Below are 115,343 nucleotides of genomic sequence, written 5' to 3'. Positions count from 1 at the left end.
TGATCGCGGTGCTGTTGGCGATCCCGGTGGCTTACACCATGTCGCGCCTGACCTCGCCGTTCGTGCGGCGGATTTTCCTTGCGGCGGTGTTGCTGCCGCTGCTGGTCAACCTGCTGCTGCAAAGCTACGGCTGGCTGGTGATTCTCGGTCCGGCCGGGATGCTCAATCAGGCGCTGCTGGGCCTGGGCCTGATCAAGCGCCCGATCATGCTGCTGTACAACCAGAACGGCGTGTTGATGGGCCTGGTGCAAACCGCGTTCCCTTTGGCCGTGTTGCCGATTGCCAGCGCCATGCGCGGCGTCGCGCGGACTTATGAAGAAGCCGCCGCGACCCTCGGTGCCAGTCGCTTCAAGGTGTTTCGCCAAGTGGTGTTGCCGATGAGTTTGCCGGGGATCATCACCGGCGCGACGTTGGTGTTCGCCTACAACGCCAGCAGCTTCGTGGTGCCGTTGCTGCTCGGCGGTCGCCGGGTGCCGATGTTGGCGGTGATGGTGCATGACCAGATCGCCCCGCTGATGAACTGGCCCGCTGCGTCCGCTGCCGGTGTGGTGTTGATCGTCACGACGCTGGCAATCATGACCTTGTCCGAATACATCACGGGCCGTCGTCGGCGCATGCTGGAGGCTTCGCAATGAGTACGTTGACCAAGAAACGTTATGGCCTGTTGCCGGGCGAAACCGGCAAGTTCGCCGGCATCCTGTCCGGTTTCATCCTGCTGCTGGCGGTGTTGCCGATCCTGACCATGATCGTGATGTCGTTCAGCGGCGCGTCGAACCTCGACTTCCCGCCCAGCAGCTACAGCCTGCAATGGTATCGCGCGGCCTGGCACACCTTTGTGTCGCCGGACGCCAGCGATGTGCTGAGCCTCGGCAAAGCCATGACCACCAGCCTGATGGTCGCGTGCCTGACCATGGTCTTCGCCACGATCATCGCGGTGCCGGCGGCTTATGCCCTGACCCGTTGCGAATTCCGTGGCAAAGCCGTGGCCCTGCAACTGATGTCGCTGCCGCTGGTGTTCCCGATGGTGGTGTTGGGCCTCGCGCTGCTGCTGGTGTTCGACAGCCTGCCGTTCCAGATAACCACCTCGCGGCTGGTGATTGCCCACGTGATCCTGGCGTTGCCTTTCGTGGTGAAAAACTGCACGGCGGCGATGCTTTCCATCGGCAGCGAAGTCGAAGAGGCCGCGCAAATGCTCGGCGCCTCACCGACCCGGGCGATTGTCGATGTGGTGGTGCCGCTGATGAAATCGGGGATTCTGGCGGGGATGCTGCTGGCGTTCATCGTCTCGTTCAACGAATTCACCGTGACCTATTTCCTCTACACCATCGACGTCATGACCGTGCCGATCTGGATGTACAGCCGCACCGTGTCTTCGCTGGACCCTACCGTTTTCTCGTTTGCCGTGCTGATCGTGCTGATCGACTTCGTCCTGATCTGGGCGTTGGAGAAGCTGGTTGGTGAAGGTGGCGTTTCGTTCTGATTTCTTGAGGTGATTTATGTCTGGTCTGATTCTGGAAAACGTCGAGAAACATTACGGCTCGGCCTGCGCGGTAAAGGATGTAAACCTGCATTTGCCCGAGGGCAAACTGGTGTGTTTCCTCGGCCCGTCGGGTTGCGGCAAAACCACCTTGCTGCGGATGATCGCCGGGCTCGAAACCTTGTCCGGCGGCGAGATTCGCCTGGACGGCGAGGACATCGGCCACACCCCGGCGCACTTGCGTAACTTCGGCATGGTGTTCCAGTCCCTGGCGCTGTTTCCGCACATGACGGTGGGCGAGAACATCGCTTATCCGCTGAAACTGCGCGGCGTGGGCAAGGCTGATCAGCAGGCGCGGGTGGTGGAGTTGCTGGAACTGATTCAGCTGAAGGAAATGATTGATCGCCCGGTGGCGAAACTCTCCGGTGGCCAACGTCAGCGCGTGGCGATTGCCCGGGCGATTGCCTCGCGGCCGAAAATCCTGCTGCTCGATGAACCGCTGTCGGCGCTGGACGCCAAGTTGCGTGAATCGATGCAGGTGGAAATCCGTCAACTGCAACAACGCCTGAACATCACCACCATCATGGTGACCCACGATCAGCGCGAAGCGATGACCATGGCTGATATCGTTGTGGTATTGGGTGAGCACAAGGTGCAGCAAGTGGGCACGCCGATTGAAATCTATCGGCACCCGGCGAATGAGTTTGTCGCGGACTTTATCGGTTCCGGCAACATCTTCCCGGCCACGGCGCTGGGCAATGGCAAGGTTGGATTGCCGGGTGGCGATGCCTTGGAAGTGCCGATCTGCAGCAGCATTGTGGTGGGGGAGAAGATCAAGATGCTGATTCGCCCGGAAGACCTGCAACTGTCGCAGCCACAAGCCACGGCGGGGAATCGGTTGTTGGGCAAGGTGACGTTTGTGCGGGACATCGGCGCGACGATCGAGACGACGGTGGAGTGTTCCGGGGTGTCGTTTACCGCGTTGAGCACGCCGTGTCAGGGGGTTGGGTTGAGTATTGGGAATCCGGTTTCGGTGACATTGCCGGCGGAGGCTTGCCGCGTACTCAGCGTCTGATATCGGGTTTCTGCCTTTCGATCCACCTCTCACCCCAACCCTCTCCCCAGAGGGGCGAGGGGGCTGACCGAGTTGTTCTTGGAGCTACATCGACCTGAAAAGTCGAGTCGAACTCAGGTCTTGAAAAGCATGAAGATCTGCTCCCTTTCCCCCTCTCCCCTCTGGGGAGAGGGCTGGGGTGAGGGGTGGCTCTTGATACCAACCCAAAACTCAAACCGACAACCGCAACCGCGCCAAATCCCTCAACGGCGGCGCCCCGAACAACCGGCTGTACTCCCGGCTGAACTGCGACGGACTTTCATACCCCACCCGATACCCCGCCGCCGACGCTTCCAGCCCTTCGGCAAGCATCAAGCGCCGGGCTTCCTGCAAGCGCAACTGCTTCTGATACTGCAACGGACTCATCGCCGTCATCGCTTTGAACCGGTGATGCAACGTCGACACACTCAGGTTCACTTCCTTCGCCAGATCATCGATGCGCAGCGGCTGTTCATAGTGGCCGTTAAGCCATTTGATCGCCTGGCTGATGCGATGGCTCTGGCTGTTGGCGATGGCGATTTCATACAGGCGATGCCCCTGCTGGCTGCGCAACAGGCGATACAGAATCTCCCGGCGAATCAATGGCGCGAGCATGGCGATATCTTTCGGGGTGTCGAGCAAACGGGCCAGGCGCAGCACAGCGTCGAGCATCGCAGCGTCCAGTCGTTCAACGTACAAGCCGCGCCCGGTGGGGCGGGTGGGCACGCCCATGGGCCCGGCGTCGGCGATCAGCGCGGTGATTTCCGCCGGGTCGATGTCCAGGCGTATGGAGAGAATTGGCTCTTCGGAGGTGATGGTGACCACGCGGCCGCTCACCGGCATCGACACCGAAACCACCAGGTAATTGAGTGGGTCGTACGTGAAGACCTCATCGACCAGCCGAACTTCCTTGCGCCCCTGGGCCATGATGCACAGCGCCGGTTGCGCCAGCCCCGGTGAAAACTGATGGGTCTGGCTGTAGCGACCCATGAACAGCGAACCGACGGCAGTCGCATAATTGCCATCCTCCGTCGTATTGCGGCGGATGATCGCGGCCAGTTCCTCGCGCTGTTTCTCCATGTCGGCGTCCAGCGGGGCTTCAAAGTGATCGAACGACGACATGCGGGGCTCCTCGGTGAGGCGTTGTGGATGGGCAGAGCTTAAGTTTGTGCAATCGACAGCGGTAGACACATCCTGCCTGATGCTTGCCTGATTCTGCATGGAGTTGTTTCGCGGCGTTGCTAGAGCAGTGTCGCCGGGCTGAAACTTGCTTGAAATCGCTGTGTCATCGACGAGACATGTCTGGGGCGCCGTTTCAGACCCATTCACGCATCCTCGCAGGATTGTGCAACAAGCTGGCAGGAATCGACTAACGGCCACCCTGCCGCGCCGCCTAATCTTGGATCCTGTCGCAGCCCGTCCCTGGCTGCCTCGCAACTCCTTGGGAGGGTTGAACATGTCTACGCAGATTCCCGTCAGCCATATGGCCTTCGTTCGTGCCCGCGCCGGGCGTTCGGCGGAACTCGGTGCACGCCTGAGCGCGTTGATCGAGCCATCACGCTCAGCCAGCGGTTGCCTGAGCTTTGCCCTGCAACACTCACAATGTGATCCCGACCTTTGGCTGGTGTCTGGCTTCTGGACCCACCAACAGGCCATGACCGCGTACTTCAGCACCCCCGCCATGCAAGTGTTCGCCGACCTGGTGCAGGACCTGGTGGTCAACAGCCTGGATTTCCATACCTTCAAGGACGTCTCGGCTGCCCAGGCTTTGGGTCAGACCAAAGCACAGGTGCACAAATTGGTCGGTTGAGGGTTTAATGGCGGCAATCTCAACTTAGCCAGGATGCGCGACATGGCACGCAAAGCCTTTGAAACATTCGAAGCCGTATCAGCCGTAGTACCCCGCGAAGGCGGTTATTACGCTGCGATCGCCGTCAAAGCCATCGGTGGCAGCGGTGCTCCGCGTTTTCACAAACTGCTCGAAGAACAAACCTTCACGACTGCTCGCGATGCCGATGAAGCAGCGGCGCTGGAGTTGACCAAGCTCAAAGGCGTCAGCGAAGACAGCGATTTGATCTGGTAGTTATTTCTTCGCCCCCGGGCGGTACATCTTGAACAATGCCTCTGGTCCCAGCTGAAAGTAATCCGCCGGCCCGCCGCCGCGCAGAATCGGTTCTGCCGCGGCGGTGTCGTACACCCCGTCCTTCAACAGCCACTTGGCGATATGCACGGCGACCACTTCGCCGAGAATCAGCCAGCTCGGCACCACATTCCCGTCCGCGCGCTGCAACTGAATGATCTGCGTGACCTTGCATTCGAAGGACACCGGGCTTTCGGCGACCCGTGGCACCTGAATGATTGTCGAGGCTGCGGGAGTCAGTCCGGCCAGCTCGAATTCGTTGGTGTCAGGCGGGACCATGGCGCAGCTCTGGTTCATCTGCTCGGCCAGTGCTCGGGTCGCGAGGTTCCAGGCGAATTCGCCGGTCTGTTCGATGTTGTTCAGGCTGTCTTTGCGCCCAACACTGGAGAACCCGATGATCGGCGGAATGTAGTTGAAAGCGTTGAAGAAGCTGTAGGGCGCCAGGTTCAGGTGACCGTTAGCGTCTTGCGAAGAAATCCAGCCGATGGGACGCGGGCCGACGATGGCGTTGAACGGGTCATGGGGCAGGCCGTGGCCGTTGGCGGGTTCGTAGTAGTGGATGTCGTCGGGCATGCTGGGGGTTCCTGGGGCGGTGTTCGGGATGCGGCCATAGTGCAAGGGCACGCCGCGAATTTCCAGTCAGACACAAAACCCTGTGGGAGCGGGCTTGCTCGCGAAGAGGCCGTATCAGTCAGCATTGATGTTGCCTGACACACCGAATTCGCGAGCAAGCCCGCTCCCACAGGTTCTGCGGTGGTTTTGGCATTTTGGTTACCCCATAAATGACTAAGCCCGGCCGAAGCCGGGCTGTTCAATCCCTCCAGGTGTTAACCGATGGCACCCGCCGTGCCGGTTTTATCAAAGCCGTCAGAGGCGATCGCACCTGCCGTGCCGGTGTGATCAAAACCATCCGAGGCGACAGCGGTCGAGTGGGTTTGCTCGATGGCAGCCGTAGCGCCAGAGATAAAGTCTGCGGTACCGGTTTTGTCGGAACCATCGGCAGCGTAGGTGTTGGCCGCCAGTACGGTCAGGGCCAGGGCGAGGAACAGTTTGGTTTTCATGATCATGACTCCATATTCGATAAAGTTGATTTGAGACTGCAAATTAAGGCTAAAAAGCATCGATTAATTAGATGTTAAGGCCGCCAAATGTTTGCGCTTTCAGGGCTTGAGCGGGCGTATCGCAATGAATCGATCAGACAGGGGCAGGATGCGTTTGGAGCATTAACCGGTGATTAATCCCGGGTAACAGTTTTTTCATGTCCCTGGGCCGTGTTGGTTTTGGGGGCTGCAATGGATATACGTGGGGCTGGGGAGGATGGATGCACAGGGTGGTGAAAGATTTTGCTGGAGGGGATTTAGCGGGGCTTGGCTTGAGACCGAGATGCCGTCATCGCGGGCCAGCCTTGCTCCTACAGGTCTTGTGTCGTTCGCAGGATCTACGAACGACTCATATCTGTAGGAGCAAGGCTTGCCCGCGACGAGGCCGGTACAAACACTACAAATGTTGCGGTCAGTCCGTCTCGATCCGCGAATGCTTGCGGGTGTCTTTCATGGTCACGTACACCAGCAGCGACACGGCGATGCACGCGGTGACATACCAGTAGTAACCGGTTTCCATGCCAATGCTCTTGAACCACAGCGCGATGTATTCCGCGGTACCGCCGAAGATCGACACGGTCAGCGCATACGGCAAGCCAACGCCCAGGGCACGGATCTCGGTCGGGAACAGTTCGGCTTTGACCACCGCGTTGATCGAGGTGTAGCCGCTGACGATGATCAGCGCCGCCATGATCAGGAAGAACGCGCCCCACCATGTCTGGATGGTGTGCAGGGTGGTCAGGATCGGTACGGTAAACAGCGTACCCAGCACGCCGAAGGCGATCAGGATCGGCCGGCGACCGACCTTATCCGACAAGCCGCCGATGATCGGTTGCAGGCACATGAACAGGAACAGCGTAGCCGCCGAAATGCTGGTGGAGTCGGTGATGCTCATGCCGACGGTGTTCACCAGGTATTTCTGCATGTAGGTGGTGTAGGTGTAGAACGCCAGGGTGCCGCCCATCGTCAGGCCGACCACGGTCATCAGCTCTTTCGGGTGGCGCATCAGCGTGCGCATGGCGCTTTCTTTTTTCTCTTTCTTGACCTTATTGAACGACTCGGTCTCTTCCATGCCACGACGCAGGTAGAGCGCGACGACCGCACACAACGCGCCGATGGCGAACGGGATGCGCCAGCCCCAGGCGTACAGCTGTTCGGTGGTCAGCACCTGTTGCAGCACGATCAGCACCGCTAACGCGATGAGCTGGCCGGAGATCAGCGTGACGTACTGGAAGCTGGAGTAGAAGCCGCGACGTTCCTTGGTCGCCATCTCGCTGAGGTAGGTCGCCGAGGTGCCGTATTCGCCACCGACCGACAGGCCCTGCAGCAAGCGCGCGAACACCAACAGGATCGGCGCGCCGATGCCGATGGTTTCATAGTTGGGGCTCAGGGCGATCAGCAGCGAGCCGAAGCACATCAGGTACACCGAGGCCATCAATGCGCGTTTACGACCGGCGCGGTCGGCGTAGAGGCCCATCAACCAGCCACCGATCGGACGCATCAGGAAGCCCACGGCGAAGATCGCCGCTGTATTCATAAGCTGTGCGGTAGAAGAGCCGGCGGGGAAGAAGGACTTGGCGAAGTACAGGGAGAACGCGGCGTAGACGTACCAGTCGTACCACTCAACCATGTTGCCGACCGAGCCGCTGAAGATCGATTTGATCCGGCTGGCGGTGGTTCTTTCTTTGGCAGGCGCGACGGCCGACCCGAGGGGCAGGGCGTTGGAGTTATCCATTGAAGGATCCTTCGTTTAATTGTTTTTGTGGAGCGCGTGTAAACGCAGCCTGCAAGGGCTATAGCAGGAGGTGTGCCAAAGAGCGGAGGGCCGGATTAGAGGGGGTGTCTGTAAAGTGTTGAGCGGAATTTTGCCGACAGGGCTGAAGGAGTGAGCGGATTTCCGCTCATTGTGGTGTGATTCGGCGATGTGTATTTCAACTTGGGAACCACCCCTCACCCCAACCCTCTCCCCAAAGGGGCGAGGGGGCTGACCGAGTTGTTCTTAGCGCTACATCGACCTGAAATATCGAGCCGAACTCAGGCCTTGAAAACAGTGAAGATCTGCTCCCTTTCCCCTCTCCCCAAAGGGGCGATGGGGCTGACCGAGTTGTACTTAGCGCTACATCGACCTGAAATATCGAGCCGAACTCAGGCCTTGAAAACAGCGAAGATCTGCTCCCTTTCCCCTCTCCCCTTTGGGGAGAGGGCTGGGGTGAGGGGCTGGATTCCAGCAACACCGCAGATCCACGGGGAAAACTCACTCCCCCAAAAACATCTCCCGGGTCAGCCCATGCCGCTGCAGCTTTTCATTGAACGTGCGCCTCGGCAGTTGCAGCTCCTCAAGCACCGCTTTCACATCGCCCTTGTGCCGCGTCAACGCCGCGCGCAAGCAATGGGCTTCGAAGGCTTCCTGTTGCGCCGCCAGTGACTGCCCCGGGTCGATCCCCATTGGTTCCGGCTCACCGAGCCCCAACACCTGGCGCTCGGCCACGTTGGCCAGTTCCCGCACATTGCCTGGCCAGTCGTGGCTTAGAAGATGGCTCAGTTGCGGGCCGCTCAATGGAGGGAAGGTTCGGCCCAGGCGTTCGGCGGCGTTCTGCGCGAAGGTTTCAAACAACAACGGAATATCTTCACGGCGTTCGCGCAACGGTGGCAGGCGCAACTCGGCGACGTTCAAACGATACGCCAAATCCTCGCGAAAGCGCCCGGCCCGGGCTTCGTCCAGCAGGTCGGGTTTGGTCGCGGCGATGATCCGCAAGTCCACGCGAATGCTCTGGTTCGAGCCCAGCCGCTCCAGCTTCTGCTCTTGCAACACCCGCAACAACTTCACCTGCTGCGCCAGCGGCATGCTTTCGATTTCATCCAGAAACAAGGTGCCGCCATCCGCGTATTCGAGCTTACCGATGCGCTTGCCCGAAGCGCCGGTAAACGCGCCGCTCTCATGCCCGAACAACTCGGCCTCGAACAACTGCTCGGGAATCGCCGCGCAGTTCAGCGCCACGAACGGCTTGTCCGCACGCGGGCCGAAGTCATGCAGGCAACGGGCGACCAATTCCTTGCCGCTGCCGGTTTCGCCACGGATCAGCACGTTGACTGGCAACGTCGCCAAATCCAGCACTTGCCGCCGCAACGTCTGCAAGCCACGGGACACGCCGAGCAGAGTGGCGTCAAGTTTGGCGCGGTTATCGGCCTGGAGGTGCAGCGCACGGTTTTCCAGGACCAACCGGCGTTTTTCCAGGGCCCGGCGCAGGCTGCCGAGCAGGGTTTCCGGGCTGAAGGGTTTTTCCAGGAAGTCGTAGGCGCCATCGCGCATGGCTTCGACCGCCATCGGCACATCGCCGTGGCCCGTGAGCAAAATCACCGGCAAGTCGGCATCCCGGCGCTGCACTTCGGCCAACAGCTCCAGGCCGGTCATGCCGGGCATGCGCACGTCGCTGAGGATCACTCCGGGGAAATGCGCCGGCAACTGCGCCAGGCATTCATCGGCGCGGCTGAACAACTGCACTTCGAAACCCGACAGGCTCAGCCATTGTTCGACGGCGCTGCGAATGCTGCTTTCGTCGTCGACCACCATCACCGAATTCAGCATGAGACGGGCACCTCCAGGTCGATCGGCAGCGTCATGGTGAACACAGCACCGTTGTCGTGGTTATCCGCCGACAAGCGTCCGCCGGATTCGTGCACGATGGCAAACGATACCGCCAGCCCCAGACCGAGGCCATCCCCCACCGGTTTGGTGGTAAAGAACGGATCGAACACGTTCGGCAGGTGTTCTTCGGCAATTCCGCCGCCATTGTCGGAAACGCTCAGGCGCCACAGTTGCTCATCGGCTTCGAGGCGGATTTCCACGCGTTTGCAGGGTTTGTCGTGCACGGCGTCGAGGGCGTTGCGCAGCAGGTTGATCAGCACCTGTTCCAGGCGAATCGCATCGCCACGCACCCAGGCCGGGCGCGTCAGGTGCAGCACGGTGCTGACGTTTTCGTCGCGCAGCCGTGCGTCTAGCAGTTGCAAGGATTGATCGACCACTGCCGCCAGATCCAGGCGTTCGCGCAAGCCGCTGGGGCTTTTGCGGGCGAAGGTTTTCAGGTGACCGGTCAGCGCCGCCATGCGCGTCAGCATGTCGTCCACCGGTTTCAGCGCCTTGTAGGCGTCATCGACGCGGCCGTGATCGAGCAGCAGCCTCAGCGTTGCAAGCTGCATGCGTTGCGCGGTCAGCGGTTGATTGATTTCATGGGCCAGCGCCGCCGACATCTGCCCCAGCGCCGCGAGTTTGGCCGATTGCACCAAGCCATCCTGGGCGGTGCGCAGGTCGCGGGTGCGTTCTTCCACCAGTTGTTCCAGCTCTTCACGGCTGCGCTGGCGCATTTTCGCCAGGCGCCAGCGCTGGTTGAGGAACAGCAGCAAAAACACCAGCGCCAACCACGACCCGGCGGCTGCGAGGCCAGCATTGCGACTGTCTTCGAACGCGACTTGCGGGCGGCGCAACAGGTGCAAGGTCCAGCCTTCGGCGGGCAGCGGCAGGGATTCCCACAGGTAATCCGCCGTGCCGTCGGGGCCATCGACCCGGGCCAGATCGCTGTTGTCATCGAAGCGCCGCACCGATTGGTACTTCAGCGGCGTCAGCGGTTGTTTGTCGTATTGGCGGGTGGCCTTGAGCTCGGCGTGATCGCTGTCGCTCAACGGTTGCAACTGCCGATAGCGCCAGCCCGGTTGGTTGGCGATAAAGATAATCCCGCGAGCATCGCTGACCAGCAGGGTGTCGGAGCCCTGGCGCCATTCCCGCTCAAGCTCAGGGAATTCGAGTTTCACCACCATGGCGCCGAGGAACTCGCCGTTGTCGCGGGTCACCGCACTGGAGAGGAAATAACCGGGAATCCCACTGGTCACGCCGACCGCATAAAAACGCCCGGTGCCTTGGGTACGGGTCTGGCTGAAGTAAGGGCGGAAGCCGTAATTGTGGCCGACGTAACTGCTGGGCAAACGCCAGTTGCTGGCGGCCACGGCGAAGCCGGTGTGGTCGAGCAGTTCCAGGGTCGAGGACTGCGCGGCGCCGTTGATCTTTTCCAGTTTGCGGTTCAGCAGGTCCTGCTGTTCAGGGCTCACCGCGCCATCGAGGGCCGAGCGCAATTCCGGGTCCAGCGCCAGCACGGCGGGCAGGGCGCGGTAGCGGTCGATCAAGGTGTGCAGGGAATTGGCGTACAGCGCCAGTTGCTGGTTGGCGCGGGCGGCGTCGTCTTCCAACGCCTGGCGTTCGGCGTGGCGCATGGCCAGACCTGCCGCCAGAACCGCGCCGGCAACGATCAGCAGGGTGTAAAGCGTCAGGCGCAGGGTTCGGGATGTCGCAGGCATGGCGTCGTATACAGTCAGCAGTACGGGCGCGCACGATAGCATGCAGACTTGACGCCGTTCACCGGCAGGTGTTTTGGACGGCAGTCATCTTCGCGAAGTCTTTCTGGCGCCGGCCATTCTTTGCTTCAGCGAAAACTGATTATCCGTGCTGCCGGCCACCTTATAGTCAGTCATGACCCCTTGCAGGTGACGGATGCTATGAAGCGTTTCTGTGGTTGCCTGTTGCAATCCTGCCCGAGTAATCGGCGCGCGCGCGCCATTGGGGCCGGGATCCAGGTGGACAACGTTGCTGCCCAGTGCGTCGAAAGCGGCTTCCATCCAGGCGCTGCGTTGCAAGGTAGCGCTTTCCCACTCAGCGAACATGCTTTCGATTTTTGCGATCTTGACCGGGTCGAGCCGGTTCTTGATGTCTTCGGCCTCTACCGCCCGTTGAAACACATTGAGGGCGCCGGGGAGAATCGATATCCACGCGCCCAGCGCCCGACCGACGGCGAAATCCGGATTGAGGATTGAGTCCAGCGCCGGATGAATCAACTCATCCTTGATGCTGTTCCAGATGGGCTGTATTTCGTTGGCGGCATCGGGGATGCCCAACGCGCTATCGATCGCGGCCACAGACATCGTCGAGGTTTGTGGAATGAGCGGGCCCACCCGCCCCATGTTTCCAGCAAGGTTTGCTGCGCGACCGCCCAGACGTTGAGTCTTGTCTGCCAGTGCGCCGCCCAGTTCCGTCAGCGAGTCTGTCATTGAACCGGCAATGTCCCCACCAAGATTGCCGCCGGTTGCCGCTTCGATGTATGGCAATCGTGATGTGCCGCCGACGCTGGTCGCGTGAGGGACGTCCGCAATGAGTTGGCCGACTTGTCCACCGCCGATGTTGCCAACTTCATAGCCGAGGATTCCGAAGGTCGCCGCGCTCGCAAAATTCATCATCAGGTTGCGCTTGATGTTCTTCTGCCGGACGACGCCATGGAGCTGTTGGCGTGTGGTCTCGGTAAAGCCACCGAGCATGGAAATGAACCCCGCGTAGAGGGTAATCACACTTTCCGCTTTGGCTCCGCCTTCAGGGTCGACATAGCGCAACGGATTATTTCCCACGAACCCATACAGGTTCAGCCCATCCACATCCCCACCCGGATCGGAGCTCACCCAGCGCTGCAACCACGGCGCGTAATACCGCGCGCCGTAGTAATACAACCCGCTGACGTCCATTTCCTTGCCCGAATAGCGAATCGTCTTGTAGTCGACCTCCACCGCCGAACGCGCCGCCCACCACGCGGTGCCGCCGAAGGGGTAGTAGATTTCCTGGCTGATCAGCGCGCCATTGCGGTCCAGTTCCAGCGTGCTGGATCCCAGGTGGTCGTCGAGGCTGTAGCGCAATTGATTCTGCTCGATGGCCGCCGGTTTTCCCTTGACCCAGTGCAGGCAACGGACATTGCCCAGGGTGATGACGTGCAGTTCTTCGGCGTCGTCCAGCGTGCGAATTTCCAACCCAGGCAAGTAGCGCACCTGGCGCACGTGGCTCACCGCTTGGGCCTGGGTCACCAGTCGCTTGCTGATGCGCTGGCCCTGGCTGTAGACGTAGGTTTCCTCATCGTTCTGGCCGCCGCTGCGTTCCACCAGCCGCGCGACGGCCAATTGATCGCGGCTGTTCCAGGTCAGCGGCTGGCCGTTTTGCAGTAACCGCAAGTTGCCGTGGGCGTCGAAGTGGTCATCGAATACCGGTGCTGGATCGCCCTCGGCCCAGCGCACGCCACGGTTGCTGTCGGGGGCGATGCGCAGAGTTTGCGTGTGATTGTTGCCCGCGCGTACATGGCGCAGGGTCGTCAGGTTGCCGCCGGCGTCGTATTCATAGCGCCGGGCATAGTTGTAGAGGTTGCCGGTGTCGATGGGTGTGACCGGTGTCGGCAGACCGGGGCGCAGATTCGGCGTTTCGGTTTCAAAACCGGTGGCGCTGATCAATTGGTACAGGGAGTCGTAACTGAACGCGCGATGGCCGTCAACGCGCTGGTTGGCGAAGAACACCGGGGTAAAGGCCAGATCATCGATGGCCAGCACATTACCGACCCGGTCGTAGCGGTAGCTGCGGTTTTGCACGGCCGGTTGGTCGGGCAAGCGCGCTTGCTGTCGGCTGAGCCAACCATTGGCCGGGTTATAGTCCCACGTGCTGACCACGCCATTACCGGTGTGCTGTTCGATCAACTGGCCGGCGGCGTTGTAGTGGGCGTCGCTGAGGATGGCTTGAACCGCGCCGGCCGGGTCAAGGCGCAGGTGCACTTGCTTGAGTTGCCCGGCGATGTCGTAGCCAAACAACTGCTGATGATCCTGCGCGTCGGTTTGCTCTAGCACGACGCCCAGCGCGCTGAAGGTGCGGCGGCTGCGATAAGACGGCCCGCCGGCGAAGGCTCGGTGGTCAATCAACGCCTGACCGGCCAGGCTGTAGCTGTCGACGCTCAGGCTGCCCGACGGATCGATTTGTGCTATCAGTTGCCCGCGCAGGTTGTGCCCGGCATCCGCCGTGACGTCGGCATAGGTGAAGCGCTCGACATTCGGCTGCGCATTTTCCTGGAGAGCGATCACCCGCAGTTGATGGTCGTAGGTGGTTTGCCACTGATTGCCCCGTGCGTCCCAGCGTTGCCGCACTTCACCGGCCACGCCCGGCAGGCTCAGGCGCCAGCCGGCATCGACGCTGTCGACATGGATGGCTTCGCCGGACAGCCGATAGATTGTGCAAAGGTTGGGTTTCGATGCGCTCTCGAAAAGCCGTGGGTCCCATTGTTCGACGAGTCGGCCCACGGTGTCGTGGTGCTGGCGAGTGATGAGTGCTTGCGCCGCCGCACCGGCCACGCTGCGCAGGTAGGCCACTTGGCGAACGGGCAGACCGCGGCTGTCATTCGCCGCCAGCGACGGGGTGCGCCAATGCACGGAGGCCGTCATGGTTCCAGCGCCTGTGATTCATCGGCAGGCGCGGTGTCGTTGAAATCGTGACTGGCGCGATACCAGGGATGCAGGGTTTCAAAAGACTCATAACCTTTGGCGCTGATCACTTTGATCGGGCGCCCCAGCGGGTCGTAGAACTGTTGGTCGTGATAACCGAACAACCGAAACGACTGATCGCGGATGTAGCCATGGGTGTTGCAGAAATACGGGCGGAATACCCGCGTTACCGCGCCCTTGTTGTTGTATTCCACGCGCTCGCTGATCCGCCAGCGCGGGTCGGCCTGTTGCTCCAGCGGTTGGCCGTCTACCAGTTCCAGTTCGAGATTTTCATCGACGCTGTAGGCGATCCCCGGCTCGACCTTTTGCTGGGTTTGCAACGCCCGACCGAAGCCATCCACGCAGGCCTTGGTGATCTGGATCTGTTGCAACGGATCATCGTGATAGCGATCGGCGGTGAGCACCACGCTGTGTACCGGTTCACGCGGTGTGGCACGGATCATGTCCTTCAGCGCCTGTTGCGCCGAGGTCCGGGACTTGAGCCGGGTCAGGCGCACCCGGGCGTTGGCGCGAATATGCAGGCTGGGCAACACGTAGCCTTCGGCGATCCAGCCTGCCAGCCAGTCCGGTGTCTGCCTCGCCGATTCGTCGAGCTGGCCCATCCAGCTGAACAGGTCCTTGCGTAATACGCTGGCCGCTTTTTGCAGCGCGGCCGGAGGGTTGTCGATGGCCGGGGCTGGCAGCGGCGACTCGGGGCGAACGTATTCGCTCAAAGGCCTGAAGCCGACGGGTTCACCGTTTTCAGTGCCGTAGAAACTGATGGCCAGCGGCTGTCCCGACGGTTCGTAAAGTGCTTCCTGAACGTTGTCGTTGGCATCGATGATGCGCAGCGGTTGCAACGCGTGGTAGTCATATTCGACGCGGGTGGTGCAGCCGTCCGGTAGCTCGATCCGCACGATTGCCAGGCGATAGGGGTCGTAATCAGCCTGGGTAAGCCCATGGCTTTGGGTTTCCTTGTATCGGCGGACTGTATAGAAGTCAGACAGCTCGGCGTATTCGGCAAATGTATAGAGGGCGGACCAGAGGTTTTTCTTCTGGTCTTCTTCTGCGTCGGGTTCAAGAAACAGCGGCATGGGGGCAAAACCGATCTGTTCCAGTTCTGCCCGGATGTCGAACGGCGGCGGTAGCGTGTTGTAAGCGTTGAGTGCCGTTTCATCCAGTTGCGCGAGCTCCAGGGGCGCAACCAGCGCTTCGAACTCTGCGCTGCCGTCCGGGAGCAACGTGCTGCGATCAGCGGTTTTGAGGTAGCGCTGCACCGATTGCTGGGTCAGCTCCCGTCCGTTGTTCCAGACCGCGCTGTTGTGATGCTCGAGCATCCGCTCATAGCTGATGGCGTCGGGGTTGAGCCCTGACGGCAACGAACCCTTGGGCAACTTCAAAGCGTTGCTGCGCTGGCGATACGGCAACCCCAATCGCCAACCTTGTGGATCGGTCAGGTGAATGAATTCGGCCCGGGTTTCGTTCAGGTAATACGCCTGTTGCGCCGGATCATGGGCGTCGCGCCACCAGCCTTGCTCGTCCGGATCCTCGAACGGTGGTGCGTCGAGTATGGTTTTGCGTCGGGCGTAGTGCACGGTAAGGGAGTGCGTCGGCTGGCCAAAGGCATCCAGGCTCAGGGTGATGTCGTGGCGGCACAGTGGGTCATCGATGAAACGTTCGTACTGGTAGCTGATGGTTTCCAGCAGCGCAGGCAACAGGGTCGCGTGGGGCGGGAGCGTATCGAAGCCCCGCAGTTCACGGACTTTATAGCGCTGCTCTTGCACCTGATACGGCAGGTCGTCGTTCAGCCCATAGGTTTCGGTGCGCAACACAGTGCCGGCAAGGGCCCGGGCGATTTCACGGGCGGTGGGCTCATCCGGGGTGACGGGTTCATCGAAGCCATCGCTGGCGTGGTAGCGACAGAACAGCGTATCGCCCAGCGGCCGGGCCTCGGGATCACGCTCGAAATAACCCTCGCGCGGCATGTTCACCAACCGTCCGGTATGAAACCAGGTGCACACCCGCGCCGGCGCGGTAAAACCGCTGTCGCCGTCGTCCCCGCTGGCCTCGCTGTCGGTCTGGCACAGGAGACCGAAGCCGCGAAACTCACGTTCGAAACCGTCGTAGTAACCGTGGTGGTAGGTGAGGGTTTGGGTGAGGGTGTTGCCGGTGATTTCGTCTTTTTGCGTCTGTTGACTGACGGCTTGAACCGGGAACGGCAGATACGACACCGGGGACACGTTGCGCTGGAGCAACTGAGCCTTTTCATCCAGCCACGCTTGCGCCGAACTGCGATACGTCACCTGCGTGAAGCAGCCCATGTTGTTGTTGCTTGAGTTCAACAGGTAAGGCCTGGCCTGCACAAAGTCATAGCGCCAGTGCCGCGGCTTGATGTGCGGCACCGTCAGGATCAGGCTGGCGCAGCCCAGGCCTTGCAGGTCGGCGAGGGTGACCTGGCACAGGTTGTCGTAACGCACCCCTTCGGGCCAGGACACCTTCAGCGGGGTTTGTTCCAGACCATTGCCACCCCGGTTGTAGTAGATATCGAAACCGTCGCTGTTGAGGTAAATCAGCGCCGGCGCCCCGGAGGCGTCGAGGTCGGCAATCCGCACCCGGGCGGCGTCGAACCCGGCGTACGCGAAGGGCAGGGCGCTCATCACAAACCCCCGGCCAAATCGTCCGTGACCGAGGTTCGGCCAGCATTTGATTTCATTGTGGCGAATGCGGCACAAGTCGTTCATGTCGCTGCCGAGCATATTGCCGAGAAACACCAGTTCACCGGGCGAGTCGCTGGACAGCGGCAAGCGGTCATCCTCGGCGTCGTGGGGTACGTCCTGGCCCTTGGCAAAACCGTTCTTGCGACGGTTGGCGTACAGGCGCACGCTCCGGGGGCCGATCAGCGCCAGGGAACTGAGGCCATCGCCGGACAAGTCGCCCATTTGCGCCAACGTATGGAAAAACTCCACCGGGAACGCATCGAACGGAATAAACCCGGACCAACTGCGATCCGGGTTGAGCGTGTGAAAACCGCTCGCACCCGGTTGGGCGATGATCCAGTCCAGGCGCCCGTCACCGGTCAGATCGGTCAGGGTCTGATGCACCGGTTTGTTGCGATCGGCGCGCGGTAGTGTGCTGAGTAGCATCCATGGGCCATACGCGACGCCATCGCCACCGGGCTCGGCGCGCAACGGTTCGCGGTAGTACCAGGCCTGGTCGTAGCGGCACAGAAACCCCGGCAAGCCCTCGCCAAACAGATCGACGCACTGGTAGCGCTGCTCGCCCTCAAGGCCGGGCATGTTGTCGAATGCAAAGAATGCCGTCGGTTGGGTATTGAGTTCGAACGCCGAGTAATCGAACTCCAGAGGTGGCCGGTTTTCCACCGCGCCACTGGCGTCATAGGCCTGATAGTGCGCGGCCACCAATTGGCTGTAGCCCAGCGAAGTGGGGCGGTATTCCAGCAACAGGCGTTGGACCAGCGCCGGCGTTGGCCCCAGCTCCGAAGGGAAGTGATGGAACATCAATACCTGGTGACACAGGCGCCGGGTGCCCACTTCGAAGCCGTCACCGTACGTGTGAAACGGATCGCTGCGGATCAGCCACTCACCCGGTGCATCAAACGGTGGTTTCTGTTCTCGATCCAGAGAGCGTTCGCCGTAGTCGAACAGCAGATGAAAGTGCCACGCCGCTGATGCTGGTGCATCCCAGCCATACAAATGACTGTTGGCCTCGACGTTGCCATAGAGCACGCGATGCAGGTAGCGCTGGGCCCGATAGTCGTGGGGCTGGTCGGGGGCTTGAGTGGTGTCCTCGGCCTTGTACTCGTAACCGATGTGCTCGCCACGGGCGTTCAGGCTTTCCTGCAACAGCCAGGAGGCCACGCGCTGTGGAGCTTGCGGGTCTGTGATACGCGCGGTATTGGCTTTGCCGAACAGGTGCAGGCTGCCGTCGATACCGTGCACCAGCCAGAAACCTTCAGGGTTGACGCCGGAACGCCAGAACTCGATCAGCTCGAAGCGGGTTTCGACGCGGGGGAAATAACGCACCACGCTGTGTGGGCCAATCATCACACCACGGTATTGGGTTTCGATCCGGGACTTGATCTCCCCTTGAGCATCCCGTTCAGGGCGCCACTGCTGGCCGTCGTGGCCGATCATCACATCGTCGTCGAGGTAGCGCGGCACACCCTTGTTGGTCTGACGGGAAATGGCGCTGCTGTTCACGCCCCAGCCGATGCCAAAGGGACCGTTGCCGGTCTGGCTGTCGTAGCTCAAGGTCAGGCCTGGGTCGAAACCGCGTCCGGGGGACAATGGCAGCGGCAAGGCAAACGAGGCACTGCCGGTAAAGCCGACCGAACCACTTTTACCCACCATGGCAATCGAGGCGGTGCGGGAAATGGAGGGCGTGGTGATGCTTAGCGACGCTGGGTCTTCCATTTTATTGATCCGGCAAAGGAGTTCGCGGTGGATCAACGCTATCAAGACGAAGCGGCTTCGTAACCTGTCAGATCTGACAGGTGGGGGCGGGATTGCTAGAACGAATGGGTTGCATGGCGTGCTTGTTTATAACAATCAACACCAATCCCCTGTGGGAGCGGGCTTGCTCGTGAAGGCGGTGGGTCAGTCAGCATGGATGTTGAATGTAATGACCCCTTCGCGAGCAAGCCCGCTCCCACAAGGGGGTTGTGGTGTTGCAGCAATCGGCAAAAAAAAGGCCGGATCATCTGGGGAGATGACCCGGCCGTCTGTGGCGGGAGGAGCGCTTACTGCACTTCTACCGCCAGGCTTTCACTGATCTTTTTCTGCCAGATGGCAGGACCGGTGATGTGTACCGACTCGCCCTTGCTATCGACCGCAACAGTCACGGGCATGTCTTTGACGTCGAACTCGTAGATGGCTTCCATCCCCAGTTCGGCGAAGGCCACGACGCGGGATTTCTTGATGGCTTGTGCCACCAGGTAAGCCGCGCCGCCGACTGCCATCAGATAAACGGCTTTGTGGTCCTTGATCGCTTCGATGGCGGTCGGACCGCGCTCGGATTTGCCGATCATGCCCAGCAGGCCGGTTTGCTCGAGGATCTGCCGGGTGAACTTGTCCATCCGCGTCGCGGTGGTCGGACCGGCAGGCCCCACCACTTCTTCGCGCACCGGATCAACCGGGCCGACGTAATAGATGAAGCGACCTTTCAGGTCCACCGGCAGGGTTTCACCCTTGTTCAGCATCTCGACCATGCGCTTGTGCGCGGCGTCGCGACCGGTGAGCATCTTGCCGTTGAGCAACACGGTTTCGCCCGGTTTCCAGCTCTGCACATCTTCCGGGGTCAGGGTGTCGAGGTTGACGCGACGGGCCGACGGGCCGGCTTCCCAGACGATTTCCGGGTAGGCGTCCAGCGGTGGTGCTTCCAGCGAGGCCGGGCCGGAACCGTCGAGCACGAAGTGTGCGTGACGGGTGGCGGCGCAGTTCGGGATCATGCACACCGGCAGCGAAGCGGCGTGGGTCGGGTAATCCATGATCTTCACGTCGAGCACGGTGGTCAGGCCACCCAGGCCCTGGGCGCCGATGCCCAGTTGGTTGACCTTCTCGAACAGCTCCAGGCGCATCTCTTCGATACGGTTGGACGGGCCGCGCTTTTTCAGCTCATGGATGTCGATGGATTCCATCAACACTTCCTTGGCCATCACCGCGGCTTTCTCGGCGGTACCGCCGATGCCGATGCCGAGCATGCCCGGTGGGCACCAGCCGGCGCCCATGGTCGGAACGGTCTTCAGCACCCAGTCGACGATCGAGTCGGACGGGTTGAGCATGGCCATTTTCGACTTGTTCTCGGAACCGCCACCCTTGGCCGCCACGTCCACTTCTACGGTGTTACCCGGAACGATGGAATAGTGGATCACGGCCGGGGTGTTGTCCTTGGTGTTTTTACGAGCGCCCGCCGGGTCGGCGAGGATCGAGGCACGCAGGACGTTTTCCGGCAGGTTGTACGCCTGGCGCACGCCCTGGTTGATCATGTCGTCCAGGCTCATGGTGGCGCCATCCCAACGCACGTCCATGCCCACGCGGACAAACACGGTGACGATGCCGGTGTCCTGGCAGATCGGACGGTGGCCGGTGGCGCACATGCGCGAGTTGATCAGGATTTGCGCCATCGAGTCACGGGCCGCTGGCGATTCTTCGCGCAGGTAGGCTTCGTGCATCGCCTGGATGAAGTCAACGGGGTGGTAATAAGAAATGAACTGCAGGGCGTCGGCAACGCTCTGAATCAGGTCGTCTTGCTTGATCACGGTCATGAGTCGCGCTCCTCTAAAAGACGGGAACATTCGATAACGGGAGCTACAAGTTTCAAGCTTCATGCAACAAGCCAGAGCAGTCTGCGCACCGCTTTAAACTTGTCGCTTGCAGCTTATCGCTTGAAGCTGGCCCAAAGGGCTCGCACGCCGGGGCTGCTGGCGCGACGCTAAAAAGGCGCGGCAGTATAACGCGCCTCGGTGGCGGGTACACGCGCCGACAGTCAATCGTTGGTCGTATAGGGTGGGCGTTGACGGGATCGGGTTGCCATATTTGGGATCCACCCCTCACCCCAACCCTCTCCCCAGAGGGGAGAGGGGGAAAGGGGGCCGATCTTCATGCTGTTCAAACCTGAGTTCGACTGGATTTTTCAGGTCGATGTAGCTGTAAGAACAACTCGGTCAGTCCCTCATCCCAAAGCGGGAGTGTGCAAGGGCGCTGATGTTCATGCTGTTCAAACCTGAGTTCGACTGGATTTTTCAGGTCGATGTAGCTCTAAGAACAACTCGATCAGTCCCCTCGCCCCTTTGGGGAGAGGGTTAGGGAGAGGGGTCGATCTCATGCTGCGAATACCTGCCCAGACATACAGAGGGCCATGCTTTTGACGCCAGTTTTCCGATCCCAAAATTGAATGGTCATTTATCGGTCGCGCCACTAAAGTGGCAATCGGCCTGTAGAGTAGGACACTCTTTCAGCCTCTTTTCCTTCGGTGAGTCATCGATTGACCCATAACGCCATCCAGCGCCTGTTGCTCAAACGTTTTGCCCTCGCGGCCGGCACCTATGCCCTGGCATTGCTGCTGCTGTGGCTGGCGTTTTTCACCGGTCACTACGATGAGTCCCTGGCCGGCGTCGCCATCGGCAGTGCGTTGGTGGTCATCAGTCAGGCAGCGCTGTTCGCGGTGTTCTACAGCGGCTGCAACCTGCGTTTTACCGATCCCAGCCTGACCGAAGTCCAGGTATTGCTGGGCCTGGGCTGGCAAACCTGGCTGATCTTTCACTTGGACGAGGCCCGTGGCGCGTTCCTGGTCTTCTATATCCTGATTCTGCTGTTCGGCCTGTTCCACTTGTCACGGCGTGCCTTTGTGCGCTGCGCGGTGCTGGTGTTCTTCAGTTTCAGCGCGATCACGCTGTGGGAGGGCTACCACTTCCAGTTGCACGACCCGGCCCTGGCGCTGTTGCAGGTGTGCGTGCTGTTTATCGTGCTGGTGTGGCTGGTGCTCTACGCCCGTTACGTCCAGGCCTCGCGCCAGCTCATGCGCCAGCGGCGCTTCGCCTTGCAGGCGCACCAAGACACTCTGCGCGGGATGATGCGCCAGCTCGAAGATCTGGTCGCCACCGACGAACTCACCGGGCTGTTCAACCGCCGCCATTTCCTGCGCCTGGCCTCCCGAGAACTCAACGCCATGGAACCCGGCGTGGTGCACGGTCTGGCGTTGATCGACCTTGATCACTTCAAACGCATCAACGATGTGCACGGCCACGCCGCTGGCGATCAGGTGCTGCAAGCCTTCGCCGGGGTGGCCACCGCGTGCCTGCGCAACGGCGATGTGCTGGCCCGTTACGGCGGGGAAGAATTCGTGGTGTTGCTGCCGGATTGCGACGCCGAACGCCTGACCTCGTGTTGCGAGCGACTGCGCATTGCCTTTACCGATGTCGAATTGTTCGGCCTGAGCGTGAGCAACCTCAGCCTGTCCGCCGGCATGACGCTCCTGGAACTGGGCGATGACCTCGACGACGCCCTGCAACGGGCCGATCAGGCGCTGTACCGCGCCAAGCGTGACGGCCGCAATCGTTGCGCGGCGGCCTGGGAGAACGTCGATGCCTGAGCTGCGAGTCGGCGAACGCCAGTGGTCGGTGGCAGCGGGCAGCAACCTGCTCGATGCCTTGAATCAGAACGGTGTGTCGGTGCCTTACAGCTGCCGCGCCGGCAGTTGCCATGCGTGCCTCGTTCAATGCGTGCAAGGCTTGCCCAGCGACAGCCGCCCCGATGCCCTGAGTGCCGACCAGCGTCAGCAAGGTTGGCGCCTGGCCTGTCAGTGCTCGGTGGTCGAAGACTTGCAGGTGCACACCTTCGACCCGCAACGGGACGGGCGCCCGGCCGAGGTCGCCGCCGTCGACTGGCTCAGCGCCAATGTGCTGCGCTTGCGCCTGATCACCCAACGTCCGCTGCGCTACGGCGCCGGCCAGCACTTGGTGCTATGGGCCGGCCATGTGGCGCGCCCGTATTCGTTGGCCAGCCTGCCGGACGAAGACCGCTTCCTGGAATTTCACCTCGATTGTCGCCAGCCCGGCGAATTCAGCGACGCGGCGCGCCAGTTGCAGATCGGTGACACGCTCCGTCTCGGCGAACTGCGCGGCGGCGCGCTGCATTACGACCCGGACTGGCACGGCCGACCGCTGTGGCTGATGGCGGCCGGCACCGGTTTGGGGCCGTTGTTCGGCGTATTGCGCGAAGCGTTGCGTCAGGATCACCAGGGCACCATCCGCGTCATTCACCTGGCCCATGACGCCGATGAGCATTACCTGGCCAAACCCCTGCAAGCCATGGCACTTGGTCGTGACAACCTGAGCGTTGAACTCTGGACCCCGGCCGAGTTGCCCCAGGCGTTGGCGCAACTGCGGCTTGTTTCGCGGCAAACCCTGGCCTTACTCTGCGGTGCTCCCGACAGTGTCGACGCCTTTGCCCGGCGCCTGTACCTGACGGGACTGCCGCGCAATCAACTGCTGGCCGACGTGTTCCTGCCCCGTGGTTGAGCGCTGATCGTTTAACCACGCGAGATTGCCCATGACCGATGCCATCCAACTTGAACGCGAGCGCGGTCTGCTGACAGTGCGCTTCAATCGCCCGGACAAGAAAAACGCCCTGACCCGCGCGATGTGCAGCCGCTTGGCCGAAGCGCTGAAGCAGGCCGACAGCGACCCGCAAATCAACGCCGTGCTGATCACCGGCAGCAGCGAATGCTTCACCGCCGGCAACGACATCGCCGACTTCCTCCAGCAACCGCCGAGCAGCCTCGACAGCCCGGTGTTTCATTTCATGCTCAACCTGCTCGACTGCCGCAAACCGGTGATCGCCGCCGTGGCTGGCGCAGCAGTGGGGATTGGCACCACGTTGTTGCTGCATTGCGATCTGGTCTACGTCAGTCGCGATGCGCGATTGCGCATGCCGTTCGTCAACCTCGGGTTGTGCCCGGAGTTTGGTTCCAGCCTGATCCTGCCGCGCTTGCTTGGGCAGGCCAAAGCCGCCGAGTTGTTGTTGCTCGGCGAAGGTTTCACCGGTGAGCAAGCCGCCGCGTGGGGCATTGCCACCGAAGCGTTGGGCAGTGGCGAAGCGGCATTGGCCAAGGCGCGGGAAATGGCGTTGAAGTTTGAATCGCTGCCGCCGGAAGCAGTGCGCATCAGTAAACAGTTGATGAAAGCGCCGGATCGGGAATTGATCCGCCGGGTGATCGAAGAGGAGGGCGCGTTGTTCATCCAGCGCCTGCGCTCGCCGGAAGCGATGGCGGCGTTGTCGGGGTTTATCAATCGGCATTGAGTCTTGCGGTGAGTGGGCGGGCCTCTTCGCGGGCAAGCCTCGCTCCTACATTTGGAATGCGTTCCCCCTGTAGGAGCGAGGCTTGCCCGCGAAGGCGTCCGCCCAGACAACACAAATCCTGGACCAAAAACCAAAAAGCCCCGCCATTCACATGGCGGGGCTTTTGGTTTTCAGCAACCGGTCACTCAGACCTGCGGATCGCCAACGTGCAGGATTTTCATCCCGTTGGTGCCGCCGATGGTGTGGTAGCTGTCGCCTTTGGTCAGGATGACCCAATCGCCTTGCTCGACCACGCCGCGTTTGACCAGCTCGTCGATCGCCTTCTGGCTGACTTCGTTCGGCGCCAGGGAGGCCGGGTCGAACGGCACGGTGTAGACGCCACGGAACATGGCCGCGCGGGCCTGGGTTTCGCGGTGCGGGGAGAACGCGTAGATCGGCACCGAGGAACGGATGCGCGACATGATCAGCGGCGTGTAGCCACTTTCGGTCAGGGCGATGATCGCCTTCACGCCCGGGAAGTGGTTGGCGGTGTACATGGCCGCCAGGGCGATGGACTGGTCGCAGCTTTCGAAGACCTTGCCGATGCGGTGGCTGGAGGTCTTGCTGGTCGGGTGCTTTTCGGCGCCGACGCAGATGCGCGCCATCGCTTGCACGGCTTCCAGCGGGTACAGACCGGCAGCGCTTTCGGCCGAGAGCATCACGGCGTCGGTGTAGTCGAGCACGGCGTTGGCCACGTCGGACACTTCGGCGCGGGTCGGCATCGGGTTCTGGATCATCGACTCCATCATCTGGGTCGCGACGATCACTGCCTTGTTGTGGCGGCGTGCGTGCAGAATGATTTTCTTCTGGATGCCCACCAGCTCGGCGTCGCCGATTTCCACGCCCAGGTCACCACGGGCAACCATCACTGCGTCGGACGCCTTGATCAGCGCATCGAGGGTTTCGTCGTCGGCCACGGCTTCGGCGCGTTCGATCTTCGCCACCAGCCAGGCAGTACCGCCGGCCTCGTCGCGCAGTTGACGGGCGTATTCCATGTCGGCGGCGTCACGCGGGAAGGACACGGCGAGGTAGTCGACTTCCATTTCGGCGGCGAGCTTGATGTCGGCCTTGTCTTTTTCAGTCAGGGCTGGCGCGGTCAGGCCACCGCCGCGACGGTTGATGCCTTTGTGGTCCGACAGCGGACCGCCGATCAGCACGGTGCAATTCAGTTCGGTGGCGGTGGCGGTATCGACGCGCATCACCACGCGGCCGTCGTCGAGCAGCAGCTCGTCGCCCACACCGCAGTCCTTGACCAGGTCCGGGTAGTCGATGCCGACCACTTGCTGGTTGCCTTCGGTCAGCGGATGGCTGGTGGAGAAGGTGAATTGATCACCGATCTTCAGCTCGATCTTCTTGCCGGCGAATTTGGCGATACGGATTTTCGGGCCTTGCAGGTCACCCAGCAGGGCGACGAAGCGCCCGTGCTTGGCGGCGAGGTCACGCACCAGCTTCGCGCGAGCCTTGTGCTCGTCGGGGGTGCCGTGGGAGAAGTTCAGGCGGGCGACGTCCAGGCCAGCCAGAATCAGCTGTTCGAGAACTTCCGGCGAGTTACTGGCCGGGCCAAGGGTAGCGACGATTTTGGTGCGACGGACGGACATGCATAGACTCCTGAGTTCAAGCGCTGAGTGAGGCTACTATGCTCTTTGCCTGTAGTCATTGTTCGTATGCACTACTTATTCGTTTCTTTCTTTAAACGAACATTCCTGAAGATTTCCGCCAACGGGTCGATACAGTGCTCAAGACAGGAGAACCCCCATGCGATTCGTGCCCATTGCCGCCCTTGCCCTCAGTGTCCTCAGTGTCACGGGCTGCACCCGTTGGTCGATGAACCATCATTTGAATAACGCCTACAGCGCCTACGATCGGGGCAATTGCGAGCAGGTGATGCTCGAATTGTCCAAGGTTGACCGCGCCAGCCGCGCCCGGCCGTATGTTCGACCGGAAGTGTCGATGATGCGCGGCCAGTGCCTTGAGCGGCAGAAGCTGTTTGTCGATGCGGCCCAGACGTACCAGTACATCATCGCCTCGTACCCGCAAAGCGAATACGCCTACCGAGCCCGCGCGCGTCTGGAAACCCTGGAGTCACTGGGCCACTATCCGACCCGCAGCGCGGCGGCGGTGGTACGGCCGACCCGTTTCTGATGATAGATCTCATACAAAGGCTGGCTGGTTGTATAGGTTCAGCTATAGTCGAATAAATCGGCTTCAGCGCCTTGCCGCTGAGCCGACGCAACACCTGCGACTGGCAGCGGCAAAAGTGGCGGCGGTGGGTAGGACTGTCACACCGGAAGCGGGGAGAGCGTGCCCATCCTGCGTATAAACAGCAGAAGGCCCGTTCCGAAGCATTAGTGCGGCTCTGCTTAAGAGCCTTGCGTAGCGAATTCAGCATGTTTACCGACCGCCGGATCGAGCGGCATCAACTGCCGTATTTTCTGAAAGTGTTCAACAGCGTTACCGACAAGCCCATCGGCTTTCTGGGCAATGTCTCCGAAGACGGGCTGATGCTGATCAGCCAGTTGCCGATGATGATTGGCGCTGACTTCGACCTGCGTCTGAAAATCCCCGCCAGCGACGGTTGTACGCAGGTCATCGATTTGCGTGCGAGTTGTTTGTGGTGCCATGAAGACGCCACGCCCCACCACTATGACGCCGGGTTCAGCCTGCAACGGGCACCGCCGGAATATGGGCAACTGGTGAGTGCGTTGCGCCAGTACTTCAGTTTCCAGCCGTTGCCTGCTTCGGCCTGAACAGCGAAAGATCGCAGCCTGCGGCAGCTCCTACAGAATCGGCGTTTCCCCGCGATAGTGAGGTGAACGCGGTCTATGTAGGAGTGGCCGAAGGCTGCGATCTTTTGATCTTGCTTTAAGTCGGGCTCACCGCCGGTTCACTCTCCAGCGTCTTTTCCACCAGCATCAATCCCATCTCACTCAACTGATAAATCGCCATCGCCAGGTGCCGTGGCTTGTCGTCCAGGCTTTCGGCCAGGTCGAGCAGCAGGATATTGACCGAGGAAAAGGTTTCGAACGCCTGGATGTTGATGGCGTGGGTTTTGGCTTCAGGGGCGACGGTAAACATTTTCATGGCTCGATCCTTGGCCGTTGGCGCGTGCAGGTGGTGGGCATCGGGTTTGAGGTAGTAATCGAGAGCGCGGTCGGCGGCCTCGCGGAGTTTCTTGGCATCGAGGGTGGCCGAAAACGAGTCCGTTTTCGGCGGATTGGGTGTTGCTTTGAACATATTCGTGACCTTTGAGTGAGGCTGCCACCGACTCGCGACTAAACGAAGGGGTGGCGGCTGTACACAGGTTAGTCGACCGGGAAGGACCACGAAAACCGGCGCGCCCGAGGGCGCCCTGTGCACAGCCACCATAACGTTCAGGAAGGGGGATAGGGAACATCCCGACCGTCTGGCCTGCTTTGCACATTCGTGGAACCTCCCGGGCGACTAAACCCGGCCGCTGCCAATCAGCGACGCGAATCAAATTACGGGGCAGGCCAAATGTGCACAAGCCGGCGGATTCTGGCGGACTTGTAGGCAATGGCGCAAGGCTTCGTAGGCCTCAAAAAACGTGGGAAAAGTCCGTAGGGCCGTTCGTCTGAACTGTCAGATATTACAGGTAGACGCGGCTTCTGAGATAAATCAAAAAGGAAGGACCTTTCACTCCATCCTTTTGAGGAGCCCTCCATGTCGGACGACGATAGCGAAACAACGGTCTCCACTGCCCTGCCGCCATTGAGGAGTCGCGGTCCAGCCAACCTTTCCATTGTCGGTGGGTTATTCGAAGTGTATTTCCAGATTCCTTGGGATGGGCAACATCAGGTATGGCTGGATTTCTATGTCAATAACGCCCGTGTCGACGGTTTTGCCGGCGAGTGGTTCTATGGCAGGACCGAGCATTGGCGGGCGCTTGGATCCAGCCAGCCGGGGAGTGCGCGGATCTGGGCGCGGTGGCGCTCAGGTAATGAATATTCGCCTCCCATCGAAATTTATATTTGGATAAGCAACCGTCCGGTCATCGTAAGTCCGGCGAGCAACGCCGTGGTCACCGATCGCCGCCCGAGGATTTCTGGAACCGGCGGTGGCAATTGTTCCCTCAGAGTTGTACAGACAAATACAGGGGTGCCCCTGAGCGATGTGTTTACAGCGACCAATAATAACTGGGCAGTGACGCTGAACCGGGATTTGCCTTACGGCGATTATTCGATCGCTATTGAGCAGAGCCAGGCAGGATATGCCACCCGTTACAGTGAAAATCGCCCTTTCAGGGTCGTGGGTGCCACTATTTCGTCGCCTGCGCAAAACGCTATCGTCGCCCTCCCTGAAATACTCTTCAAGGGCGAAGGCCTTCCAGGATCGACCATCACAGTCGTCAAGCAAGCCAACCATTACGACGTTGTCAGCCAATCGGTGACGGTCGGTACAAACCAAACTTGGCAAGCCGCTCCCAAACCTGGCCTGACGCTGCCCAGCGGTCCCTTGACCGTTGAAGCGCAGTACGTGATGGCGGGCATTTCCAATGGTTACTCCCCCCCTGTCACCATCAGCGTCCTCGGCATCCCCACCATCACGACCCCTGGCGGTATCGTCGACACAACTTTCAGCGTTGCAGGCAACAACGGCTTCCAGGGCGCCGTGGTCCAGATCTTCATTGACCTGAGCGACACCCTGGTCGGGGAAACGGGGGTGTTCTCCGCGCCAGGCTGGGGCCGCTCCGTCATCCTCCAGCCGGGGCCGGTGAGGCTGGTGGCGCGGCAAAGCACGCAAGGTGTTTTTTCGTTGCGCAGTGCCCCGGTCACCTTCAAGGTTCGCCCACCCCAACTGACCTCGGTCACGGTCACGCCGCTGGCCAATGCCAGCCTGCGATTTTCAGGCACGGGCTACGCAGGTGCGACCGTCGACGTGGTAAAGGTCAGCGGGCCGGGTTCGCAGACGGTGCCGTCGGTCGGGGTCAGCGATGCTGGCATCTGGCAAGTGGATTCCGTCAATTGGCCGCTGGGCCAATACAGTTTCAAGGCCACGCAAAAAGTGTCCGATAACAGCGGTGGCTGGATTGTTTCCACGGAATACACCTTCAGTTACACCGTGGTATTGCCGAGGCCCACGGTCAGTTATACCGGCGGCTACACACCGGTGTTCTCCGGAACGGGTTACAACGGTGCCACGGTAGTGCTGTTGAATCCGGGGGGCAGCAGCAGCGGTGTGCCGAATGCTCTGGTGAGCGGCGGGCGCTGGTCCAGTACGGCGTCTGAAGTGTGGGGGCCGACCTTGAAGCGCAAGCTTCACCTGCGCCAAGAGCTGGGCGGGCAAGTTTCAGAGGGTTGGGTGGAGATTGAGGTGACCATCGCGCCGCTGGCGCCGGTCATCGACGATATCACCGTGATCGAGGACGGCCAGCACTCACCCATCTTCAAGGGCACCTGCTGGGACGACGCCCAGGTCAAGCTGCGCTTCAGTGATAATGCGCAAGAGCATCAGGCGACCGTCACCGGCACCCAATGGACCTTCAAGCGCAGCACGCCCTTCGCCCCCGATGTCTATCACGAGGTGACCGCCACCCAGCGCGCAGCCGGGCAGGATTCGCCCGCGGCCGCCCTACGTTTCTCGCTTGAGCGGTTTATACCCCAACCGGTGTTTACTGCGCCGGTCGAGGGCTCGGAAGTCGGGCGCAACCCGCTCGTCACGGGCAGCGGCGGGATCGCCGGCGGGAAAATCGAACTACACGATGCACAATTCACCGGGTTGGTGGGCGAGAGCGACAGCCTGATCGCGGATGGCAACTGGGAGGTGCAACTCAATAACCTGGCGTTTCGCGACTACACCTTGACGGCGGTGCAACTCATGGGCGGGCGCACGTCCGAGTTCAGCGCCGAGCATTCATTCAGGGTGGTGGTGCTGCCGCCCGAGATCGAGGTTCCCGCCCCGGACGGCACACTGCCGCGCATCGCCAGGATTTCGGGCAAGGGCCTGCCAGGCGCCAGGGTCGATGTGTGGTTACAAGGCGTTGCCGACCCGATCCTCACGGGAATCAGTGTCGATACCAATGGCCTCTGGCAAAGCGCGGCGATCACGCTGGACATCGGCCGGCACAGCCTGCGGGCGCGACAGACCTTTGACGGCCGGCCGTCGAAAGACAGTCCCGTACAGGCCTTTCGCGTGGTGCCGGTGGCGCCGATCATCGAAACCCCGGTCGACGCCGCAGCAGTCGGGCGCGGGGTCGTGGTGTCGGGCTTCGGCCACCCGGGCGATACGGTGGCGGTGGCCCTGAGTACGGCACCGCAAACGGTGCTGGGGCGTGCACCGGTGCTCGCTGATCGCACCTGGTCGATGGCGGTCGAACTGGTGGTCGCCGCGGGTGACCACGACTTGATTGCCATTGCGTCGAGCGGCGAATTTCAGTCCGGTTCGTCATTGCCACGCAAGGTGCGAGTGGGGCCGTACCTGCCCAGTATTGATGTGCCGGCGCCGAGCCGATGGGTCACCGACCCTGTGGCATTCGCCGGCAAGGGCCAGCCAGGCGTCGGCGAGCTGGTGAGCTGGTTCAACCCGGAGCGGGTGGTGGCGCGGGACATTGCGGTGACCGCCAGTGGCTGGCAAAGCGACGCGACGATACGGCTGCCGCAGGGTGGCTATTGGGTGCGGTTCAGGCAGGTTATCGGCAGTGGTGGCAGCGCCATTCATTCCGACTGGGCCGACAGCCGCCGTTTCGAGGTGGTGCCTTCCCCGCCGGGACTTCCCGCTACTAAGGCCCGTGCCGACGAAAGGTAGCGTCTACTGTCAGTTCTGACAGTAGACGCCAGCCACGCCGCGACGCCAAATATCCCTGACAAGCCTTTCAGTCCAACCTCTTTGCAGGTTGTTTGACGCCTACCGCTATCTGTACCAGGAGTTTGAGCATGGTCACCTCTGCGAGTCGTCCGGCGCTGCAATTGTTCGAGCAGGCCTTCAACCAGCCATCGCAACGGGAGGGTTACGCCGGCCTGGCGACCTACCTGAGTGAGGGCGGGTCGATTTTTCCGCTAGTGGAGCAGGGAGTTCGCGGGTTGATGCAAACCTATGAACTGACCGAGGACGATGCCAAAGCCTTCCTGGAGCAGGCCAATGCGCTGGCGATCTACGTGCGCCGGCAGTTTATCGAACACACCTTGTTCAGCGACCCGGCCACGGCGCCGGGGCCGCAAAGCGGGTTGTTGTCGATGCTGGAAGGGCCGAGTTTTCAGCGCCTGTTCAACGTTGATTTCGATGCATTGAGCCCGCCGGACGCACTGGAATCCTGCTACTCACCGGTGGCGTACCTGATCGATTTGCTGGTGTGGATCAGAGACAGGATCGAGCCGCAAGGCACGGCATCCAAGCTGACGCTGGACAGTCGACGGGCTGACCTCAAAGCCTTGTCCATCGATTTCAATGCGGTGCACCAAGCGATGTCGGCCGTGGACATTATTGTCCCGGTGCTGGAAACCTTTATCACCAGTCACGGCGCGGGAACACCTTCGGTGGAAGAAGCCCTGCTGACGGCTCGCTATCCCAGCGGGCTGCCGTACTTCCAGCATTGGGCCAGCCTGGACTATGTGGCGCGGCACAACGGCATGACGGTCGGTGACATCGCGAACCGGGTGGACCTGGAGTTTCCGTATTTCCTGCGCCCTGACGTGCTGGACGCCGATGCGCCACGGGCCCGGTTGCTGGCATCGCGGCTGGGGCCTCAGCAGCGCTTGATACTGACCGAAGCAGCGGCTACCGAAGCGCTTGCGTTTTATCAGAATCATTTCGGCATTCTCGATACCACAGGAACCGACGGGTACAGGGACGTGCCGGTCTTCTGCGAGCGCACCAAACTCGATTCCCAACAACTCGAAGCACTGCTGTCGATACGCGGTTTCGCCCCGGTGCGCTCGGTCAATGGACCTCCCCTCAGCGGGGCGCCAAACATCCAGGCGGGCTCGGTCTACATCAATGCCGCCGCCAGTGCCGCCACGCTGGTGGATATCGAGTTTGCGGCAACGGTGCATCGTCTGAAAAATGCCCCGATCGGCCCGATCGATCGCATGCACCGCAAGCTGCGTCTTGACCAATGGCTGGGGCTGCCCCCCGAGCAGACCGATGCGCTGCTCGCGGCAGCGATCAAGGCCGAGCTGCCGGCCAATACGACGTACGCGATGACCGACGGCGGGGTGCAGGCCCTCGGCCTGTTTCAAACCTTGCGCGAGCGTTACGGCTGCACCGCCGAGGAGTTTGCCGCGTTTATCCATGAAGTGTCGTTCTACGGGCGCGGCGACAACCCCTCGCTGTTTGATCGGGTGTTCAATGCACAAGGTGATTATCGGGAGCCGCTGGTGCTGGATAACGGTCTGTTCGACATCCTGCCCGTGGCGGGCACGTCGGAGCTGACGGTCAATCGACTGTGCGGTGGCCTGGGCATCGATCTGCTGACCTATAGCTTCGTGGCGCAAGCGGTGTCCATGGCCTCCAGCCCCGCCGCCGGAAAACTGGCGCGCTCTGTGTCCATCGTCTCGGGTTTCTATCGCCTGGTGCGGCTGTCCCGGCTGTTGGGCATCACCCCGATCGAAGGAGTGATGTTGTTGACCGTGCTGGGCGGCGAGAGCTGGGTCAAAGCGTTGGCCGGTGTGCCGAAAATCCAGGCGCACACGGCGACCAATGCCAATGTGCTGGTGGTCATCGAGGGCCTGCACACCTGCGTGAGTTGGTGCCGCGAACATGACATCGAGGTGCGCTGGCTGGTGCAGCAAGTCATTGAGCCGGCCGCGTCGCAGAAAGAAACCGCCGCTGATTTGAAATTGTTCGAGCAGGTTCGCAATCTGCTGTCCGGCGCAATGTTTACCAGCGCCGAGTTGCTGATGGCGGGTGTCCCCGCGCTGCCTGCGGGGGCTGACTGGCTGGATCTGCTGAGCGCTCTGGTCGACGCCGAGGGGGTGGTGATTATCGAACCGACGCGGGAGGCCGATTACTCGAACCGGGCCCGTGAAATATTGCTTCTGGCGGTCAGGGATGGCTTGGGCGAACGCTACGAAACCGAGCGCGACGCGATCGTCGAAATCATGCTCGGCGTCTTGTTGCGGTCGAAGGCCGCGCAACTGTCGGTGGTCAAGGAGTGCCTGGCGGTGCACACCGGCCTGGCCTCGGAACAGGTGATCCCGGTGTTGACGTGGGCCGGCGGTCAGGTGGACAGATTTCTGCGGCAAGTGTTGGCACGGCCGCAGCTTGAGATCGCCAAGGGCCGTAGCGGGCGCATCTACGAAGGTGATGCGTTTCTGTTGCAGTTGGCGCAAGTGCGCCGGCGTAGTGAAATCGTCTTGAAGTTGCAGTTGAGCGTCGAGGTGCTGCAGGACTACCTCGACTACGGCAATCGCGAGTGGATAACCCAGCCGGAGCCGCTGGCGGTGTCCCTCAATACCTTCTACTACCTGGCCACCCTGGCCCACGCCTTCACCTTGAGTGAGCGGCCCCAGGCCCAGTTGCTGGACTACCTGCGCGAAGCGGCGCGACTGCCCAAGGACATCGTGCCCGGAGCCCCTCCGAAGCTGTCAGCGCATGCCTGGGCGTTGGCTACACAGGCCGCCGCCGCCAGGCTGGCGGTGTTTTTCGGCTGGAGCGTTCAGGACGTGCTGGAGTGTGTCCAGTCGATCAGCCAGCCCTTGATCAGAACCCTGCAACAGCTCGATCTTCTGGTACGCATCCGCACCCTGTCGGCGCGCTGCAGCATGGATGCGCGCACGCTGCTGTTGATCGGCCGGCTCCCCCCCAGCGCCAGCACGCCGGCAGAAAAAGCGGCTTATCAGGTGGCCGCCGAGAAGGCCTTGTTGAGCCTGTCCGAAACCTCGGGGCCGGTGCTGGCCCCGGCCGGCGACGAACCTGGTCAGACCGTCAAAATCACCTGTGAGTTGCTCGGCAACAACTCGGTGATTGCCGGCAAGGCGGGGGAAAAAGCCACCTACAGGGTCACGGTCAACAACCTGCAGAACACACCGATGAGCGGGGTCTTCGTGCACTGGCAAACCACCCTGGGCACGATCGAGGAGAAGGCCACGTCCACCTCCGGAGTGGTGGATGTGGACTTTATTCCCGGGCGGATTCAGGGCGAAGAGACGCCGCTGTTCTGGCTGGATATGGGGGAAAAACTGCCCGCGCCTGCGGTGAGTGTTCTCGCCGACAGCCGCTCCTTTGAGTTCCCGCCCAACCTCAGTTCCGAGGTGCCAGCGTATGACGTTCCGGCCGGTTTTGAGGTCGAGCTGTATGCGGTGATGGAGGACAACTATTTCAATCGGGGTATCAACGCTACGGTGAATTGGAACTACCGGGTCGCTGACAGTAGCAGCGGTGAGGCGGTGATCCGTGCCGGCAGCCTCACCAATCAAGAGGGGCTGGCCCGCGCCTTTGTGTCCAGCCGCACCGGCGGGTCCTTCAGATTCATGGTGCGCAGCAGCAGCAGTGACACGAGTCTGGAGTTCGATCGCATCACGTTCTTGCCCGGTACCCCAGCCGCCTGACCCGCAACGCGACGGCGGTGGCTCGCCGCGCCGTCGAACGCTATCGACTCATGTCTTGAGGACAGCATCATGGACCGCATCAACATCGCCGGCTTGCTCGAACAGCGTCGCTCAGCCCTGGTTGACTATTGCATCGGCCAGGTCAAGAAGGCAGCAGCACCCAACGACACCTATAAATTCGTCAGGACCCCGGCGGATCTGTTCGAACTGCTGCGGCTCGACCCACTGGACAGCTACGCGGTACAGAGCTCCTGGGCTGCCGAGGCGATCAGTTGCGCCCAGCAATACATTCACGCGGTGTACCGCAAGCTGGAACCGGGTTACAGCGGCGTCGAGTTCGACAAGGACGAGCTGAACCTGTGGCAGCTCTACAGCAACTACCCGGACTGGGCTGCGTTGCAGATGATCGCCGCCTACCCGGAAAACTACATCAACCCGTTCGTGCGCCAGCGCAAGACCAGCCTGTTCAAGGCCCTGGAAAACAACCTGAACCAGTCGCGCCTGACCACTGACTCGGTGCAACTGGCCCTGCAGGATTACCTGCAAACGTTCGAGCAGATCTGCAACCTCGACGTGATCAGTGGCTATATCGATGGTGCGTCCGCCACCAGCGCGGACTATTACTTTATCGGTCGGCAACGGGTGCAGCCTTTCCAGTATTTCTGGCGCAAGGCCGATATCGTCCTTCAATCAGCCTCGACCTCCGTCAACCCGGCCGCCTGGAGCGAATGGCAGCCGGTGGAGATTCCCACTACCGAAAACGTATTGGACATGCGACCGGTGTACTGGAGCGGACGGCTGTGCGTGGTCTGGGCCGACTGGCAGGAGAAACGCGGAACCAAGGGGCAGCCCGATTACGCGCCGCACCGGCTGGATATCAATGTCGCCTTCATGACCCAGAACGGTCAGTGGTCGGGACCGTTGTCCTTGCACAGCAGCGGAGGTGACGACGCCATGCCCGGCGCGGCGCGGCTGATCGCCACCGTGGTGGTCGATGAGGTGCACCCCAAGGGCAAGTTGTGTGTGCTGTGTCTGCGGCCAGACAACACCGAAAAGAACGTATACGCCGCCAGGGACATACTGTTTCGCCCGATCGACAACGATGACGCGCTCATGGACATGCTGGCCCAGTACCGGTTTGTCGACCGCGACACGGTGCAGCATTCGATCCTGTCACTAAGCCGGCCGACGATCACTGAGACCATCGACCCTCCCGGCAGATTGACCCCGTTCTACGCATTGCATGCGGTGGTGTTGCGCAGCAGGAAAACCACCGGCACCGGGGAAGAGGACGTGCTGCTGGTGTGCGGTGAGTGTGCGGAAAATCAGACCGGCCAGGATTCAAGCAAGACATTCGAGTTGAAACTGGTGAGTCCCGCCGGCGGTGATCCTGCCCCTTTCACCGGATCATTCCCTGAGAGGGGTGGATGGCGCACACCCTGGATGGCGGTGCGGCGGGACAGTTTTGCCTCGACGGTGACCTTTGAGTTCGGCGGCCTCAACGCAGTCGATGGCCTGGGGCGCAAAAAGTACGCACTGAACTTTAGTCAGACCCGGGGCTTTGTCACGCCAACGCTGAACCGCAGCGACCCTTCTGGCGCGCAATTCCTGGACTTCAATCAATTGGCCCCGTGGCTCAAGTATGTCCGCCTTAACTCACTGCACGGCCCCGAACTGGTGCAGGCCTCTGCCATTTCGGTCGATGCCGTGCTGGACTGGTCGATGCAGCACCGGACCGAGCCACCGCCCACCAGTGGGACGATCAGCGAACCCAATGGGGCGTTTGACGGCGCCAACGGCTTGTTCTTCTGGGAGCTGCATTGCCATTTGCCGTTGTTGGTGACGGCGCGCCTGCGGGCTGAAGACCGCTACACCGAGGCGCAAGACTGGTTGCATTACCTGTTTGATCCACAGGCCCCGGCCGTTGCGACGCCTGCGCCGGCAAAACCGCGTTACTGGCGCTGCCGACCGCTGGCCAATCCCGACGCGGCCAACCCCGGATTCGAAGCCGACGCGCCAACCGACCCGGACGCCATTGGTTATTCAAACCCCCGGCATTTCCAGATTCTGGCGTTCACTGAATACGTGAAAAACCTGATGGCCTGGGGCGATTGGTATTACCGCCAGCTCAGCCGCGACAGTCTGGTGGCGGCCAAGCTGTGTTACGTCCAGGCGGAATTTCTGATGGGCAATCCGCCCACGGCGCGCACGGTCAACCGCTGGACACCGGCGACGGTGGGCGCGTTGTTGAACAGCGCCACCACGCGGCCGGCGCTGGAGGCCTTCGAGCGCTCGCTTGTCCTTGAGGTCGGCGATCTGGCCGCCAGGGCCAAGGCCGCACCGTTGCTCGGCCGGTTGGCCTCCGAGCCGTTCAAGCTGCCGATCAACGAGCAGTTGCAGGACCTGTTCCAGCAGCCCGTCCAGCGCCTGCATAACCTGCGCAATAACCTGACGCTGGATGGCCAGCCGTTACAAGTGCCCTTGTTCAGCCCGCCCACCGACCCCAATCAATTGCTGCGCGACCTGGCGGCCGGGGGGGGCGGTGCGCCGCGACCCATGGGTGGGCGCCTGGTGGTGGTTGCGTTTCGCTGGCGGGTCATGTTCGAGGCGGCGTTGCGGGCCGTGCAAGCCCTTCAAGACTATGGCAACCAGTTGCTCCGTCTGCTTGAACAGCGCGACCGCGCCGAGATGGAGCAACTGCAGCAGGGCCAGTTGGTGGAGTTGGGGACTTACGCGCAAACCGTTCAGGAACACAACATTGCGCAATTGCAGGCCAGTGTCAGCGCACTGCAACAGAGCCGAACGATGGCCCAGCAGCGAGCGGATGCTTACAACCGGCGCTATGAACAGAACATCACCGATGTCGAATACAGCGTCATGAACGCGCTGCATCAAGCCAAGGGCCTGACTTTTGCCACCAAGGCCATCAAGTTCGCCGGTGCATCGGCGGCCGTTGCTCCGAATATTTTTGGCGTGGCCAGTGGTGGGTTTCGCCTGGAGAAACTTCCCGACGCCGTGGTCCATGGCCTGGAAATGGCCGCGACGCTGCTGGAACTGGACGCCGGAAAAAGCGCCACCACTGAAACCTACCGGCGGCGTCGCGGCGAATGGCAAATGCAGCGCGATCAAGCACTCGTGGAAGTGAGTGCAATTACCGAGCAGATCAACGCGCAAACCCATGCCGTTGCGTCCGCCAAGGCCAGCCAGGATCACACCCTGCGTGCCAACAGCCACGCGCTGACGCTGTATAACTTTCTGCAAAAACGCGCCACCAATGCCGAGTTGTTCGGCTGGCTGGTGGGGCAATTCAAGGCGCTGCACTATCAGGCCTACGATGCCGTGGTCAGTTTGTGCATCAATGCCCAGGCCTCGATGAGTGCAGAGACCGGGGACTATGACACGCAGATTCCGTTGCCCCAGGTGTGGCTCGACAATCGCCACGGCTTGACGGCTGGTGAGCATTTGCGCGGGCACTTGTTGCGCATGGAGCGTGAATACCTGCAACGCCACGAACGGCGCCTGGAGTTGATCAAGACAGTGTCGCTGCGGCAATTGTTCGATGATCCCCTGGACCCGCAAACCGGCCTGGCCAGTTGGAAACTGGCGCTCGAGGAACTTCAGAGCAGCGGCCAGCTGGAATTCAGGCTGAGCCAACTGTCGTTTGATCGCGATCACCCCGGGCATTACTGCCGCCAGATCAGTTCGGTGGAAGTCGACCTGCCGGTGCTGGCCGGACCGTACGAAAATGTCCAGGCCACCTTGTTGCAAATCAGCAGCATGACGGCGACCAAAGCCTCAGCGCGTTCGGTGGAATACCTGTATGCGCCAGCGGAGTCAGTGGCGCCAGCGGATATCCAGATCAATCTGCGCAGCGGGCAACAAATCGCGTTGTCGTCCGGTCTTGCCGATACCGGCATGACCGCGACCAAACCCGATGAAGGCTTGCTCAACCCCTTCGAATGCACTGGTGCGGTGTCGAACTGGCAATTGAATTGGTCTTGGCCGAAGAAGGCGCCGCAACAGGCCATGCTCGCCTCGTTGACTGACGTCATTGTGCGAGTGCGTTATACGGCGCGGGCGGGCGACCCTTCTTTCGCCCTCAAGGTGCGCAATCTGGTGACCGCTGCCGAGTCGCGTGCTGCGCAGCGGGTAGACGCGGGAGCAATTGTTCATGAGTGACGTGATCATCATAGAACCGATCATTCAGGCTGACGAAAGCCTGATCATCAATGGCGAATTCGGCGAGGGCACGGACCACTGGGTAAAAGGCCCGACCAACCCGAGCAACATTGCCACGGGCGCCGCCGGGTATTTTGATCCAGACGAAGGTATCACCGAAATCCGCTACCTGATTGCCAGCGACGGCGCCTCGGTCAGCCAGGTGCTCAGGGCACCGAAGGCCGCGAGCGCTGATACCCGCTATGTCCTCGGCTATTTGCATGAGACCTACAGCACCGCTGCGGGCACGCTGCTGGTGGAAGTGCTGCGTACTGGAGAAAAAATCGAGTTGACCCTCGAGCCCACGCACCCGCAACTGGGCGACGGGCAACCGGCCGGCCTGGAGGACGCGCAGCCGTTGGACTTTCAGCCGATCAAGACTGAACGCGAATTGCCACGGACCCTGGTCGCCGGCGATGAGATTCGCGTGAGCATTTTCAGTCCTGCGCAGCCGGCCGGCGGGATGCGTTCGAAAATCCACGTCGCCCGGCTCAGGTTGCGTCTGCACTTGCCACCCTTGCAATTGCAGCAGGTGATGCTCGACGGCACACCCCGTGTGGCGGATCGCCCGTTGTACTTGTGTCTTGGCGCTTCCGCCAGTCTGCAACACGAGCTGGTTTTGGTGCCGCAAACCGATTCACCCTGGTCCGGCACCGCGGCAGCCCTGAGCCTGGAGAACAACCCGCAGGAGGCGATAGTCGCCATCCCACCGTGGGGCACGGACCAGTCCCTCAGTTCCGGGTGGCAACTTGACTGCCCATGGATAGACGATCAGCAAAGGCCGCTGCTGCTGCTGACATTGCGTAATCAGTACAGCGCCGACGCCTATGGGATCAGCGTTTCACTGGGACACCATCGGCTGGTCGTACAGGACGAACAGGCGGCGGCGTATTACCCGGTGGTGGAATATCAGGAACAGGTTCGGCTCGGCGTCCAGGTCGTTTCGTTCTACACCGGCCAGTCTATGCGTGACAGCAAGGTCACTTGGCGCATCGGCGGGGAGCCGATCGATGAACCCGTCGTCACCAATGAGGATGGTTGGGCATATGTCGATTTTCGGCCAACCACGGCGGGGCTGCACGTGATCGAGGCGACGGTGGAGAGTTTGTATTACGCCAGCGGCGTCGTTACTCATCAATTGAGCGTGCAAGCACTGGCCACGGACCCGTGGCGGGACGTGCGAGTGGTGACCGAAGCGGGAGCAACGCCCTGGGCGGAAAAGACCGGCTACCCCAATCGTGGATCGACTTATCTGGTGACCTTGCAACTGCTTGCGGACAGCCCCTTGATCGGCACCGGGCTGGCACTGCAATGGGCAGGTGTCAGCGCCGACGAATTGGGCGTGCGCGTGCAGCCTGCGCTGGAACAACCGGTGCCGGTCACAGATACGCAGCCGCAATGGAGCCTGGCATGTGATGACCGGCTCGACGGCCAGTTCGGGCTGTCACTGAGCTGCTCGCGGTTGCTGCGCCGATCATTGGACAAGCGCATGTCCCTGGCCCGCAATCTGGTGGAAATCGGCGAGGTGCGAGCCAGCAATACGTCGCCGGTGGTCGACGAGCAGGAGTCTGTGCTGCTGCGCATACAGGTGTTGCACATGATCGCCAGCGGCAACGGTGATCCCGTGGTCAATGCGCTAGTGGATTGGGAGGGGCCCAACGGCACTGTTTCCACGATCACTGGCGCGGGTGGCTGGGCCAGTGTGCTGGACAGGCCGACCGAAGTCCGGGATTACACCGTGAGCGCCAAGGTCAGGGCCCACGCGGAGATGGTGCCGATCGTGCGCCCGTTTGACGTGACGCCCGTGGCCAGCAGCCCATGGAAAGGCTTGGTCGATTTTTACCTGGATGACCAACCGGTCGAACTCGCCACCGTGGGGCTGGTGTGCCGGCGGGGCGGGACCCATCGCTTTAAAGTGATCCCGACACCCGGCAGCCCGGTGGCGGGCCAGCCGCTGGGGCTGACCACCGATCCCGATAACAATCCGGGGCTGACCATCGGCGCGCCCACGGCGGTGGGCGATGGCTGGGAGTGGCCCGTCAGTTCCTCCATAGGCTCCAGCCTCAGCGGGCTGTTTTATCTGACCCTCACCGGTGCGCAACTGGAACCCCGTTCGCTGCTCGGACGTTTGCTCTCCTTCGAACTGGCTGATGAAGTGAGTGCCGTGCTCGACCAGATTCGCACCACACTGGGGGACGGCACGCTGTATCCGTGCCTGGGGGCCTTGCACCGATTCAGCGTCCTGCCCAATGCGTTGAGCCCGTTGGTGGGGTTGAACGCGCGACTGATCTGGTCAGGTACCCCGAGCGAGCAGTTGAACGCTACGGTGATTCCGGCGTTGGACCAGCCGCAGGTGTTCAGCGATGGCGGCGTGCAGTGGCAGCTGGATTTCACCGGCAGCCCGCGCAATGGTGAATTCGCCCTGGCGCTGGAGGTGCCGCAACTGACGCTGACGTCGGCGGCCACGACGATGCGCCTGGGTGATAACAAACTGCAGATTGAAACCCTGAACACCCCGGTCGTCGACCCGATTGTCGGTCAGGCCCCTGCCTGGGTCTGGGCCCAGGTGTATTCCTTTTTTACTCGCCAGCCTGTCGCCGGGGTGCCGGTGAGCTGGACGGTGCAAGGGCAGCCCCGCGCGATAGAGACCGATGCGGATGGCTGGTCCGGTTTCGACTTTGAACCACAGAGCGCCCAGCGCCATGACATAGAAGTGGCGGTGCGCAGCCTGTATGACAACCATGAGGTTCGCCAGTCCACGGCCGTGACGGCATTGCCGAGTGACCCCTGGCAAGACCTGCTGATCAGTTTCGATGGCCTGGCGCCTGTGGCCTGGGGAGAAAAGACTTACTTTCCCCGGCGCAAGGGCCGGCACTTCTTCGAATTGAGTGCGCGGGCCGACAGCCCCTTGTTCGGTCGAGCCCTGACACTCGGCATGATCGACACCGGCCCGGGAGCGTTGGGTATCACGTTCAGCCAGGGCGCCCCCGGTGAATCCCGAGACTTTTCCGGTCCGGGACTGCAATACGAATTTGCTGTCGGCGATCAACGGGACGGCAGCTTCGCCCTGCGCTTCGCGGCATCGAAGCTGGCCAGGTTGTCCCCGACCAATGCCATGTCCCAGGGCCCCGGCTCACAAGCGGTGAGTTTTCGCATCAGCGGCCATGCAGAGCAAACACTGGACTGGGGTCAGGTATTGGAGGAACAGGTCACGGTCGTCTCGTCGATCAGCGGCAGGCCGATGGCCGGTATTGAGGTGATCTGGCGCAGCCCCGAGTTGGGTGAAGTGACCACGGTGACGGATTTCTACGGCGTTGCCCGGCTACGCTTCAAACCGAGAGTCCCCGGTATCACACCACTGACGGCGACGGCGGGGGATGCGCTGTACTCGGAGTCGGTGTCGTTGCCCTTTAGCTTGTATGAACCTCGGGAAATTCAGTCGTTGGTGTATGACGAGCTGCCAGGTTATCCAGGACAACTGGTTTCGGCCACGGCGACGGTGGTGTCCGCTTTCAATAGCGATCCACTGGCGGGCGTGGAAGTGATGTGGAAATACCAAAGTGCGTCGCTTACACCCACGCTGACCGATGCCCAAGGCAAGACTAGCGTGCAATTCAGGCTGGGGATGCCGGGCGAGAACATACTTGAAGCATTGGTGCGTGGCGGTCTGGGTGGTTGGGATATGGATGTGTCGGCTTTTACGGTGCTACAAGATTCATTGCGATTTGAAGACTTGATTTTCGCTAAGCCGAATTACCTCGGGGAGTCTGTCAGTGCTCGGGGCAAGGTGGTGTATGACCGCAATAGTGTTCCTGCACCTGATGTGCTGGTGAACTGGAGTTTTGCGCAATTGCAGTTGTCGTCCTCACTCACCAATGCTGAAGGGCAGGCCCCGGTCGAGTTCAAACCACCTCTGGCAGGAACCTTTGGTTTGGTTGCGGCCATTGACGGTAATCCTTCAATTGAAATGGAAAAAGAGATCACGGTGCTGAAGCCTCCAAGAATGATGTCCAGATTCCAGGGAGGGGGGGGATACCCGTCAGGTGCATCCGCGCTCATTCAATTTCGGGTCATCTCCCTCGAGACGGGAGAACCGATAGAAAATGTGGAAATATTCTGGGTACGTGCTGATGTTGAGGATTCGACAAGATCCGGCGTGGACGGCTGGGTGAGAAGGAGTTACTCCTTGGGTTCTGATGCAGCTGGCTATATACGTGTGAGGGTGTACATCAAGGATTCGGCAGGTGGCATCGCCGATGAGCAGCATGTGACCATGCAGTTCTTTAGTGGAAGTCTCTCTTTGTGATGAAGTCAGGCCATCGATATTCCGCTTGTTTGGCATGTCATCAGAGCAAGTTACCTCTTTTCAAACTGAGGTAACGCGTGATCAGTTCGGCCCCCAGGTCGGCGGGCCGGGCATCCATGATGTGAACGCCATGCGCATTCAACCGCTCATGGAGTTCGGCCCGTGCGTTCAAATAGTCGACCGTGCCGCAATACATCAGTGCTTCGGGCAACGTTTGCACCGGCGTGTGCCGCAACTCATCCAGGGTGTTTTCCCGCAGGCTGGCAACCAACACCCGGTGCTGTTGCCCCAGACGCTGCACGGCGCCGAGCAACTCGTCGTCATCTTCGTCCCGCAGGTTGGTCACCAGCACCACCAGTGACCGGCGTTTCTGCCGGGCGAGCAATTGGCTGACGGCGGCCTGGTAATCCGCGGGGCGCTGGGTATTGCCCAAGTCGTAAACGCCATTGAGCAACACCTTGAGCTGACCCGAACCTTTGACCGGGGCGAGGTAGCGCGGCTCATCGCTGGCAAACGTACTCAAGCCCACCGCATCACCCTGGCGCAACGCTACGTAGCTGAGCAACAGACAGGCATTGAGCGCGTGGTCGAAATGGCTGAGTTCGCCATCCTGGCTGCGCATCCGCCGGCCGCAATCGAGCATGAAAATGATCTGCTGGTCGCGCTCGTCCTGATACTCCCGGGCAATCGGCATGCGTTGCCGGGCGGTGGCTTTCCAGTCGATCTGGCGCAGGCTGTCGCCTTCGCGGTATTCGCGCAGTTGATGGAATTCCAACCCCTGGCCGCGCCGTTGGCGCTGACGCACGCCGAGCTGGCTGAGCCAGTTGTCCACGGCTAATAGCTCACCGCCATACAGGCGGGCGAAGTCTGGGTAGACCCGGGTGCTGTCGGCCACGGGCAGCAGGCGTTTGCCGGACCACAGGCCCAGCGGGCTCGGCAGGTTGATTTCGCACTGCTCGAAAGCAAAGTGGCCGCGGCGCAAGGGACGCAGACGATAGCGGATCAGGCTGCGTTGGCCGGGTTGCAGTTCGACCGCTTGCGGCAAATGTTCGACACTCATGCCGTCGGGGGCATGATCGAAGATTTGCACGTTCAGCGGCTGGGCAAAATCATGCTCGACCTCCAACTGCACTTCACCCCAGCGCCCGAGTGCCAGGCTGCCGGGCATCAAGCGTTTGAGGCGCGGCGATGGCAGGCGGTTGAGGCGGATGGCATCGAGCAGCGTCAGCACCAGCAGCGCCAGCAGCAACCCCCAACTGATCGATTGCAGGTTTTGCGGCATCGCTATATCGAGCGCCCGCAGTGTTCCCAGCGCGATGCCCAGGGCGAGCAGCACCGTGAGCCATATCAGCAGCAGGCGCGAGGGTTTCATTATTTGGCACCGCGCTGTCTGTTTAAAAGATCGCAGCCTGCGGCAGCTCCTACACCGATTGAGTAAAGGCGCAACATCTGTAGGAGCTGCCGAAGGCTGCGATCTTTTCTTCCCGTCACGCGAATTTTGATCAAGACGTTCACACCCTCGGCGCCGTGACTTGATCCAGCATCTGTCCGAGCACCTGATCGACATCCAGCCCTTCAATATCAAGCTCCGGCGCAATCCGCACCCGGTGGCGCAACACCGCCAGCGCACAGCCCTTGATGTCATCCGGGATCACGAATTCGCCACCGCGCAGCAACGCTCGCGCCCGGGCGCAACGCACCAGTGCAATCGAGGCTCGTGGCCCGGCGCCGAGGGTCAGGCCGGGCCAGGTGCGGGTGGCGCGGGCCAGGCGAATGGCGTAGTCGAGCACTTGTTCATCGAGAGGCAAGTCGCTGGCGATGCGTTGCAACGCCATGACGTCCTTGGCCTGCAGCACGGTGCGCAGCGGTTGCACATCGAGCATGTCCGCGCGGGTCGAACGGGTGACCTGGCGCACCATGTCCAGCTCCTGCTCGGCGTCGGGATAGTCCATGCGCACCTTGAGCATGAAGCGATCCAGTTCGGCCTCCGGCAGCGGATAAGTGCCTTCCTGTTCGATCGGGTTTTGCGTGGCGAGCACCATGAACGGCTGCGCAATCGGCAGCGCCCGGCCTTCGAGGGTGACCTGGCGTTCCTGCATGGCTTCAAGCAGCGCGGCCTGGGTTTTCGCCGGGGCGCGGTTGATTTCGTCGGCCAGCAACAGGTTGGTGAACAGTGGGCCTTTGCGCAATTTGAACTGCTCGGTTTGCAGGTCGTACACCGCGTGCCCGGTGACGTCGCTGGGCATCAGGTCTGGGGTGAACTGGATGCGCGCGAACTCGCCGCCGAAGCAACGGGCCAGCGCCCGCACCAGCAAGGTCTTGCCCAACCCCGGCACGCCTTCGAGCAATACGTGGCCGCCGGCGATCAACGCGGTGAGCACGTCATCGATCACGCTGTTCTGACCGATCACGGCTTTCTGCAACTCGTTGCGCACCGTCTGGGCCAATTGACTGGCGCGCTGACGTTGCTGGGCGGCGTGGTTGGGTGTGCCGGGCTCGATGTCACTCATAAGGCGTTCCTCAAGGTTTGCAGGTGGGCGACCTGACGGCTGAATTCAGCGGCGGACAGCCGCTGTTTCGGGCGCGGACTCAGGGCCTGGCTGATGGCGCGGGTGGGCTGCCGGGTCAGGCGCGCGAGCACCAGCCATTGTTCGGCAACCGCCAATTGTTCAAAACCGGGGTGACGGCGGCGGGCGCGACGCAGGACGTCTTGCTGCAAGGCTTGCAGCAGGTGGCTTTGCCCATTGCGGCGCAGCATGAAATCGGCGCTGGCGCGCAGGTGTTCCTGAAGTTGTCGACGGGCTCGCGGGGCGGGTTGCAGCAGTGGGCCATGACGCACGCCGACGTGCCAGCAAGCGAGGCCGATCAGGGCAGCGAGGGCGACCAGGGCCTGAGGGAAATATCGCAGCAGCAAGGTCAGCAGCGAATCGTGATCGGTGTTGTACAGCAACGTAACGCTGGTGTCGGCGTTCAAGTACCAGAGCAGCCAGGCGTTGTCGTATTGCTCGATGGCCGGGGCTTTCCACAGGTCGGCATCGGTGACCACAGTGATCGAACCGAGCCCGTGGGGCAGTTGCATCATGTGCGTGGCCTTGCCGCTGTTGGCCCAGGCCTGGGCGAGGTCCTTCGGGTCTTCGAGATGGAACGCGGTGTCGAAACCGAGGTAGGCCGGGGCGTCTTCGTCCTCCAGGTAAAGCTTGGTCAGGTTCGGGTACGGATCGTCGATCGGATCGGGGGGCGGGTCCTTGAGGTCTTTGCTCAGGGATTGATGCAACTGCACCCGGTCCAAAAGCAGGTCATTGCTCTGGCCGGTCTTCTCATCCCACAGGGATTCGGCGATGAACAGCAGACGGCCGCCGGCGCGGGTCCAGTTCAGCACCTGATCGATCTGGCGCGGGGACATGTTCGAGCGGTCGCCGAGCAACAAGAGGCTGTGCTGACGGGGGTCGATGCCGGGCAGCACATCAAGGCTGTTGGCGTGGGTCACCTCGACGCCTTGCTTGCGCAGAAACTGCTCCGCCGCCAGATAGGGGTTGGCCCGGGCCTCGGGGGAAGGGCCGTGATCGACGATCTCCTGATAAGGCGTGGCCTTTAGGAACAGAAAAATAATCAGTGCGCCGAACAGCACGGCAATGGCGGCGCCGAGGGTTTGCCAACCACGCCGGCTCAACGGGCGGCTCCCGGATTGAACAGCGCGCGCCAGCCGTCGCAGAGTTCCTGTTGCAACTGCGCCGGTGGCAAACGATGTCCGTAGGCCAGATTCTGCCAGTGGCGGGTCAGGGTTTGACTGAAGGCCAACAACGCCGGTTGTTGCAGTTGCCCGATGTGCGCCAGCACTTGCCCTTCGGTGTCGGCATCTTTCAAGGGCAGGTTGTAGTCATGCAGCAAACGGCTGAGCAGCGCCCGGTAAAGCAGCCCGAGGGCTTCGCGAGGGTTGGTTTGCCAAAGGGCTTCGACGCTGGCAGCGACGTCGGCGGGCAGGGTTTCGTGATGCATGTCCAGCCCGAACCGTTGCTTGGGCATTGGGCGATTGACCGTGCGACGCAAGACCGGTCGACGACTGACAAACGCCAGCAACCAGTCGCGGTAGCGCCAGATCAATAACCCGAGGCCGGCGATCACGCTGCCCCAAAGCAACACTTCGATCAGCGTGGCCAGGGCACCGAAGTGCTGACTGTCCAGCAGCCTGGCCAGCGTCTTCAACCATTCGGGCGTCTGGCCGTTGTCCGGGGTTTTCTCGTCGGGCTTGTCTTCACCAAAACGATAACGGGTGACGGATTCCTTGTTCTTGAACGGCGGCTGCTCAAGGATCGCCTTGATGCTGTCCCGGGACGCCTGGCTGGTCAGGGGCTGGTCCAGCAGGCGCGGGGTGTCCGGCGAAATGACCGGCTCGGCAGCCCAGACGCTTTGTGTGCCCGGTATCAAGACAACCCCCGCCAGCAACAGGACAACCGCCACGTTGCTCAGGCGCTGACGCATTCGGCGGAACACCAGTTCGATGTCCCAGGCCTCCAGCACCGTGCGCCGGTTCAGATAAAGGCTGAAACCGCAGGCCACATAGATCGGTTCCCACACCACCAATATCAATGCGTAAAAGGCATTGGTCAGGTGTTCCAGCCAGCGCCAGTCGTGGGTGGCAGCGGCGATTAGGGTTTGCCAGTCCCAGTCGAGTTCGATCTGTTGCGGCAGCAGAAGATAGAACAGCACCATCAAACCGATCCACAGCGCGGTTTCCAGGTGCACGCCGATGATCGTCAGCCACTGCGCGGCGCCGGCATTGTGTTGCAGCAGCACGCGCAAGCGTTGTTGGCGAGCCGTACCGTCCAGGCCTTCGAGTTGCACCACCGGCATCAGGAAACTGCGGCTCAGGCTCAGGCGGCGCCAGGTCAGGCTGGCGAGCAATTGCGGCTTGAGCAGGCGTGGCCACTGGCGCAGGGCTTGTTTGAGGGTCGGGGTTTCGCCGAACAGGGTTTTCGACAGGATGTACAACGGCAGCCGCTCGAACGCCGGTTTGAGCCACCAGAAAATGAACACGGCCAGGGACGGCGAATCCCACAGCAACACAGTGAGCAGGGCGAACACCGGCAAGGTCACGATGGCCCAACTGGTCATCAACAGCCGGCGATGCCGTTGCGTCAGCAGCACGCCGAGGTCCATGGCTTCCCAGGTGTTGCGCGGGCGAATCATCACGGTAGCGTCACTCAGGCGCATGGGAAGTCCGTCCGGCCAACAGCAGATACAACGCCATCACGATCCAGAGTCCGGCGCCGACCAGGTATTTGGTCATCGGCGTGGGCGCGGTCGTGGACGACCAATAAGCTTCGATAAATGCCGCTATCAACAGAAACAGCATTACCCCGCAAATCAGCAACACGCTTTTGCGCGCGGCCAGGCGCAAGGCTTCAGCACGGGGCAAACGCCCCGGCGCGATCAACGCCCAACCCAATTGCAGGCCAGCGGCGCCGGACAGGACGATGGCGCTCAATTCGAAAGCGCCGTGGCCGATCACGAATGACCAGAAGGTTTGCCCGTAACCGATGTGGGTCAGGTGCCCGGCCACTGCGCCGATGGTCAAGCCGTTGAAGAACAGGAAAAACGCGCTGCCCAGGCCAAACAGCAAACCGCTGGCGAAGGTCTGAAAGGCGATGCCGATGTTGTGCATGATGTAGTAGCCGAACATCACCCAGTCTTCGCTGGCCGCCCGTTCCGCCGAACGCCCGAGGTGCCCGGCGACCGGGTCGTACATGCTTTGCATCTCGCTGACCTGATCGGCCGGGATCAGGTTGTAGATCAGGTCCGGGAAGAAATAAACCAACAGGCCCATACCGATCAGGCTGCCAAAAAACATCAGGCCGGCGGCGAGTACGAAGGGCCACTGCTGGCGCACCAGCCGCGGGAAGTCGGCCAGGATGAACGCCAGCGCGTTGGCCCCCAGTCGGCTGCGGTGCCGATAAAACTGCTGATGCCCGCGCAGTACCTGATGCTGCAACGAGTCCACCAGGAAACTGCTGTAGCCGCGCTCCCGGGCCAGGGCCAGGTGGTGGCAGAGGCGGCGATAGTCTTTCGCAAAACTGGCGATGCGTGAGGCGTCCTTGCCCCGTTCCAACCGGTCGAGGACCAGGGCGAAGTGTTCCCATTCGGCCTTGTGGCGACTTTCGAAAAGGCTTTGCTTCATGTGGGGCCCAACAAGCCGCGGGCGATGCCGTTGAGTTCGGCCACGGCCCGTGGCGGCGGAACCTGCAAGGGGCCGGCGAGGATGGTCGCCAGTTCATTGACCCGTGCCGGGGACAGTTCACCCTGGCGCTCGGCAAAACCGAGGATGGCGCGCTGTTCGGTGAGCGTCAGGGCAAAGGCCGGGCGCCGGGGTTGGGCGTCGGGCAGGTCCGGCCTTGTGAGCCGTTGTTCGCTGTAGACCACGAGTGTACCGGCGGCGAGGTCGCCGAGGCGCTTGAAGGTAGGATGTTGCAGGCAACTGATGGCACCGAGGAAATAGCCGAACGGCAACAGATCGACAAAACGCAACAGGTTGCGCAGCAGCGAGGCCGACCAGCCAACCGGCGCGCCATCATCCTGCACCACGCGCAATCCCATCCATTGCTTGCCCGGCGAGCGACCCTGGTTGAGCACTTCGAACAGCACCATGTACCACCAACTGATCCCGAACAGCAGGATCGAACCCAGCCCGGCGCCGAGTTTGCCGAGGAACGCCAACACGATGAACAACGCACCGAGGATCAACCCGCGCAGGCCAAGGTCGATGGAGAATGCCAGCGCACGGACCATCAACCCGGCCGGGCGCAGTGGCAAGTCGATGCCTTCGGGCGTTTCGACTTGATACCGCGTGTCCAGAGGCGGGGACAGCGTCGCTTTCCTTGGCAGTGCTGTGGTCTCGAGCATGGGCAACCTGAATGACGTGGCCGGATCGGGATTCGATGTCCGCCCGATGCTAGCAGCCTCTCGGGGGAAAACGACATAACTATGTATTGCACGATGCAAAGCCGGAAATGATTGAATGACAAGATGACTGGCCGCAGCGACTGATCTGCGCCTAGACTTCGCCGGTCTTCAGTTCAGGAACAGCCCGTGACCTCCATCTTCTGGTACGACTATGAAACCACTGGCATCAATCCCCGCTGCGACCGCCCGCTGCAAGTCGCGGGGATTCGCACCGACTTCGAACTCAATGAAATAGACGAGCCGGTCAATCTGTATTGCCAGCCCAGTGACGACATCCTGCCGCACCCGGCGGCCTGCGCGATTACCGGTATCACGCCCAGTCGTCTGGCCGAACAAGGCTTGAGCGAAGCCGATTTCATGACCCGGGTGCATGCCCAGCTCGCGGCGCCCGGCACCTGTGGCGCCGGTTACAATACGTTGCGATTTGACGACGAGATGACCCGTTACAGCCTGTATCGAAACTTTTTCGATCCTTATGCCCGTGAGTGGCAGGGCGGCAACAGTCGCTGGGATCTGATCGATGTGGTGCGTGCGGCGTATGCGTTGCGTCCCGATGGCCTGGTGTGGCCCACCGACGACGAAGGTCGGGTGACGCTCAAGCTGGATCGCCTGACGGTCGCCAATCACATCGATCACGGCAACGCCCACGAAGCCTTGTCGGACGTTCGCGCGACGATTGCCCTGGCTCGTCTGATCCGGGAAAAACAACCGAAGCTGTATGACTGGCTGTTTCAGTTGCGCAGTAAACAAAAGGTGATGGATCAGGTTCGGCTGTTGCAGCCGATGGTGCACATTTCCGGACGCTTCTCGGCGGCGCGCAGTTATGTCGGCGTGGTGTTACCCCTGGCGTGGCATCCGCGGAACAAGAACGCGCTGATTGTCTGCGACTTGTACCTGGACCCGCAGGGCTTGCTCGACCTGGACGCCGAGACGTTGCGTCAGCGCCTGTATACCCGCCGCGATGATCTGGCGGAAGGCGAGCTGCCGGTGCCGCTCAAACTCATTCATATCAATAAGTGCCCGGTGGTGGCGCCGCTGTCGGTACTTCGTCCTGAAGATCAGCAACGGCTGGGGCTGGATATGGCGCTATATCAGGCGCGGGCGCTGCGGCTAACTGACGCACAACAAGTTTGGCGAGATAAAGTCATGGCGATTTATGCCAGCGAAGATTTCGCCGCGAGCCAGGACCCGGAGCAACAGTTATACGATGGCTTTATCGGTGATCGGGATCGGCGTCTATGTGAGCAAGTCCGGGCCGCTGACCCTGTGCAATTAGGGCAACAACAATGGCCGTTCGATGATGAACGCTTACCGGAATTATTGTTTCGATATCGCGCACGTAACTTCCCCGATACGTTGAATTCCGAAGAGCAAGAACGCTGGCGGCTATTTTGTCAGCAACGTTTGAGTGCGCCGGAGTGGGGCGCGCCGAATACCCTGGAATCTTTTGCAGAGGCGGCGGCGCAGTTGGCAAATAACGCTACATCGTTTCAGCAACAGGTGCTGAATGAATGGGCAAATTATGTCCAGGGATTACGCAAACGTTTGAGTCTTTGAAATCGAATGATTGAAGCCTGAATGCCAGGCATAAAAAACGCCAGCATCCGCTGGCGTTCTTTTGTGTCACAGAACAGGTCTGCGACAGGCGTGCGGCTTAGCCCAGCAGGGTCGCCCAGCCTTCAACCACGTCACCGCCCCACTTGGCTTTCCACTCTTTCAGAGTTTTGTGGTTGCCACCTTTGGTTTCGATGACTTCGCCGTTGTGCGGATTTTTGTATTGTTTAACTTTGCGAGCACGCTTGGTGCCAGTAGTTTTTACTGCGCCGCCGCGTGGTGCTTTGCTTTTGGACTCTGGATCCAACAGCGCGATGATGTCACGCAGGGATTTGGAGTACTCGCCCATCAGGGTGCGCAGTTTGCCTTCGAATTCCAGCTCGGTTTGCAGTTTGTCGTCTTGGGACAGATTCTTCAAACGGGCTTGCAGCTCTTTGATAGCTTCTTCGGTGGCGCGGTATTCGTTGATCAAGGACATTGAGGACTACCTTATGTAGGACGCAGGATGGCAGGGACAGTGCGGCAATAATAGTCAGGCTGTTTCATCAAGTAAACATTTAACCGGAGTTTATTTAATTTAGTTGCGGTGAGTCCGTCACAAATTTGATGTGTTGTTAAATAGTGTCAGACGATTCAACACAGATATTCACAATTGATCTCTTGAAGACGGCTTCAAGAACACCATCGCGCGGGTAGCGACGCGGCCAGAAACCCGTGGTGCTGAGCGGCGTGCAGATCAAGACGTCATCAATACTGCAGTTTTGTCGCGCAATCGCTAGAATGGCGGCCTTTGCGAAGTTCTGGAGTTTTACCCTCATGCGCACTTTTCGGCTGGTGATTGCTTGCCCGGACCGCGTCGGCATCGTTGCTAAAGTCAGTAACTTTCTGGCGTCACATAACGGCTGGATCACTGAAGCGAGCCATCACTCGGATAATCTCAGTGGCTGGTTCTTCATGCGTCACGAAATTCGTGCCGATTCGTTGCCTTTTGGTCTCGAAGCCTTTCGCGAAGCGTTTGCGCCGATCGCCGAAGAGTTCTCGATGAACTGGCGTATTACCGATACCGCGCAGAAGAAACGCGTGGTGTTGATGGCCAGCCGTGAATCCCATTGCCTGGCGGACTTGCTGCACCGCTGGCACAGCGATGAACTGGACTGCGAAATTTCCTGCGTGATTTCCAACCATGATGACTTGCGCAGCATGGTCGAGTGGCACGGCATTCCGTACTACCACGTTCCGGTCAATCCGCAGGACAAAGAGCCAGCCTTTGCTGAAGTTTCGCGTCTGGTTAAACAGCACGATGCCGAAGTGGTGGTACTTGCCCGTTACATGCAGATTCTGCCGCCGGAGTTGTGCAGCGAATATGCCCACAAGGTCATCAACATTCACCACAGCTTTCTGCCGTCGTTCGTCGGGGCCAAGCCGTACCACCAGGCGTCCCTGCGTGGCGTGAAGTTGATTGGTGCTACGTGCCACTACGTCACCGAAGAGCTGGACGCCGGTCCGATCATCGAGCAGGACGTGGTGCGCGTCAGCCACAGCGACAGTATCGAAGACATGGTGCGTTTCGGCCGTGACGTCGAGAAGATGGTGCTGGCTCGCGGCTTGCGCTATCACCTGGAAGACCGGGTGCTGGTGCACGGCAATAAAACTGTCGTGTTCTAGACTACGCAATGATCGTTCCCACGCTGCGTGGGAATGCATCCCGTGACGCTCTGCGTCACTAAGCGGACGCAGAGCGTCCATGGCGGCATTCCCACGCAGAGCGCGGGAACGATCTGTGTAGCGAGAGGATATTGACCATGGCCGATCCACTGGACAAAGCCACGTCCAAGGCGCCCGCCACGTTGGGCGAAGGGTGTTTGAGTCGTTATGACCCGGACGACATGAGCCCGGAGGACGGGACGGAGTTTCCGGGGGCCGCCGAGTTGTGGGAAGAGTTGAAGCCAGAGTCCGACACACCCGAGGTGGATCAGGCGTAACGGGATCCGTAGCAGCTGGCGAAGCCTGCGTTCGGCTGCGAAGCAGTCGTGAATTCAGGCTACGCGGTGTATCAGGAAAACCTGGCGCTCAGGTTTTACGACTGCTGCGCAGCCGAACGCAGGCTTCGCCAGCTGCTACAGGCGCGTGGCAGGCGTCCGGATAGCCTAAGCCTGCTTGAGCTTCATCAACTTCTTGAGCAGCGGTCGCCCGAGCATCATTAAAAACACCGGCCCACCCACCACCAGATAAAAGTAATACGTCACCGCGCGCCAGATCAGGATCGCCGCCGCCGCAGTGGATTTCCCCACCATCGGTGCCAACAGTGCCGCCGACGTCAGTTCCGCCGCCCCGGCACCGCCCGGCAGCAGGCTGAATTGCCCCGCGCTCAGCGAAAGCATCTGGATCAAAAAGGTCCAGGCCCACTGCAAGTCCGCACCCAACCCGCGCAACGCCAGGTACAGCACGCTGTAGCGGATCGCCCAATGCACACAGGTCAGGGCAAACACCTTGATCAACGTCGCAACGGGCAACTTCAGCGTGTCAGTAAACGCCGCCAGAAAGTGCAGGAGTTTTCGCGCCCAGCGCAGGCGTGTGGTGGCTTTGACATTCAGGCGCGCGAGCAACCGGCCGCTCAGGCGAATCAACAAACGGTGATAACGCGCCACCACCACACAGCTCACCAAGCCACCGAACATCGAGACGGCGCTGACCGTCAGCAGCCATTCCATGCGCTGACTGAGGTGCTGGAACAGCGCATAAATCAGAATGCCGCTCAGGGCACAGAGGAAAAACAGCAGGTCGCTCAGTTGGTCCATGGCAAACACCGCGCTGCCCCTGGCCGGGCGCACGCCGCTGCGGGCCAGCAGGGCCATGATGGTCAGCGGTCCGCCACTGCCGCCGGGTGTGGCGCAGTAGGCGAACTCGGCCGCCATCACCACGCCGAGGCTTTTGACGCGGCTGACCTTGTCGCGTTGATCCCCCAGCAACAGGCGCAAGCGCATCGTGTTCACGACCCAGCAGAGCAAGATCATGCCGAACATAATCAGCAAACCGCTCAACGGAAAGCTTTGCAGGCGCGACCAGGTTTCGTTGCCGCCCAGCACCAGCGGGATCATCACCGCCGCGAGCAGGGCGAGGAACAGCAGAATCCCGCGACTCATGCGGCGCGGCCGATACGGTCTTGGTGCAGCGTCAGCCAGTCGGCCTTGGTCATTGGCACACGGCCCTCGTCGAGTAAGCGTTTAAGGGTTTGTAGCCAGTAATCGCGGGAAAATCCATGGCGCATGTCCACCGGGTGCAGGCCCAGGCGAATCACCGGCGCCTGCTGCCAGCGCTGTTCGCGCTGATCGCTGAGCAGTTTCGACAGCCCGCGACGCCAGGCACTGCGCGCACTCCAGACCAGTCCGGGCGCATCGATCGCGTTGAAGTCCGGCAAACGATACAGGTGTTGCGGATCGCTGGTGTAACTCAATGGCAACTGGCGCAACGCCTGGCGCGTGCCTTCGCTCATCAGCCAGGCGGGCGCGACAAAGCCCTGCAAGGGCCAATGGTAACGGTGAAACACTTCGATACCCGCGCGCAGCCGAGCGAGGGCCGCGTCCCGGGACAGGCTGTAGAACTCGCCTTCGTGAGTGTAAATGCGCCGCATGAACCAGTCTTTAGGCGTCGTTGCCGGTGGACTGTCGTCGCAATGAAAGTAACCGTGCAGCGCCAGTTCATCGCCGCGCTCGACACGACCGCTCAACATCCGCCGAAAGCCCGGATGTGCCTCCAGATCGTTGTGTTTGTGGAAATCGGGCACCACCAGCCAGGTCATCGGCACCCTGCCCCAGGCGTCGACGGCTTCGACAAAAGATTGGTAATCGGCCCAGGTCTGCGGCGCTACATCGTGTAACACCAGGAGCAGCGCTGGTGGGGGCGTGGATTCAGCCATTGGCGGTCAGCGGCCATTGGCTGCCAAGCACGGCGTGATAGTGGCCGAGCAGGCTATTGACCACCGCGTCCCAGGCGTAATGCCGTTCGACATGTTGCCGGGCCTGTTCGCCGAGGATGACGCTGCCCCGGCTGAACAACTCTCGCACAGCGTTGGCCATGGCCAGGGGATTGTTCGGCGCGCAAAGGAGGCCGCATTGATCGGTAACAATTTCCTGAAAAGCCCCGGCCGCCACCGCCACCACCGGAATGCCACTGGCCATGGCTTCGAGGATCACCAGGCCGAAGGTTTCCTGGTCGCCGGCATGCAGCAGCGCGTCGGCACTGGCCATCAATCGCGCGACTTGCGCCGCCGGGCAGAACTCGTCGACCACGGTGACGTTGTCTGGCACCTGGGCCGGCATCGAGGAGCCCACCAGCAGCAGGTGATAGCGAGGCCCCAGGCGTTTCATGCAGTCGAGCAGCACCGGCAGGTTTTTCTCCTTGGAGCCACGGCCGGCGAAGATCAGCAACCGGGTGTCTTCATCAATGCCCAGTTCAGCTCGCAGACCAGGGTCGCGGGCGTTGGGGTTGAAGGTTTGCAAATCGACGCCCAGGGGTTGCACAAACACATTGCGCACACCGAGGCCGATCAGTTTGTCGGCCATGACCTGACTCGGCGCGAGCACCCGGTCGAAATTGCCGTAGAGCTTGCTGACATAGGCTTCAACATTGGTGGTGACCCAATTGCCCATGCGATTGCTGACCAGCAAGGGTAAGTCCGAGTGATAAAAACCGATCACTGGCACATCCAGTTGCCGCCGGGCATCCAGCGCCGCCCAGGCCGTGAGGTACGGGTCGCCGACTTCGATCAGATCGGGTTGCAAATCCTGCAGGACATTGCGCCATGGCGCGAGGCGGAGGGGGAAGCGATAACCCTTGCCGAAGGGCAGGGCGGGGGCGGGAACCTGATACACACCGTCCTGTTCGCTCAGGTGTTTTCCCGGTATCAACAGGCTGTGACGAGTACCCGGCTTGACACTCAGGCGACGGTGCTTGGCATCCAGATAAGTGCGCACGCCACCGCTGGCCGGGGCGTAGAACATGGTTATGTCCGCGATATGCACGATGAACATCCCTCCGGTCCAGTTCTCTCCCTAGGTTGACCTTTATGAAGGATAGATGTTCGGTTGGGGTTTTGCGGTGGGGTGTCAGTAAGGGATGTGATGTTTGATGGGCCGCCTTCGCGAGCAAGCCCGCTCCCACATTGAATCTTCAGCGAGCACAGATTTTGTGTACGACTGAGATCCAGTGTGGGAGCGGGCTTGCTCGCGAAGAGGCCGCTTCAGATGCTAGATCCGGAAACTGCCCACCAGCTGCTTCAACCGCGCCGCCTGCTGTTCAAGGTCCGAACACGCACGCAATGTCGATTGCAGGTTTTCCACGCCTTCCTGGTTCAGCGTATTGATCTCGGTGATGTCGACGTTGATCGACTCCACCACGGCGGTCTGTTCCTCGGTCGCCGTGGCCACCGACTGGTTCATGCCGTCGATTTCACCGATACGCAAGGTCACACTGTTCAGGCGTTCGCCGGCGAGGTTGGCGATTTCCACGCTGTCCTGGCTGTGGCGTTGGCTTTCGCTCATGGTGCTGACGGATTCCCGGGCGCCGACTTGCAGCTCCTCGATCATGGTCTGCACCTGTTGCGCCGATTCCTGGGTGCGGTGCGCCAGGTTGCGCACCTCGTCGGCCACCACTGCGAAACCACGACCGGCCTCACCGGCACGCGCGGCTTCAATCGCGGCGTTGAGCGCCAGCAGGTTGGTTTGCTGGGAGATGCTGGTGATCACTTCCAGAATCTGTCCGATGTTCACGGTTTTGCTGTTCAGCGACTCGATGTTAGTGCTCGACGCGCTGAGCATGCTCGACAGTTGATTCATCGCCTTGATGCTGCGATCCACCACTTGTTGACCGTCTTCGGCCAGGCTGCGGGCGTCGCTGGCCTGGTTCGACGCTTGCGCGGCGTTACGGGCGATTTCCTGAGCGGCGGCGCCGAGCTGGTTGATCGCCGCGGCCACGCTGTTGGTACGCGAGGCTTGCTGATCGGAGTTGAACATCGACGAATTCGAGGCCGCCACCACACGCAAGGCGACTTCGTTGACCTGGCCGGTGGCCGAGGATACTTCGCGGATCGACGTATGAATTCGATCCACGAAACGGTTGAACGCGGTGCCCAAGATACCGAATTCGTCCTGGTTGACGATGGTCAGGCGTTTGGTCAGGTCGCCTTCACCGTCGGCGATGTCCTCCATGGCGCGGGTCATGACGTTCAACGGCTGCAGCAGAATGCGGATCAGCATGCCCAGCAACGCGATGATGATGGCCACGGCAATGATGGTGGCGATGATGGCCGAGGTGCGGAACTCGCTGAGCATGGAGAAGGCTTTGCCCTTGTCCACGGACAGCCCGACGTACCAGTTGACCGAGTTCAGCCCTTTGATCGGGGTGAAGGTCATGATGCGGGTTTTGCCGTCCACCTGGATTTCGCTTAGCTGACTGCTGATCGCCGGGGTGTCTTGCGGGTAGACATCCTTGAGCGTTTTCATCACCAGCGCTTTGTCCGGGTGGGCGAGGATCTTGCCGTCGGCGCTGACCAGGAAGGCATAACCCATGCCGTCGAAATCCAATTCGTTGAGGCTGTCGGCGATCACTTGCAAGCTCAAATCGCCACCGACCACACCCAGGTCCTGGCCGTCTTTGATGACCCGATTGACGATGGAAATCACCAATTGCCCCGAGGCCAAATCGATGTAGGGGTCAGTCAGGGCCGAACCGCTGGCGCTTTGCGCAGCCTTGTACCACGGGCGAGCGCGAGGGTCGTAGCCGTCGGGCATCTTGCTGTTCGGACGGATAATGAACGAGCCATCCTTGTTGCCCAGGAAAGCCCCCATAAAGGTCGAACTTACCGACTTTTGTTCAAGCAGGGTGCCGACGTTGCCGGCCTCTGTGTTCAGGGCAACGGTTTGCGACAGGTTTTCGATCAGCAGGCTGCGACCGGCCAGCCAGGTTTGAATGTTTTTGGCGGTGACACCGCCCATTTCTTGCAGATAGTTGTCCAGATCACGTTGAATCGCATTGCGTTGCAAATAGTCGTTGTACAGCGTGAACGAGGCAAAGGCAGCGATAACAATGAGGGCGGCGGCAAGCAGGATCTTATGGCTGAAGCGCAGATTTTTATTCATGGCTTGGGGTGTCCGCTAAGGTCTTAATGTCCAGGGGCGTACTTTTGTAAAGACGCGCAAAATGGGCAGTGTTGAAAACAAGCTGATATTCCGTCTCTCCTTAGGGAATTACCGACGCTTTCTTCAGTCTGGTCTCTCGCCTTTATTTATCGGCCGTGAAGGATCAAAGATTAACCATGGGTGACAAAATGCCTGACTCATTGCAACTCGTTATCGGCGCCGACCTCGCGGGGCAGCCGATCGCCCAGGCCATGCGCCTGGCGAACCGTCACGGTCTGGTCGCGGGCGCCACCGGCACCGGCAAGACCGTCACGTTGCAGCGCCTGGCCGAAGCCTTCAGCGATGCCGGTGTGGCGGTGTTTGCTGCTGACATCAAGGGTGACCTGTGTGGCCTGGGCGCCGCCGGCAACCCGCAAGGCAAGGTCGCCGAGCGGATCGCCGGGATGCCGTGGCTGAACTACAAACCCCAGGCGTATCCGGTGACCCTGTGGGACATTCACGGTGAGTCCGGTCATCCATTGCGCACCACGTTGAGCGAAATGGGGCCGCTGCTGATCGGCGCCCTGCTGGAACTGAGCGACAGCCAGCAATCGGCGCTGTACGCCGCGTTCAAGGTGGCCGACCGCGAAGGCCTGTTGCTACTCGACCTCAAGGATCTGAAAGCGCTGCTCAATCACTTGCGCGACAACCCGCAATTGCTGGGTGACGACGCGGCGTTGATGACCACCGGTTCCAGTCAGGCGCTGCTACGGCGCCTGGCGACCCTGGAGCAGCAGGGCGCTGAAGCCTTGTTCGGCGAACCGGCGCTGCAACTCGAAGACATCCTGCAACCGGCCGCCGATGGCCGTGGGCGCATTCACTTGCTCGATGCCAGTCGTCTGGTGCATGAAGCGCCGAAGGTCTACGCGACGTTCCTGCTGTGGCTGCTGGCTGAGCTGTTCGAGCAATTGCCGGAGCGCGGCGACGCGGACAAACCGCTGCTGGCGCTGTTTTTCGACGAAGCGCACTTGTTGTTCGCCGACACGCCCAAGGCGTTGCAGGAGCGTCTGGAGCAGGTGGTACGGCTGATTCGCTCCAAAGGCGTCGGCGTGTATTTCGTCACTCAGTCACCCGGTGATTTGCCGGACGAAGTGCTGGCTCAACTCGGCCTGCGGGTCCAGCATGGCTTGCGCGCGTTCACCGCCAAGGAGCAGAAATCCCTGCGCGCCGTGGCCGACGGCTTCCGGGCGAACCCGGCGTTTGATGCGTTGTCGGTGTTGACTGAACTGGGGATCGGCGAGGCGTTGGTCGGCACGCTGCAGGACAAGGGCACGCCGGAGATGGTCCAGCGGGTTTTGGTCGCACCGCCGCAATCGCGGATCGGGCCGCTGACCGAAACGGAGCGCACGGTGCTGATTGCCGGGTCGCCGTTCAAGGGGCGTTATGACAAACCGATTGATCGCGAATCGGCCTATGAAGTGCTGATGGGCCGCAAAGGCCTGGCGCCTGAGGCTGAAGCGACACCGGGTAAGCCGGCGGCGGAAGAACCGAGCTTTACCGACAAGGCCGGGGAGTTTCTTGGCACGGCGGCGGGGCAGGCGCTGAAATCGGCGATGCGACAGGCGGCGAATCAATTGGGCCGACAGTTGGTGCGCGGGTTGATGGGCTCTTTATTAGGCGGAAGCAAACGCCGCTGAAAAGCAAAAGATCGCAGCCTTCGGCAGCTCCTGCATTTGATGGCGTACACCCTGTAGGAGGTGCCGAAGGCTGCGATCTTTTGATCTTGTTTTAATCTTTCGGTTTGGCGTGCGCCGCAAGCCGCTCCAGCGCCGCCCGCAAATTCGGATCAGTGATCCCGTCAGCCGTCGCCTGAATCGTCGCGCCCGCATCGCTGGACAAACTGATGGTATGCCCCGCCGCGCCCTGCTGAACGGTCGGCGGTTGCACCTTGAACAGAATCCGGGTCAGGCTGGCGAACTCGTCAAACAACTGCAACTGCCGTTGCAGACGCTTTTGTTGATAACGCAGGCGTGTCGCCCAATGACCATCGGTGACAATCAGCAACAAACTGCCTTCGCGCCACGAGGCCACATGGCAGTGTTCCCGCGCAGCAGGTTGCAACTGGCTTTCCACCAGACGTTGTAAATGACCCAGGCGTTGAGCATGGCCAAAGATGGCTTTCAGCGGTTTGGCTTCGCGAAGCAGAACGGCGGGTGCTCTGGCCGTGAGAGGGCGAAATGCCATGATCAGACACCTGAAGTAACAGAGAGGCCATGGTAGCAGAAAGCACTCGATGAGCCTGACCCATTGCTTTGCGAGCGCTTTACCCATTAAATCAACAAGTAACTTCTGCCGGGAATGGCTTGAAGTTCAGTAAAAAGCCCTTATTTTAAGTGAGCCCCGTAACAGCGCAGTGCATGCATCGTGGAATAACGCCACTTTCCTCACCATCGTTTCCGGGTAGAATGCTCGTTCGCATGCGGCCATGAGGGCTGCACGGGCGACTCACGGGGCCGCCCTCCATCCCTTTAGTGTGGAAGATCCTGCCGATATGTTTGCGCCTTTGTTAAAGAAACTTTTTGGAAGCAAGAATGAGCGTGAAGTCAAACGCATGCTCAAGACGGTGCAATTCGTCAATGCCTTCGAAGAGCAAATGGTAGCCCTTTCGGACGATCAATTGCGTGCCAAGACAGACGAGTTCAAGGCCCGCATCGCCAAAGGGGAAACCCTCGACAAGCTGTTGCCAGAAGCCTTTGCGGTCGCCCGCGAAGCCGGCAAGCGCGTCATGGGTATGCGTCACTTCGATGTCCAGCTGATCGGCGGCATGACCTTGCATGAAGGCATGATCGCGGAAATGCGTACCGGTGAAGGCAAGACCCTGGTGGCAACACTGGGCGTTTACCTCAACGCGCTGTCCGGTAAAGGCGTGCACGTAGTCACCGTGAACGACTACCTGGCCCGTCGCGACGCCAACTGGATGCGTCCGCTCTACGAATTCCTCGGCATGACGGTCGGCGTGGTCACGCCATTCCAGCCGCCGGAAGAAAAACGCCTGGCTTACGCCGCCGATATCACCTACGGCACCAACAACGAATTCGGTTTCGACTACCTGCGCGACAACATGGCGTTCAGCATGGAAGAAAAATTCCAGCGCGAACTCAATTTTGCCGTGATCGACGAAGTCGACTCCATCCTCATCGACGAAGCCCGTACCCCGCTGATCATTTCCGGTCAGGCCGAAGACAGTTCCAAAATGTATGTCGAGATCAACAAACTGATCCCGCAGCTGGAATTGCACGTCGAAGAAGTCGAAGGCGAAGTCACCAAGGCTGGCCACTACACCGTCGATGAGAAGACCCGTCAGGTCGAACTCAACGAAGCCGGTCACCAGTACGTCGAAGAAATGCTGACTCGCATCGGCCTGCTGGCTGAAGGCGAGAGCCTGTACTCGGCGCATAACCTGGGCCTGTTGACCCACGTTTATGCCGGTCTGCGTGCGCACAAGCTGTTCCATCGCAACATCGAATACATCGTGCAGGACGGTCAGGTTGTGCTGGTCGACGAACACACCGGTCGTACCATGCCGGGCCGTCGCTTGTCCGAAGGCCTGCACCAGGCCATCGAAGCCAAGGAAAACCTGAACATCCAGGCCGAAAGCCAGACCCTGGCTTCGACCACGTTCCAGAACTACTTCCGTCTGTACAACAAGCTGTCCGGCATGACCGGTACCGCCGACACCGAAGCGTTCGAATTCCACCAGATCTACGGTCTGTCGGTGATGGTTATCCCGCCGAACAAGCCGCTGGCGCGTAAAGACTATAACGACCTGGTGTTCCTCACCGCGGACGAGAAATACGCGGCCATCGTAGCCGACATCAAGGAATGCATGACCCAGGGCCGTCCTGTGCTGGTGGGTACTGCGACCATTGAAACGTCGGAACACATGTCCAGCCTGCTCGTGAAAGAAGGTATCGAACACAAGGTTCTGAACGCCAAGTTCCACGAAAAAGAAGCCGAGATCATTGCCCAGGCCGGTCGCCCAGGCGCACTGACCATCGCCACCAACATGGCCGGTCGTGGTACCGACATCCTGTTGGGCGGTAACTGGGAAGTGGAAGTGGCGTCCCTGGAAGATCCAACACCAGAGCAGATCGCCCAGATCAAGGCCGACTGGCAGAAACGTCACCAGCAAGTGCTGGAGTCCGGTGGCTTGCAGGTGATCGCTTCCGAGCGTCACGAATCGCGCCGTATCGACAACCAGTTGCGTGGTCGTGCCGGCCGTCAGGGTGACGCCGGTTCCAGCCGTTTCTACCTGTCGCTGGAAGACAGCCTGATGCGCATCTTCGCCTCTGACCGGGTGAAGAACTTCATGAAGGCCCTGGGCATGCAGTCCGGTGAAGCGATCGAGCACCGCATGGTGACCAACGCCATCGAAAAGGCTCAGCGCAAGGTTGAAGGCCGCAACTTCGACATTCGTAAGCAATTGCTCGAGTTCGATGACGTCAACAACGAACAGCGTAAAGTGATCTATCACATGCGTAACACGTTGCTGGCCGCCGACAACATTGGCGAAACCATCGCTGACTTCCGTCAGGACGTGCTCAACGCCACCGTCAGCGCACACATTCCACCGCAATCGCTGCCTGAGCAGTGGGACGTGGCCGGTCTGGAAGCCGCGTTGCAGAGCGACTTCGGTGTGGCGCTGCCGATCCAGCAATGGCTCGACGAAGACGATCACCTGTACGAAGAAACCCTGCGCGAGAAGCTCATGACCGAGCTGCTGGCGGCGTACAACGAGAAAGAAGAGCAGGCGAGCGCCGATGCGCTGCGCACCTTCGAGAAGCAAATCGTTCTGCGTGTACTCGACGACCTGTGGAAAGACCACTTGTCGACCATGGATCACCTGCGTCACGGCATCCACTTGCGTGGTTATGCGCAGAAGAACCCGAAGCAAGAGTACAAGCGCGAGTCGTACACGCTGTTCTCCGAGCTGCTGGATTCGATCAAGCGCGACTCGATCCGTGTGCTGTCCCACGTTCAGGTTCGCCGCGAAGATCCGGAAGCAGAAGAGCAACGCCTGCGTCAGGAAGCCGAAGCATTGGCCGCCCGCATGCAGTTCCAGCACGATGAAGCGCCGGGTCTCGAGCAACCGGAACTGCTGGGTGAAGAGGTCGATGTCGCCCTTGCCACCGCACCGGTACGCAACGAACAGAAGCTGGGCCGTAACGAACTGTGCTACTGCGGTTCGGGCAAGAAATTCAAGCATTGCCACGGGCAGATCCAGTAAAACCCGTTTCAAACGCTGAAATACCCGCGCCGCGACCGGCATCAGCCGTCGCGGCGTTTTGCCATTTAAACCACCGTTCTTCCTGAAAGCGGTGCAGACATCATTTATTAAGGAGCGCATTCATGGCTGTTGGTCTTGGTCCTTTGCCAACGTTGCACCCGGTTGCCGGTTTTGAACTCGGTATCGCTTCGGCCGGCATCAAGCGCCCGGGGCGCAAGGATGTCGTGGTCATGCGCTGTGCCGAAGGTTCCACGGTGGCGGGTGTGTTCACCCTGAACGCGTTTTGCGCCGCTCCCGTGATCCTGGCCAAGCAACGCGTGCAAGGCCCGGTGCGTTACCTGCTGACCAACACCGGCAACGCCAACGCTGGCACCGGCGAACCGGGCCTGGCCGCCGCCGAGCGCACCTGCGCGAAACTGGCTGAACTGACCGGCGTCGATGCCAGCCTGGTGCTGCCGTACTCCACCGGCGTGATCGGTGAGCCGCTGCCGGTCGAGAAAATCGAAAGCGCGTTGCAAGCCGCCCTCGACGACCTGTCGGTGAACAACTGGGAAGCGGCCGCCACCGGCATCATGACCACCGACACTTTGCCAAAAGGTGCCAGCCGCCAGTTCCAGCATGATGGCGTGACCATCACAGTCACCGGTATCAGCAAAGGCGCGGGCATGATCCGTCCGAACATGGCGACCATGCTCGGCTACATCGCCACCGACGCCAAAGTCGCCCGCGAAGTCCTGCAAAACCTGCTGCTGGACGGCGCGAACAAGTCGTTCAACCGCATCACCATCGACGGTGACACCTCAACTAACGACTGCTGCATGCTGATTGCCACCGGTCAGGCGGCGCTGCCGGAAATCACCGCCGCCAGCGGTGAATTGTTTGCCAAGTTGAAGCAGGCTGTATTCGAAGTGTGCATGGACGTGGCCCAGGCCATCGTGCGTGACGGCGAAGGCGCGACCAAGTTCGTGACCGTCGAAGTCAACGGCGGCGGCAATCACCAGGAGTGCCTGGACGTCGGCTACACCGTGGCCCACTCGCCGCTGATCAAGACTGCGCTGTTCGCCTCCGACCCGAACTGGGGCCGTATCCTCGCTGCCGTCGGTCGTGCCGGCGTGCCGAACCTGGACGTCAGCAAGATCGACGTGTTCCTCGGCGACGTGTGCATCGCCAGCCACGGCGCCCGCGCCTCGACCTACACCGAAGCCCAAGGCTCGGCGGTGATGCAGCAGGAAGAAATCACCATCCGTATCGAGTTGGGTCGCGGCGATTGCAGCGAAACCATCTGGACCACCGACCTGTCCCACGAGTACGTGAAGATCAACGCTGAGTACCGGACTTAAGACCGAGTCGACCCCCTTCGCGAGCAAGCCCGCTCCCACAGTTGACCGTATTCCATTGTGGGAGCGGGCTTGCTCGCGAAGGGGCCGGACCAAACGCTAGAGATTCTGGCCTGAATTCCTCATCAAAAAGGTCCCGAACATGAGCCTCCACCTGATCATCGGCGACAAGCTGCTTTCCTCCTGGTCCCTGCGCAGTGCCCTGGCCCTCGAACTGACTGGCGCTCCCTACACCGAAGAACTGATCAAACTCGGCCAGCCAGACACCCGTGAGCGCGTGCTCAAGCATTCGCCGACCGGCAAAGTCCCGCTGCTGAAAACCGAACACGGCGTCATCGCCGATTCCCTGGCGATTGCCGAGTACCTGGCCGAGCAGTTCCCCGACGCCGGCCTCTGGCCCAAAGACATCGCCGCCCGTGCCCAGGCCCGTTCGGCGTGCGCGCAGATGCACAGCGGTTTCTTTGCCCTGCGCGGCAACATGTCGTTCGACCTGAGCCGTGACGAAGCGCTGCCTTCGATCCCGCCTGAGGTTCAGGCAGAAATCGAGCGCATGCTGGCGTTGTGGGCTGAATGCCGTGCCGTCGCCACCGAAACTGGCCCGTTCCTGTTTGGTGGCGCCACCCTGGCAGATGCGTACTTCGCGCCGATCGCCGTGCGTCTGCGCACCTACCGTGTGCAACTGCCGGCAGTGGACCAGGCTTATGTCGAAACCATTTACCAATGGCCAGCCTTCAAGGCCTGGCAGAAGGCCGGACTGGAGGAGGTAGGGCAGTGAAACGAGTCCACGTCGCCGCCGCTGTGATCCGTGACAGCGCAGGCAAGATCCTCATCGCCCGTCGTGCCGACACCCAGCACCAGGGCGGTTTGTGGGAGTTTCCCGGTGGCAAGGTCGAGGTGGACGAGTCCGTCGAAACCGCCCTGGCCCGTGAGCTTCAGGAAGAGTTGGGCATTGTCGTCGGGGCTGCGCGACCACTGATCAAGGTTCAACACGACTACCCGGACAAGCAAGTGTTGCTGGATGTCTGGGAAGTCTCGGCGTTTACCGGCGAACCCCACGGCGCCGAAGGCCAGCCGCTGGAGTGGGTCGCGCCCCGTGATCTGTTGAACTACGAGTTCCCGGCAGCCAATCAGCCGATTGTCGCGGCCGCGCGGCTGCCAGCGGAATACCTGGTGACCCCGGAAGACCTGGAAACCCCGGCTCTGCTGCGCGGTATCCAGAAAGCGATTGCCGGTGGCATCAAATTGATCGTGCTGCGCGCGCCCAACGGCTACGACCCGAAATACCGCGATCTGGCGGTGGATGCGGCGGGGCTGTGTGCCGGCAAGGCACAGTTGATGATTAAGGGGCCGTTCGAGTGGCTGGGCGATTTCCCGTCCGCTGGTTGGCACATCACTGCCGCGCAGTTGCGCAAGTACGCAGCGGCCGGTCGTCCGTTGCCGGCGTCGCGCTGGTTGGCGGCGTCCTGCCACAACGCGGAAGAACTGGCGTTGGCCGAGCAGATGGGCGTGGACTTCGTGACCTTGTCGCCAGTGCAACTGACCCAGACGCACCCGGATGCCCAGCCGTTGGGTTGGGAGCAGGCGCAGGCCCTGATCGCCGGTTTCAGCAAACCGGTGTTCCTGTTGGGCGGCGTTGGCCCGGCAGAGCGGCAGAAGGCTTGGGAAATAGGGGCGCAGGGTGTGGCGGGGATTCGAGCGTTTTGGCCTGAGGCCTGATTCTGCGTTGATGCTGCTGGCCTCTTCGCGAGCAAGCCCACATTGGATCTATGGCGTTCACAAATCCAATGTGGGAGCGGGCTTGCTCGCGAAGGCGTCCTTACATGCGCCGACTAAACCTCAGGTTTAGCCGCTGGCTGCCAAAGAATCTCGGCAACCCCCTGGCGCTTGGCAATCAGCCGCGCCATCACGAACAACAAATCCGACAACCGATTGATATACGCCAGGCCAACCCCGGCCAGCGGCTCAATCGCATTCAAATGCTGACACCGCCGCTCCGCGCTGCGCGCCAGGCTTCTGCACACATGGGCCTGAGCAATCAACGCCGAACCGCCCGGCAGAATGAAATTCTCCAGTGGCCCCAACTCTTCATTCCAGACATCAATCGCCGCTTCCAGCCGTTCGATTTCCGCGGCATTCAGCGCCTGATACACCGGCATCGCCAGTTCACCGCCGAGGTCGAACAGCCGATGCTGGCACGGCGCGAGCACGTCGATTACTTCATTCAAACCCGGATAAGCAGCACTCTCAGCGGCCAACCCGGCCAACAGCACGCCCACCTGACTGTTCAGCGTATCGACCTCGCCAATCGCTTCGATCCGCGGATGATCCTTGGGCACACGGCGGCCATCGCCCAGGCCGGTTTCGCCTTTGTCGCCGGTGCGGGTGTAAATCTTCGACAGGCGAAAGCCCATGGTTACCTCGATAGCTGATTGAGTTCTTGGGAGACGAGCGGGGTGCCCGCCAAGGGCAGGCGCAAGGTGAAGCAGGTGCCTTGGCCGAGGGTCGATTGCACTTCCATCTGACCCTTGTGATTGTTGGTGATGATGAAATACGACACCGACAGCCCGAGGCCGGTGCCCTGGCCGATTTCCTTGGTGGTGAAGAACGGCTCGAAAGTGCGTTTGCGCACGTTTTCGCTCATGCCGATGCCGTTGTCCTCGACCTGGATTTCCGCCCACGGTGGGTTGAGTTTGGTGCGCAGGATGATCCGCCCCGGTTCGCGATCGTCTTCGCGCTGATGAATCGCCTGGGCGGCGTTTTTCAACAGATTGAGCAGCACCTGCTCCAATTCGTTGGCCGTGCCCGGCACCGGACCCAACGCCGGGTCGAATTGACGAATGATCGCCTGGCCCTTGAAATCGAAACCGATGGCCAGGTCGAAGTCGTTACCGGCGATTTCCACCGCTTGATCGATCAGCGCCGGCAGGTCGCACGGCGCCATTTGCCGGGTGCTGCGACGGCTGAAGCTGAGCATGTGCGTGACGATCTTCGCCGCCCGCGCGCCGGCCTGCTGGATGCCATCGAGCAATTGCGGCACTTCCCGTGCTTTCAGGTATTGATTGACTGTTTCCAGCTCAATGCCGACGTGTTCGGCCTGCTCCAGGTTTTTCGGCAGGTCCGGGGACAGGCGGCGGCGAATGTTTTGCACGTTATGCAGGATCGCGCCCAGCGGGTTGTTGATTTCGTGGGCCATGCCGGCGGCGAGGCCACCGACCGAGAGCATTTTTTCCGACTGCACCATCATTTCTTCCAGGGACAGGCGCTGGGTGATGTCGTCGATCCGGATCACCACGCCACGCCCGGCGCCGCCCATCAACGGATAGAAGGTCAGGGCGTAATGCTTGGCGTCATCATCCTTGAACCAGGTCACCCGCTCGATCTTGGCCACCGTGTGCTGCTCGACGGTTTGCTTGAGCTGCGGCAGAAACGGCTTGAGTGGCTCGAACGCGAGGAAGATCGGCTGGTTCAGGGCTTCATCCAGACGCGTACCGGACAAGGCGCTGGCCTCCTGATTCCACTGGGTCACGTAGAGTTGCTCATCGAGGGCGATCAGCGCCGAGGGCATGGAGTCGATGATGCTGTTGAGGTAATTCTGGAAACCGGTGAGTTTCTTCTCGATCTTGCTCCGCACCTGGACTTCCAGCTCCAGTTTGCGGTTGGTGTGACGGGTTTCTTCCGCCAGGCCCTGGGCCTGATCGTAAGCCGCCTGGGAATCATCCCGGGCGCGTTTGAGTTGTTGCTCCCGCGCTTCAATGCGCGACAGCATGGTGTTGAACGCCTCGGCGAGGCTGCCGATTTCGTCGTGGTTGCCCCGTGAGGCACGCAGCGCGTAGTTCTCTTCCCGGGTGACTTGTCGGGACAGCTCTTCGAGTTCATGGATCGGTCGGGTGATCAGACGCTTGATCTGCCGGGCAATCACCAGCCACAACAGCACACTGAAGATCAGGATGCCCAGGCTCGCGGTCAGGGTGCCGGTGTAAAACGCCACCGGTAATTCGCTGCTCGCCACCAGCAACAAGTGGCCCGGTTCGGTGCCGGGGCGGGGCAAAGTGATGATCTGATTGCTGCGAAACTCCGTGGCTTGCCACGCTTCGATATGCCGGTAGCGCTCCGGCAGCTTGAGTTTTTCGCCGTGCTGCAACTGCGCCAGGCGCACGCCGTCGCCGTCATACAGCGCCGCTGCGCGCAACGGCGAGTAGCTATTGAGTTCGTTGAGCAGGCGCTCGGCGCTTTGCGGCGACTTCAGCGCCTCGGACACCAGGCTCGGGTTCGACACCAGCCGGCCAATGGTTTGCAGGGCCTGGGGCGCCATGCTTTCCTGGGAAATGTAATACGCGGCGCTGATAAAGGTCAGGTTGGCGACCAGCAGGACGGTGATCAACAGCACCAGCAGGGCGGCCAGCAGTTTCTGGCCGACAGGGAGGTTTTCGAGGCGCTGGCGCAGTGGCATCAGGTTTATCGCTGCAAAGGAACAAGTGGCCAGCGTAGCCGCTGCTCAGTCGCTGGGCAATCCAAGGCTGTGCAGATGGGCGGTCAACCTGGCCTCAAGTTGATTGAGATGTGGCAGGTTCAACTGGTGCCGCGCCGCGACTTTGCAGACATGACCCAATAGATAGCTGATTTCGGTGCGGCGCTGATTGGCCACGTCCTGGTACATCGAGGAGTAATTGGCGGAGGTGGCCTGGATCACGCGTTCGACTTCCTTTTGCAAGTCTTCAGCGGCCGCCGGCTGACCGCAACGCTCCAGCAGTTCGGTCAGTTCGGCGCAGAGGGTGGCCACTTCACAATGGTGTTGCTGTAAGCCGCCGTTGCGACAGTCGTGCAGCACGGTCAGCGGATTAATCGCACAGTTGAGTGCGAGCTTTCGCCACAGGCGGGTGAGGATGTCGGTCGTCCATTCGTGGGGAATTCCGGCGGCTGTCAGGTCCTCCAGCCAGATCGGCGCCACCGGATGGCCTGCATCCCCGAGCCAAGTGTAACCGTGACCGGCGAACACCACGCGCCAGTCGCCATCGCGAAACGCGCCTTCGGTGCTCGACGCGCTGATGCAGCGCGCCTGAGGTACCTGCGCCGCGACCGCATCCTGACTGCCGAGGCCGTTCTGCAACAGAATCAGCTCGGCGCCGGGGGCCAGGCGCGGCGCCAGTCGGGCCACGGCGTGCACGGCGTCGTAGGCTTTGCAGGCCACCAGCAGGCGATTGATCGGCTCGTTGCTGTCGGACGTTTCGCCGGGGATCTCGTAGAGTTTTGCTTCGCCATGCTCCACCAGCGTCAGACCGCCGGCCGCCCGATAGGCCTGCAAGCGTTGCTCATCGCGCACAATCAACCGAACCGGAACGCCGGCCCGCGCCATGCGCGTGGCCCACAAGGTGCCAAGGCTTCCGGCGCCCAGGACATGCCAGGTCATGGACATCAGTTTTTTGCTCGGTTTGAGGCAGGCATGTGAGGCTCGCAGTATCGGTGGGGAAAGACCCGTTATAATGAGCCCGATTTTAACCGCAAGCCAAGCGCGCCACCGTGATCGAGCGCGCCTTTTTATTGGAGAAACTACATGCCGTCGTTCGACGTGGTATCCGAACTGGACAAACACGAAGTCACCAACGCGGTCGAGAACGCCGTCAAGGAACTCGATCGTCGTTATGACCTGAAAGGCAAGGGCACCTTCGAGTTCAAGGAAAAGGACCTGACCGTCAACCTGACCGCTGAAGCCGACTTCCAGCTCGAAGCGATGATCGAGATCCTCAAGCTGGCCCTGGTCAAGCGCAAGATCGACGTGCAGTGCCTTGAGGTCAAGGACGCCTACGCTTCGGGCAAGCTGATGAAGCAGGAAGCCGTCCTCAAGGAAGGCATCGACAAAGAGCTGGCGAAGAAAATCGTCGCTCACGTCAAAGACGCCAAACTCAAGGTCCAGGCCTCCATCCAGGGCGAGCAAGTGCGCATCACCGGCAAAAAACGTGACGATCTACAGGAAGCCATCGCGGCCCTGCGCGCCAAGACGTTCGACATGCCGCTGCAGTTCAACAACTTCCGCGACTAAGCTTCGATGTTTGAACCTGTGGGAGCGGGCTTGCTCGCGAAAGCGATCTATCAGTCAGCACTTATATCGACTGACCCACCGCATTCGCGAGCAAGCCCGCTCCCACACTGGATTGTGCTTAACCCCGGCAGGCGCTTTATGCCGCTTATTTTTCGCGTGCCGGATGGCCGGAAATCAGGAGAAAGTAGATGGATTTGAATGCTGAAGTAGACAATCTGGTCAAGGCGTCTCAAGCCTGGATCCCGATGATCATGGAATACGGCAGCCGCGTGCTGCTGGCAGTGATCACCCTGGGCATCGGCTGGTGGCTGATCAACAAGGTCACGCAAAAGCTCGGCGGCTTGCTGGCGCTGCGTAACGCTGACCTGGCGCTGCAGGGCTTTATCAGCAGCCTGGCGAACATCATTCTCAAGGTTTTGCTGATTGTCAGCGTGGCCTCGATGATTGGTGTGGAAACCACCTCGTTTGTGGCAGCCATCGGTGCCGCCGGCCTGGCCATCGGCCTGGCGTTGCAGGGCAGCCTGGCGAACTTCGCGGGCGGCGTGCTGATTCTGTTGTTCCGTCCGTTCCGTATTGGTGACTGGATCGAAGCCCAGGGCGTTGCCGGTACGGTCGACAGCATCCAGATTTTCCACACCGTGCTGCGTACTGGTGACAACAAGACCATCATTGTCCCGAACGGCAATCTGTCGAACGGCATCATCACCAACACTAACCGTCAGCCAACCCGCAAAGTCGTGTTCGATGTCGGCGTGGACTACGAAGCGGACTTGCAGAAGGCCCGTGAAGTGTTGCTGGAACTGGCCAAAGATGAACGCATCCTGGCAGAACCTGCACCACAAGCCGTTATTTCGACCTTGGGCGACAGTTCGATTACTGTTTCCCTGCGAGTGTGGGTCAAGACCGCGGATTACTGGGATGTGATGTTCATGTTCAATGAACAATCCCGTGATCGTTTGAAAACGGCCGGCATCGATATTCCGTTCCCGCAGCGAGTTATTCGTGTGGTGCAGGAAGCGTCGGCGAATTGATATGAGTTTTGCTAATGCCTGACTTAACGGTGAGGCATTATTGAGTAGCAAGCTATCAATTAAGTGTGAAGCAGCAGTCAATAAAAAAGGCCCATCCGAAGATGGGCCTTTTATGCTTACTAACTAACCAACTGTGATTACAAGATCGACAGTGGATAGTCAACGATCAGACGGAACTCTTTAACGTCGCCTTCACCCTCGTCGGCATTGGCGGTGTGCCATGCTTGACGAACACGGAACGAAAGATCCTTGGCTGGACCATTCTGAACTACGTATTTGACTTCCAGGTTGGTTTCGTGATGTTTGCCATCTTCACCGTACAGTGGAGCGCCAGTGCTGGTGCGGTATTGGCTGTTTGCAGCCAGACCGGTGCCATCAATATCCCAGCCTTTAACGTAACGGGTCATGAAGCTCAGACCAGGAACGCCGTACTCAGCCATTTTCAGATCGTAACGGATCTGGGCAGACTTCTCGCCAGGGGCGTTGAAGTCAGAGTACTGGATGGAGTTGGCGAGGAAGATCGAGTCGCCGCCACGGTTGTTCGTGCCCACACCGATGTAGTCGAATGGTGTGTCGCCGTTAACCTTCTGGAAGGCCAGGGTGATGGTGTGCGCTTTCAGGAAAGAGAGAGCGGTTGCCAGGGAGAACGCGGTGTTGCTGATGTCGCCCGCCAGCTTGTCGCCGGTGTCGGTGGTGCGATAGATGTTGAAGTCAGTGTTCAACGACGTATCACCACTGAACGGGGTGGTGAGGTTCACGTTCGCGTAGTACTGATTCCAGATGTCTTCCAGCTGGGCACCGTACAGCGACGCGGACAGGTTGTCGGTGATGGAATATTTGCCGCCGATATAGTCGATGGATTTGGCTTCGACGCCGGAGTACGTTGCAAACAGGCCGCCATCACGAGCGTTGCGGTCCTGGCTGGTGGACGAGGTGAAGTGGCCGCCTTCGAGGTCAAGGTCTTTAACTTCGCTGCTCTGCAGTTGGAAACCGCTGGCAGTTTGTGGAAGGATCCGGGAACCACCAACAGCGAACACTGGAGCAGTGCTTGGCTGCATGTCGCCGATTTTCAGCTCGGTTTTGGAGATGCGGAATTTGACCGCTGCACCTGCTTTGCCCTGGCTGTCGTTAACGTGACCATCAGCATCGCGGCTCATGTTGCCGGTGCCGCCGGTGCCGTCGCCGCCGTCCAGTTTGATGGCCAGGTAACCGAATGCATCAACGCCGACGCCTACGGTGCCTTGGGTGTAACCGGAGCTGAAGTTGCCCCAGATACCTTGGGTCCAGTCTTTCTGGTCGTTGCCGCCGTTCTTGTTGTCACGATTGAAGTAATAGTTGCGAACCAGCAAGTTCAACTTGGCGTCGTCAACAAAACCCTTGGCTTCAGCCTGGTCACTTACGAAAGGTGCGGCCGTAGCCAATTGAGTACTGGCTGCTGCTGCAACTGCCAGTGCGATCATGCTCCACTTCATCACGCGCATCGTGATTTGCTCCTTTGGTTTTAGAAGAGTACTGCCGTCCCACCTGTTTTATTATCTGGGCGGCTCTTTCTTTTTGTGTCGGCGCAAACTTATATCACGCCGACAATGTTGGCGATACTTGCGCATCTAACCTTTCAGCTTCTTTACGACCCTGTCGCAAATGGCTGGGTAGATGTCGCAAATTCACTGCCCCGACGCAAGCGGATTGACAACTTTAGCGTTGTGTTCCAAACCTGGAACATCGGTAAAAAGAGTCCCTGGTGAAACGTTTGAATCTCCATTGGGCAACCCTGCCGCTGTTTTTATTTGCCTGAGAGCTTCCACTTCCAGCGGAGGCTTTGCAGACGATATCTGTGTGGATGCAACAAGCGTGCTCAAATCAGAATTCTGTCACTGTTTTTTTCTGACGGCGCGTTCGTTGCTGTAAAAACCTCATAAAACCGGGGGGTTCAAGCGCGTTTTGTTTGCACTTGACGCCATCCATTGCATGGTGTTGCGCCATCGTGACAACGGCGAGACCACAAAAAACGTTACCGGTTCACCCTCAAAGTGAGTAATCGGCGGATGCCCGACGCTCTCAGCGTAGACGTGGTGTGCGGTTTTGGTGCAAAAAATTTTAATCGCTGTGCTGAATTCATACAGTGCGGCCATGGATGGCAGTGGAACAGATGAGTGTTTATGGGTCACTTCGGCGCTTTTCGTCACAGCGTCGGTTCTGTAATGGTGCGCTCCGGCAGAAAATGTCTCATGTCGGGGCGCATGTTCCGCGCGACTGAATCGACCGGGCGGGCTCTGACCAAGGTTCGTCGTGAAGCTCGGGGCATTCGCAGGTATGCTGCCGTCCTGTGGCTTGGCGCGCAGCCTCCGTTGAGGGGCGCTAAGCTGAAAATGATGAAACAGGCCGGAGTGCGCACAGTGTTCGCTTTAGATCCACGACTTCAACAAGACACGTTACCGATCGGGGATTTCCCGCTCTGCCGGTTGCTCTTGTCCAACGATTCGAACTACCCCTGGTTCATCCTGGTGCCGCGACGCGAGGATATCAGCGAGTTGTTTCAATTAAGTGTCGCTGATCAACAGCAGCTGTGGCAGGAAACCACCGCGCTGGCGGAGATGCTCAAAGACTCTTTCGACGCCGACAAGTTGAATGTCGCGGCCCTGGGTAACGTTGTCAGTCAGTTACATATGCATGTGATTGTGCGCAAGCGCGAGGACGCTGCCTGGCCAGCCCCGGTCTGGGGCAAACACCCGGCCAAACCCTACAGTGCCGAGCAGGTCGCGGTGATTCGCGAACGGCTGCGACTGGTCCTGACCGATCAATTCACGTTTCTGGAGGGCTGAGCCATGAGCCTGGAAGAGCGCGTCAACGATCTGGAAAGCCAACTGGCGTTCCAGGACGACACCATTCAGTCATTGAACGATATCCTGGTGACGCAACAGCGGGTGGTCGAACGTCTGCAATTGCAAATGGCAGCACTGCTGCGGCGCCAGGAAGAGATGGCCGGCCAGTTCGAGTCTTCCGAAGAAGAGGCGCCTCCGCCGCACTATTGATGGAGTCGACTAAAAGTCGAGGCCAAAAAAAACCGCGATCAGCCAGGCTGCTCGCGGTTTTTTATCGCTTGGGATCAGCGACGGGGCAATGCGGCAATCACATCTTCGGCTTGCAGGCCTTTGTCGCGATTCATCACGGAGAACTCCACGCGCTGGCCTTCGACCAGGACGCGGTGACCTTCGCCACGAATGGCCCGGAAGTGCACGAAAATATCATCGCCGGAATCCCGGGAGATAAAGCCGAAGCCTTTGGACGTGTTGAACCACTTGACGGTGCCGGTATCGCGGTTGCTCATGTCATAGCTTGGCGAGGAGGCGGCCGGTGAAGATTTGTAGAAGCTGATGGCCAGGTGCAGGAACACGGCGACCAGGGTAACAACGAGGCTGAACAGAACCGCAGGTTGACCGGCGATAACCGGCATCGGTGCGATCAGGGTCAGGGTTTGCAGCACGACAGCCAGGACCAGCAGGGCGCTGACCAGGTTTTGCAGTTGGTGACGAGGACCTTTGTTCCAGTAAGGGATAACCGGAGCGAGGGTCAGGTTGAGCAGGCCGAAAAAGGCCAGGTAAAGCGCATCGGGTTGTTGCAGGTAAGGTACCGCTTCGGATCGCAGGCTAGGGATGAAGGACAGCAGCAAAGCCGCTGCGCCCATTAGCAGGTGGACGATTTTCAACATTTTGATTGACTCACGTTAAGACGGATCACAAGGAAGAGCTGATTGAGCACGGTCCGCTTCAGAACAATAAGAGGCGGTGGACACGTACCCGCTATCAGCCTATGCGCTGCGCCCCGAAAAATAGGGGCGTAGCGACACACTGCCTATTTAACAGCAAAGCCCGCGGCTACTCAAATCAGGGAGTCCGGCGGTGCCCCGGGGGCGATTTGTCGCAGGCTGGCAGTCCATCCCGGGCTGCAGGGTGTGGATAGCCTTGCTACAGTGGTCCTGCACTTGTCGGATGAATTTCATTAGGGGATAAGCATGGCAATCGATATCGGTATCAGTGAAGAGGACCGCAAGTCCATCGTCGACGGGCTGTCGCGTCTGTTGTCGGACACTTATGTGCTGTATTTGAAAACCCATAATTTCCACTGGAATGTCACGGGCCCCATGTTTCGGACCCTGCACTTGATGTTCGAGGAGCAATACAACGAGCTGGCCCTGGCGGTCGATTCGATTGCCGAGCGAATCCGTGCCTTGGGCTTCCCGGCGCCGGGTGCCTATTCGGTGTATGCCCGTCTTTCTTCTATTAAGGAAGAAGAGGGCGTGCCCAGCGCCGAAGACATGATCAAACAGTTAGTCGACGGGCAGGAAGCGGTGACCCGGACGGCGCGCGGGATCTTCCCGTTGCTGGACAAGGTCAGCGACGAGCCCACGGCGGACTTGCTGACCCAGCGCATGCAGGTTCATGAAAAAACCGCGTGGATGTTGCGCTCGCTCCTGGATCAGTAACCGTGCTGGTGCGCGAATGACGCCGGGGGTGTTATTTCGCGCGCAGCTTTTTCCTGCAGCCAAACACCCTTTCTGCTGAAGAAAATATCCCGGGTTTCGTAGGAAACGGTCCGGCGTAGGACCATGTCCATGATCCTCACTCTGTTGTTGGCTTATCCTACGTTGATGGTCATAAAGTCATCTGGATATAACTTTGCGCCTGCGTTTTTATAAGAAGCACGAGATGGCTCTTATTAGAAGGCAAGGCTGACAAAGGAGTGTCAACGCTATGGGTTATGGAGAAAGTCGGGATGAATGGAGGCTCGGCGCGCAGCAGGCTGTAAAGATTGATCCGTTCGTCAGTGAATTCGATATGGGACTGGCCAAGCCTTTATCCCGATCGGTACGCCTGAACGGTTTTGCGACGTGCCTGCGGCTTGAGCAGGTCTACTGGGAAATCCTCGGCGAAATGGCCACGCTCAATAACTGCTCGGTCAGTGCGCTGTTGTCCCACGTGGATCGCGAAGTGCATTTGCGTCACGGCGGTGTGAAAAATTTCACCGGGCTGGTGCGTGTCGTCTGTGTTGTGCACAGCCTGAAGTAACACTGGACTCAGCCGTTTCGGCCCGGAACGGGTGGTATGTCAGTCTGTGCAGTCTTACGGCTGCACAGGCTGCATTTAATGGATATAATCCCGCTCTTTGCCGCAAAACCCAGCGTAAGCGGTAGCAATCTGATCGCCGAGACAACCCCCATGCCGATGTACGACTATCAATGTGCTTCCTGTGGTCATCAGTTGGAAGCCATTCAAAAGATCAGCGCAGCACCGCTGGTCGACTGCCCTGCGTGCCAGGCGCCAGAGCTCAAGAAGATGCTGTCCATGCCGGGTTTCCGCCTCAGCGGCACCGGCTGGTATGAAACCGACTTCAAGACCGGTTCCAAGAAGAATCTGGCCGGCGGCGACAAAGCTGACTAAGGTCTGGAACCTGAGTTGAACGACACGCGCGAGCTCTTGCATCATCCGCAAGGCCTCCAACCGAATTTCGATTACGAGAAGTGAAACCACTACCATGATGCGCAGCCATTATTGCGGCCAACTGAACGAAGCCCTGGAAGGCCAGGAAATTACCCTTTGCGGATGGGTTCACCGTCGCCGTGACCACGGTGGGGTGATTTTCCTCGATATCCGTGATCGTGATGGTCTGGCCCAGGTGGTGTTCGATCCGGATCGCGCTGAAACCTTCGCCGTCGCCGACCGCGTGCGCAGCGAATACGTGGTCAAGGTCACCGGCAAGGTTCGCCTGCGTCCGGCCGGTGCCACCAACGCCAACATGGCGTCGGGCATGATCGAAGTGCTGGGCTACGAGCTGGAAGTGCTGAACGAATCGGAAACCCCGCCGTTCCCGCTGAACGAGTTCTCTGACGTCGGCGAAGAAACCCGCCTGCGCTATCGTTTCCTCGACCTGCGTCGCCCGGAAATGCTCGAGAAGCTGCGTCTGCGTTCGCGCATGACCACCAGCATCCGTCGCTTCCTGGACGAGAACGGCTTCCTCGACGTCGAGACGCCGATCCTGACCCGCGCCACGCCAGAAGGCGCTCGCGACTACCTGGTGCCGAGCCGTACTCACGCCGGTAGCTTCTTCGCCTTGCCGCAATCGCCACAGCTGTTCAAGCAACTGCTGATGGTTGCCGGCTTCGACCGTTACTACCAGATCGCCAAGTGCTTCCGCGACGAAGACCTGCGCGCTGACCGTCAGCCGGAATTCACCCAGATCGACATCGAGACCAGCTTCCTCGATGAAAAAGAGATCATGGCCATCACCGAAAAAATGATCCGCAACCTGTTCAAGGAAGTGCTGGATCTGGAATTCGGCGACTTCCCGCACATGACCTTCGAAGAGGCCATGCGTCGTTACGGTTCCGACAAACCAGACCTGCGTAACCCGCTGGAACTGGTTGACGTTGCCGACCAACTGAAAGAAGTCGATTTCAAGGTGTTCAGCGGCCCGGCCAACGACCCGAAATGCCGTATTGCCGCTCTGCGCGTTCCGGGCGGGGCGAGCATGCCGCGCAAGCAAATCGACGACTACACCAAGTTCGTCGGCATCTACGGTGCCAAGGGCCTGGCGTACATCAAGGTCAACGAGCGCGCGAAAGGCGTCGAAGGCCTGCAGTCGCCAATCGTCAAGAACATCCCTGAAGCCAACCTCAATGTGATCCTCGATCGCGTTGGCGCGGTTGACGGCGACATCGTGTTCTTCGGTGCCGACAAGGCCAAGATCGTCAGCGAAGCCCTGGGCGCGCTGCGGATCAAGGTCGGCAACGACCTGGACCTGCTGACCTGCAAGTGGGCGCCGATGTGGGTCGTCGACTTCCCGATGTTCGAAGAGAACGACGACGGCAGCTTCACGGCCTTGCACCACCCGTTCACCGCGCCGAAGTGCACCCCGGAAGAGCTGGAAGCCAACCCGGCGATCGCTCTGTCCCGTGCCTACGACATGGTCCTGAACGGCACCGAGCTGGGTGGCGGTTCGATCCGTATCCACCGCAAGGAAATGCAGCAGACCGTGTTCCGCCTGTTGGGCATCAATGAAGCGGAACAGGAAGAGAAATTCGGCTTCCTGCTCGACGCCCTGAAATACGGCGCGCCGCCCCACGGTGGCCTGGCCTTCGGTCTGGACCGTCTGGTGATGTTGATGACCGGCGCCCAGTCGATCCGTGAAGTGATCGCGTTCCCGAAAACCCAGAGCGCGGCTGACGTCATGACTCAGGCACCGGGTGCTGTAGATGCCAAGGCCTTGCGCGAATTGCACATTCGTCTGCGCGAAACGCCGAAAGCTGAGTAAGGCTGACCCCTGAAGGCGCATCCTCATGGGATGCGCCTTTTTTACAGGTCGAGATTTTTTGCTTGCTGGCCGGCGCACATTGCGCGGCGGGCAATGTTTCAAAGAGAATTCGGAGCGAGATATGGCGGGTCATTCCAAGTGGGCGAACATCAAGCACCGCAAAGAACGTCAGGATGCCAAGAAGGGCAAGATTTTCACCAAGTGGATTCGTGAACTGACCGTTGCGGCCCGACAGGGCGGCGGTGATCCGGGTTCCAACCCGCGTCTGCGCCTGGCGCTGGACAAGGCCCTTGGCGCGAACATGAGTCGCGACATCATTGATCGCGCGGTGGCTCGCGGTGCCGGCGCTGCCGATACCGACGACATGGTCGAACTCACCTACGAAGGCTACGGCCCGGGCGGTGTGGCGGTGATGGTCGAGTGCATGACCGACAACCGTAACCGCACCGCAGCCGCAGTTCGCCACGCGTTCAGCAAATGCGGCGGCAACCTGGGAACCGACGGTTCGGTGGCCTATCTGTTCGAGCGCAAGGGGCAGATTTCCTTCGCGCCGGGCGTCGATGAAGATGCGCTGATGGAAGCGGCCATGGAAGCCGACGCCGATGATGTGGTCACCCACGAAGACGGTTCGATCGACGTGTTTACCTCGTTCGCCGGGTTCTACTCGGTGCGTAACGCCCTGGAAGCTGCCGGTTTCAAAGGCGATGACGCGGAAATCGTGATGCTGCCGACCACCAGTGCCGAACTGGACCTGGAAGGCGCGGAAAAGGTTCTGAAGCTGATCGACATGCTGGAAGACCTGGATGACGTGCAGAACGTCTACTCCAACGCGGATATTCCGGAGTCGGTTGCCGCGCAGCTCGGCTAAGGGCGACTAAGATCCCTTGTGGGAGCGGGCTTGCTCGCGAACGCGGATTTTCAGGCAACATAGTTGCTGAATGTAAAACCGTATTCGCGAGCAAGCCCGCTCCCACATTGGTTATTAGCTTCATTGAATACACTGCTCATCCTTGACCGCAGGCGTTATGACTTTAATCCTTGGTATCGACCCCGGTTCGCGCATCACCGGTTATGGCGTGGTACGCGATACCGGGCGTGGCTGCGTCTATGTGGCTTCGGGCTGTATTCGCACCGGGTCCGGCGAGTTGCACGAGCGCCTGCAAATCGTCTATCGCGGGGTGCGGGAAGTCATCCAGACCTACGGTCCGACGACCATGGGCATCGAAAAGGTCTTCATGGCGCGCAATGCCGACTCCGCGCTGAAACTGGGCCAGGCCCGGGGCGCAGCCATCGTTGCCGGCGCCGAAGAAAGCCTGGAAATCGCCGAATACACCGCGACTCAAGTCAAGCAAGCCGTCACCGGCACCGGTGCGGCGAATAAAGAGCAGGTGCAAATGATGGTCATGCATATGCTCAAGTTGACCAGCAAGCCGCAAATCGATGCCTCGGATGCCCTGGCCATTGCGATTTGCCATGCTCATACCCGTTCCAGCTTGCTGCCCCATGGCCTGGGGACGGCACGCAGTCGTGGCGGGCGTCTGCGTCTCTGATAGCATCAGCAATCATTTTTACGGGATGAGGGTTTTGCGCCTGGGTTGTCGGCGCAAAACCCTTGCTCTGTCAGTCGCTGGCCTCAGGCTGGCCAACGCTCAAGGATTCGAAACGTGATTGGACGCTTGCGCGGCACCCTGGCTGAGAAACAGCCGCCGCACCTGATTCTGGATGTAAACGGCCTGGGGTATGAGCTGGAAGTGCCCATGACGACGCTGTATCGCTTGCCGTCGGTCGGTGAACCGCTGACCTTGCACACCCATTTAGTCGTACGCGAAGACGCGCAGTTACTCTATGGCTTCTACGGCAAGCGTGAGCGAGACTTTTTTCGCGAGTTGATCCGTCTCAATGGTGTCGGGCCGAAATTGGCCCTGGCCTTGATGTCGAGCCTGGAAGTCGATGAGCTGGTGCGTTGCGTGCAGTCCCAGGACACCTCGGCGCTGACCAAGGTGCCGGGCGTGGGCAAGAAGACCGCCGAGCGTTTGCTGGTGGAGCTCAAGGACCGCTTCAAGGCCTGGGAAACCGTGCCGGCGATGTTCGCTTTGGTGCCGAACCAGCCGGGTGGTCCGGATGCCCCGGCGCCGGTGGCCACCGCCGAAAATGACGCGGTCAGCGCGCTGATTTCCCTGGGCTACAAACCGCAGGAGGCCAGCAAGGCGATTTCCGCGATCAAGGAGAAAGGTTTGAGCAGTGAAGACATGATTCGTCGTGCCCTGAAGGGAATGATTTAAGTGATTGAAGCTGATCGTCTGATTGCCGCCACGCCTGGCCCCCGCGACCGCGAGGAAGTCCAGGACCGGGCGATTCGTCCCCTCAGCCTGGCCGAGTACATTGGCCAGCCGACCGTTCGCGAGCAAATGGAGTTGTTCATCCAGGCCGCCCGTGGTCGCAGCGAATCCTTGGACCACACGCTGATCTTCGGTCCGCCGGGCCTGGGTAAAACCACGCTCGCCAACATCATCGCCCAGGAAATGGGCGTGTCGATCAAAAGCACCTCGGGCCCGGTCCTTGAACGCCCGGGTGACCTGGCAGCGCTGTTGACCAACCTTGAACCTCACGACGTGCTGTTCATCGACGAAATCCATCGGCTGTCGCCGATCGTCGAAGAAGTGCTGTACCCGGCCATGGAGGATTTTCAGCTCGACATCATGATCGGCGAAGGCCCGGCCGCACGCTCGATCAAGCTGGATCTGCCGCCGTTCACCCTGGTGGGTGCGACTACCCGTGCCGGTATGCTTACCAACCCGTTGCGCGACCGGTTCGGGATTGTCCAGCGTCTGGAGTTCTACAGCACCGCTGATCTGGCGACGATTGTCAGCCGTTCGGCGAGCATTCTCGGTTTGCCGCTGGATCCGGAGGGCGCCTTTGAAATCGCTCGTCGTGCCCGTGGCACTCCGCGAATCGCCAACCGTTTGCTGCGCCGGGTGCGGGATTTTGCCGAAGTGCGCGCCAAGGGCCATATCACCAAACCGATCGCCGACCTGGCCCTGAACCTGCTGGATGTCGACGAACGCGGCTTCGATCATCAGGACCGGCGTCTGCTGTTGACCATGATCGAGAAGTTCGACGGCGGCCCGGTGGGCGTAGACAGCCTGGCGGCGGCCATCAGCGAAGAGCGCCATACCATTGAAGACGTGCTGGAACCGTACCTGATCCAGCAGGGCTATATCATGCGGACCCCGCGGGGGCGGGTGGTGACCCGGCACGCGTATCTGCATTTCGGTTTAAACATTCCGTCACGATTGGGTGACATGCCCGTGGTAGACGAATTTCTCGATGCAGTGGACGATTAATTAACGTTTGCGGGCTGATCGATTGGGGGTTTGTGTGGTCCTAGTGGCTCACATGACGAATCTTTCACTAGAAAGCCGCAGAACAATGAAAAACAGTTGCCTCGCCGGATTGGCAACCTGAGGAGTAAGCACTAGAGTATGCGCGCGCAAAACGGGCTTGAGCCGTTCGCACATCGTTGTCGCGTTTATTACGAGGACACCGACGCGGGCGGCATCGTGTATTACGTTAATTACCTCAAGTTTATGGAACGGGCTCGAACCGAGCGGCTCCGGGAACTGGGCTTTGCCCAATCCCAGCTGGCAGGGGAGGACCTGTTGTTCGTCGTGCATTCCAGCGAAGCGCGTTACCACGCGCCGGCGCGACTGGACGACGAGCTGCTGGTAAGCGCTGAAGTAATCGAATTGAACCGTGTCAGCCTGCGCTTTAAACAGCAGGTCAGGCGGGCTACGGATAATGCGCTGCTCTGCGAAGGGCAGTTTTTGGTGGCCTGTGTGCGCACTAACAGTTTGAAACCCCGGGCCATTCCCGAAGCTCTACGTGCGGCCTTTGCCGACGTGAGCGGCGCGGGTACACACTCAAAGCAGGAGATACAGCGTGGAAGCTAACGTCGTCGACCATTCCTCCATGTGGAGCCTGGTCAGCAATGCCAGCGTCGTGGTGCAGTTGGTAATGCTGATTCTGGTAGCCGCATCGGTGACCTCATGGATCATGATCTTTCAGCGCAGCAACTTGCTGCGTGCCGGTCGACGTGCCCTGGAGAGCTTTGAAGAGCGCTTCTGGTCGGGTATCGACCTGTCCAAACTCTACCGTCAGGCCGGCAGCAACCCTGACCCGGATTCGGGCGTCGAGCAGATCTTCCGTGCCGGTTTCAAGGAATTCTCCCGTCTGCGCCAGCAGCCAGGCGTTGACCCGGAAGCGGTCATGGAAGGCGTGGCCCGTGCCATGCGCGTGGCGATCTCCCGTGAAGAAGAAAAGCTCGAGCAGAGCTTGCCGTTCCTCGCCACCGTCGGTTCCGTCAGCCCGTACATCGGTCTGTTCGGTACGGTCTGGGGCATCATGAACTCCTTCCGTGGCCTGGCAACTGCCCAGCAAGCGACCCTGGCCACCGTGGCCCCGGGTATTGCCGAAGCACTGGTGGCCACCGCCATCGGCCTGTTCGCTGCTATCCCGGCCGTTATCGCTTACAACCGTTTTGCTGCCCGCAGCGAAACCCTGCTGAGCCGTTACTACACCTTCGCCGACGAATTCCAGGCGATCCTGCACCGCAAAGTGCACACCAGCGAAGAATAAGCAGGTAATTTCCAATGGCTTTAATCGCTCGAGCTCGCAAAAAGCGCAAGCCGGTCGCCGAGATGAACGTAGTGCCTTACATCGACGTGATGCTGGTACTGCTGGTCATCTTCATGGTGACCGCGCCGATGCTCAATCAGGGCGTGAAAGTTGATCTGCCCAAGGTTTCCAGCGAAGCCTTGCCGCAGGACAACAACACTCAGGTCCTGACCATTTCGATCAAGTCTGACAAGACCTACTACTGGAACCTTGGCAGCGAAGTCGACACCGAGAAGCAGCAGGACAAGGCCATGACCTTGCCGCAGATGACCAGCGCCGTGACCAAAATCATCAGCGCCGGCAACGATAACGGCAAGCGCACCCAGGTCTTCATCCGTGGCGACAAAACCGTCGACTACGGTTCGGTCATGGGCGCCATGGGCGGGTTGCAGAAGGCCGGAGTCGGTAACGTTGGCTTGATTACCGAGGCGCCCTGATGCAGCAACAACGAGAGCCAACAGCCTCGGAAAGCTACTTCTGGCCTAGTATCTGGGCGATTGGCTTGCACGTGCTGGTTTTCGGCATGCTGTTTGTCAGTTTCGCCATGACGCCTGAGTTGCCGCCGGCCAAGCCGATTGTCCAGGCGACCCTGTACCAGCTGAAATCGAAAAGTCGGGCGACCACCCAGACCAATCAGAAGATTGCGGGTGAAGCGGTGAAGTCTGCTGCGCGCCAGACCGAAGTCGAACAGATGGAACAGAAAAAGGTCGAGCAGGAAGCGGTGAAGGCTGCGGAACAAAAGAAAGAAGAAGCGGCTCAAAAAGCCGAGGAAGCCAAGAAGGCCGACGAGTCCAAGAAGTCTGAGGAAGCGAAAAAGGCTGATGAAGCCAAGAAAGCCGACGAAGCCAAGAAGACCGCCGAAGCCAAAAAGGCCGAAGAGAAACAATTGGCTGATATAGCCAAGAAGAAATCTGAAGAAGAAGCCAAGAAGGCTGCTGAAGAAGAGGCCAAGAAAGCGGCCGCTGAAGAAGCGAAGAAAAAGATCGTCGAAGACGCGAAGAAGAAAGCCGCGGACGACGCCAAGAAAAAAGCTGAAGCTGAAGAGGCGAAGAAGAAAGTCGCCGATGAAGCGAAGAAGAAAGCTGCTGCCGATGCTGCGAAGAAGAAATCGCAGGATGCGGCACGTAAATCTACCGAAGACAAAAAGGCCCAGGCCTTGGCAGATTTGCTTTCCGACACGCCGCAGCGTCAGCAGGCGTTGGCCGATGAGCAGGGTGACGAAGTCGCCGGCAGTTTCGATGATTTGATTCGTGCTCGTGCAGCGGAAGGCTGGGCTCGTCCACCTTCGGCACGCAAAGGCATGACGGTCGTGTTGCAAATCGGCATGTTGCCGGACGGTACGGTGACTTCGGTCAGCGTGATCAAGTCCAGTGGCGATGGTCCGTTTGACGCTTCGACTGTAGCGGCGGTCAAGAATATTGGACGTTTGACAGAAATGCAGGGAATGAAGCCGAGCGATTTCGCTCCGTATCGTTCATTCAAGATGACATTCACACCTGAGGATCTAGCCTTGTGAGAAACCTTCTTCGAGGAATGCTTGTCGTTATCTGCTGCCTGGCAGGGATGGCGGTAGCAGATGAAAAAAACATTCTGGTCACCAGCGGCAGTGATCGGGCCACCCCGATCGCGGTAGTGCCGTTCGGCTTCCAGGGCGGCACCGTCCTGCCGGACGACATGGCCGAAATCATTGGTAACGATTTGCGCAACTCGGGCTACTACTCGCCGATTCCAAAGCAGCAAATGATCAGCCAGCCGAGCCAGGCCAGCGAAATCATTTTCCGTGACTGGAAGGCGATCAGCGCCCAGTACATCATGGTCGGCAGCATTGTTCCGGCGGGCGGTCGCCTGCAGGTCCAGTACGCACTGTTCAACGTTGCTACCGAGCAGCAAGTGCTGACCGGCAGCGTGTCGGGCAGCGTCGATCAATTGCGCGACATGGCGCACTACATCGCTGACCAGTCGTTCGAAAAGCTCACCGGTATTAAAGGTGCGTTTTCGACTCGCCTGTTGTACGTGACCGCCGAACGCTTCTCCGAGAAGAACACGCGCTACACGCTGCAACGTTCGGACTATGACGGTGCCCGCGCCGTGACCCTGTTGCAATCGCGCGAGCCAATCCTGTCGCCGCGTTTCGCACCGGATGGCAAACGCATCGCTTATGTCTCGTTCGAGCAGAAGCGTCCGCGCATCTTCATGCAGAACATCGACACCGGTCGCCGTGAGCAGATCACCAACTTCGAAGGCCTGAATGGCGCGCCAGCCTGGTCGCCGGATGGCAATCGCCTGGCGTTCGTACTGTCGAAGGACGGCAACCCGGACATCTATGTGATGAACCTGGGTTCGCGTCAGATCTCACGTGTCACCAACGGTCCCGGCATCAACACCGAACCGTTCTGGGGTAAGGATGGTTCGACCATCTACTTCACCTCCGACCGTGGCGGCAAGCCACAAATCTACAAAACCAGCGTCGGTGGTGGCGGTGCGGAGCGTGTGACCTTTATCGGTAACTACAACGCAAACCCGAAACTTTCGGCCGATGAAAAGACCCTGGTGATGATTCACCGCCAGGACGGCTTCACTAATTTCAAGGTGGCAGCCCAGGATTTGCAGCGCGGAAGCGTAAAAATCCTCACTGATAGCACTCTGGACGAGTCGCCTACTGTTGCGCCCAACGGCACCATGGTAATCTACGCCACCCGCCAGCAGGGCCGGGGAGTCTTGATGCTCGTGTCCATTAATGGACGCGTAAGGCTCCCGCTTCCTACCGCACAAGGCGAAGTCAGAGAACCTTCCTGGTCCCCTTACCTGAACTGACGCGGCGCTACACGTTTTACTTAACACACTGGGGTTCATTAGGAGTTTCACGATGGAAATGCTGAAGTTTGGTAAATTTGCTGCGCTGGCTCTGGCCATGGCTGTAGCTGTAGGTTGCTCGTCCAAAGGCGGCGACAATGCCGGTGAAGGCGCTGTTGATCCAAACGCTGGTTACGGCGCTAACACTGGTGCAGTTGACGGCTCCCTGAGCGAAGAAGCTGCTCTGCGCGCAATCACCACTTTCTACTTCGAATACGATAGCTCGGACCTGAAGCCAGAAGCCATGCGCGCTCTGGATGTTCACGCTAAAGACCTGAAAGCAAACGGCGCTCGCGTTGTTCTGGAAGGCAACACCGACGAACGTGGTACTCGTGAGTACAACATGGCACTGGGCGAGCGTCGTGCGAAAGCCGTTCAGCGCTACCTGGTACTGCAAGGTGTTTCCCCAGCTCAGCTGGAACTGGTTTCCTACGGCGAAGAGCGTCCAGTTGCTACCGGCAACGACGAGCAGTCCTGGGCTCAAAACCGTCGCGTCGAACTGCGTAAGTAATTCGTCATGCGAACGTGCCGTCGTGCTGTAACTGTTCTGGCTCTCAGTCTCGCACCGCTTGCGGTGTGGGCTGCGGTTCCTGTGGTCGATGACAACTCCGGTTATAACAATAGCGGGAGCAGTTATCCGCCTGCGGGTTACGGTACGAACGGCGCCTATGCCGGGGGAGGGGTTTCGGCCCCTGTCTCGGCACAGGGCGAGCTGTTCAACCAACTGCAATCCATGCAGGAGCAGATCTCACGCCAACAAGGTGTGATCGAAGTTCTGCAAAATGATGTAGCGCGCATGAAGCAAGAAAACCTGGAGCGATACCAGGATCTTGATCGGCGCATAGGAACCGGCGTTGCACCAGCCGCCACTCCTGATAATTCTTCCACCGGTGGCACGTTGAATGCCCCCGGTGCAGCAGCCGCTGCTGGCGCAGGTGCAGGAGCGGCTGCCGCTCAAGCCCCGGCCGCCAGCAGTGAACCGGGTGATCCGGCGAAGGAAAAACTGTATTACGATGCAGCCTTCGATCTGATAAAAGCCAAGGATTTCGACAAGGCCAGTCAGGCTTTCGCCGCTTTCCTGCGCAAATACCCGAACAGCCAATACGCGGGCAATGCCCAGTACTGGTTGGGCGAAGTGAACTTGGCCAAGGGCGATCTGCAAGGTGCAGGTCAGGCGTTTGCCAAGGTTTCGCAGCTGTACCCCAAGCACGCCAAAGTGCCTGACTCGCTGTACAAGCTCGCTGATGTAGAGCGCCGACTGGGTCATACCGACAAGGTCAAAGGCATTCTGCAACAGGTGGTGGCCCAATATCCGGGTACTTCCGCCGCTCAGTTGGCTCAACGCGATCTGCAACGCATGTAAGCCTGCTTGACCCTAATTGAAGAAACCCGCGCTTGTCGCGGGTTTTTTCGTTAGAATTCACGCCCTTTTTCTGAAACACGCTTTTTGGGATTCGCGCGTTGGCGGGGTTCCTTGAAGAGCCTGACGGAGGCGGACAGCCTGTTTAGCTGTTACGCCCGTGGCGACTATGCAAGACACATTGAGAATTACCGAAGTTTTCTACTCGTTGCAGGGGGAAACGCGGACTGCCGGGCTGCCCACTGTTTTCGTGCGCCTGACCGGTTGCCCATTGCGTTGCCAATACTGCGACAGCGCTTACGCGTTCACTGGCGGCACCATTCGCCCCCTCGACGATATCCTTGAGCAAGTGGCCGGTTTCCGCCCGCGTTACGTTTGTGTCACCGGCGGTGAGCCGTTGGCGCAACCGAATGCCATCCCATTGCTCAAGCAGTTGTGCGACGCCGGTTACGAAGTGTCACTGGAAACCAGTGGTGCGCTCGACATCTCGGCGGTAGATTCCCGGGTCAGTCGCGTCGTCGACCTGAAAACCCCAGGTTCGAAAGAAGCGCACCGCAACCGCTACGAGAACATCGAACTGCTGACCCGCAACGACCAGGTGAAGTTTGTCATCTGCTCCCGGGAAGACTACGACTGGGCTGTGTCCAAACTGATTCAGTACGGTCTTGATCGACGTGCCGGCGAAGTGCTGTTCTCCCCAAGCCACCATGACCTGAATGCGCGGGATCTGGCGGACTGGGTGGTGGCGGACAACTTGCCAGTGCGTCTGCAATTGCAGCTGCATAAATATCTTTGGAATGACGAGCCGGGGCGCTGATATGACTGAACAACTGAACACGACCGAAAAACGTGCGGTGATCCTGCTGTCCGGCGGCCTGGACTCGGCGACGGTCGTGGCCATGGCTCGCGCTGAAGGCTACGCCTGCTACACCATGAGCTTCGACTACGGTCAGCGTTCCCACGCTGAATTGCACGCCGCCGCGCGTGTCGCCCGCGACCTGGGTGTGGTCGAGCACAAAGTGATCGGCCTGAACCTGAATGGCATGGGCGGCTCGGCACTGACCGACACCAGCATCGATATTCCGGAAACGCCAGGTGAAGGCATTCCGGTAACTTACGTGCCGGCGCGCAACACCGTATTCCTGTCCCTGGCCTTGGGTTGGGCCGAAGTGCTTGGCGCTCGCGACATCTTTATCGGTGTGAACGCGGTGGACTACTCCGGTTACCCGGACTGCCGTCCCGAGTTCATCGAGTCCTTCGAGCGCATGGCCAATCTGGCGACCAAGGCCGGTGTCGAGGGCAACGGTTTCCGTATCCAGGCCCCGCTGCAAAACCTGAGCAAGGCACAGATCGTCGAGGCGGGCGTGAAGCTGGGCGTCGATTACGGGCTGACGGTTTCGTGCTATCAGGCCGACGATAAAGGCTATGCCTGCGGTAAATGCGACAGCTGCCGCCTGCGTGCAGAAGGCTTCGCAGCCGCCGGAATCAGTGACCCAACCCCTTATTTTTGATTTACTTCAAATTAAGTGTTGAATAGTCCTTAAAAATCAGTATTATACGCGCCACCACACAGCGGGTCGTTAGCTCAGTTGGTAGAGCAGTTGGCTTTTAACCAATTGGTCGTAGGTTCGAATCCCACACGACCCACCATTTTTGTAGCAGTTTTAAAAGTCTGGAAGGCCCACGCAAGTGAGGATTTCCGGATTTTTTTTTGCCTGCCGTTTAGTGGGCGCGTGGGGATGGAGGGTGTGTAGCACGGTAAACCTGGCTCATCCTGGATGTTTAGAGTCTCCTTGCTATCCACTTGCACCTGCTGGGTAAAAACGTGTGCTGTTCGTCTCCATGACACGCTCTCCTGATCCTGTTGAAGGTGATCTGAACGCAAGAGCGATTCGCTTGTGTTTGAATAATATTTTTTTATGGGGGCGCGCTACGTCGAGACACGCAGCCCTCCCGCTGCGCGTCGAGTCTCAGAGTTATTGCCTTAGCGCTGAAGATGTCCCTCCATGATCACCGCCAGTGCCGTCGCGCTTTCGCGGTTCTCGGTTCTCAAACCATCGATGGCTCCTTGGCGGTCCGCCAGGGATGCGTATTGGCTCATCTTCCATTTGCCCTCGATACGTTCAACCGGAATCTCGAACCCGACCACGTTCTTCGCCATGCTGTGGATATGGTCATCCGGCGCCTCGTTCATGCTCCAGGGACAGGCCCGTGAGGACTCCTGCTGCCTTGTCTGGTAAGCGAGCAGTTCGATGATCCTTTCCGTCTCCTCGAAGAAGCGGATCGGGCCATGGACATGCACGGCCTGGTAGTTCCACGTGGGTACCGTTCGCCCGGACTCGCTCGTGCCGGGATACCAGCGTGGTGAGACATACGCGTTCGGTCCCACGAACATGGCCAGGGCCCGATTGTCCGGCGCGTTGGGCAGGAACTGCGGGTTGTTGCGTGACAGGTGCCCCAGCAGGCGCAGCGAGCCGTCTTCCTGTTCGTCGAGCAGCATCGGGACATGGCTGACCTCAAGGTCACCCTCGCGAAAGGTCACCAGAGTGCCGAGTCCGATCAGCCGTACAGCTTCGCGCAGTACGGAAAGGTCCTTTTCTTCAAAAAGCGGCGGAAGGTACATAAACACGTCCCTTTAACGGTAGAAGGGTTTGTCGTCGTAGACACCGATGCGGTAGCTCACGCTCTTTTCGCCCTTGGCCAGCTCGGAAGACCGGTGCACGGTGACCCGGTTGTCCCAGATCAGCAGGTCGCCTTCTTCCCACAGATGCTTGTAGAGGTGCTCGGGTTTCTCGATAAAGCTGATCAAGGCATTCAGTCCGGCAGCGCTTTCCTCGCTGGAAAGGTCCGCCAGCGCCACGGTGAAGCCGCTGCTGATGTACAGCGCCCGTTTGCCAGTCACCGGGTGGGTGATCACTGCGGGGTGGCGCACGGCTGGCGCCAGCTTGCCTTTCTCCTCGAGGATATCGATGAGGGCCCGATCGATATCCTCCTCCTGGATTTTGTAGCGCCATTTACCCTCGTGAATGGCATCGCGGCCGTCCACCAGTTCACGCAACTCGTGAGGCAAGGCCTCGTAGACGGCCACCATGTCGATGTATTCCGTGGCGCGGCCGCCGGCACAGATTTGTGGCAGCAAGGTGGTCAGGGGCAGGGGAGTGCCCAGGAACTGACAGTCGGTGTGCCAGTATCGACCCGTGCCGGATACCCCGACTTTCTTGCCATTTTCGGGCACGTTGGACGAGACGAAAATTTCCGGAAAATCGGGATGATGGTAGTTGGCTTGGGGGTAAACCTGAGGGGTCCCCAGCAGACGTGAAAAGGTTACGTAACCTTGTCTGTCCAATTTCTGATGCTTGACGACCACTAACTTGTGCTCGTACACGAGTTCAAGCAGTTGCTTGATGTCGTTCGGCTGCAAGGTCAGGACGTCGACATGACTGATTGCGGCACCCATGGTGCTGTTCGGTGTTACCGAGAATTCCATGACTACTCCTTTGCATCGTCCTATGCGTAATGAGGGACGTGGTGGTTAGAGGTGCTCAATCGGCTTGGATGTCGCTGGCTTTGAGCGGTTGACGGAAGGAGGCGAGAATCGAGCGTTTCCCGGAGAAAGGCTTGCGCCCGTGGGAGGCCAGCATGTTGTCGATGTACAGCACATCGCCCTTTTGCCAGGAAACGTCATATTCCTGTTCCTCGTAAGCGGCGAGGATGTGCATAACCACCGTAAAAGGGATCTCGCCGCCGTCGCCGTATTGCGCGTCCTGCCAAAGATCGTTGGCGGTTTGTGGCTCGGGGGCGCCGGGGTAGACGCGGCGCATGATGTCCAGCCAATAGGCGGGGTGCCATAGGGCCAGGGTGTTGAAGAACACGCTGTCGCCGGTTTCGGGGTGTTTGCGGATGGCCGGGCCATACTGACGCAGTTGCAGTGCGTCATCGCCGAGCCATTGGGTTTCGATATTGTTTTTCTTGCAGAAGGCGTCTATCTGCTCGCGGTCGGTGGTGCCGAAGGTTTCCTGAATGGTTTTGTAGGGAACCCGTTTCGAGTAGTTCCTGACATAACGGATACCCCGTGTCAGGAACTCGTCGCGTATTTCAGTCGGTAAACAGTCGAACATCCGCCGGGCGTCGCAGACGGTTGTCGCTCCACCCGACTCCGGTGCCTCTTCACAGAAGAACAGCACCCGCATTGGCCAGATTGATCCGTAGGACATTTCGTTGTGGGAGGCGAGTCCGACCGCTGGCGGCAGGTCGGTGGAGGTGAATACGTCATCCTCGACCAGGTGGCGAGGCCCTATGCCTCCGGTGTAGTCGATCGCTTCGGGTTCGAGGATTTTCCCCATGGCGCCAAAGCGCTGCTTGTTCAGGTCCAGGCCACGGATCTGCACCGCGCCGTGACGCAGCAGGATGGCCCGCAGTGCATCGCGGTGTTGGCGCGTCCACTCATCGAAGGGCACGCCGGCCTCGGCATGTACCAGCAGGAAAGGATGTTGAGTAGACAGGCGTTCGGCCGTCAAACCTTCAGGCAAAGCGATATCCAGGGTCGTCATTGGTTTTCCCTTTTATACAGTGGGTGTGATTAATGGCTGGGGATGGCGAAAACCACGTCGCCGTAGGCACTGTCGTAACCGTGTCCGAAACCGAAATCGGCCTGGCAGAGCGTCAGGCCCATCTTCATCGATAGGCCTTTCCAGCGAATACGCCCCGGAAAGGCCCGTGCATCCAGCGATTTACGGAAGCGCGAAGACAAGGAAATGATGAACATCTTGGCCAGTTGTTTTTCCTTGAACTCTTCGAGGTCGAATGTGCCGAGCTTTTCCCAAAAAGGATGGGTAAAACGCTGGGCGACAAACTCCGCAAATAGTAAGTAAGACATTTGATTCAGGCAGATATTGGCCTCGACGGCATTGAAGTGTCCTGTCGATTCAATATAGAACGACCTGGGTATTGAAAACTCCGCGTTGAGTACGATATCGGGGACTTCGGAAGAAATGACTTTTTGTGCCGATTTGAGGTAACGGCATTCGGGTGTGTAAGGGTTCAAGGCCAGGTGCATCGAACTTTCCGAGACCCGGGTTCTTACACTCGTTCTGGTTTCACTCGCTGTGCTCATACGGGGCTCCATCAGTAAAAGGTTTCACAACTTTCGCCACGTCAAGGCCGCGTTAACGTACTCTCCATCAATCAATAGGGGTTCCGCAGTTTGTAAGGTCAGCAGATTGCCTTTAAAGGTGACATGACGGGATTGGTATGTGCCTATCCAGTTAGGGTTTGAACTGTGTTCAACATGGTGGGTGACCAGGGAGTTATAAAAGTCGAGTGTATAAGCCCCCGCGTAGGCCATAAAACCTGTCAAGGCGGGGGCGGCGAGGTTTTCTTTCGACGGGCCGTTATCCTGCAGCTGATGATCTCGTCGCATGATTTGCACACTCATGTGAGTGTCGCTATAAACGATAAGACCTTGAGCATCGTGCCCGAAAGGAAATTTGATCTGAGTGGAACCCGGAGCATTGACGCTATATTCAACCAATTGCCAGGCGCCGAATAAGTTAAGGTAATCACGGTTTCTATTCATGTGTTCAATATCCGGTTCAATAACATGACGTTTACCTCTGTGCGTCGCTCTAGCATTTCAATTAAGAAAACGAGATCGGCAGTTGTTCCAGTGAGCGGACAGACAGGTTGATTTGCCATTCAGGCATATCGGTGTTCAGGTGTATGCGGGGGGCTCGACGAATTAATTCGGTGAAGAAGACTTTCGCCTCAAGTTGCGCCAATGTATTACCGGGGCACAGGTGGATTGAGTGACCAAAAGCTAGATGACCCTTGGTGTCCCTGGCGATGTCAAAACGGTCCGCGGCGCCGAAAACGCGTTCATCCCTGTTGGCCGATGCCACCATCAAGAAGATCAAGTCGCCACGTCGAATGTTGGCCTCCTTGAACTTGAAGTCCTCAATCGCCATGCGCGACAGCCGTTGTACAGGGCTTTCGAAGCGCAGCATCTCGCTAATGGCACTGCGCATCAGCAGAGGGTTTTCACGTAGTTTTTGCTGTTCTTCCGGGTATTGCAGCAGGAGCAGCAAGCCGTTGCCGATCAGGTTGGTGGTGGTTTCGAACCCTGCGAAAACCATCATCAGGCAGGTCGCGAGAACCTCGTCCTCGCTCATGACGGCGTTACGCTCCTGGGCCTCGATCAGTGCGGTGATGAGATCGTTTTCAGGTGCACGGCGGCGCTGGCGAACGGTTTCGCGCAAAAATTCCATGGTTGTAATGACGCTCCGCATGGCGGCGTCTGCGCGTTCCACATACAAGTGCGGCGGGCAGCCAAAAAAATTGACGATATCGACCGCACATTGTTTCAGTAGATCTCTTCCCGCGTGGGGCGCGCCGATAATTTCGCAAACCACATTGAGCGGAAAGGGGCGGGCCAGTTCTGTGATCGCATCCACGCCCGCGTGATCGAATGCCGCGTCGAGCAGGACATCCACCTGCCGCTGAATGGCCGGCAGAAAGCTTTTGACGATGGTTGGGGTCATGGCTTTATTGATCAGCGCACGAAGCCGAGTGTGTGTCGGTCGTTCCAACATCAATGGCCACATCGATAAGATGTTCTCCAGCGGCTGGAATCGTTTTCTTAACGCCGGCGACAGTTGCTGCATGCGCGGAACGATCCGATTCGCGCTGATGCGTTGATCATGCAAAGCCGCCAATACATCTTCATGGCGAGTCACGATCCACGCTTGAATCTGCTCGCTCCAGTAGACTGGCTGTTCTTCCCTCAGGCGCGCATACAGGCTGTACGGATCCTGCTGGAACGTTGGGCAAAACAGATCAATATCAGGTAAGGCGTTTTTATAAGCTAACAGGCTATCCATAGTTCAATATCGTCCCTTTGTATATTCACCGTTGTGGTCTTATTGAGCTGTCCAGCCACCGTCGACTTTTAATGATTCGCCTGTGATAAAAGCTGCATCACAAGAACTGAGGAAAAGTACCGCATCGACGATATCGCTCGGCTCGCCCAAGCGACCCATCGGGTGCAGGGACGCAAGATGTTGTTTAGCGCTTTGTTGTTTGCCGATGTAACGCTCCACCATCGGCGTGTCTATGAACGCCGGTGCTACGCAATTGATACGTATGCCTTGTTGGGCGTATTCGAGTGAAGTGGTCTTTACCAGGCCTTCAATGGCATGTTTGGTTGCGCTATATGCGCTGAAGCCCGGAACACCTACGTGCCCGGCGATACTGCTGGTGTTCACAATCGAGCCGCCGTGTTGCAGCATCAGTTGTATTTCATGCTTGATGGCAACCATGATGCCCCATACGTTGATATCGAACAGGTTGCGATACTCGGCGTAGGTTATTTCGGTGACAGTACGTTCCAGTTCAATGCCCGCGTTATTAAAAGCAATGTCGAGGCGTCCGAACTTTTCTTTTATCTGTTTAAACAGCGCTTCGGCTTCGGTCTCGGAACTGATATCAACGGGGATGAACCAGGCAGACTCGGCACGAGATTGTATCGCCTCCATTAATCGTTGCCCTTCCTCTTCTCGACGACCAATAAAGATCACCGTGGCCCCTTGTTGGGCGAAGGCGATAACGGCTGCTTTGCCAATACCACTGGTTCCGCCGGTGACCAAGACGATTTTTCCAGCAAACTTAGATTGATTATCCGTCATGTCGTCGAAGTTCCTTTCGGTAATAACCACGATAATCAGGTTCCCGATAGAAGACCGGCGGGAACACTGAGTAAGTCAGTAGGTGCTTTGCTGTTTTGGATCCAAAATACTTGGTTGGTCAGTTTCTACAGCAGCCGTGAATCTAAATGAATAGGAATTCCCCGGTATTTATGTAGGGGATTGCTTAGTTCATAAAATTACTTTCAACGTCAGTCACCTATGGCCAGCAGGCATCATTGCGACGCCGTGGTGCGAGCGATGATTCGTTATTCGTTAATTCCATAAAGGTCTATAAATATCTATTTTGAGTATTTTTAAGGAATAAGACTTCCTTGTACGATCCCTTCACCGGAACACCGGACATATAGAGCAACCCTTTTCATTGGAGCCACTATGTCCGGCGCCGACACAACTCACAGCGATTATGTGGGCGGATTGTTCCGCAGCCATTACGGCTGGCTGTGCAGCCGCTTGCGCCGCCACCTGGATTCCAGCGCCAGCGCGGAAGACATTGCCGCCGACACCTTTGTCCAACTGCTGACTGCGCCGGATACGCTGTCGATTCGACAGCCTCGCGCGCTGCTGACCACCATTTCCCAACGGTTGATGTACCAGCTCTGGCGCCGTCGCGATCTGGAGCGTGCCTACCTGGAAGCCTTGCGGCATGAAGACGATGCCGAAGCGCCGTCCCCGGAGGACCTGGCGCAGATGCTCGAAGCCCTGGAAGCCATTGATCGCCTGCTCGACGGTTTGCCGGCCAAGGTCAAGGCAGCCTTCCTGCTGTCTCAGCTCAACGGTTTGACCTACCCACAAATCGCCATCGAGCTGGGCATTTCTCAGCGCTCGGTCAGTGACTACATGACCCGTGCCATTAACCGTTGCCTGCGCGCCCGGCTGGAATGACATGAACAGTGAATCGAACCACGATCGCCTGATCGACGACGCCACTCGCTGGGCGGTGTTGCTGCGCTCCGGGCAGGCCACTGATGCTGATCGCCTCGCCTATCAGCAGTGGCGCAGTCAGGACCCGCGGCATGAACTGCTGTGCAGCCAACTGGAAAACCGTCTCGGCGTTTTCCAGGTTCCGATTGCCCAAGGCATCAGCGGCGAACTGCTGCAACGTGCGCTGAGTGCGCCCAGCAGTCGGCGCAAGGTCTTGCAACGCGCCTTGCTTGGCGCTGGCGTGATATTGGGGGGCGGGGCCTTGGTCAGTCAGCGTGACGGCCCCTTGGCCGAACTGACGGCGGATGTGCGCACCGGCACCGGTCAGCGCCAGACCTTGATGCTGGCGGATGGCAGTGAGCTGCGGCTGAACGCGCAAAGCGCCGCGAATATCGACTTCGATCAACAACGCCGAGCCTTGCGGCTGCTGGAAGGTGAAGTGTTATTGAGCCTGGCCAGTGATCGCGACAGACCTTTTTTTATCCATACCCGCCAGGCCCGAGTGCGCGCCTATGGCCAGCGTTTGCTGGTGCGTGAGCGCGAAGGCCTGGGTCATGTGGCCGCCCTCAGCGGCACCCTTGAGATTGATGGCTTGAATGGCGAGCACCTGCTGCTGCAAGCAGGCCATGAGGTGGCATTCGGTGCCTTCGGTTTCGGCCCGGTGAGCCTGAGTCGCGGCAGCACCACGGCGTGGGTCGATGGTTTGCTGGAGCTGCGCGACACACCGCTGTCCGAAGTGGTCGAGGCCTTGCGACCCTATCGTCGCGGTGTGCTGCGTCTCGATCCGGCCATCTCCGGGCTGCGGGTCAGTGGCCTGTTTCGCCTGGACAACCCCGAGCAGATCCTCGACACCCTGGCCCGGACGCTGCCGATCCGGGTGTCTCGCCGCACCGATCTGTGGGTGACCCTGAGTGCCGCATGACCGCTGCGCATTACAAGTGGTTCTAAGACCATAACTAAACGATTTGCAGGTTTTCTCCCGGCCATTGCACATCACTGCCGTAAGCGCTGCGGGGAGCAGCGCTGTTGGATTCCTTGGGGGAGTCATCTTGCGTACATTCACACCATTGCAGCGTCGTTCGCGTCTCGCTTTTGCCATCGGCCCGTTGGCCGGTCTGTTGTTCACCAGTGCCTACGGCGCCGAAGCCGCCCGGCAGGATTACCACATCGCCTCGGGCCCACTGGACGAGGTGCTGCTGAGCATCAGCCGGCAAAGTGGCCAGGTGATTTCCTTTACGCCGCAACTGAGTCACTACTCGTCGGCCGCGGTCGGTGGGACCTTGTCTGCCGAGCAAGCCGTGGCGGCGGCCTTGCGTGGCACCGGCCTGCAATTGCAGGTCAGCCCGGACGGCGCGTTCATTATCAAGGAAGGCCCATCGACCTCGGCGTCGACAGCCCCGATCAGTACCAGCGGCAAGCCGCGCACGGTCGAATCGACGACAACGACCCTCGACCGGGTGGTGGCCATCGGTACTCGGCGCAATGACGCCACGGCCCTGACCAGCAGCGCCCCGGTGGACGTGATCAACAGCGAGGAACTGGTGCAGACCGGCGCCATCAGTCTCAATCAAGCGCTGTTCCAGTTGTTGCCGTCGTTCAACTTTCCACAGAACCAGAGTGCGACACGTGGGCAGAACCCCAAGGGTGCATCCTTGCGGGGGTTGTCGCCGGATCAGACCCTGGTGCTGATTAACGGCAAGCGCCGACATGCTTCGGCGGTGGTCAACATCTCCGGCGGCGTGCCTTTCATCGGTGCCCAACCCGTCGATTTGGACATGATTCCGATCAGCGCCATCGACCATGTCGAAGTGCTGCGCGACGGTGCTTCGGCGCAGTACGGTTCCGACGCGGTGGCCGGGGTGGTGAATATCGTGCTCAAGGAGCGCGACAGCGGCGGCCAGATCAACACCCAACTGGGCCAATACGCCCAGGGTGACGGGTTCAGCAAAAGCGCCGATGGCTGGTACGGCTTGGGTTTGCCAGGGGATGGTTTCCTCACCCTGAGTTTCAATGGCCTGAACAACAAACCCACGGATATCGGCGATCAGTACGTGGCCGGCGGGCAATGGCAAGACCCGCGCTGGGGTGGCGCCAGTCGTGACAAATACAACCTGGCGGCCAACGCCGAGGTCGGTCTCAACGATCAATGGCGGCTGTACAGTTTTGCCACGTTTGGCCAGGACAAGTCCGTCAACAACACACCACCGTTACTCGCGAGCAATCCCAATAACGTGGCCGCGATCTATCCCAATGGCACCATTCCCAAATACCGCTACCGCTATGAAGACGGTGCGCTGACGGTCGGCAGTCGCTACGAAGACGAGCGCATCGGGCGTTTCGACCTCAGTGCCACCTACGGGCGCGACAAGCATGACGAGTTGGCTTTCAACACGGTCAACCCGAGCTACGGCGCCAATAGCCCGACCAAATTCGATGTGGCGACATTGATCAACGAGCAAACCAACCTGGCCCTGGATTACGCCAAGGACCTGGACGTGGCCTGGTCGACGCACCCGCTCACCGTTTCGGCGGGCGTGGCGTATCGCGATGAGCAGTATCGGCTGGAGGCGGGCGACTATGACTCCTATTCCTTTGGCGGCATCGATGGCGTGCAGGTGGGCGCGGTGCAGGCTTCCGGGCTGACGCCGGACGATGCCGGGACTTACAAACGGCATGTCGGCGGTGTGTATTTCGGCCTCGAAAATCAGCTCACCGATAAGTTCCAGCTAGGCCTTGCCGGGCGTACCGAGCACTATTCCGACTTCGGCTCGGCCACCACCGGCAAGCTCTCGGCGCGTTACGACTTCACCCCGCAAGTGGGGCTGCGGGCCACCGTCAACAATGCCTACCGTGCGCCGACCCTGGGGCAGATCGGTACGTCGTGGACCACCACCACTAACGTCGATGCCAACGGCAACCCGGTGCTGACGCGCATGCTGCCGGCGGACAACCCGGCGGCCCGTGCCCTGGGCGCGCAACCGCTGAAACCGGAGAAATCCACCAACTACTCGGTGGGCCTGGTGCTGCGCCCCATCGAGCAAGCTTCTCTGACCATCGATGCGTACCAGATTTCGATTCGTGACCGACTGCTGTACAGCGGTGGCATTTCCGGACCTGAGGCCGAACGTATTCTCGCTGAAGCCGGATTCGGCCAGTACACCTGGGCGCAGTTCATGACTAACGCTGCGGACACTCGCACTCGCGGTGTCGACATCGTCGGCAAGTACAACCTCGACCTGCAGCAGTACGGTGCATTGAGCCTTTCCGCCGGCTACACGAAGGCCCGCACCACCATCGAGAAAATCCATGCCAACGCCTTCGGGTTTGATGTGCTGACCCGTGAGGCCCAAGGCTTTCTCGAACACGGTTACCCCGAAGACAAATTGGTGCTCGGTGCCACGCATCGCTACGGCCCCTGGACCATCGCTCTCAGCGAAACCCGTTATGGCGAGTACCGTAAATATGCGGCCTCGGCCGCCAATGCTCAGTACGACCAGACCTTCTCCGCCCAGTGGAACACGGACCTGGACGTGAACTACGCCTTCACCAAACAACTGCGGCTATCGGTGGGCGCCAACAACCTGTTCGACAGTAAACCCGACGAGTACAACGCCGCGCTGCGGCAGACCGCCGGGCAGCAGTACAGCTACCTGTCGCCGTCGGCACCGGAGGGGGCGTTTTACTACACCCGGCTCAGTTACGACTTTTAATCTGAAGCGTCGGCAATCGGCGGCTGCAGCCGTCGGCTTGCCGGCGTGAGGGCGCCGATGGCCACCGCACTTTCAATCGCGTTCCAACCGTTCCCCGGAGATACCGATGTTTAAACGTTTTACAGCCATTCTGTTCCTCACGCTTTGCACCACGCTGGCCCTGGCCGCCGAGCCTGCGCAGTTGCGCATCGGCTATCAGAAAAGCTCGGTGAACATGGTCCTCGCCCGCGAGCATCAGTTGCTTGAACAGGCCTTGCCGGGCACTCAGGTGCAATGGATCGAATTTCCCGGCGGCCCGCAACTGATTGAGGCGTTGAACGGCGGCAGCCTGGACATAGGCAACATCGGTGATATCCCACCAATATTTGCTCAGGCCGCAGGCATTGACCTGCAGTACATCGGCGTCGAACCCAGCGACGGCAAGACCGAAGCTATTCTGGTGCCCAAAACCAGCGAGGTGCAAAGCCTGGCGGACCTCAAGGGCAAGCGCGTTGCGCTGCTCAAGGGCTCCAGCGCCCACAACTTTTTTCTTAAAAGCCTGGTGCGTGCCGGTTTGCAGTTGAAGGATGTGAACCTGGTGTACCTGTCACCGGCCGATGCCCGGGCCGCTTTCGAGCAAGGCAAACTGGACGCCTGGGTGATCTGGGATCCCTATTATTCGGCAGCTCTGATCGATGGCAGCGCGCGCTTGCTCAGCGACGGCCAGGGGCTGGATTCCGGTGGCAGTTTCTACATCGCCAGCGGTGCGTTCGCCCGCCAACATCCCCACGCCATCGGGCCGATCCTCAAGGCTTTCGGGGCTGCCCAGCAGTTGTCGTTCGAGCAACGCGACGCGAGTATCGACAGCATGACCCAGACATTGGGGCTGCAACGTCCGGTGGTGGAGAGCTATTTCAATCACCGCTCCCGAGCGCCGATCCAGGGCATCGACGCGCGGACCATTGCCAGTCAGCAGCGCACGGCTGACTTGTTCCTGGCCAATCGACTGATCCCCAAAGCGGTGCACATCGAACAGATCGTCTTCAAGAGCGAGTGAACCCATGCAGCCAATCTATATCGATTTTCTTAACGGTCCGGACATCCAGGCCCTGGCGCTGGGCAATGATGAAATCCTCACCGCCATCGAAACCAGCCTGGCCATTCAGGGGCGCGGCGAGGCGGTGATCGAGCCGCGCACGCATTTGATTCCCGGTGGCGAAATCAACGGTCATTTCAATGTGCTGCGCGGTGTGTTGGGCGGTGACATCGGCTATGCCGGGGTCAAGGTGGTGGGGGATTTTGTCGACAATTACCGCAAGGGCCTGCCTTCGGAGCTGGCGATTCTCAACCTGCTGGACCCGGCCACCGGTGTGCCACGGGCGATCCTCGATGCCTCGGCGATCACCGACATGCGCACCGGCGCGGTCACGGCCATCGGCGCCAAGTACCTGGCGCGGCCCGACAGCAAGGTGCTGGCGCATATCGGCGCACGCGGCACGGCGTACTGGAATGTGCGGCTGCTGGATCACCTGTTCGACTTCGAGGAAATTCGCGTGCATTCCCGACGTGAAGACAGCCGTGAAGCGTTCGCCGAACGCCTGCGTCGCGACCTGGGCAAACCGGTGACCGTGACGTCCGATTGGGAAAGCGCAGTGCGTGGCGCAGACATCGTGGTCGAAGCCTCGCGGCTGAATCAACCCGAGCCACTGCTGCGCACGGAGTGGATCAAACCCGGCGCCTTCGTCGTGCCTTACGGCACCATGAGTGCGGTGGAATTATCCCTGACGGACATCATGAGCAAACTCGTGGTGGACGACTGGGGGCAGTGCAAGGGCGGGATGTTCGGGTCGTTGCGGGCCCACGTCGACGCCGGAAAACTCAGTGAAGCCAGTTTGCACGCCGAGCTCGGGCAAATCGTCGCCGGTCGGAAAAGCGGTCGCCAGACTCGCGAAGAAACCATCCTCTTCTGGCATCGTGGCTTGAGCCTGAGCGACATCGCTTTGGGGCATGCACTCCTGGAAAAGGCCCGGCGCCTGGGCATCGGCCAACGGTTGCGCTTCGCATGATCAACCTCGATATCCAGGGCCTGTCGCTGGTGGATTTGCAGCGTCTGGCCCATGACGATTCGGCGCTGGCGTTCAGTGCACAAGTCCGGCAACGGATCGCCGAGGGTCACGCCTTGCTGCTTGAACGCATGGCCACCGGGGAGCCGATCTACGGCGTCACCACCGGTCTTGGTGCGGCGCTGGACGTGCGCCCGAATGAGGATGACGCCGATCTGCAACGGCGCATTCCGTTGGGGCGTGCGGTGGGTGTCGGGCGCCTGGCCAGTGGCGTGGAATTGCGCGCCATTATCGGTGCGCGTCTGGCCGGCCTGGCTCAGGGGCGCTCGGGGATTTCACCGGCTGCCGCGGACAGTCTGTTGGCATTACTCAACGCCGGTATCGAGCCTGAAGTGCCACTGATTGGTTCTCTGGGCGAGAGTGATCTGGCGCCGTTGGCGCACCTGAGTCTGGCGCTGCTCGGTGAAGGCTGGGTGCACTGTCGCGGTGAACGATTGCCGGCCTTGCAAGCGCTGCGCAACAACGGCCTCGCTCCCGCGAACTTAATCGGGAAGGATGGCCTGGCCCTGGTGTCGGCGAATGCGGCGAGTGTCGGTCTCGGCGCACTGCTGGCTTACGAAGCCGAGGGTGCGCTCGATACGGTGCTGGCCGCGCTGGCCCTGTCTTGCGAGGGTTATCGGGCCAACCTTTCGCCGTTCCAGCCCTGGGCGTCACGGTTGCGTCCGGCAGCCGGGCAGGCGGGACAATCGGCTGCGTTGTTGGAACTGTTGCAGGGCGGTGAACTGACCTTGCCCGGTCACGCGCGACGTTTGCAAGACCCGTTGAGTTTTCGCTGTGCCACCGTGGTGCAAGGTGCGGCACGGCATGCCTGGGAACAACTGTGCGAGCACCTTGAAGTAGAACTCGGCAGTGGTGCCGACAACCCGGCGCTGATCGTCGAGCAGCAACAAGTGCTGGCCACGGCCAACTTCGACAGCACCCATCTGGCGTTGGCCGGTGAGGGACTGGGGCTGGCCTTGAGTCGAGTGGCCGCCTGTTCGGCCGAGCGGATTGCCAAGCTGTTGTCCACCGCTTCCAGTGACTTGCCACGGTTTCTGATCGAGCGCCCCGGCCACGTCGGCATGGCGGCGTTGCACCGTAGCGCGGCGGCATTGGTGGCGGACATCAGTCACTTGGCCAATCCGCTGCCGGCAGTGAGCATTGCCGTGGCGGATCGCGTCGAGGACTACGCCGGTCAAGCCCTGGCAGTCATCGAGAAAACCCGGCAACTGACCCAGCGCCTGGCCTGGCTGGCGAGTATAGAACTGATCGTCGCGGCCCAGGCCATCGATCTGCGCGGCCCCCTGCAATTGGGGGAGGGCAGTGGCCGGCTGTATCGGGCGGTGCGTAGCCAAGTGGCGCCTTTGCATGAGGATCGATCGGGCTCAGTGGATGTGCTGGCCCTGACCGCGTTTATCCAGCAGGGAGGGTTACGTAGCGTCAGCGTGTGACGCAGGTCAGATTCATCTTTTGCATCCGGGGGATATTCTGTAGCCTTGCGCGGCTCCAACGCTGTGCCTGATGAATACTCACTCTCCCGGCGGTACCCTCAAGCGGTCCGGAGCCGGGTGTATACTCGACTTTCGCGCGAAAGCGCCCGCAGGTCTTGCGATCATGACGCAAATTTCTGAACGCCTACTGGTTCAAGCTCACCTCGACGCCAAGCAGCCCAAGCCGCTGACCGCCGAGGAAGAGGCTTATTACCGCGCTGCCATTGCCGCCGAGCTCAAGGCTCAGGACGCGGTGCTGGTGGCCCACTTCTATTGCGATCCGGTGATTCAGGCCCTGGCCGAAGAAACCGGTGGTTGCGTCTCCGACTCCCTGGAAATGGCCCGCTTCGGCAATGCCCACCCGGCCAAGACCGTAGTGGTCGCCGGAGTGAAGTTCATGGGCGAGACCGCGAAGATCCTCAACCCCGAAAAACGCGTGCTGATGCCGACCCTGGAAGCGACCTGCTCGCTGGACCTGGGTTGCCCGGTGGACGAGTTCTCGGCGTTCTGCGATCAGCACCCGGAACGCACGGTGGTGGTGTATGCCAACACCTCGGCAGCGGTGAAAGCCCGGGCCGACTGGGTGGTGACTTCAAGCTGCGCGCTGGAGATCGTCGAAAGCCTGATGGATAACGGCGAAACGATCATCTGGGGCCCGGACAAACACCTGGGCACTTACATCCAGCGCAAGACCGGCGCGGACATGTTGCTGTGGGACGGTGCCTGCATCGTTCACGAAGAGTTCAAGTCCAAGCAGCTTGAAGACATGAAGGCGCTGTACCCGGACGCGGCCATTCTGGTGCACCCGGAGTCGCCGACCTCGGTGATCGAATTGGCGGATGCCGTCGGTTCTACCAGTCAGTTGATCGCTGCGGCGCAAAGCCTGCCGAACAAGACCCTGATCGTCGCCACCGACCGCGGCATCTTCTACAAGATGCAGCAGCTGTGTCCGGACAAAGTCTTCATCGAGGCGCCAACGGCCGGTAACGGTGCCGCGTGCCGCAGTTGCGCGCATTGCCCATGGATGGCGATGAATACCCTTGAGCGCACGCTGAAGAGCTTGAAGGAAGGGACGAACGAGATCTTTGTCGATCCGGCATTGATTCCCCAGGCGATCCGACCGTTGAAGCGGATGCTGGACTTCACCCAGGCGGCGCGGATGAAGTTGGCCGGTAACGCCTGAGTCGTAAAATATGTGGGAGCGGGCTTGCTCGCGAAGGCGGTGTATCAGTCGACATTGATGGTGACTGACACGCCGCCTTCGCGAGCAAGCCCGCTCCCACAGTGTTTTGTGTTCTGCTGGATTACTTGGTCTTCTTCGGGATACGCACCAACTGCGTATTTGAATACATGTCATGCCAGCTGCGTTTCTGCTTATCAAACAGCGGCCAGAGAAACCCCAGGCCCACGCACAACCAAGACCCGATCGACACCACAAAGCGCAGCAACGCCTGCCACAGGCTGATGGACGACCCGTCGGCGTTTTGCACGCGGATCCCCCACACCTGCATGCCCAACGTCTGGCCAGACCAGGTCCAGAACTTGGCGAAGAATCCGAACAACACAAAAAACAGCACCGTCGACAGCAACGGATCACCGTCCAGGGCGCCGGCTTCGGTCAGGGTGCGCATCTTGTCTTCGCCGATGATCGCCATCTGGATCATCTTGTAAATGCCGCTGGTGACGATCAGCAGGGCGGTGCACAACAGGAAGTCATAGAACATCGCTGCCAGGCGACGACCCAGGGTGGCGGCGGGGAACTCGCCCTGGGGTTTGAGCAGGTGTTTCGACATGGCAGCCTCTGGCGGAAAAAGAAGCCATTTTACGGATTTACGCGCACAAAAAAGCCCCTGATGTCAGCATCAGGGGCTTTTTCGTTACAGAAGGTTAGGCTTCTGCTTGTACTTCGTCAGCCTGCATGCCTTTCTGGCCTTGCACAGCGACGAAAGTCACTTTCTGGCCTTCTTTCAGGCTCTTGAAGCCGTTGCCCTGGATGGCGCGGAAATGCACGAACAGATCCGGACCGCTTTCAGGAGTGATAAAACCAAAACCTTTCTCGTCGTTAAACCACTTGACGGTACCGCTCTGACGTGTGGACATTTCTTATTCCTTTGACGCAAAAATTAATGACAGTCTCTTTCTCATGAAAGAGTACTGGGGCTGGTTGCAGGAGAGTAAGAAGACGTCGAACGGGATGTAGCTAACTTGTAGGCTACTGCCCAGGTCACGATTCCAAGCGACCCATGCAAACACAGTGAACAAACTCTACGCCAACTAGCCAATAAAAAACAAGCCCCTGCGAGGGGCCCGGTTTTGCTCAGGTTGGTGACTGTTAGTCGGTCCACTAGTGCGGGCTTATTCGATAGAGGTGTTCAATTGTTTTCGATCGTTATAAGCCAAGTTCATTATCGAACGGTTGCACTGTTTTATGGCGGTTGCGTTACAGATTAGTGCACTGTTAGCGCAACCGCGTTACTTATAGAAACAGTCAATCAACCACGGAAGTAGCGTTGCGGAACAAATGGCATTTTGCTTACAAGCAAAGGCACCTTTTTCCCACGAACAATCGCCCACACCGGCGTGTCGAGTGCGATATAGGCACTGTCGACGTAACCCATGGCCAGAGGAGCACCGAGGGTCGGCCCGAAGCCGCCGCTGCACACGCTGCCGATGATCTCGCCGGCTTCGTTGACGATCTCTGCGCCTTCACGCACCGGTGTGCGTTCTTGCGGCAACAGGCCAACGCGTTTGCGGCTGACCCCGCCTTGTTGTTGCGCAAACACGGTTTCCGCGCCCGGGAAGCCGCCGGCCCGCGCGCCATCGGCACGACGGGGCTTGGACATGGCCCACAGCAGGCTGGCTTCGATCGGGGTGGTCTCGGTGTTCATGTCGTGGCCATAGAGGCACAGACCGGCTTCCAGGCGCAGGGAGTCACGGGCGCCGAGGCCGATGGCGGCCACTTCCGGTTCCGCCAGCAGGGCGCGAGCCAGGGCTTCGGCGTTGGCGGCCGGGACGGAGATTTCGAAACCGTCTTCGCCGGTGTAGCCCGAACGGCTGACAAAGCACTCCACGCCCAACAGCTTCACGCGGGCGAATTGCATGAAGGTCATCTTCGACACTTCCGGCGCCAGGCGTGCGAGCACGGTCACGGCCGCCGGGCCTTGCAACGCCAGCAACGCGCGTTCTTCGAACAGCGGCTCGATCGTGCATTGATCGCCGATGTGCTGGCGCAAGTGCGCCAAATCCTGATCCTTGCAAGCGGCGTTGACCACCAGGAACAGCTCGTCGTTACCGAGGTTGGCGACCATCAGGTCGTCGAGGATGCCGCCGGTGTCGTTGGTGAACATCGCGTAACGCTGCATGCCCACCGGCAAGTCGATGATGTCCACCGGCACCAGGGTTTCCAGGGCCTTGGCGGCATTCGCGCCGGTCAGGCGGATCTGGCCCATGTGCGAGACATCGAACAGCCCGGCCAGCTCACGGGTGTGTTGGTGTTCTTTCATCACGCCCAGCGGGTATTGCACTGGCATGTCGTAGCCGGCGAACGGCACCATGCGCGCGCCGAGTTCGATGTGCAGTGCGTGCAGCGGAGTTTTCAGCAATTGTTCGGTGGACATATTCAGCTCCTGAAAAAGTGTGCAGATGCCAATGCGCGCGCATCAGCACTCGATAATGTTGACCGCCAAACCGCCACGGGCGGTTTCCTTGTATTTGCTTTTCATGTCGGCGCCGGTCTGGCGCATGGTGCGGATGACCTTATCCAGCGAGACGAAGTGTTGACCGTCGCCGCGCAGGGCCATGCGCACCGCGTTGATGGCTTTCACCGAACCCATGGCGTTGCGCTCGATGCACGGCACTTGAACGAGGCCGCCAATCGGGTCGCAGGTCAGGCCGAGGTTATGTTCCATGCCGATTTCGGCAGCGTTTTCCACTTGCTGCACCGTGCCGCCGAGGACTTCGCACAAGGCGCCGGCCGCCATCGAACAGGCGACGCCGACTTCACCCTGACAGCCGACTTCTGCGCCGGAGATCGAGGCGTTTTCTTTATAGAGAATGCCGATTGCCGCTGCGGTCAGCAGAAAACGCACGACGCCGTCTTCGTTGGCGCCGGGGATGAAGCGCATGTAGTAATGCAACACCGCCGGGACGATCCCCGCCGCACCGTTAGTGGGCGCAGTCACCACGCGCCCGCCATTGGCGTTTTCTTCGTTGACCGCCAATGCGTAGAGGTTGACCCAGTCCAGCACTGACAGCGGATCGCGCAGGGCCGATTCCGGGTTCTTGCACAATTGCCGATGCAACGCGGCAGCACGGCGCTTGACCTTCAAGCCACCGGGCAGGATGCCTTCGTTACGGCAACCGGCGGCGACGCAGTCCTGCATCACTTGCCAGATGTTCAGCAAACCGGCGCGGGTTTCCGCTTCCGGGCGCCAGGCGCTTTCGTTGGTCAGCATCACCTGGCTGATCGACAAACCGTAGGTGGTGCAATGAGTGAGCAGGTCCTTGGCGCTTTTGAACGGGAACGTCAGCGGCGTGGCGTCTTCGACGATGCGGTCGGCGCCGGCCGCATCTTCATCGACCACGAATCCACCGCCGACCGAGTAGTACTCACGGCTGCGGATCTGTATGCCCGCCGCATCGAAGGCGCGAAAGATCATGCCGTTGGGGTGATAGGCCAACGGTTTGCGGATCATCGCCAGGTGTTCTTTCTCGTTGAACGCAATGCTGTGTTCGCCGAGCAGGTTCAAGCGACCGTTACCGCGAATTTCTTGCAGACGGGCGGCGACGGTTTCGGTGTTCACGGTGTCCGGGTGTTCGCCTTCCAGGCCGAGCAACACAGCCTTGTCGCTGCCGTGGCCCTTGCCGGTGGCGCCGAGCGAGCCGTAGAGCTCGACTTTGACGCAGGTGGTGGCGGTCAGCAGCCCTTCACGGCGCAAACCTTCGGCGAAACGCGCAGCGGCACGCATCGGGCCGACGGTGTGGGAGCTGGAGGGGCCGATGCCAATCTTGAACAGGTCGAACACGCTTAACGACATGAGTTGTTCTCCGGTTTCTTGTTATAGGAATTCGCGGAATCTGAGGTTTTGCACAAATCCTTTTGGGAGCGGGCTTGCTCGCGAATGCGGTGGGTCAGGCAACATTGAGGGTGACTGATCCACCGCATTCGCGAGCAAGCCCGCTCCCACAAGGGGAAATGCGGTGGGGCGGATTAACCGCCCCACACAGGTTTAAGCGTAGCTTTCGATCGACGGGCAAGCGCAGACCAGGTTGCGATCGCCAAACACGTTGTCGACGCGACCGACCGGCGGCCAGTATTTGCCTTCGATCAGCGAAGCAACCGGGTAAACCGCTTGTTCACGGCTATACGGATGCGTCCACTCGCCGACGATTTCCGCCGCGGTGTGCGGGGCGTTTTTCAGCGGGTTGTCGTCCTTGTCCAGGGTGCCGTTTTCCACTGCGCGGATTTCTTCGCGGATGCGGATCATGGCGTCGCAGAAGCGGTCCAGTTCTTCCTTGGATTCGCTTTCGGTCGGCTCGATCATCAACGTGCCGGCGACCGGGAACGACATGGTCGGGGCGTGGAAGCCGAAGTCGATCAGGCGCTTGGCCACGTCATCGACGCTGATGCCGCTGCTGTCTTTCAGCGGGCGCAGGTCGAGGATGCATTCGTGTGCCACCAGACCGTTGCTGCCGGTGTAGAGCACTGGGTAATGCTCTTCGAGGCGACGGGAAATGTAGTTGGCATTCAGGATCGCCAGTTGCGAAGCGCGTTTCAGACCGGCGCCGCCCATCATGCGAATGTACATCCAGGTGATCGGCAAAATGCTCGCGCTGCCGAACGGTGCCGCGCACACCGCGCCTTCCTTGCGTTGCATGGTGCCGTGACCTGGCAGGAACGGGGTCAGGTGCGATTTCACACCAATCGGGCCGACGCCCGGGCCGCCACCGCCGTGTGGAATGCAGAAGGTTTTGTGCAGGTTCAGGTGGCTCACGTCGCCGCCGAACTTGCCCGGCGCGCAGAGGCCGACCATCGCGTTCATGTTGGCGCCGTCGATGTACACCTGGCCGCCGTGGTCATGAATGATGCCGCAGATTTCGCGGATGCCTTCTTCGAACACGCCGTGGGTCGACGGGTAGGTGATCATCAAGGCCGCGAGGTGTTCGCGGTGCTCGATGGCCTTGGCGCGCAGGTCTTCGATGTCGACGTTGCCACGGGCATCGCACGCGGTCACAACCACGCGCATGCCGGCCATGTTGGCGGTGGCCGGGTTGGTGCCGTGGGCGGAAGACGGGATCAGGCAGATGTCGCGACGGTCTTCGCCACGGCTCTGGTGGTAAGCGCGGATTGCCAGCAGGCCAGCGTATTCACCCTGGGAACCGGCGTTCGGTTGCAGCGAGATCGAATCGTAACCGGTAGCGGCGCAGAGCATCGCTTCCAATTCGTCGGTCAATTGCTGGTAACCGGCGCTTTGTGCGGCCGGGGCGAACGGGTGCAGGGCACCGAATTCAGCCCAGGTCACCGGGATCATTTCGCTGGCGGCGTTGAGTTTCATGGTGCACGAACCCAGCGGGATCATGGTGCGATCCAGCGCCAGGTCCTTGTCGGCGAGCTTGCGCAGGTAGCGCATCAGCTCGGTTTCCGAGTGGTAACGGTTGAACACCGGGTGGCTGAGGATCGGCGATTGGCGCACCAGGGCGGCTGGGATGGTCGCTTGAACCGAAGCGGCGAGGGCGGCGAAGTCTGGCAGCGCTTTGCCGTCAGCCAGCAGGGCCCACAGGGTTTCCACGTCAGCTTGCGAGGTGGTTTCGTCGAGGGACAGGCCCAGACGTTCGGCATCGACGACGCGCAGGTTGATCTGCTGGGCGCGAGCATTGTCGTGCAATGCGGCAGTGTTAGCGCCGGTCTTGATTGTTAGCGTATCGAAGAAGTTTTCCTGCTCGACGTTCAGACCGATGGCTTTCAGGCCCTGGGCCAGAATCGCGGTCAGGTGATGCACGCGGTTGGCGATCTGCGTCAGGCCTTTCGGACCGTGGTACACGGCGTACATGCTGGCGATGTTGGCCAACAGCACCTGAGCGGTGCAGATGTTCGACGTGGCTTTCTCGCGGCGGATATGTTGCTCGCGGGTCTGCATCGCCAGGCGCAGGGCCGGCTTGCCGAAACGGTCCACGGAGACACCGACCAGACGGCCCGGCATGTCGCGCTTGAACGCATCTTTCGTCGAGAAATAAGCGGCGTGCGGACCGCCGAAGCCCAGCGGCACGCCGAAGCGTTGCGCACTGCCGATGGCCACGTCGGCGCCGAACTCGCCCGGTGGCGTGAGCACGGTCAGGGCCAGCAGGTCAGCGGCGACGGCTACCAAAGCGTTGGCGGCATGGAAGCGTTCGGTCAGTTCGCGGTAATCGAACACGTCACCGTTGCTGGCCGGGTATTGCAGCAGCGCGCCGAAGAATGGCGTCACGTCGGTCAGTGTGTGCTCGTCGCCGACCACCACGTCGATGCCCAACGGCTCGGCACGGGTGCGCAGCACGTCGAGGGTTTGCGGGTGGCAATGCACGGAGGCGAAGAAGGCGTGGCTGCCCTTGTTCTTGCTCAGGCGTTTGCAGAAGGTCATGGCTTCGGCGGCGGCGGTGGCTTCGTCGAGCAGCGAGGCGTTGGCGATCGGCAGGCCGGTCAGGTCGCTGATCAGGGTCTGGAAGTTCAACAGCGCTTCGAGACGGCCCTGGGAAATCTCCGGTTGATACGGGGTGTACGCGGTGTACCAGGCCGGGTTTTCCAGCAGGTTGCGCAGGATCGGCGACGGCGTGTGCGTGCCGTAGTAACCCTGGCCGATGTAGGTCTTGAACAGTTGGTTCTTGGCGGCGATGCCTTTGATCAGCGCCAGGGCGTCGGCTTCGCTCAAGCCATCGTCCATACCGAGCACGCTGGTGCCCTTGATGCTTTCCGGAATGACGCTGGCGCTCAGAGCTTCCAGGGAGTCGAAACCGAGGCTGTTGAGCATCGCTTGTTCGTCGCCGGAACGCGGGCCGATGTGGCGGGCGATGAATTCGTTGGCGGTGGTCAGGTTTACTTGAGTCATGTCAGCGCTCCTCAGGCTTCGGCGTTGGCTTTGATCAAACGGTCGTAAGCGTCCTGATCCAGCAGTTTGGCGACAGCCGAGGCGTCGGCAGGCTGGAAGCGGAAGAACCAGCCTTCGCCCAGCGGGTCTTCGTTGACCAGCTCAGGGCTGCTGTCGAGTGCCGGGTTGACTTCCAGCACTTCACCGTCGAGGGGCATGTACACGCCGCTGGCGGCTTTGACCGATTCCACGGTGGCGGCTTCGGCGCCTTTGTCGTAGGACTGCAGCTCAGGCAGTTGTACGAAAACCACGTCGCCCAAGGCGTTCTGCGCGAAAGCGGTGATGCCGACTGTAACGCTGCCGTCAGCTTCAGTGCGCAGCCATTCGTGATCTTCAGTAAAACGCAACTCGCTCATGGAAACTCCTAAGGGGGCCAGACTCGTCTGGTGGACGCGATTGAATGCTTGGGCTAAAGCCCTTCTTTATAGGGGGTTACTAAGCAAGATCGCGGCCAAGGTTGTTAAACCCTTATAAATCAATGCTTTGTGTGTTTCCGAAGATCGCTGGATTGAAGCGGCTGTAGCGAAATCGCTACAGTCTGAAGCGAAGAAAAAAGCGTAATGGGATCAAAGCCTTGCACAGCGGCGATCAGAAGAGGTTGTATCGATATCGTTCCACTGTAGCGCTTTCAGTACAGATGGAGGTCGCTTTTAAACAGGTTAGAAACCTTTGAATTGAAATTCGCCCCGTAGGAGCTGCCGAAGGCTGCGATCTTGTCCCAGACGCTGCAAGGCTAAAGTCAAAAGATCGCAGCCTACGGCAGCTCCTACAGGGGTGGGCGTACGCATGCCGAAGGCTGCGATCTTGTCCCAGACGCTACAAGGCTAAAGTCAAAAGATCGCAGCCTTCGGCAGCTCCTACAGGTCGACCGAGTAACGCTCAGGGCTTATTGGGAATCCCGTACTTGCGCAACCGATGGGCAATCGCGGTGTGGGAGGTTTGTAGCCGATTCGCCAATTGCCGGGTCGAGGGATAGCTGACGTAAAGCTTTTCCAGCAGGGTCTTTTCGAACTCTTCCATGGCCTGCTCAAGGCTATCCACTTCGCTGTCACTCTGGCGCGCCACCGACGTGCCGGCGATGTCGAGATCCCCAATATCCACCAAACTGCTTTCGCAAATCGCCGCAGCGCGGAAGATCACGTTTTGCAATTGCCGCACATTGCCCGGCCAGCGGTTGCCCAGCAGTGCCGGGTAAGTGCCGGGCGCCAGGCGACAGACCGGGCGCTGGATCTGCGCGCAAGCCTGCTGCATGAAGTAGCGGGCGAGCAGCAAAATGTCCTGGCCGCGCTCGCGCAGCGGCGGGACTTCGACGTTGAGCACATTGAGGCGATAGAACAGGTCTTCGCGGAAAGTGCCTTCGCTGACCATTTTTTCCAGGTCGCGGTGGGTCGCGCTGAGGATCCGCACGTTGACCTTCACTTCACGATCACCGCCCACCCGCCGGAAACTGCCGTCATTCAAAAAACGCAGCAACTTGGCCTGCAAATACGGCGACATCTCGCCGATTTCATCGAGAAACACCGTGCCCTGGTTGGCCAGTTCCATCAGCCCCGGTTTGCCGCCCCGTTGCGCGCCAGTGAAGGCGCCGGGGGCGTAGCCGAACAGTTCGCTTTCGGCGAGGTTCTCCGGCAAAGCCGCGCAGTTCAGTGCAAGAAACGGCGCACTGTGCCGCGCGCTGATGGCGTGGCAGGCACGGGCCACCAGTTCTTTGCCGGTGCCGGTTTCGCCCTGGATCAACAACGGTGCATCGAGGGCGGCCACACGTTGGGCACGGGCCTTCAACGTACGAATCGCCGGGGACTCGCCGAGCAGCGCATCGAAACCTTCCGCATGATCGTGGTGCAGCGCCGACAGACGTTCGCCGATCCGGTTCGGCTGATACAGCGTCAGCAGGGCGCCGGCATCGGTGATCGGCGTGGCGTCCAGCAACAAGGTCTGGCCGTTGACGGTGATTTCACGCAGCGGCAGGCGAAAGCCGTTTTCCAGCAAGGCATCGAGCAGCGCCGGGTCGGCAAACAGGTCGGCGATGCTTTCACCGGCCGGTTCGCGCCCGTACAGGGCAATCAGCGCCGGGTTGGCCAGCAGCACTTTGCCGGCACTGTCGAGGGCCAGCACCGGGTCGGTCATGGCCGCGAGCAACGCATCGAGCTGCAAGTGCCGGCGCTGGCCGGGCAGGATGTCGACCACCGTCATCGCCTGCACGCCGCGCACGCTGAGCAAGGCATCGCGCAGCTCTTCGAGGACTTCCGGGCTCAGGGTCGGGGCGTCGATGTAGACGTTCGGCGGAACCATTTCCACCGCATCCAGATTGAGATTGCGCCCACCGAGCAGGGCCAGGACTTCCTGGGTAATGCCGACGCGGTCGATGAAGCTGACGTGGATACGCATGGGGCGGTTTTTGGTTCTGGCGTGCGGAGGGTGGCAAGTATGCCTTGGTGGAGGGCTGGGGTGAAATCTTGAGATTCAGGTTGGGGTTGAAAGCCACCCCTCACCCCAGCCCTCTCCCCAAAGGGGAGAGGGGAAAGGGAGCCGATCTCTGTTGCTTTCAAGTCCTGAGTTCGACTTGATATTTCAGGTCGATGTAGCTCGAACATGCAACTCGGTCAGTTCCTTCTCCCCTCTGGGGAGAGGGAGCCGATCTCTGTTGCTTTCAAGTCCTGAGTTCGACTTGATATTTCAGGTCGATGTAGCTCGAACATGCAACTCGGTCAGTTCCTTCTCCCCTCTGGGGAGAGGGGGAAAGGGAGCCGATCTCTGTTGCTTTCAAGTCCTGAGTTCGACTTGATATCTCAG

General features: G+C 60.1%; 92 protein-coding genes and 1 tRNA gene (1 of these 93 running past the window's edge). 51 read left to right on the top strand and 42 right to left on the bottom strand.

Going from position 1 to position 115,343, the window contains the following annotated elements; all coding sequences use genetic code 11:
- The 3 genes in view from HB680_RS09965 to HB680_RS09955 are tightly spaced (at most 16 nt apart) and all read left to right on the top strand, a layout consistent with a single transcriptional unit that may run on beyond the window.
- Nucleotides 1-635, top strand: the 3' portion of a protein-coding gene (locus HB680_RS09965) for an ABC transporter permease (RefSeq protein ID WP_213938313.1). Its footprint begins 277 nt before the window's first position; 635 of the gene's 912 nt are visible here — the last part of the coding sequence; its start codon lies beyond the left edge, outside the window; it ends in the stop codon at nt 633-635.
- Complete coding sequence (locus HB680_RS09960; protein WP_054045098.1) at nt 632-1,480, top strand: ABC transporter permease; 849 nt, start codon at nt 632-634, stop codon at nt 1,478-1,480. Before HB680_RS09965 ends, HB680_RS09960 begins: the two co-directional genes overlap by 4 nt.
- Nucleotides 1,481-1,496: 16 nt before the next feature.
- A complete protein-coding gene (locus HB680_RS09955) occupies nt 1,497-2,552 on the top strand; it encodes an ABC transporter ATP-binding protein (RefSeq protein WP_213938312.1) in 1,056 nt (351 codons plus the stop codon).
- A gap of 210 nt (nt 2,553-2,762) precedes the next feature.
- Here the strand turns inward: HB680_RS09955 and HB680_RS09950 are convergent, their stop codons facing one another.
- Nucleotides 2,763-3,692, bottom strand: coding sequence for an AraC family transcriptional regulator (locus HB680_RS09950; protein WP_123508579.1), 930 nt, complete (start codon nt 3,690-3,692; stop codon nt 2,763-2,765).
- Between the two features lie 334 nt (nt 3,693-4,026).
- Between HB680_RS09950 and HB680_RS09945 the strand changes: the two genes are divergently transcribed.
- Together HB680_RS09945 and HB680_RS09940 are read left to right on the top strand one after the other, a co-directional pair.
- Nucleotides 4,027-4,380, top strand: coding sequence for a putative quinol monooxygenase (locus tag HB680_RS09945; protein WP_054045091.1), 354 nt, complete (start codon nt 4,027-4,029; stop codon nt 4,378-4,380).
- A gap of 42 nt (nt 4,381-4,422) precedes the next feature.
- The gene (locus tag HB680_RS09940) at nt 4,423-4,653 is read left to right on the top strand and encodes a hypothetical protein (RefSeq protein WP_133838145.1); all 231 of its coding nucleotides are present in this window, start codon (nt 4,423-4,425) and stop codon (nt 4,651-4,653) included.
- Here HB680_RS09940 and HB680_RS09935 read toward each other — a convergent pair whose 3' ends face one another.
- From HB680_RS09935 to HB680_RS09900, 8 genes are all read right to left on the bottom strand, one after another.
- Entirely contained in the window at nt 4,654-5,283 is a 630-nt protein-coding gene (locus HB680_RS09935; protein WP_213938311.1) for a flavin reductase family protein, read from the bottom strand. It lies immediately after the preceding gene.
- Between the two features lie 254 nt (nt 5,284-5,537).
- Nucleotides 5,538-5,771 (bottom strand): hypothetical protein, encoded by a 234-nt coding sequence (locus tag HB680_RS09930; RefSeq protein WP_213938310.1) that lies wholly within the window; start codon nt 5,769-5,771, stop codon nt 5,538-5,540.
- Between the two features lie 451 nt (nt 5,772-6,222).
- The gene (locus HB680_RS09925; protein WP_054045084.1) at nt 6,223-7,545 is read right to left on the bottom strand and encodes an MFS transporter; all 1,323 of its coding nucleotides are present in this window, start codon (nt 7,543-7,545) and stop codon (nt 6,223-6,225) included.
- Between the two features lie 519 nt (nt 7,546-8,064).
- A complete protein-coding gene (locus HB680_RS09920) occupies nt 8,065-9,396 on the bottom strand; it encodes a sigma-54 dependent transcriptional regulator (protein ID WP_213938309.1) in 1,332 nt (443 codons plus the stop codon).
- Entirely contained in the window at nt 9,390-11,156 is a 1,767-nt protein-coding gene (locus tag HB680_RS09915) for an ATP-binding protein (protein WP_213938308.1), read from the bottom strand. The genes HB680_RS09920 and HB680_RS09915 overlap by 7 nt, the downstream gene beginning before the upstream one ends.
- Nucleotides 11,157-11,240: 84 nt before the next feature.
- Nucleotides 11,241-14,093: an RHS repeat-associated core domain-containing protein gene (locus HB680_RS09910; protein ID WP_213938307.1), complete on the bottom strand. Its 2,853-nt coding sequence runs from the start codon at nt 14,091-14,093 to the stop codon at nt 11,241-11,243.
- Nucleotides 14,090-18,565 carry a SpvB/TcaC N-terminal domain-containing protein gene (locus HB680_RS09905; RefSeq protein WP_213938306.1) on the bottom strand — a complete coding sequence of 1,492 codons (4,476 nt, stop codon included), beginning with the start codon at nt 18,563-18,565 and terminating at the stop codon, nt 14,090-14,092. Before HB680_RS09905 ends, HB680_RS09910 begins: the two co-directional genes overlap by 4 nt.
- A 326-nt stretch (nt 18,566-18,891) precedes the next feature.
- The gene (locus tag HB680_RS09900) at nt 18,892-20,415 is read right to left on the bottom strand and encodes a fumarate hydratase (RefSeq protein WP_003214142.1); all 1,524 of its coding nucleotides are present in this window, start codon (nt 20,413-20,415) and stop codon (nt 18,892-18,894) included.
- Nucleotides 20,416-21,134: 719 nt separating this feature from the next.
- On the opposite strand from HB680_RS09900, the gene HB680_RS09895 reads away from it, so the two are divergent.
- The 3 genes from HB680_RS09895 to HB680_RS09885 are packed head-to-tail and all read left to right on the top strand — an operon-like array spanning nt 21,135 to nt 23,950.
- The gene (locus HB680_RS09895) at nt 21,135-22,241 is read left to right on the top strand and encodes a GGDEF domain-containing protein (protein ID WP_213938305.1); all 1,107 of its coding nucleotides are present in this window, start codon (nt 21,135-21,137) and stop codon (nt 22,239-22,241) included.
- Nucleotides 22,234-23,169 carry an iron-sulfur-binding ferredoxin reductase gene (locus HB680_RS09890; protein WP_213938304.1) on the top strand — a complete coding sequence of 312 codons (936 nt, stop codon included), beginning with the start codon at nt 22,234-22,236 and terminating at the stop codon, nt 23,167-23,169. The genes HB680_RS09895 and HB680_RS09890 overlap by 8 nt, the downstream gene beginning before the upstream one ends.
- A gap of 31 nt (nt 23,170-23,200) precedes the next feature.
- The gene (locus HB680_RS09885; protein WP_213938303.1) at nt 23,201-23,950 is read left to right on the top strand and encodes an enoyl-CoA hydratase-related protein; all 750 of its coding nucleotides are present in this window, start codon (nt 23,201-23,203) and stop codon (nt 23,948-23,950) included.
- Nucleotides 23,951-24,135: 185 nt separating this feature from the next.
- Here HB680_RS09885 and pyk read toward each other — a convergent pair whose 3' ends face one another.
- Nucleotides 24,136-25,587: a pyruvate kinase gene (gene pyk / locus HB680_RS09880; RefSeq protein ID WP_213938302.1), complete on the bottom strand. Its 1,452-nt coding sequence runs from the start codon at nt 25,585-25,587 to the stop codon at nt 24,136-24,138.
- 157 nt (nt 25,588-25,744) lie between these two features.
- Between pyk and HB680_RS09875 the strand changes: the two genes are divergently transcribed.
- Together HB680_RS09875 and HB680_RS09870 are read left to right on the top strand one after the other, a co-directional pair.
- On the top strand, nt 25,745-26,131 hold the full coding sequence (locus HB680_RS09875) for a tetratricopeptide repeat protein (RefSeq protein ID WP_213938301.1): 387 nt from the start codon (nt 25,745-25,747) through the stop codon (nt 26,129-26,131).
- 245 nt (nt 26,132-26,376) lie between these two features.
- Nucleotides 26,377-26,736 (top strand): PilZ domain-containing protein, encoded by a 360-nt coding sequence (locus tag HB680_RS09870; protein ID WP_213938300.1) that lies wholly within the window; start codon nt 26,377-26,379, stop codon nt 26,734-26,736.
- Between the two features lie 115 nt (nt 26,737-26,851).
- Here HB680_RS09870 and HB680_RS09865 read toward each other — a convergent pair whose 3' ends face one another.
- On the bottom strand, nt 26,852-27,223 hold the full coding sequence (locus HB680_RS09865; RefSeq protein WP_213938299.1) for a DUF6124 family protein: 372 nt from the start codon (nt 27,221-27,223) through the stop codon (nt 26,852-26,854).
- Nucleotides 27,224-27,670: 447 nt separating this feature from the next.
- Between HB680_RS09865 and HB680_RS09860 the strand changes: the two genes are divergently transcribed.
- From HB680_RS09860 to HB680_RS09845, 4 genes are all read left to right on the top strand, one after another.
- On the top strand, nt 27,671-30,751 hold the full coding sequence (locus tag HB680_RS09860) for a hypothetical protein (protein ID WP_256735495.1): 3,081 nt from the start codon (nt 27,671-27,673) through the stop codon (nt 30,749-30,751).
- A gap of 128 nt (nt 30,752-30,879) precedes the next feature.
- Complete coding sequence (locus HB680_RS09855; RefSeq protein WP_213938298.1) at nt 30,880-34,491, top strand: Tc toxin subunit A; 3,612 nt, start codon at nt 30,880-30,882, stop codon at nt 34,489-34,491.
- Nucleotides 34,492-34,560: 69 nt separating this feature from the next.
- On the top strand, nt 34,561-38,670 hold the full coding sequence (locus tag HB680_RS09850; protein WP_213938297.1) for a neuraminidase-like domain-containing protein: 4,110 nt from the start codon (nt 34,561-34,563) through the stop codon (nt 38,668-38,670).
- The gene (locus HB680_RS09845; RefSeq protein WP_213938296.1) at nt 38,663-43,015 is read left to right on the top strand and encodes a hypothetical protein; all 4,353 of its coding nucleotides are present in this window, start codon (nt 38,663-38,665) and stop codon (nt 43,013-43,015) included. Before HB680_RS09850 ends, HB680_RS09845 begins: the two co-directional genes overlap by 8 nt.
- 40 nt (nt 43,016-43,055) lie before the next feature.
- Here HB680_RS09845 and HB680_RS09840 read toward each other — a convergent pair whose 3' ends face one another.
- The 6 genes from HB680_RS09840 to HB680_RS09815 all read right to left on the bottom strand — a co-directional run bounded on the left by HB680_RS09840 (nt 43,056) and on the right by HB680_RS09815 (nt 49,912).
- Entirely contained in the window at nt 43,056-44,387 is a 1,332-nt protein-coding gene (locus HB680_RS09840; protein ID WP_213938295.1) for a DUF58 domain-containing protein, read from the bottom strand.
- A 139-nt stretch (nt 44,388-44,526) separates the two neighbouring features.
- Nucleotides 44,527-45,525, bottom strand: a complete 999-nt coding sequence (locus tag HB680_RS09835; RefSeq protein WP_213938294.1) for a MoxR family ATPase — start codon at nt 45,523-45,525, stop codon at nt 44,527-44,529.
- Nucleotides 45,522-46,685 carry a DUF4350 domain-containing protein gene (locus tag HB680_RS09830; protein WP_213938293.1) on the bottom strand — a complete coding sequence of 388 codons (1,164 nt, stop codon included), beginning with the start codon at nt 46,683-46,685 and terminating at the stop codon, nt 45,522-45,524. Before HB680_RS09830 ends, HB680_RS09835 begins: the two co-directional genes overlap by 4 nt.
- Nucleotides 46,682-48,226 (bottom strand): DUF4129 domain-containing protein, encoded by a 1,545-nt coding sequence (locus tag HB680_RS09825; protein ID WP_213938292.1) that lies wholly within the window; start codon nt 48,224-48,226, stop codon nt 46,682-46,684. The genes HB680_RS09830 and HB680_RS09825 overlap by 4 nt, the downstream gene beginning before the upstream one ends.
- Nucleotides 48,213-49,190 carry a stage II sporulation protein M gene (locus HB680_RS09820; RefSeq protein WP_213938291.1) on the bottom strand — a complete coding sequence of 326 codons (978 nt, stop codon included), beginning with the start codon at nt 49,188-49,190 and terminating at the stop codon, nt 48,213-48,215. Before HB680_RS09820 ends, HB680_RS09825 begins: the two co-directional genes overlap by 14 nt.
- Complete coding sequence (locus tag HB680_RS09815; RefSeq protein ID WP_213938290.1) at nt 49,187-49,912, bottom strand: RDD family protein; 726 nt, start codon at nt 49,910-49,912, stop codon at nt 49,187-49,189. The genes HB680_RS09820 and HB680_RS09815 overlap by 4 nt, the downstream gene beginning before the upstream one ends.
- Before the next feature lie 186 nt (nt 49,913-50,098).
- Here HB680_RS09815 and sbcB point away from each other — a divergent pair, with 186 nt between their 5' ends.
- Complete coding sequence (gene sbcB / locus HB680_RS09810) at nt 50,099-51,529, top strand: exodeoxyribonuclease I (protein WP_213938289.1); 1,431 nt, start codon at nt 50,099-50,101, stop codon at nt 51,527-51,529.
- Between the two features lie 97 nt (nt 51,530-51,626).
- Here sbcB and mvaT read toward each other — a convergent pair whose 3' ends face one another.
- Nucleotides 51,627-52,004 (bottom strand): histone-like nucleoid-structuring protein MvaT, encoded by a 378-nt coding sequence (mvaT, locus tag HB680_RS09805; protein WP_007945872.1) that lies wholly within the window; start codon nt 52,002-52,004, stop codon nt 51,627-51,629.
- Nucleotides 52,005-52,342: 338 nt separating this feature from the next.
- On the opposite strand from mvaT, the gene purU reads away from it, so the two are divergent.
- Nucleotides 52,343-53,191, top strand: coding sequence for a formyltetrahydrofolate deformylase (gene purU, locus HB680_RS09800; RefSeq protein WP_054045042.1), 849 nt, complete (start codon nt 52,343-52,345; stop codon nt 53,189-53,191).
- A 137-nt stretch (nt 53,192-53,328) separates the two neighbouring features.
- Complete coding sequence (locus HB680_RS09795) at nt 53,329-53,508, top strand: hypothetical protein (RefSeq protein WP_213938288.1); 180 nt, start codon at nt 53,329-53,331, stop codon at nt 53,506-53,508.
- Between the two features lie 165 nt (nt 53,509-53,673).
- Here the strand turns inward: HB680_RS09795 and HB680_RS09790 are convergent, their stop codons facing one another.
- The 4 genes from HB680_RS09790 to HB680_RS09775 all read right to left on the bottom strand — a co-directional run bounded on the left by HB680_RS09790 (nt 53,674) and on the right by HB680_RS09775 (nt 58,662).
- Nucleotides 53,674-54,669 carry a lysylphosphatidylglycerol synthase transmembrane domain-containing protein gene (locus tag HB680_RS09790; protein ID WP_213938287.1) on the bottom strand — a complete coding sequence of 332 codons (996 nt, stop codon included), beginning with the start codon at nt 54,667-54,669 and terminating at the stop codon, nt 53,674-53,676.
- Nucleotides 54,666-55,442, bottom strand: coding sequence for a polysaccharide deacetylase family protein (locus tag HB680_RS09785; protein ID WP_213938286.1), 777 nt, complete (start codon nt 55,440-55,442; stop codon nt 54,666-54,668). Before HB680_RS09785 ends, HB680_RS09790 begins: the two co-directional genes overlap by 4 nt.
- Nucleotides 55,435-56,556, bottom strand: coding sequence for a glycosyltransferase family 1 protein (locus HB680_RS09780; protein ID WP_213938285.1), 1,122 nt, complete (start codon nt 56,554-56,556; stop codon nt 55,435-55,437). The genes HB680_RS09785 and HB680_RS09780 overlap by 8 nt, the downstream gene beginning before the upstream one ends.
- Before the next feature lie 216 nt (nt 56,557-56,772).
- Entirely contained in the window at nt 56,773-58,662 is a 1,890-nt protein-coding gene (locus tag HB680_RS09775) for a methyl-accepting chemotaxis protein (protein WP_213938284.1), read from the bottom strand.
- 188 nt (nt 58,663-58,850) lie between these two features.
- Between HB680_RS09775 and HB680_RS09770 the strand changes: the two genes are divergently transcribed.
- Nucleotides 58,851-60,338 (top strand): helicase HerA-like domain-containing protein, encoded by a 1,488-nt coding sequence (locus tag HB680_RS09770; RefSeq protein WP_213938283.1) that lies wholly within the window; start codon nt 58,851-58,853, stop codon nt 60,336-60,338.
- Between the two features lie 91 nt (nt 60,339-60,429).
- Here HB680_RS09770 and HB680_RS09765 read toward each other — a convergent pair whose 3' ends face one another.
- Entirely contained in the window at nt 60,430-60,885 is a 456-nt protein-coding gene (locus HB680_RS09765; RefSeq protein WP_121731271.1) for a DciA family protein, read from the bottom strand.
- Between the two features lie 307 nt (nt 60,886-61,192).
- On the opposite strand from HB680_RS09765, the gene secA reads away from it, so the two are divergent.
- From secA to HB680_RS09745, 4 genes are all read left to right on the top strand, one after another.
- Nucleotides 61,193-63,928 (top strand): preprotein translocase subunit SecA, encoded by a 2,736-nt coding sequence (gene secA / locus HB680_RS09760; protein ID WP_213938282.1) that lies wholly within the window; start codon nt 61,193-61,195, stop codon nt 63,926-63,928.
- A 122-nt stretch (nt 63,929-64,050) separates the two neighbouring features.
- Nucleotides 64,051-65,268 carry a bifunctional glutamate N-acetyltransferase/amino-acid acetyltransferase ArgJ gene (argJ, locus tag HB680_RS09755; protein WP_213938281.1) on the top strand — a complete coding sequence of 406 codons (1,218 nt, stop codon included), beginning with the start codon at nt 64,051-64,053 and terminating at the stop codon, nt 65,266-65,268.
- Nucleotides 65,269-65,407: 139 nt separating this feature from the next.
- Complete coding sequence (locus tag HB680_RS09750) at nt 65,408-66,040, top strand: glutathione S-transferase family protein (protein WP_213938280.1); 633 nt, start codon at nt 65,408-65,410, stop codon at nt 66,038-66,040.
- Nucleotides 66,037-66,981 (top strand): Nudix family hydrolase, encoded by a 945-nt coding sequence (locus tag HB680_RS09745; protein ID WP_213938279.1) that lies wholly within the window; start codon nt 66,037-66,039, stop codon nt 66,979-66,981. The genes HB680_RS09750 and HB680_RS09745 overlap by 4 nt, the downstream gene beginning before the upstream one ends.
- 113 nt (nt 66,982-67,094) lie before the next feature.
- On the opposite strand, the gene HB680_RS09740 is transcribed toward HB680_RS09745, so the two are convergent.
- From HB680_RS09740 to HB680_RS09730, 3 genes are read right to left on the bottom strand one after another with little or no spacing between them, the layout of a single operon-like run.
- Nucleotides 67,095-67,676: a cob(I)yrinic acid a,c-diamide adenosyltransferase gene (locus HB680_RS09740; protein ID WP_213938278.1), complete on the bottom strand. Its 582-nt coding sequence runs from the start codon at nt 67,674-67,676 to the stop codon at nt 67,095-67,097.
- A gap of 2 nt (nt 67,677-67,678) precedes the next feature.
- Nucleotides 67,679-69,715: an ATP-binding protein gene (locus HB680_RS09735; RefSeq protein WP_213938277.1), complete on the bottom strand. Its 2,037-nt coding sequence runs from the start codon at nt 69,713-69,715 to the stop codon at nt 67,679-67,681.
- Between the two features lie 45 nt (nt 69,716-69,760).
- Nucleotides 69,761-70,678, bottom strand: coding sequence for a putative 2-dehydropantoate 2-reductase (locus HB680_RS09730; protein WP_213938276.1), 918 nt, complete (start codon nt 70,676-70,678; stop codon nt 69,761-69,763).
- A 138-nt stretch (nt 70,679-70,816) separates the two neighbouring features.
- Here HB680_RS09730 and HB680_RS09725 point away from each other — a divergent pair, with 138 nt between their 5' ends.
- Together HB680_RS09725 and HB680_RS09720 are read left to right on the top strand one after the other, a co-directional pair.
- The gene (locus tag HB680_RS09725; protein ID WP_028621905.1) at nt 70,817-71,302 is read left to right on the top strand and encodes a YajQ family cyclic di-GMP-binding protein; all 486 of its coding nucleotides are present in this window, start codon (nt 70,817-70,819) and stop codon (nt 71,300-71,302) included.
- 188 nt (nt 71,303-71,490) lie between these two features.
- Entirely contained in the window at nt 71,491-72,333 is an 843-nt protein-coding gene (locus HB680_RS09720; RefSeq protein ID WP_213938275.1) for a mechanosensitive ion channel family protein, read from the top strand.
- A gap of 137 nt (nt 72,334-72,470) precedes the next feature.
- On the opposite strand, the gene HB680_RS09715 is transcribed toward HB680_RS09720, so the two are convergent.
- Nucleotides 72,471-73,814, bottom strand: a complete 1,344-nt coding sequence (locus HB680_RS09715) for an OprD family porin (RefSeq protein WP_213938274.1) — start codon at nt 73,812-73,814, stop codon at nt 72,471-72,473.
- A gap of 915 nt (nt 73,815-74,729) precedes the next feature.
- Between HB680_RS09715 and HB680_RS09710 the strand changes: the two genes are divergently transcribed.
- Both HB680_RS09710 and HB680_RS09705 read left to right on the top strand, forming a co-directional pair.
- Complete coding sequence (locus HB680_RS09710; RefSeq protein WP_213938600.1) at nt 74,730-75,155, top strand: HIT domain-containing protein; 426 nt, start codon at nt 74,730-74,732, stop codon at nt 75,153-75,155.
- A gap of 3 nt (nt 75,156-75,158) precedes the next feature.
- The gene (locus HB680_RS09705) at nt 75,159-75,365 is read left to right on the top strand and encodes a SlyX family protein (RefSeq protein WP_054045009.1); all 207 of its coding nucleotides are present in this window, start codon (nt 75,159-75,161) and stop codon (nt 75,363-75,365) included.
- Nucleotides 75,366-75,439: 74 nt separating this feature from the next.
- Here the strand turns inward: HB680_RS09705 and HB680_RS33030 are convergent, their stop codons facing one another.
- A complete protein-coding gene (locus tag HB680_RS33030; RefSeq protein ID WP_213938273.1) occupies nt 75,440-76,042 on the bottom strand; it encodes a cold-shock protein in 603 nt (200 codons plus the stop codon).
- A 303-nt stretch (nt 76,043-76,345) separates the two neighbouring features.
- Between HB680_RS33030 and HB680_RS09695 the strand changes: the two genes are divergently transcribed.
- From HB680_RS09695 to HB680_RS09610, 18 genes are all read left to right on the top strand, one after another.
- Nucleotides 76,346-76,816 carry a Dps family protein gene (locus tag HB680_RS09695; RefSeq protein WP_054045005.1) on the top strand — a complete coding sequence of 157 codons (471 nt, stop codon included), beginning with the start codon at nt 76,346-76,348 and terminating at the stop codon, nt 76,814-76,816.
- Between the two features lie 268 nt (nt 76,817-77,084).
- On the top strand, nt 77,085-77,399 hold the full coding sequence (locus HB680_RS09690; protein ID WP_213938272.1) for a ribbon-helix-helix domain-containing protein: 315 nt from the start codon (nt 77,085-77,087) through the stop codon (nt 77,397-77,399).
- Nucleotides 77,400-77,549: 150 nt separating this feature from the next.
- Nucleotides 77,550-77,771, top strand: a complete 222-nt coding sequence (locus tag HB680_RS09685) for a zinc ribbon domain-containing protein (protein ID WP_010457489.1) — start codon at nt 77,550-77,552, stop codon at nt 77,769-77,771.
- Nucleotides 77,772-77,865: 94 nt separating this feature from the next.
- Entirely contained in the window at nt 77,866-79,641 is a 1,776-nt protein-coding gene (aspS, locus tag HB680_RS09680) for an aspartate--tRNA ligase (RefSeq protein ID WP_213938271.1), read from the top strand.
- A 121-nt stretch (nt 79,642-79,762) separates the two neighbouring features.
- A complete protein-coding gene (locus HB680_RS09675) occupies nt 79,763-80,509 on the top strand; it encodes a YebC/PmpR family DNA-binding transcriptional regulator (RefSeq protein WP_008072427.1) in 747 nt (248 codons plus the stop codon).
- A gap of 157 nt (nt 80,510-80,666) precedes the next feature.
- Nucleotides 80,667-81,191, top strand: coding sequence for a crossover junction endodeoxyribonuclease RuvC (gene ruvC / locus HB680_RS09670; protein WP_054044997.1), 525 nt, complete (start codon nt 80,667-80,669; stop codon nt 81,189-81,191).
- Nucleotides 81,192-81,305: 114 nt separating this feature from the next.
- Nucleotides 81,306-81,923: a Holliday junction branch migration protein RuvA gene (gene ruvA, locus HB680_RS09665; protein ID WP_090187430.1), complete on the top strand. Its 618-nt coding sequence runs from the start codon at nt 81,306-81,308 to the stop codon at nt 81,921-81,923.
- Nucleotides 81,924-82,985, top strand: a complete 1,062-nt coding sequence (ruvB, locus tag HB680_RS09660) for a Holliday junction branch migration DNA helicase RuvB (protein WP_123508532.1) — start codon at nt 81,924-81,926, stop codon at nt 82,983-82,985.
- A 138-nt stretch (nt 82,986-83,123) separates the two neighbouring features.
- The gene (ybgC, locus tag HB680_RS09655; RefSeq protein ID WP_213938270.1) at nt 83,124-83,591 is read left to right on the top strand and encodes a tol-pal system-associated acyl-CoA thioesterase; all 468 of its coding nucleotides are present in this window, start codon (nt 83,124-83,126) and stop codon (nt 83,589-83,591) included.
- Nucleotides 83,581-84,276 carry a protein TolQ gene (gene tolQ, locus HB680_RS09650; protein ID WP_054044990.1) on the top strand — a complete coding sequence of 232 codons (696 nt, stop codon included), beginning with the start codon at nt 83,581-83,583 and terminating at the stop codon, nt 84,274-84,276. Before ybgC ends, tolQ begins: the two co-directional genes overlap by 11 nt.
- Before the next feature lie 23 nt (nt 84,277-84,299).
- Nucleotides 84,300-84,752 carry a protein TolR gene (tolR, locus tag HB680_RS09645; protein ID WP_163914819.1) on the top strand — a complete coding sequence of 151 codons (453 nt, stop codon included), beginning with the start codon at nt 84,300-84,302 and terminating at the stop codon, nt 84,750-84,752.
- Nucleotides 84,752-85,831 (top strand): cell envelope integrity protein TolA, encoded by a 1,080-nt coding sequence (gene tolA, locus HB680_RS09640; protein ID WP_213938269.1) that lies wholly within the window; start codon nt 84,752-84,754, stop codon nt 85,829-85,831. The genes tolR and tolA overlap by 1 nt, the downstream gene beginning before the upstream one ends.
- 17 nt (nt 85,832-85,848) lie before the next feature.
- Nucleotides 85,849-87,129 carry a Tol-Pal system beta propeller repeat protein TolB gene (gene tolB / locus HB680_RS09635; RefSeq protein ID WP_177331416.1) on the top strand — a complete coding sequence of 427 codons (1,281 nt, stop codon included), beginning with the start codon at nt 85,849-85,851 and terminating at the stop codon, nt 87,127-87,129.
- Between the two features lie 52 nt (nt 87,130-87,181).
- On the top strand, nt 87,182-87,679 hold the full coding sequence (gene pal, locus HB680_RS09630) for a peptidoglycan-associated lipoprotein Pal (protein WP_003178634.1): 498 nt from the start codon (nt 87,182-87,184) through the stop codon (nt 87,677-87,679).
- 6 nt (nt 87,680-87,685) lie between these two features.
- A complete protein-coding gene (gene ybgF, locus HB680_RS09625) occupies nt 87,686-88,531 on the top strand; it encodes a tol-pal system protein YbgF (RefSeq protein WP_213938268.1) in 846 nt (281 codons plus the stop codon).
- A 166-nt stretch (nt 88,532-88,697) separates the two neighbouring features.
- Nucleotides 88,698-89,345 (top strand): 7-carboxy-7-deazaguanine synthase QueE, encoded by a 648-nt coding sequence (queE, locus tag HB680_RS09620; protein WP_213938267.1) that lies wholly within the window; start codon nt 88,698-88,700, stop codon nt 89,343-89,345.
- Between the two features lies 1 nt (nt 89,346).
- Nucleotides 89,347-90,039: a 7-cyano-7-deazaguanine synthase QueC gene (gene queC / locus HB680_RS09615; protein WP_213938266.1), complete on the top strand. Its 693-nt coding sequence runs from the start codon at nt 89,347-89,349 to the stop codon at nt 90,037-90,039.
- Between the two features lie 63 nt (nt 90,040-90,102).
- A tRNA-Lys gene (locus HB680_RS09610) sits at nt 90,103-90,178 on the top strand.
- A 334-nt stretch (nt 90,179-90,512) separates the two neighbouring features.
- Here the strand turns inward: HB680_RS09610 and HB680_RS09605 are convergent.
- The 7 genes from HB680_RS09605 to HB680_RS09575 form a co-directional block, all read right to left on the bottom strand.
- The gene (locus HB680_RS09605; protein ID WP_213938265.1) at nt 90,513-91,151 is read right to left on the bottom strand and encodes an FMN-binding negative transcriptional regulator; all 639 of its coding nucleotides are present in this window, start codon (nt 91,149-91,151) and stop codon (nt 90,513-90,515) included.
- Nucleotides 91,152-91,163: 12 nt separating this feature from the next.
- Entirely contained in the window at nt 91,164-92,015 is an 852-nt protein-coding gene (locus HB680_RS09600) for a TauD/TfdA family dioxygenase (protein ID WP_256735494.1), read from the bottom strand.
- A gap of 55 nt (nt 92,016-92,070) precedes the next feature.
- Nucleotides 92,071-93,078, bottom strand: coding sequence for a TauD/TfdA family dioxygenase (locus HB680_RS09595; RefSeq protein WP_213938264.1), 1,008 nt, complete (start codon nt 93,076-93,078; stop codon nt 92,071-92,073).
- Nucleotides 93,079-93,107: 29 nt separating this feature from the next.
- Nucleotides 93,108-93,584, bottom strand: a complete 477-nt coding sequence (locus tag HB680_RS09590; RefSeq protein ID WP_213938263.1) for an FcoT family thioesterase — start codon at nt 93,582-93,584, stop codon at nt 93,108-93,110.
- Between the two features lie 81 nt (nt 93,585-93,665).
- Entirely contained in the window at nt 93,666-94,103 is a 438-nt protein-coding gene (locus HB680_RS09585; RefSeq protein WP_213938262.1) for a lipocalin-like domain-containing protein, read from the bottom strand.
- Between the two features lie 61 nt (nt 94,104-94,164).
- Nucleotides 94,165-95,403 (bottom strand): cytochrome P450, encoded by a 1,239-nt coding sequence (locus HB680_RS09580; protein WP_213938261.1) that lies wholly within the window; start codon nt 95,401-95,403, stop codon nt 94,165-94,167.
- Between the two features lie 39 nt (nt 95,404-95,442).
- On the bottom strand, nt 95,443-96,207 hold the full coding sequence (locus HB680_RS09575) for a glucose 1-dehydrogenase (RefSeq protein WP_213938260.1): 765 nt from the start codon (nt 96,205-96,207) through the stop codon (nt 95,443-95,445).
- Nucleotides 96,208-96,600: 393 nt separating this feature from the next.
- On the opposite strand from HB680_RS09575, the gene HB680_RS09570 reads away from it, so the two are divergent.
- The 7 genes from HB680_RS09570 to nadA all read left to right on the top strand — a co-directional run bounded on the left by HB680_RS09570 (nt 96,601) and on the right by nadA (nt 105,613).
- Nucleotides 96,601-97,110, top strand: coding sequence for a sigma-70 family RNA polymerase sigma factor (locus HB680_RS09570; protein WP_213938259.1), 510 nt, complete (start codon nt 96,601-96,603; stop codon nt 97,108-97,110).
- 1 nt (nt 97,111) lies between these two features.
- Entirely contained in the window at nt 97,112-98,071 is a 960-nt protein-coding gene (locus HB680_RS09565; RefSeq protein ID WP_213938258.1) for a FecR domain-containing protein, read from the top strand.
- A gap of 124 nt (nt 98,072-98,195) precedes the next feature.
- Nucleotides 98,196-100,859 carry a TonB-dependent receptor gene (locus HB680_RS09560; protein ID WP_213938596.1) on the top strand — a complete coding sequence of 888 codons (2,664 nt, stop codon included), beginning with the start codon at nt 98,196-98,198 and terminating at the stop codon, nt 100,857-100,859.
- Nucleotides 100,860-100,965: 106 nt separating this feature from the next.
- On the top strand, nt 100,966-101,895 hold the full coding sequence (locus HB680_RS09555; RefSeq protein ID WP_213938257.1) for an aliphatic sulfonate ABC transporter substrate-binding protein: 930 nt from the start codon (nt 100,966-100,968) through the stop codon (nt 101,893-101,895).
- Nucleotides 101,896-101,899: 4 nt separating this feature from the next.
- Complete coding sequence (locus tag HB680_RS09550; protein WP_213938256.1) at nt 101,900-102,904, top strand: ornithine cyclodeaminase family protein; 1,005 nt, start codon at nt 101,900-101,902, stop codon at nt 102,902-102,904.
- Nucleotides 102,901-104,391 carry an aromatic amino acid lyase gene (locus tag HB680_RS09545; protein ID WP_213938255.1) on the top strand — a complete coding sequence of 497 codons (1,491 nt, stop codon included), beginning with the start codon at nt 102,901-102,903 and terminating at the stop codon, nt 104,389-104,391. The genes HB680_RS09550 and HB680_RS09545 overlap by 4 nt, the downstream gene beginning before the upstream one ends.
- 163 nt (nt 104,392-104,554) lie before the next feature.
- Nucleotides 104,555-105,613 (top strand): quinolinate synthase NadA, encoded by a 1,059-nt coding sequence (nadA, locus tag HB680_RS09540; protein ID WP_008080237.1) that lies wholly within the window; start codon nt 104,555-104,557, stop codon nt 105,611-105,613.
- A gap of 121 nt (nt 105,614-105,734) precedes the next feature.
- On the opposite strand, the gene HB680_RS09535 is transcribed toward nadA, so the two are convergent.
- From HB680_RS09535 to HB680_RS09505, 7 genes are all read right to left on the bottom strand, one after another.
- Entirely contained in the window at nt 105,735-106,223 is a 489-nt protein-coding gene (locus HB680_RS09535; protein WP_213938254.1) for an RDD family protein, read from the bottom strand.
- Nucleotides 106,224-106,317: 94 nt separating this feature from the next.
- On the bottom strand, nt 106,318-106,530 hold the full coding sequence (locus HB680_RS09530) for a cold-shock protein (protein ID WP_003227496.1): 213 nt from the start codon (nt 106,528-106,530) through the stop codon (nt 106,318-106,320).
- Between the two features lie 392 nt (nt 106,531-106,922).
- Nucleotides 106,923-108,047, bottom strand: coding sequence for a glycine cleavage system aminomethyltransferase GcvT (gcvT, locus tag HB680_RS09525; RefSeq protein WP_213938253.1), 1,125 nt, complete (start codon nt 108,045-108,047; stop codon nt 106,923-106,925).
- Between the two features lie 42 nt (nt 108,048-108,089).
- Nucleotides 108,090-109,466, bottom strand: a complete 1,377-nt coding sequence (locus HB680_RS09520; protein ID WP_213938252.1) for an L-serine ammonia-lyase — start codon at nt 109,464-109,466, stop codon at nt 108,090-108,092.
- Between the two features lie 192 nt (nt 109,467-109,658).
- Entirely contained in the window at nt 109,659-112,511 is a 2,853-nt protein-coding gene (gene gcvP / locus HB680_RS09515) for an aminomethyl-transferring glycine dehydrogenase (RefSeq protein ID WP_213938251.1), read from the bottom strand.
- A gap of 11 nt (nt 112,512-112,522) precedes the next feature.
- On the bottom strand, nt 112,523-112,906 hold the full coding sequence (gene gcvH, locus HB680_RS09510) for a glycine cleavage system protein GcvH (protein ID WP_213938250.1): 384 nt from the start codon (nt 112,904-112,906) through the stop codon (nt 112,523-112,525).
- Between the two features lie 523 nt (nt 112,907-113,429).
- The gene (locus HB680_RS09505) at nt 113,430-114,938 is read right to left on the bottom strand and encodes a sigma-54-dependent transcriptional regulator (protein WP_213938249.1); all 1,509 of its coding nucleotides are present in this window, start codon (nt 114,936-114,938) and stop codon (nt 113,430-113,432) included.
- Between the last annotated feature and the right edge of the window lie 405 nt (nt 114,939-115,343).

Source organism: Pseudomonas sp. dw_612, from assembly GCF_018449725.1.
In the GTDB taxonomy this organism is placed as follows: domain Bacteria; phylum Pseudomonadota; class Gammaproteobacteria; order Pseudomonadales; family Pseudomonadaceae; genus Aquipseudomonas.
The sequence above is the reverse complement of the archived record's forward strand: the minus strand, read 5'-3'. Positions and strand labels throughout refer to the sequence as shown.

What these genes read in the sequence shown, in the direction of transcription:
- HB680_RS09820 (WP_213938291.1), bottom strand. Translation starts at nt 49,190, where the DNA reads ATGAAGCAAAGCCTTTTCGAAAGTCGCCACAAGGCCGAATGGGAACAC.
- pyk (WP_213938302.1), bottom strand. Translation starts at nt 25,587, where the DNA reads ATGTCCGTCCGTCGCACCAAAATCGTCGCTACCCTTGGCCCGGCCAGT.
- HB680_RS09675 (WP_008072427.1), top strand. Translation starts at nt 79,763, where the DNA reads ATGGCGGGTCATTCCAAGTGGGCGAACATCAAGCACCGCAAAGAACGT.
- HB680_RS09575 (WP_213938260.1), bottom strand. Translation starts at nt 96,207, where the DNA reads ATGACGGATAATCAATCTAAGTTTGCTGGAAAAATCGTCTTGGTCACC.
- HB680_RS09590 (WP_213938263.1), bottom strand. Translation starts at nt 93,584, where the DNA reads ATGCACCTGGCCTTGAACCCTTACACACCCGAATGCCGTTACCTCAAA.
- HB680_RS09835 (WP_213938294.1), bottom strand. Translation starts at nt 45,525, where the DNA reads ATGAGTGACATCGAGCCCGGCACACCCAACCACGCCGCCCAGCAACGT.
- nadA (WP_008080237.1), top strand. Translation starts at nt 104,555, where the DNA reads ATGACGCAAATTTCTGAACGCCTACTGGTTCAAGCTCACCTCGACGCC.
- HB680_RS09935 (WP_213938311.1), bottom strand. Translation starts at nt 5,283, where the DNA reads ATGCCCGACGACATCCACTACTACGAACCCGCCAACGGCCACGGCCTG.
- HB680_RS09920 (WP_213938309.1), bottom strand. Translation starts at nt 9,396, where the DNA reads ATGCTGAATTCGGTGATGGTGGTCGACGACGAAAGCAGCATTCGCAGC.
- tolB (WP_177331416.1), top strand. Translation starts at nt 85,849, where the DNA reads ATGCTTGTCGTTATCTGCTGCCTGGCAGGGATGGCGGTAGCAGATGAA.
- HB680_RS09690 (WP_213938272.1), top strand. Translation starts at nt 77,085, where the DNA reads ATGGGTTATGGAGAAAGTCGGGATGAATGGAGGCTCGGCGCGCAGCAG.
- purU (WP_054045042.1), top strand. Translation starts at nt 52,343, where the DNA reads ATGCGCACTTTTCGGCTGGTGATTGCTTGCCCGGACCGCGTCGGCATC.
- mvaT (WP_007945872.1), bottom strand. Translation starts at nt 52,004, where the DNA reads ATGTCCTTGATCAACGAATACCGCGCCACCGAAGAAGCTATCAAAGAG.
- HB680_RS09595 (WP_213938264.1), bottom strand. Translation starts at nt 93,078, where the DNA reads ATGACGACCCTGGATATCGCTTTGCCTGAAGGTTTGACGGCCGAACGC.
- HB680_RS09535 (WP_213938254.1), bottom strand. Translation starts at nt 106,223, where the DNA reads ATGTCGAAACACCTGCTCAAACCCCAGGGCGAGTTCCCCGCCGCCACC.
- HB680_RS09725 (WP_028621905.1), top strand. Translation starts at nt 70,817, where the DNA reads ATGCCGTCGTTCGACGTGGTATCCGAACTGGACAAACACGAAGTCACC.
- HB680_RS09765 (WP_121731271.1), bottom strand. Translation starts at nt 60,885, where the DNA reads ATGGCATTTCGCCCTCTCACGGCCAGAGCACCCGCCGTTCTGCTTCGC.
- HB680_RS09695 (WP_054045005.1), top strand. Translation starts at nt 76,346, where the DNA reads ATGGCAATCGATATCGGTATCAGTGAAGAGGACCGCAAGTCCATCGTC.
- HB680_RS09905 (WP_213938306.1), bottom strand. Translation starts at nt 18,565, where the DNA reads ATGGAAGACCCAGCGTCGCTAAGCATCACCACGCCCTCCATTTCCCGC.
- gcvT (WP_213938253.1), bottom strand. Translation starts at nt 108,047, where the DNA reads ATGTCCACCGAACAATTGCTGAAAACTCCGCTGCACGCACTGCACATC.
- ybgF (WP_213938268.1), top strand. Translation starts at nt 87,686, where the DNA reads ATGCGAACGTGCCGTCGTGCTGTAACTGTTCTGGCTCTCAGTCTCGCA.
- HB680_RS09605 (WP_213938265.1), bottom strand. Translation starts at nt 91,151, where the DNA reads ATGTACCTTCCGCCGCTTTTTGAAGAAAAGGACCTTTCCGTACTGCGC.
- HB680_RS09780 (WP_213938285.1), bottom strand. Translation starts at nt 56,556, where the DNA reads ATGTTCATCGTGCATATCGCGGACATAACCATGTTCTACGCCCCGGCC.
- HB680_RS09870 (WP_213938300.1), top strand. Translation starts at nt 26,377, where the DNA reads ATGTTTACCGACCGCCGGATCGAGCGGCATCAACTGCCGTATTTTCTG.
- HB680_RS09770 (WP_213938283.1), top strand. Translation starts at nt 58,851, where the DNA reads ATGCCTGACTCATTGCAACTCGTTATCGGCGCCGACCTCGCGGGGCAG.
- HB680_RS09555 (WP_213938257.1), top strand. Translation starts at nt 100,966, where the DNA reads ATGTTTAAACGTTTTACAGCCATTCTGTTCCTCACGCTTTGCACCACG.
- HB680_RS09840 (WP_213938295.1), bottom strand. Translation starts at nt 44,387, where the DNA reads ATGAAACCCTCGCGCCTGCTGCTGATATGGCTCACGGTGCTGCTCGCC.
- tolA (WP_213938269.1), top strand. Translation starts at nt 84,752, where the DNA reads ATGCAGCAACAACGAGAGCCAACAGCCTCGGAAAGCTACTTCTGGCCT.
- queC (WP_213938266.1), top strand. Translation starts at nt 89,347, where the DNA reads ATGACTGAACAACTGAACACGACCGAAAAACGTGCGGTGATCCTGCTG.
- HB680_RS09775 (WP_213938284.1), bottom strand. Translation starts at nt 58,662, where the DNA reads ATGAATAAAAATCTGCGCTTCAGCCATAAGATCCTGCTTGCCGCCGCC.
- HB680_RS09900 (WP_003214142.1), bottom strand. Translation starts at nt 20,415, where the DNA reads ATGACCGTGATCAAGCAAGACGACCTGATTCAGAGCGTTGCCGACGCC.
- HB680_RS09740 (WP_213938278.1), bottom strand. Translation starts at nt 67,676, where the DNA reads ATGGGCTTTCGCCTGTCGAAGATTTACACCCGCACCGGCGACAAAGGC.
- HB680_RS09960 (WP_054045098.1), top strand. Translation starts at nt 632, where the DNA reads ATGAGTACGTTGACCAAGAAACGTTATGGCCTGTTGCCGGGCGAAACC.
- secA (WP_213938282.1), top strand. Translation starts at nt 61,193, where the DNA reads ATGTTTGCGCCTTTGTTAAAGAAACTTTTTGGAAGCAAGAATGAGCGT.
- HB680_RS09720 (WP_213938275.1), top strand. Translation starts at nt 71,491, where the DNA reads ATGGATTTGAATGCTGAAGTAGACAATCTGGTCAAGGCGTCTCAAGCC.
- HB680_RS09890 (WP_213938304.1), top strand. Translation starts at nt 22,234, where the DNA reads ATGCCTGAGCTGCGAGTCGGCGAACGCCAGTGGTCGGTGGCAGCGGGC.
- HB680_RS09910 (WP_213938307.1), bottom strand. Translation starts at nt 14,093, where the DNA reads ATGACGGCCTCCGTGCATTGGCGCACCCCGTCGCTGGCGGCGAATGAC.
- HB680_RS09785 (WP_213938286.1), bottom strand. Translation starts at nt 55,442, where the DNA reads ATGGCTGAATCCACGCCCCCACCAGCGCTGCTCCTGGTGTTACACGAT.
- HB680_RS09585 (WP_213938262.1), bottom strand. Translation starts at nt 94,103, where the DNA reads ATGAATAGAAACCGTGATTACCTTAACTTATTCGGCGCCTGGCAATTG.
- HB680_RS09730 (WP_213938276.1), bottom strand. Translation starts at nt 70,678, where the DNA reads ATGTCCATGACCTGGCATGTCCTGGGCGCCGGAAGCCTTGGCACCTTG.
- gcvP (WP_213938251.1), bottom strand. Translation starts at nt 112,511, where the DNA reads ATGACTCAAGTAAACCTGACCACCGCCAACGAATTCATCGCCCGCCAC.
- HB680_RS09955 (WP_213938312.1), top strand. Translation starts at nt 1,497, where the DNA reads ATGTCTGGTCTGATTCTGGAAAACGTCGAGAAACATTACGGCTCGGCC.
- pal (WP_003178634.1), top strand. Translation starts at nt 87,182, where the DNA reads ATGGAAATGCTGAAGTTTGGTAAATTTGCTGCGCTGGCTCTGGCCATG.
- aspS (WP_213938271.1), top strand. Translation starts at nt 77,866, where the DNA reads ATGATGCGCAGCCATTATTGCGGCCAACTGAACGAAGCCCTGGAAGGC.
- HB680_RS09530 (WP_003227496.1), bottom strand. Translation starts at nt 106,530, where the DNA reads ATGTCCACACGTCAGAGCGGTACCGTCAAGTGGTTTAACGACGAGAAA.
- HB680_RS09925 (WP_054045084.1), bottom strand. Translation starts at nt 7,545, where the DNA reads ATGGATAACTCCAACGCCCTGCCCCTCGGGTCGGCCGTCGCGCCTGCC.
- HB680_RS09845 (WP_213938296.1), top strand. Translation starts at nt 38,663, where the DNA reads ATGAGTGACGTGATCATCATAGAACCGATCATTCAGGCTGACGAAAGC.
- HB680_RS09945 (WP_054045091.1), top strand. Translation starts at nt 4,027, where the DNA reads ATGTCTACGCAGATTCCCGTCAGCCATATGGCCTTCGTTCGTGCCCGC.
- queE (WP_213938267.1), top strand. Translation starts at nt 88,698, where the DNA reads ATGCAAGACACATTGAGAATTACCGAAGTTTTCTACTCGTTGCAGGGG.
- HB680_RS09795 (WP_213938288.1), top strand. Translation starts at nt 53,329, where the DNA reads ATGGCCGATCCACTGGACAAAGCCACGTCCAAGGCGCCCGCCACGTTG.
- HB680_RS09790 (WP_213938287.1), bottom strand. Translation starts at nt 54,669, where the DNA reads ATGAGTCGCGGGATTCTGCTGTTCCTCGCCCTGCTCGCGGCGGTGATG.
- HB680_RS09735 (WP_213938277.1), bottom strand. Translation starts at nt 69,715, where the DNA reads ATGCCACTGCGCCAGCGCCTCGAAAACCTCCCTGTCGGCCAGAAACTG.
- argJ (WP_213938281.1), top strand. Translation starts at nt 64,051, where the DNA reads ATGGCTGTTGGTCTTGGTCCTTTGCCAACGTTGCACCCGGTTGCCGGT.
- HB680_RS09915 (WP_213938308.1), bottom strand. Translation starts at nt 11,156, where the DNA reads ATGCCTGCGACATCCCGAACCCTGCGCCTGACGCTTTACACCCTGCTG.
- ruvC (WP_054044997.1), top strand. Translation starts at nt 80,667, where the DNA reads ATGACTTTAATCCTTGGTATCGACCCCGGTTCGCGCATCACCGGTTAT.
- HB680_RS09815 (WP_213938290.1), bottom strand. Translation starts at nt 49,912, where the DNA reads ATGCTCGAGACCACAGCACTGCCAAGGAAAGCGACGCTGTCCCCGCCT.
- HB680_RS09705 (WP_054045009.1), top strand. Translation starts at nt 75,159, where the DNA reads ATGAGCCTGGAAGAGCGCGTCAACGATCTGGAAAGCCAACTGGCGTTC.
- HB680_RS09600 (WP_256735494.1), bottom strand. Translation starts at nt 92,015, where the DNA reads ATGGAATTCTCGGTAACACCGAACAGCACCATGGGTGCCGCAATCAGT.
- HB680_RS09825 (WP_213938292.1), bottom strand. Translation starts at nt 48,226, where the DNA reads ATGCGCCTGAGTGACGCTACCGTGATGATTCGCCCGCGCAACACCTGG.
- HB680_RS09865 (WP_213938299.1), bottom strand. Translation starts at nt 27,223, where the DNA reads ATGTTCAAAGCAACACCCAATCCGCCGAAAACGGACTCGTTTTCGGCC.
- HB680_RS09565 (WP_213938258.1), top strand. Translation starts at nt 97,112, where the DNA reads ATGAACAGTGAATCGAACCACGATCGCCTGATCGACGACGCCACTCGC.
- HB680_RS09885 (WP_213938303.1), top strand. Translation starts at nt 23,201, where the DNA reads ATGACCGATGCCATCCAACTTGAACGCGAGCGCGGTCTGCTGACAGTG.
- HB680_RS09940 (WP_133838145.1), top strand. Translation starts at nt 4,423, where the DNA reads ATGGCACGCAAAGCCTTTGAAACATTCGAAGCCGTATCAGCCGTAGTA.
- HB680_RS09715 (WP_213938274.1), bottom strand. Translation starts at nt 73,814, where the DNA reads ATGCGCGTGATGAAGTGGAGCATGATCGCACTGGCAGTTGCAGCAGCA.
- HB680_RS09860 (WP_256735495.1), top strand. Translation starts at nt 27,671, where the DNA reads ATGTCGGACGACGATAGCGAAACAACGGTCTCCACTGCCCTGCCGCCA.
- HB680_RS09750 (WP_213938280.1), top strand. Translation starts at nt 65,408, where the DNA reads ATGAGCCTCCACCTGATCATCGGCGACAAGCTGCTTTCCTCCTGGTCC.
- HB680_RS33030 (WP_213938273.1), bottom strand. Translation starts at nt 76,042, where the DNA reads ATGTTGAAAATCGTCCACCTGCTAATGGGCGCAGCGGCTTTGCTGCTG.
- HB680_RS09850 (WP_213938297.1), top strand. Translation starts at nt 34,561, where the DNA reads ATGGACCGCATCAACATCGCCGGCTTGCTCGAACAGCGTCGCTCAGCC.
- HB680_RS09855 (WP_213938298.1), top strand. Translation starts at nt 30,880, where the DNA reads ATGGTCACCTCTGCGAGTCGTCCGGCGCTGCAATTGTTCGAGCAGGCC.
- HB680_RS09550 (WP_213938256.1), top strand. Translation starts at nt 101,900, where the DNA reads ATGCAGCCAATCTATATCGATTTTCTTAACGGTCCGGACATCCAGGCC.
- HB680_RS09685 (WP_010457489.1), top strand. Translation starts at nt 77,550, where the DNA reads ATGCCGATGTACGACTATCAATGTGCTTCCTGTGGTCATCAGTTGGAA.
- HB680_RS09505 (WP_213938249.1), bottom strand. Translation starts at nt 114,938, where the DNA reads ATGCGTATCCACGTCAGCTTCATCGACCGCGTCGGCATTACCCAGGAA.
- HB680_RS09570 (WP_213938259.1), top strand. Translation starts at nt 96,601, where the DNA reads ATGTCCGGCGCCGACACAACTCACAGCGATTATGTGGGCGGATTGTTC.
- ybgC (WP_213938270.1), top strand. Translation starts at nt 83,124, where the DNA reads ATGCGCGCGCAAAACGGGCTTGAGCCGTTCGCACATCGTTGTCGCGTT.
- HB680_RS09520 (WP_213938252.1), bottom strand. Translation starts at nt 109,466, where the DNA reads ATGTCGTTAAGCGTGTTCGACCTGTTCAAGATTGGCATCGGCCCCTCC.
- HB680_RS09545 (WP_213938255.1), top strand. Translation starts at nt 102,901, where the DNA reads ATGATCAACCTCGATATCCAGGGCCTGTCGCTGGTGGATTTGCAGCGT.
- HB680_RS09930 (WP_213938310.1), bottom strand. Translation starts at nt 5,771, where the DNA reads ATGAAAACCAAACTGTTCCTCGCCCTGGCCCTGACCGTACTGGCGGCC.
- gcvH (WP_213938250.1), bottom strand. Translation starts at nt 112,906, where the DNA reads ATGAGCGAGTTGCGTTTTACTGAAGATCACGAATGGCTGCGCACTGAA.
- HB680_RS09875 (WP_213938301.1), top strand. Translation starts at nt 25,745, where the DNA reads ATGCGATTCGTGCCCATTGCCGCCCTTGCCCTCAGTGTCCTCAGTGTC.
- HB680_RS09950 (WP_123508579.1), bottom strand. Translation starts at nt 3,692, where the DNA reads ATGTCGTCGTTCGATCACTTTGAAGCCCCGCTGGACGCCGACATGGAG.
- HB680_RS09580 (WP_213938261.1), bottom strand. Translation starts at nt 95,403, where the DNA reads ATGGATAGCCTGTTAGCTTATAAAAACGCCTTACCTGATATTGATCTG.